Here is a 115,343-nt window from a genome sequence, read left to right on the forward strand (position 1 = left end):
TCGCGCCGGTTAGCGCCTTCCTGCAAAGCCAGATGAACAAATTCCAGACGCAGATTCATGGTGTCTCTCGGGTTCCACGGCATGGCCGGCTCCAGACGATTCACTTGTCCGAAGTGTTACCCATGTCCCCGCACACCTGTTACCTATGTCTCCAGTCCATACACAGCGGCAAAGAAAAGTAGGCAAAAGAAAGCCGCTACAAACGCCAGAATGACGCAGTCCACAAACCGCCTTTTAGGGGGAAAGGTATAGGAGCATCCGGTCCCTCGCGCCATACCACTGAGTGACAAGGCGCCCGCCCACCCGGGGGCGCTACGCGCCCCGAGGGGCATAACGCAAACCGAAGGTTTGCTGGTTTCCCTCGCAAACCCAACCGTTGCGCGCGCAGCGAGCAACGGGATGTATGACGGCTTTGTCACTGGCTTTGAAGGCGCGAGATGCTGGACGCCCCTATACCATTCCCCGTGTAAGGCTGGTTGTGGACTGCGTCATATTGGCGGTGTGAGCGGCTTTCTTTTGCCTACTTTTCTTTGCCGCTGCAAAGAAAAGTAGGTGCCGCCCCGCACAGGGGCAACGCTAATAGACCGACACGACCACAAGGAAATGCCAACAAAAAACCCAAACCCCAAAACCACCACCCTCACCCCCTCCTAACCACCCGTATCTTCCCACTCCCACCCCCACCACAAAAAAACCGCTCCCCACCATCCGACTCCAGCCCGGAAACCGCCGTCCCCTCAGGCATCTCAAGCCGCTCCAGAACCTTCCCAGTCTGCGCATCGATCCTTCGAAGATCGCTCTCATCGCCCTCCCAGGTGCCGTGCCACAACTCCCCATCCACCCACGTCACCCCGGTAACAAACCGGCTCGACTCCAGCGTCCGCAGCACCACCCCACTCTCAGGATCGATCTGATGAATCTTGCGCGCCCGATACTCCCCCACCCATAACGTCCCCTCCGCCCACGCAAGCCCGGAATCGCCCCCGCCGCCAGGCGCCGGAATCGTCGCCAGCACCTGCCCAGTCTGCGGATCGATCTTATGAATCTGCGCCTCGGCGATCTGAAACAGATGCTGCCCATCAAACGCCGTCCCCGCATGCGCAGGCACATCGATGGAACCCTGCGTCTGACCACTCTCAGGATCGAGCGATGCCAGCCTGTCACCCGCCGCGAACCACACGCGGCTCCCATCCCAGGTGACGCCGCCCACCTGCTCGACGCCCTCGAAAGGTCCATATTCGCGGATGATTGTTGCCGTGGAATGCTTCATCGTGTGCTCCTTGCAGGTCGGTTCATGCGCTCATCCTGCTCGCCTGGCAGCGGCGCGGGGAGTAACAAGGCCGTCGCGAATCCCGGCAACGGCGGCATGGTCCAGCGCCGCGCGCGTCCCACGCCCACCGGCTGCACCTTGCGCGCGGCCGCCAGCGCATCGAGCGCGCGCTGCACCGTGCGCTGGCTCGCGCCCAACGCCAGCGCAAGCGCCGAACTCGACCACGCTTCGCCATCGGCGAGCAGCGCCAGCACGGCAGCGTGCGGCTCTTCAACCGGCCGCGCCAGCACCACCACGTCAGTCGCGCCATGCGGATCGAGCGCGAATCCCCGCGCAGTTGCACGAATGCCGGCAATGCCGTCGAGCAACGCACGCAGCCGCCCGATCTCCACGCGTAAGCGCGCCCGATGCGTTTCATCCGCATGCTTCATGCGAAAGGCGCGCGCGATCAGCGCGTCGCGCGACACGTCGCCGGGCCACGCTTCGGCGAGGGCGCGCACCAGCACGAACAGAATCGGCCGGCGCGCGAGCGGCACCGCGTTCGCGGCTTCGCGCACGGCGTAGCGGCAGGCGTCGATCACCAGCGCGTTCGAGGCCAGCAGCGTTTCGACTTCGCCAAGCAGCAGCGGCCGCTCCTCGCCGCGTGCGATCAGGCGCGCCGCTGGCGCTTCGAGTAGTTGCGCCGCCCGCGCGACTTCGGCGGCCAGCGGCGCGATGCCCGCCGCGCGCACGGCTCGCGCGGCCTGTGCCAATGCGGTGCGCGCCGCCTGCGCCCGGATGCGCCGCATCGCAATCCCCGCCGCGATCAATTCATGCGATGCACGCAGCGCAGGCGGCAGCGGTTCGGGGTCCATGTCGGCGAGTTGTGTTTCTGCTTCATCCAGACGGCCGATCAACAGCAGGCGGCGAATCGCCAGATGGCGCGCATGCGCCGCGTTGAGTGCGTCGCCGTGCGCTTCGAGCGTCTGTCGCGCTGCATCGAGCGTGGCTTCCGGCCAGCCCAGATCGCGCGATGCGAACGCCACCTCGGCTTCAGCGACGATGCAGCGCGCGCGGGCCACCGCTTCGCGCACGCCAAATGCGCGTGCGGCACTGCGCAAAAGCGCTTTCGCGCGCTCCAGGTCGCCCAGTTGCGCCATGGCGATGCCGCGCAGCGCAAGCGCGGGCGCGTCGTCGCGCAAGGCCACGCGGTTCAGCGCGCCCAGCGCGTCACCGGCGGCGAGTGCGCGCGCCGCGGCGGTAATCAGCGAGTCCATGCATGACCCTTATCAGCCTCGATTCCCGATGCCATTCCCGACACATTTGTCACTCCCGGTGCGCGACGATCCCAGCCTAATCTAAAACCGCAATCCGCCCTCGACCACTTGCCCGCACGTCCCTGTAAACGGGCGCGGGCGCCATCTCAAGGAGCACATCATGACCAAGGACGCAACCAAGGACGTAAGCAGGAACGCAACCCGCCACGCAACCGGCACCCGCGAGCAATGGCTCGCCGCCAGGCTCGATTTGCTCGAAGCCGAAAAAGACCTCACGCGCCGCAGCGACGCGCTGGCCCAGCAGCGCCAGGCGCTGCCCTGGGTGCGCGTCGATAAAGACTACGCCTTCGATACCGAGCAAGGCCGCGCCACGCTCGCCGATCTCTTCGCCGGGCGCTCGCAACTGCTCGTCTATCACTTCATGTTCGGCCCGGATTACGCGGCGGGTTGCCCGTCCTGCTCGGCGCTCGCCGATGGCTTCGACGGCAATGTCGCGCATCTGGCCCAGCACGACGTCACGCTGATGGCGGTTTCGCGCGCGCCGCTCGCCAAACTGCTGGCTTACCGCGAACGCATGGGCTGGCATTTCCCGTGGGCTTCGTCGCAAGGCAACGACTTCAATTTCGATTTCAACGTTTCATTTACCGCCGAGCAGCAGCGCACAGGCGATGTCGAATACAACTATGCGCGCGGCCAGCACGCGATGGACGCCGATCCGCCCCCAGCGCCCGTCGCCGAATTCGCCGCCAGCTGCGGCACCGACGCCGCCACCTACGCACGCGACCGGCCAGGCCTGAGCGCCTTCGTGCGCGAAGACGGCGCTATCTGGCACACGTATTCGACCTACGCACGCGGGCTCGACGCGATCTGGGGCATGTATCAATGGCTCGATCGCGCGCCGCGCGGGCGCAACGAGACCGGCATCTGGTGGAAGCGTCACGACGAATATCGCCCGAAATGAGGTTCATCATGGTCCGCATCGCCAGAGCGCAGATGATTTTCGCCGCCGTGGTCGTGCTGCTGTTCGCGGCCAGCGCGGCGGCCACGGTGCTGCGCTACACGTCCATGTCCGCGATGAGCGGCACGCCCATGCCGGGCGGCTGGACGCTGTCCGCCGCGTGGCTGCCGCTGTGCGGACGCACGTGGCTGCAAACCGCCGCATCGTTCATATCGATGTGGGCCACGATGATGCCTGCGATGATGTTGCCCGCGCTCGCGCCGATGCTTTGGCACGAGCGTGAATCGCCAGACATTCAATCTGGATTGCTAATCATATCGGGCGCGGCCGGTTACTTCTCGGTGTGGCTGCTCGCAGGCAGCGTACTTTTTCCGCTGGGCGCTGCATTGGCGTCGCTCGCTGTGCACCTGCCGGCACTCGCTCGCGCAGCGCCGCTCGCGGCAGGCGTCGTGGTATTGATCGCGGGCGTGCTTCAATGCACATCCTGGAAAACCAGGCGCCTCGCCTGCTGCCACTCGCTGCGCGCCTGCCATCATGCGTCGCCGGCAAACGTAGTCGATGCGATGCGCGAAGGCACGCGCCTCGCCCTGCGCTGCGGGCTGTGCTGCAGCAACTGGATGGCGGTGCTGCTCGCCACCGGCGTGATGGATCGCCACGCAACGTTGATCGTGAGCGCAGCGATTGCCATCGAGCGCATCGCATCGGCGCGCCAGCCGCTCGTGCGTCTGGCTGGCATCGCGAGTATCGCTGCGGGCGGCATGCTGATTGCGCGCGCGATCCGATAATCACGTTGCTTGCGCCAGCGCATGCCACACGCGTACCTGTCACCGAAAGATCATATTGAAGCGTTGAACGTCGCCTAGAATTCAACGCACTTCCCCGGCGTCCGCATCGATTTCCTGCGGGCCGCCCGTCTCGCTTGATCCCGTTCATTCCTTTGCGCCGCCCGCGCGCGCGGCGTGCATCGAATGTGCCTCGCTGCTTCGTCCCATGCCTTTCCACAGGAACCCGTCATCATGAGCGACATCGAATTGCAGGCGTATCGCGGCACCGACAGTGTTTTCCTCGCGTGGTGGCACGAAAGCGCGATTGCCGATTGTCTCGGCTACGCCGTCCTGCGCCGCGTCGATGGCAAGAACGCCACGCCGCTGAACGCCTACGTGGGCTTTTCGACGCAGCATGCCGTGCAATCCAACGCGGAAGCAAAACCCTCGACGCTCTGGCCATATCAGCGCTTCACGTGGACCGATTTCGAAGTGCCCGCGACCGGCAAGGTCGAATACAGCGTGGTGGCGATGACAGGCAAAACGTCGAAGCCCACCGAAAGCGATATTCAATCGCCGTGGTTCGAACCGGCCACACCGCAACCGAAAACGTATCAGCCGTTTTTCAACGTCGGCATTGTCGGTGCGCGCTGGTTTGCGAAATGCGCCGAGGTCTATCCCGATCAATTCGCAGCGCTGCGCACCGCGCTCGCACCGAAGCACACCAACACCGAAAACAACGAAAACGACGAAAACAACGCGAGCAACGACCCCGATATCGCCACGCAGGCACTGGAAACCGTGCTGCAACTGCCGCTGCCCGCCGAGGCGATTCCCGCGCTCGCCCACGCCAGACCGAAGCCCACCATCGGCGACGAACTGGGCGGCGAGCTCGTCAAGCAGATGCACGCGCTGCTCGACGAAGCGCATCAGACCGAGAACATGCATCTCTATCTGGTGTTGTTCGAGCTTTCCGATAGCGATCTGATCGCGCGTCTCGCGCAACTCGGCCAGCGCTGCCACCTCGTGCTCGCCAACGGCACGCACGAAAAAGGCACCGACGAAAACGCCAGTGCCGCCGCCGCGCTAACGGGCAAGGTCGATCTGTCGCGCCGTATTCTCAAACCGTCGGGTGTCTACGCGCACAACAAGTTCGCCGTGTTCGTCACGGGCGGCGCAGCCGATCAGCACGGCAAGGCGCAAAAGGTCTGGACCGGCAGCACGAACTGGACGCCGCACGGCCTTTATACGCAGGTGAATAACGGCCTGCTGGTGAACGACGCGCAAATCGCCGCGGCGTATCTGGCCGAATGGCAGCGCCTGCGCGAAGCCGATTTCCGCACGCCGCCGCCCGCCTCCGATACGCAGGTCAACACGTTCAAACACGGCAAGCAGACGACATCGGTATTTTTCAGCCCGCATCTGCCGAAGTCGATCGGCGCGAATTCACCGGATCTCGCTTACGCGCGTTCGCTGATCCAGAACGCGAAATCCGGCATTCTCACGCTAATGCTCGATCCGGGCTGGCAAGGCAGTCTGCTGCAGGACATTCGCGAGCAGGCCGAAGCCGACGCGGGGCTCTATATTCGCGGCGTGGTCAATACCGATCCCACGATTCACGCGCATGCGGGCGACACGACGGCCGTGGGGTTTCTGCACGGCACCGAAGCCGTGCCTTCGAATTACGATATCGTGCTGCCCGCCACGCAACACCAGAAAGGCGCGCCGATCCTCGATTATCTCGGGCGTGTGGGCATCGTGGTCGTGCATAGCAAGATCATCGTGATCGATCCGCTCGGCGATCATCCGGTGGTCATGACCGGCTCGCACAACGCGGGCGTGAAAGCCGCTACGGTCAACGACGACAATCTCATCATCATCGAAAACGATCGCGATCTGGCGATTGCCTACGCGGTCAATGCAATCGCCGTGTTCAATCACTTCTGGTGGCGTCACAACATGGCGCCGCCTGCGAAGCGCAAGAACGCGAAGGCCAGCGACGCGACCATCGGCGGTCCGTCCCATCTGACGTCGCCGCACGAATGGACCGGCCTGCGCCCGAATGCGTCATGGCAGGACAAGTTCTATGCCAGCGATGCGAGCGCGGGTGAAGCGCGTTTCTGGGGGCTGGAAGTGAAGGAAAAAGTCGAATGAAGCGGCGATAGACCAGCGATAAGGCGAAGGCCGCGCGCGCTGAGCGCCGCGCGGCCTTTGAACGATGTCAGCAGGCAAACGAAGCCTCGGCCGCGCCCGGCATATTGTCTAGCGCGCGACCGCCGTCCCGGCGGGCTTCGGTCTCGCCGGAAAACGTGGTTTCGCTATAGGCGATGACCTTGAAGCCGCCACCGACGGCGCGCGGAATGGTAATACCCCAGTGCCAGCCGCCTTCCTGTTCGAAGACGTGCAACTTTAGGGCCGAATGCAATATTGGCGATTGGGATGCGCTCACGACACGCCCTCCTTTTCGAAAAATGTTTCGAAGCGCGTTCGAAACTCCAGGCGACTCGTGCAGTGTAGGCGGTGATATTGTGCAGTGCAATAAGCGTTAATCTCTATGCAGAAGGTTTTATATCGTCAAAATCGCAAATTTCGGCTGCTTAAAACCGGTATGCAATTGGCTTTATTACTTATTGGGTAAAAACCACTAATATCGGCGGCCGCTGGCAATCAAGGCGTCGGCCCTGCGCAACGGCGCGATGAGCGGGTATGATCGAAACCCGTGAAAACTCCGCCTGAGCGCTTATGAACACCCCTGCCGAAGCCTCCTCGCCCCGCGCGCTGCGTGCGCTCACCCCGCTGGAGGCGCGCATCGTCGGCGTGCTGATCGAGAAGCAGCACACCGTACCGGATACGTACCCGCTGTCGCTCAATTCGCTCACGTCGGGCTGCAACCAGAAGACGGCACGCGCGCCTGTCATGAATGTCAGCGAGGCCGAAGTGCTGAGCGCCATCGAAGATCTGAAACATCTGAGCCTCGTCTTCGAAGGCAGCAGCAGCCGCGTGCCGCGTTTCGAACATAACCTCAATCGCGTGCTGGGTATTCCCACGCAAGCCGTGGCCTTGCTGACCGTACTGCTGTTGCGCGGCGCGCAGACCGCGGCCGAATTGCGCCTGAATTCGGCGCGGCTGCATGGTTTCGCCGATGTCTCTTCGGTCGAGGCGTTTCTCGCCGAACTGGCCGAGCGCGAGCCGCCGCTCGTCATCAAGCTGCCGCGTGCACCGGGCGCGCGCGAGAACCGCTGGATGCATCTGCTATGCGGCGAAGTGAGCGTGGCGAGCTACGAAAGCGATGACTCGGGCGCGGGCGTATCGAGCGCTTCGGGTATTTCGAATGCCGATTACGAGTCGCTGCGCGCCGAACAGCAACGTCTCGCCGATGAAGTCGCGCGCCTGCAGATGCTGGTGGAACGCATGGCGAGCGAACTGGGCATTTCCATCGAGAAACTGGCTGACGAAGAGTGACGTCCATCGTTTCGCTTTGCCACGCAATGGCACGCGACGCGTCATATTAAATGTTGAAAAGCGGCTGGGCGGATCACTCCACCCAGCCGCTTTTTTTCATGCAGCATCACAAGATCACTGGCCGATCTGACGGCTCACGTGATTCTCCTGCTGATTCAGCGCGCGGTCTTCGGCGTGCGTGATATGGCCGTTGTTCTGGCTGGCCATCATGCGTTCTTCACCGCGAATCTGGCGATCATCGCGATGCAAACGCGCGGCTTGCGCGTGGGACATTTCGCCTTCGCGGACTTCCTGGTGAATCCGGCGGTCCTGATGCGCGAGACGATGATTCACTTCCACACGACGCGGATGCGTGGCATCCCAGTGCGAATAGGAAGCGGCCGACGCATTGCCTGCAAAAGCGAGCGTGAGCGTGGCAAGAGCGGCGAAATAAACGGGCAAGCGGCGCATGGTGGTTCTCCCTGAAGTCTGCGGTGACGGCACGATGCCGTCTATCCGCTCAACGCGGCGGCTTATCGCGTTGTTGACCCCAGGATTGTGAGTTCTGCAACCGGATGTATCCGCTCGCCTACGCCTCCCGCCGCGTCGTCATTGCGCCTTGCGCGCCGCCTCGATAATCGCATCGGCCACGGCTTGCGGCTGGCTCACCAGCGCCACATGGCTCGCATTCACCTTCGTCACCTGTGCGCCGATATGCGCGGCCATCCGAGCCTGAAGTTGCGGGTCGATCATGCGGTCCTGCTGCGGAATCACGAAGAACGACGGCTTGTCGTGCCACGCGGCCTGCGTCACCTTTTCGTCGATACAACCCGCGAACCACGGCGCCTGCGTCGCGGCAATCAGCTTGCGCTGCGCGAGCGGCAGATCCTGCGCGAAATCGTCGATCACACCCTGGGTCGAGAGCGTGAGATAGCCAGCGGAATCCTTTTTCAACTGATCGGCCCAGACGGGCGGCGGCAGTCCCTTCGTGATATCGCTGATCGATTGACCGTTATCCGGCGCGAAGGCGGCCACGTAGACCAGCGCCTTGACCTTGTCGTCGTTGCCCGCTTCGCTCACGACCACGCCAGCCCACGAATGGCCCACCAGCACCACGGGGCCTTGTTGCGCATCGATCACACGCTTCGTCGCGGCCACATCACCCGCGAGCGAATCGAGCGGATTCTGCACCGCCACCACATGCAGGCCACGCGCCTGCAGCAGCGCGATCACCTTGTCCCAGCTCGAACCGTCGGCGAAAGCACCGTGCACCAGCACGACGTTCTTGCCCTGCAGCCCGGCGGACGACGCGCTCTGGGCGGCCTGCTGCGCCGCATGGGCAGCGGGCAAGGCGAACAGGGAACCGAGCATCAGCGCGCTCGCAAGGGTCCGGCGAAGAAAGCGGGTCATCGAATCACTCCTGGCAGAAAAAAGTTGTTGTTGTTCGAGGTGTCGCGAGGCGGGGTTCAATCCAGCGCCTCGCGACGGCAGGTGCGCTGCATTACGAGTGGGCGTAGATCGGTTCGAGGCCGGGCACGTCCTGCGGATCGGCGGCGGGGTGGCCGACGTGCGAGACACGTGCAAGCGGCGCTGCCGATTCCGAACTGCCGTTCGCGCTGCCGCCGTAAGCGGCGTTCGCGCCTTGCTGGTTCGCGGCGATGCGCGAGAGCGCGGCTTGCAGGTTCGCGGGGTACTGGTTGTTGTCGCTGGCAGGCTGATAGCCGGCCTGCTGAAGCTGGACGAGTTCGGCGCGCACTTCGGCGCGGGTGATCGTGTGATCCTGCGCGAACGAAACGGCGGGCACGGCAGCGGCAACGACGACGGCGGCGGCAACGAGGGAACGAACGAGGTTCATGATTTTCTCCAGTCGATAACAATGAGGGGCTTCGTTAAAGGTTCTGCGCTTCACTTGCACTTCCTGACGCCCGGCTGCGCTGTTTCTGTTTCGCTGCAACCTTGCGTTGAACGTATTTGGCGCCTCGCACGTATCTGGGTTGTTTCCGCACCCCCCGCTTATTGCAAGCGAGTTTTTCCAACCGCAGCGCAGATACATTGCGGTACAAAACTCGTCGATTTACCGGCTCGCGGATGCGTCCGGCAGCGCTTTGCGCCCGTATATCGCTCAAGTCCACCGTCCGCGCCACTTCGCCCGCCATGACTCCCAGCCCGCTGCCGCTGCACCCCTTGCTGCCTCGCCTGGCGCTGGCGATGCTATATTCCGTCAGACCCTTCCGTCCTTTCAGTACCTTCAGCGCGGGCGCTGGACGCCCCCACATGCGCATGACCGATACGTCTGGCAAGGCAGAGAACACCGACGAAGCCGCGCGCCGCGCGCACCTGAACCAGTTGCTCGCCCGCGTGGGCCAGGGCGATCAGGCGGCGTTCGCGGAGCTTTACCGGCTCGCGTCCGCGCGCGTCTTCGCGGCCATCGTGCGCATGGTCCACGACCGCGCCGAAGCCGAAGACCTGCTTCAGGACGTCTTCACCACCGCCTGGCGGCGCGCCGACCTGTTCGACCCCGCGCGCGGCGGCGCGATGACCTGGCTGGTCACGCTGGCGCGCAACCGCACGATCGACCGCTTGCGCCAGCATCGCGAAACGCCGCTCGCCGAGGACAGCGAACTCGATCTCGCCGACGATCACCCGACGCCCGCCGCGCTCGCCGAAGCCAGCGAAGAACGGCGCCGCCTCGAACACTGCCTCGAACAACTCGCTCCGCAGCAGCATCGCGCGGTGCGCGAGGCCTTCTTCAGCGGCGCGACCTATAGCGAACTGGCCGCCCAGTTGAGCGTGCCGCTGGGCACGCTGAAAAGCTGGATACGGCGCAGCCTGATGCAACTCAAGACCTGCCTCGAGCGATGAGCACGCCCGCCGACCACGATCCCGAACTGCTCTGCGCCGAATACGCGCTGGGCGTGCTCGACGCCGCCGGGCGCCAGGCGCTGGAACAGGCCGCCCGCACCGACGCCGATCTCGCCGCCACGCTCGCCCGCTGGGAACAACGTTTCGCGCCGCTGGCCGAGGATCTCGCGCCCATCGCCGCGCCCGCGCGCGTCTGGACGCGCATCGAGCGCGATCTGGGCTTTTTGCCCACTCGCGCGGGCGGCGCGGCATCCGGCTGGTGGAACGATCTGCGGCTGTGGCGTTTCGTGGGGATCGGCGCGAGCATGGCCGCGCTGGCGCTGGCCGCGGTCAATCTGGTCTGGCTGCGCGCACCGGCCGGTACGCCCGGCACCACCACGGTGGCGAGCGCGACGCCCTACATGGTCGCGACGATCGCCCGCCCGGACGGCGTCGCCCACTGGACCGTCACCGTCGATCTGCGCCGCCGCGACATCGTCGTCGTGCCTGCGGCGAAGCCGACCATCGCCGCCGGACGCGCCACCGAACTCTGGCTGATCGCGCCCGGAGAAAAGCCGATGCCGCTGGGCGTCTTCCCCGCCGATACACCCGCCAGCATGCCGATGCCTGCCGAAGTGGTCGCTCACGTCAGCGCGGGCGCGGTGCTGGCCGTGTCGATCGAGCCGCCGGGCGGATCGCCCACCGGCCAGCCGACCGGCCCGGTGGTGGCAACCGGCCCGATGAAGAGCGCGGCTTGATCGACCTCACAAGTTAGCGCTCACTCACTCATCTCTGACGAAAGTCGCGTGGTTTGACGCGATTTTCCGATTCGTCTGCATCCGTTCGCGCGCCTCGCCCGTATCTCCGTTATCGACCCGCTAACGGAGTCCGCATGCCCTTCGCTGCCGCGTTCGCCCTCGCCTTTGCCGCGCTCGTGATCGCCTTTGGCGTTGCGTGGCTCGTGCAACTGCGCACGCGCAACGCGGGCATGATCGATCCGCTCTGGGCGGCAACGCTCGGCCTCGTCGCCCTGTTCGCGGCGGCGGTCGGCCCCGGCGCCGGGCTGAATCGCGTCGCCGTTGCGCTGGGCGGCGGCGCGTGGGGCGCGCGTCTCGCGCTCCACCTCTGGCGGCGCAATCACGGTCAGCCCGAAGACGCACGCTACGCCGCCCTGCGCGCGTCGTGGGGCGCGGCCGCCGCGCCGCGCATGCTGGGCTTCTACCTGCTGCAGGCGGTCGCCTCGATGCTGCTGTCGATCGCCTTCTTTGTGCCCGCATGGAGCGCCGCCACGCCCGCGATTCCGCTCGTGGTCGCCGCCCTGGCGCTGGGCTTCGCGGCTGTGATGGGCGAGTCCGCCGCCGACCGCCAGTTACGCCGTCATATCGCCGATCCCGCCAACCGTGGCCGCGTCTGCACCAGCGGCTGGTGGCGCTACTCGCGGCATCCGAACTACTTCTTCGAATCGCTGCACTGGTGCGCGTACACGCTCTGGTCAATCGGCCTGCCGTGGGGCTGGGCCACGCTGCTGCCGCCCTGCGCGATGGCCTGGCTGCTGCTCAAGGTGTCGGGCGTGCCGATCCTCGAAGCGCGGCTGATGCAAAGCCGCGCGGGCTACGGCGAGTACATGCGCACGACCAGCGCGTTCATTCCATGGCCGCCGCGCGGCAACCATGCCGATCATGCGGACCACACCCACCATCATCGCGATCACAGCGAGAGGAGACCTCACCCATGACCGCCACCACGAGCCCGCAAGGCCGCGCCACTGCGCCGCCACCCACCGCGTCCGGGCAGGAAAGCTGGCCGATCCGCTGCTGCGAGCGCGGCTGGCTGCCCGACTGGCTGATCCGCGCGGGCATGCGCACGCTGATCCGCCAGCGCCTCGCCGACGAACACGCCAACGACGGCGAACGCCGCGCCGAAGCCTTCGAAACGCTGGTCGCCTCGCTGCGCGCCAGCCCGATCGCCGTGGAAACGCACGCCGCCAACGCCCAGCACTACGAAGTGCCCGCAAGCTTCTTCGAGGCGCATCTGGGCGCGCGGCTCAAGTACTCGTGCGGCTACTATCCGCGCGGCGACGAAACGCTCGCCCAGGCCCAGGACGGCATGCTCGCGCTCTACGCGCAGCGCGCCGGCATCGCGGATGGCCAGCGCATCCTCGACCTCGGTTGCGGCTGGGGCGCGCTTTCGCTGTGGCTGGCGCAGCGCTTTCCGCGTGCGCAGATCGTCGGGTTGTCGAATTCGCAGGGGCAGCGCGCCTTCATCGAACAGCGTGCGGCCGAACGCGGTCTGAGCAACCTGCGCATCGTCACCGGCGATGTGGCGAGTTTCGAATTCGCGCCCGGCGAAACGTTCGACCGCATCGTCTCGGTCGAAATGTTCGAGCACATGAAGCACTACGGTCTGCTGCTCGCGAAGATCGCCCGCTGGCTCGCCGACGACGGGCAACTGTTCGTGCATCACTTCGCGCATCGGCTGCTGGCGTACCACTTCGTTTCGCGCGACGGCAGCGACTGGATGACGCGCCACTTCTTCACCGGCGGCACGATGCCTTCGGCCGATTTGCTGCTGCGTTTTCAGGACGATCTCCGCGTCACGCGCCAATGGTGGATCGACGGCCGGCATTACGAGCGCACCGCGAACCACTGGCTCGCGTCGCTCGATGCGGCACGCGAACAGGCGCTGGCGATGCTCGCAGCAAGCGGCGATGCAGGCGTCGCGCTGCAACGCTGGCGCATGTTCTACATGGCGGTGGCCGAACTGTTCGGCTATGCGCGCGGCCAGGAATGGGGCGTCGCGCACGTGCTGATGCGCAAACGCGGCTAGCTTGCATCCGATACGGCGCGCGCTGCGTATATCGATTCAACAGGGACCAAACCAGGCAGTGAAAGGGAAAGCCAGCAACACCGGTCCGCACATCGACAAGAAAAAACGACAAAGCACAATCAGGGAGGCCGCAACCATGCACGCCACGCAAACGATGTTCGATGAACCCGCCGCCTTGCCGCCCGGCCAGCGTGTGGCCGTGGTCGGCGCGGGGGTGGCCGGGCTGGCGAGCGCGTGGCTGCTGGCGCGGCGTCATCGCGTGACGCTGTTCGAAGCCGCCGGTTATCCCGGCGGCCACGCGCATACCGTGGATGTCGAACTCGACGGCGTGCAGCATCCTGTCGATACCGGGTTCCTTGTCTTCAACGACCGCACCTATCCGAACCTCGTCGCGCTGTTCGAGGAACTCGGCGTGGCCACGCATGACAGCGAGATGTCGTTTTCGGTATCGGTGGACAAAGGCGCGCTCGAATGGGCCGGCACGAGCCTGAACACGGTCTTCGCGCAGCGCCGCAATCTGTTTTCGCCGAGCTTTATCGGCATGCTGCGCGACATCCTGCGCTTTAACGCCGCCGCCGAAAGCAACTACGAAGCCGCGCGCCGCGAGCGTCTTTCCGTGGGCGAACTGCTGCTGGCAGGCGGCTACGGCGCGCCGTTCCAGCGTCACTACCTATTGCCGATGGCCGCCGCCATCTGGTCCAGCGCCGCCGCCGACGTCCTGCGTTTTCCCGCCGCCACCTTCCTGCGCTTTTGCATCAACCATGCGTTGCTGCAGGTGAACCAGCGTCCGCAGTGGAAGACCGTCGCGGGCGGTTCGCGCGAGTATGTGACGCGGATGGCCGGCGCGCTCGACGATGTGCGGCTTTCCACGCCGGTGCGCGCGATCCAGCGCCACGCCAACGCCGCCGAAGGCGTGACCGTCGTGACGGACGATGCGGGCCACGAACGCTTCGACGCCGTGGTGCTCGCCAGCCACGCGCCCACCAGCCTCGCCTTGCTGGCCGACGCCGATGCGCAGGAACGCGCCACGCTGGGCGCCGTGCGCTATCAGCGCAACATCGCGCTGCTGCATACCGATACGGCGCTGCTGCCGCGCCGTCGCCGCGTGTGGTCGGCGTGGAACTATCTGAGCCGCAGTGCGCTGGCGCACGGCGGCGATCAGCCCGTGTGCGTGAGCTACCTGATCAACCAGTTGCAGCCGCTGCCGTTTCGCACGCCGGTGATCGTCACGCTCAACGCGGTGGACGCGCCCGCGCCGCACACGCTGCTCGGCCGCTACGAGTACGAGCACCCGTTGCTGGATCTCGCCGCCATCGACGCGCAGCAACGTCTGCCCGCCTTGCAGGGCCGCCGCCGTACCTGGTTCGCGGGCGCGTGGACGGGTTATGGCTTTCACGAAGATGGCCTGAAATCCGCGCTGCGGGTTGCGCGCGACTTCGGCGTCACGCCGGCGTGGGCGAAGCTATGAACGCGCTGCGCACCGGCCACGCCGCGCTGCTGCTCACCGGCCGCGTGGTCCACGAACGACTGCGGCCCGTGCGCCACGCGTTCGCGTATCCGCTGTTTCAGATCTGCTGCGATCTCGACCGGCTCGATACGCTGGCGTCGTGGTGGTTCGGCGTCGATCGATGGCGCGTGTTCGCGCTCGCCACGCGCGATTACGGTCCGCGCGACGGCAGCGCACTCGCGCCATGGATGCGCGCGCAACTATCGACAGTCGGCATTCCCGCCGATGGCCCGATCTGGCTGCAGACCATTCCGCGCCTGTTCGGCCATGCGTTCAATCCGGTGAGCTTCTGGTATTGCTACGACCGTGCGGGCAGTCTGCGCGCGCTTTACGCCGATGTGCGCAACACCTTCGGCGCGCATCACGGCTATCTGCTGAGCGCGCCGGAACACGCCGCCATCGACGCGAAAACGGCGCTGGTCTGCCGCAAGGTCTTTCATGTTTCGCCGTTTTGCCGCGTCGAAGGCGAGTACGCGTTTCGCGTGATCCAGCGCGATCGCACGCTGGCGGTTCGCATCGACTATCACGATGCCGATGGCCTTTTACTACGCACCGCGCTGGCCATGCACGCCGCGCCGCTCACCGCGCCGCGCGCGTGGGCCGCGCTGCTGCGCGCGCCCGCCAATGCGGCGAACGTCCTGCTGCGCATTCACTGGCAAGCGCTGCGCCTCTGGCTCAAGCGCGTGCCCTTCCACGGTAAGGCACCCGGCGCACGCGCGCCGCTTCCCCACCACGAGGCCCGCCCATGACCCTGCTGCATCTGCTGCGCCTGCCCGGCTTTGCCGATAAACCGGTTCCGCTTGCTTCGCGGCTTGCCGCGCCGGTGTCGTCGCGGCTCTTTATGGCGCTGCTGCGCCGCATCCGCCACGGCCACCTCACGCTGACGACGCCCGACGGCAACCGCCACGTGTTCGGCGATCTGCACGACGAGCCAGGCGCGGCGCTGCATCTGCACGACGGGCGCGCCTGTGCCGTGATCTTGCGGGCAGGCGATATCGGCTTTGCGCAGGCGCTGCGGGAACAATGGGTCGATTCGCCCGATCTGGTCGCGCTGCTGCGGCTCGCGATCCGCAACGAAGCCGCCGTGGCCGCGACCGTGCATGGCGGCACGCTCGCGCGCCTGTGGTTCGCCTTGCGGCACCGGCTGCGCGCCAACACGCGCGAAGGCAGCCGCCAGAACATCCACGCGCATTACGATCTGGGCAACCCTTTCTACGCGCTCTGGCTCGACCGCACGTGGACGTATTCGAGCGCCTGTTTCGACGGCGATCTGCAACGCCCGCTCGCCGATGCGCAGGCCGCGAAATATCAGCGCGTGATCGACACGCTCGGGCTGCGGCCCGGCATGGAGGTGCTGGAGATCGGCTGCGGCTGGGGCGGTTTCGCGATTCACGCGGCGCGCCAGGGCATCCGCGTGCGCGCGCTCACCATTTCGCAGGCGCAGTACGCCATCGCGGTCGAACGCGTGATGGCCTCGGCGCAAGGCGAGCGTGCGCGCGTCGAGCTTTGCGATTACCGCGACGCGCAAGGCCAATACGATGCGATCGTTTCGATCGAAATGTTCGAAGCCGTTGGCGAAGCCTTCTGGCCGGCCTATTTCGCCACGCTCGCGCGCTGTCTCAAGCCCGGCGCACGCGCGCTGATCCAGTCGATCACCATCGGCGACGGGCAATTCGAGCACTATCGCGCGTCGAGCGACTTTATCCGCGAAACGATCTTTCCGGGCGGCATGTTGCCGAGTCCCGGCCAGTTCGCGACGGCAGCGCAACGCGCGGGACTCGATGCGCGCGCAACCTTCGCGTTTGGCCGCGATTACGCGCACACCTTGCGCCTGTGGCGCGCGGCCTTCGAAGCGCAGCTCGATAAAGTGCGCGAGCAAGGTTTCGATGAAGCTTTCATCCGCATCTGGCGGCTTTACTTTGCGTATTGCGAAGCGGCCTTCGACGAAGGCCGCACCGACGTGATGCATTTCGTGGTCGGGCGCGCGACTCACTCCAGCGGAAAGCCTGCCTTGAAGGTCTGACGCAGAAATTCCGCGAAGCTCGACACCGCGCGCGGCACGTGCGCCCCATACGGGCGCACGACATGCAACTGCGAAGCGAACGCGCCCACCGGCCGCCAGTTGGGCAGCAGCACGACCAGTTTGCCGGCCTGCAAGGCGGCCTGCGCGCTGAAGTCCGGCAGCAAGGCGATGCCCAGATGTTCGAGCGCGGCGTCGCGCAGCGCTTCGCTGTTATTGGCCGAAAACGGCCCGTTCACCGTGACATTCACGCGCGGATTCTCGGCGCGGCGGCCGGCTTTCTCGAACGACCACGCGCCGGAACCCAATGCACGCGGATAAAACAGGCAATCGTGCTGCGCGAGATCGGCGGGCGTTTGCGGCGTGCCGCGCTGCTTCAGATACGTGCGCGTGGCGACGATCACCGAGCGTGTATCGCAGAGCTTCCACGCCACGTGGGTTTCCGGCACCTGCGCGCTGTGCCGGATCGCCAGATCGAAGCCTTCGCTCGCAATCGACGTGAGGCGGTCGGACATTTCCAGTTGCACGCGCACTTCGGGATGCGCGCGAGCAAACTGCGCGAGATGCGGCACCAATTGCTGACGCGCAAAAGCGACCGGCGCCGTCACGCGCACCGTGCCGCGCGCGACATCGGCCATTTCGCGCACGCCGGCGAAACTCGCGGCGATGCGCTCGAATTCGCCGCGCGTTTCCTCCACGAGCCGCTGCCCGGCTTCGGTAAAGCGCACGCTGCGCGTGGTGCGCTGCACCAGCGCCACGCCCGCCACGCGCTCAAGCTCCGCAATGCGCTGGCTCATGGCCGCCTTGCTCACGCCCAGCCGCGTGGCCGCCGCCGTATAGCTGCCCAGATTCGCCAGCACATTGAGCCAGTGCAGATGGGTCCAGAGCGATTCGGCTTTCTGCGTATCCATAAGGGTTTCCGGGCGTCCACGATGGCGCCGATGATAGCACCCTGGATCGGCATCTTTCAGGGTTTCCACGGGTGATTGTTCACCATCGAAAACAATCAATTCAGCCGCAGCGCCTTTGCAGCGCCGCGCAGGCTTCGTACACTGGCCGTCATCGATCGCAATCACGCGACTCAATGCGACTCAACGCGATTCAAACCGCTTCACCCGAACTCAACCACTGGCGAGGAGATGACATGCAGGCCTTTACCGATTCCGCAGACGTCGTGCACTTTATCGGCGGCAAGACCGAACGCGGCACGGGCGACCGTACCCAGGCGATCTTCAACCCGGCCACGGGCGCGGCCGCGCGCCGTCTGGTGCTGGGCGAAGTCGCGGACGTCGACGCCGCCGTGGCGAGCGCGAAAGCCGCGTTCCCGGCCTGGCGCGACACGCCGCCGATCCGCCGCGCGCGCGTCATGCTGCGCTTCCTCGAACTGATGAACCGCCACAAGGACGAACTGGCCGCCATCATCACCGCCGAACACGGCAAGGTATTCGCCGATGCGCAAGGCGAAGTCGCGCGCGGTATCGACGTGATCGAATTTGCCTGCGGCATTCCGCAACTGCTCAAGGGCGATTACACGGAGCAGGTTTCGACCGGCATGGACAACTGGACCGTGCGCCAGCCGCTGGGCGTGGTGGCCGGCATCACGCCGTTCAACTTCCCCTGCATGGTGCCGTGCTGGATGTTCCCGGTTGCCCTAGCCGCCGGCTGCACGTTCATCCTCAAGCCGAGCGAGCGCGATCCGTCGGCGTCGCTGTTCATGGCGCGTCTGCTCAAGGAAGCCGGTCTGCCCGATGGCGTGTTCAACGTCGTGCAGGGCGACAAGACCGTGGTCGATGCGCTGCTCGTGCACCGCGACGTGAAGGCCGTGAGCTTCGTCGGTTCCACGCCGATCGCCAACTACATCTACGAGACCGGCGCGAAGCACGGCAAGCGCGTGCAGGCGCTGGGCGGCGCGAAGAACCATATGGTCGTGATGCCCGATGCGGATATCGAGCAGACCATCGACGCGCTGATCGGCGCCGGTTACGGTTCGGCGGGCGAGCGCTGCATGGCGATTTCGGTGGCCGTGCTGGTGGGCGATGTCGCCGACAAGATCGTGCCGCGTCTGGCCGAACGCGCCCGCACGCTGAAGATCAAGAACGGCATGGAAGCCGATGCCGAAATGGGCCCGATCGTCACGCGCCAGGCGCTGGAGCGCATCGAAGGCTATATCGCCACCGGCGTGGAAGAAGGCGCGACGCTGGTCGTCGACGGACGCGGCCTGAAGGTGCCGGGTCACGAAGAAGGCTTCTTCACGGGCGGCACGCTGTTCGACAACGTCACGCCGGAAATGCGCATCTACAAGGAAGAAATCTTCGGCCCGGTGCTGGCCTGCGTGCGCGTGGACGACTTCGCGCAAGCCGTGCAACTGATCAACGATCACGAGTTCGGCAACGGCGTGGCCTGCTTCACGCGTGACGGCAACGTGGCGCGCGAGTTCGGCCGCCAGATCGAAGTGGGCATGGTAGGCATCAACGTGCCGATTCCGGTGCCGATGGCGTGGCACGGCTTCGGCGGCTGGAAGCGCAGCCTGTTCGGCGATATGCACGCGTATGGCGAAGAAGGCGTGCGCTTCTACACGAAGCAGAAGTCGATCATGCAGCGCTGGCCGGAAAGCACCGAAAAGGGCGCGGAATTCACCATGCCGGTCGCGAAGTAAGCAGGACCGCTGCCCGCCTGAAAAAACTCAGGCGGGCAGCAAGGCAGCCGCAATCTCGGCGACGCGCATGACATGTGCCGTCGCCGCTGCTCTGGCGCGCTCGCCATCGCGCGCGCGGATCGCCGCGACGATGCCGTTCATTTCCGCCACGGCCTGACGGCCGCGATCGTCGGAAGCAATCGTCAGCGCACGCAAACGGTCGATGCGCGCGTTCAGACTCTGCACGATTTCCCACGCCACCGAACGCGCGCCGCTATCGAACATCTGCTCGTAGAAATGCGCCGTGAGTTCGCGCACGGCCGTGTGATCGTGCGCGGCGAAGGCGCGTTCGATGCGGGTCACGCAGGCGGCCAGTTTTTCGACCGTTGCGGCGTCGCCGCGCAAGGCGCACGACCTGGCCGCATCGCCTTCCACCAGCGCGCGAATCTCGTAGATCTGCGCCGCCGTGCTGGCATCCAGACGCGCGACGATCGGCCCTTGATTCGGCAGCGTATCGACGAGGCCTTCGGTCTCCAGGTGCCGCAGCACTTCGCGCACCACCGAGCGGCTCACGCCCAGTTCCTCGCAAAGCGTGCGCTCGACCAGCCGCTCGCCCGGCGCGAAATGAGCGTCGAGAATCGCCGCGCGCATCTTCTGCAAGGTGAGTTCGCGCAGCGTCGCCGTGGGCCGTTCGACCCGCAACGACGCTGCCGGGGAAGAAAGCGCTGTTTGTGCCGCGTCGCTCATCATCATGCGTGCGCAAAAAGGCGCGTGTCGTGCGCGTCCCATTCCACGACGGCCTGCGTGCCAATCGCGAGACCGCTATCGTGACGCTGCGCCGCCGGCAGGCGAATCGAAATTTCCTGCGACCACGGCGTAGCCACCGCATAGTGCATCGCGTCGCCCAGATAGGTGATGTCGCGTACCGTCACGGGCAGGCCTGCTGCCGTACCGTCGCGCTGCGCGCTCAAACGCATCTGCTCGGGGCGAATCATCAGCGTGCCGTCGTCACCGGCGCTCAGCGCCGGATTGAAGTTGCCGCACGCGAGTTCAAGACCATTCGGGAATACGCCATTGGCAAGACCATCGCGGCTCGCCGTCACGCGCACCGGCAGGAAGTTCGAGTTGCCGATAAAGCCCGCGACGAAACGCGAAGCCGGGTTCGCGTAGAGTTCTTCGCCGGTACCCACCTGCTCGATCCGCCCTTTGTTGAACACGGCAATGCGATCCGACAAACGCAGCGCTTCTTCCTGATCGTGCGTGACATAGAGAATTGTCACGCCGGTTTCCTGGTGAATGCGGCGCAGTTCGAGTTGAATTTCCTCGCGCAGTTTCTTATCGAGCGCCGAAAGCGGTTCGTCCATCAGCAGCACAGGCGGATCGTAGGCGAGCGCGCGCGCAATCGCCACGCGCTGCTGCTGGCCGCCCGAAAGCTGCGCCGGCATACGGTCGCGGCATTCGGACAGATGCACGAGCGCCAGCATCTTCTCGACCTTCGCTTTTACTTCGGACTCCGGACGGCGGCGCACGCGCAGCGGAAACGCCACGTTCTCGCCCACCGTCAAATGCGGAAACAGCGTATAGCGCTGGAACACCATGCCGATGTTGCGCTTGTTGGGCGCGACCGCAAGCAGCGGCTTGCCGTCGAGCAGCACGCGCCCTTCGGTCGGCTCCTGGAAGCCCGCGACGATATACAGCGTGGTGCTCTTGCCCGAACCGGACGGCCCGAGGAAGGTCATGAATTCGCCTTTGCGGATGTCGAGCGACACGCTGTCGATGGCGACCACGTCGTCGTAGGTCTTGCGCAGGCGCTGGATTTGCAGGAATGCGTCGGTCATGGCTTACGTCTCCGGGATCGGTTACTGGATCGCCTGGCGGGCGCGGCGCAGCAGCGCACTCGCCAGCATCAGCACGGTGGTGAGCGCCACCAGCAGCGAGGACGCCGCCGCCACCACGGGCGTGAGGTCCTGGCGCAGCGTCGCCCAGATACGCACGGGCAGCGTCTGCAAGGTGGGGCTCGCCATGAAGATCGACACCACCACTTCGTCCCACGAAGCGAGGAACGAGAAGATTGCGGCCGCAACGAGTCCGAGGCGGATCGCGGGCAACGTCACGCGCCATTTCACCGCCAGCGGCGAGGCGCCGCAAATCAGCGCGGCATCTTCCAGCGCGGTATCGAAGCCCGCGAGCGAATTGCTGATGGCGATGATCGCGAACGGCAGCGCGATGATCAGATGGCCGATCACGAAACCGGTCATCGTGCCGGCCAGCCCAATGCGCAGGAAGAACGCGTAGAGCGCGACCGCCAGCACGACCACGGGCAACACCATCGGCGTGAGGAAGAAGGCCTGCACGGCGGCGCGGCCGCGAAACTTGCCGCGCACCAGCGCCAGCGAAGCGAGAAAGCCCAGCGAAACCGACAGCACCGTGACGATCACCGCCAGCTTCATGCTGGTCATGAGCGAGTCGAGCCAGCCGGCATCGGTGAACAATTGGCGATACCACTCCAGCGTCCAGCCTGGCGGCGGAAACGCGAGCCATTGCGAGTCGCCGAACGACAGCGCGACGATAAACACAATCGGCAGCAGCAGGAACAGCGCCACCAGCGCACCGATGGCGATGAGCAGCACGCGCACCGCACCGAGACGATCGAAGTCGAGCAACATGTCAACGTCCTCCGAGGCTTTGGCGCGCGCCGCCGGTAAAGCGCAGTTGCAGCGCGTAGAGCCCGAGCGTCACGGCGAGCAGCACGAATGCGGCCGCGCCCGCGAGCCCCCAGTTCAGCAGTTCCTGCACGAGTTGCGCGATCAGTTCGGCGAGCATCATGTACGACGGACCGCCGAGCAGCGCGGGCGTCACGAAGTAACCGAGCGCCATCACGAACACCATCAGCGCGCCCGAGGCAATGCCCGGCATCGCCAGCGGCACGAGAATGCGCCAGAACGCCTGCCAGCGGCTCGCACCGCACACGGCGGCAGCGCGCAAGGTGGCGGGATCGATGCCGCGCAGCGTGGCGTGCAGCGGCATCACGAGAAACGGCAGCATGATGTAGGTCATGCCCACCGTGACGCCGATCAGGTTATTCACCAGCGTGAGCGGCTGATCGATGATGCCCAGCGCCATCAGCAAACGGTTGATCGGGCCGGTCTGCTGAAGCAGCACCATCCACGCGAAAGTCCGCGCTAGCAGATTGGTCCACATCGACAGCAGCAGGATCGAGAACAGCGTCGTGCTCAACCAGCGCGGCGCGATGGCGAGCAGCCAGGCCGTCGGAAAGCCGATCGCCACGGTCACCACCGTAACCACGCCCGCCACCAGAAACGTATTGCCGAACACGCGCAGATAAGTGCTCGACCCGAGCAGTTGCGCGTAGTTGTGCAGGCCGGGCGTGGGCTCCATCACGCTGCGCAGCAGCAGCGAAAGCACCGGCAGCACGAAGAAAATGGCGAGCAGCAGCAGCGCGGGGGCCAGCAGCCGCGCGTTGCGCCAGCTACGCCGCTTCGGCGGCGCGTCGACCGGCGCGTGTGCGACGGTGCTCATAACGTTAGGCATGATCTCTCCCGTGCGCACCGCAGGGCGCGGTGCGCATCGTTACGACATTGAGTCCGTGAATCGCCGCTGAAGTCCGCTGACTTCGGCTTATTTCGCCTGCCAGGCGTACCAGCGTTTGGCGATGGCGTCGCGATTGGCGGCCCAGTACTTCATGTCGAGATTGATCTGCGACTGCGTGAACTGGTCGGGCAGCGTCTTCGCTACGGCGGGTGTCATCAGCGCGGCCGATTTCACGTTGATCGGCGCGTAACCGGTATCGGCGGCGAACTTCGCCTGCGCTTGCGGACTCGTTGCGGTCGCAAGGAATTTGAGCGCGGCGTCGCGATGCTTCGCGCCCTTCGGGATCACCAGCATGTCGGCGGCGGTGAGGTTCTGGTTCCACGAGATGCCGACCGGCACGCCGGTGGCCTGGAGCGCGTGCAGGCGTCCGTTCCAGAACATGCCCATCGACGCTTCGCCCGAAGCCAGCAACTGCTGCGACTGCGCGCCGCCGCTCCACCAGACGATGTCGCTCTTGATGGTGTCGAGCTTCTTGAAGGCGCGGTCGAGATCGAGCGGATAGAGCTTGCTGGGCGGCACGCCGTCGGCGAGCAGCGCGATTTCCAGCACGCCCGGCGCGGACCATTTATAGAACGTGCGCTTGCCGGGGAATTTCTTCGTGTCGAACAGATCGGCCCAGGTGGACGGCTGCGCGCCCTTGAACGCCGACTTGTTATAGCCCAGCACGAACGAGTAATAGAAGCTGCCCACCGCTTGCGGCGAGGAGAAACGCGGGTCCAGTTCGTCCTTCTTCACGACCGAATAATCGATCGGCTCGATCAGGCCGTCTTTCGCGGCGGCGTAGGCAAAATCGCCTTCCACATCGACGACGTCCCAGTTGACGTTGCCGCTTTCCACCATCGCCTTGAACTTGCCGTAATCGGTCGGGCCGTCCATCAGCACGTTGATGCCCGTGGCCTGCGCGAACGGCTGCGCCCAGTTCTTCTGCTGCGATGACTGCGTGGTGCCGCCCCAACTGGCGAACACGATCGGGTCGGCGGCCAGCGCGGGCGCGGCCGCCAGCATCGTCACGCTTGCCGCGATCAGCGGCGCGGCGTACAGGGTCCATCTGCTGCTCATGACTTTCTCCACGGATCAAAAGACTGCGAGAGTTGACTTGCGTGACAACGGTGTTCGGGCGGCCGGAGTGGCGTGAAAAGCTTTATTCGTGTGTGGTTTGTTGTGTGCGGTTTTGCGTGTGCGCTGGCATCAGGCCAGCGCGAGCGTCTGGACCGTGCCGGCTTCGCTATCGCCGACATACACGCCGAAGGCGTCTTCGTGGCGCTCCTTCACGTAGCGCTGCAGCATCGAGCGCTCGGCGGGATCGCACATCTCGTCCCAGGGCACTTGCGCGAGCGGCACGATGTACAACTCCGGCGCGCTCATGCCGCGCTGCGCGACCACGCGGCCGCGATAGAAGATGCGCACGCCGTCGCTGCCTTGCGCGCGCGCCTGCGTCGATTCAAACACGGCAAAAATGAAGTCGAGGTGCGCAATCAGGCCAAGACGCGAGAGCATGCCGCGCAGGCTCTTCGGATCGTTGGCCGCTTCGAGACGCGTGCCGCACGGCAGACGCAAACCTTCGGGCGTTTCGAGCAGCACGACGCCATCCGAGTTTTCGAGGATCGCGCCCACATGGGCGTGCTCGCTCGCGGCCGTGGCGGCGAGCGCTTCCTGCGAGAGGCTGAAGTTCACATACGCGCCGCGGCAATAACCGAGCGGCGACAAACCCGTGTTGGCGAAATCGAGCACGCGGCCGAGCAGGATGATGTGGTCGCCCGCGTCGATCACGTCATGCGTGGCGCAGTCGAAATGCGCCGCCGAGCCGTGCATGACCGGCGCACCCGTGGCGCGCGTTTGCCAGGCGACCTGGGCGAATTTGTCCGGGCTTTTCGAGGCGAAAACGCCGGAGACGTCCTTCTGGTCTTCGGCGAGCACGCTCACGGCGAATTGCGGCGTCTGCGAAAACACGTCGAAGCTTGCGGCGCTCTTCGCGACGCACACCAGCACGAGCGGCGGATCGAGCGAAACCGAGGTGAAAGAATTCGCCGTAAAGCCGCGCGGCGTGCCGTCGGCCTGCACGGTCGTGACGACCGTCACGCCGGTGACGAAGGCGCCCAGGGCGCGGCGAAAACCTGCGGTATCGAAGGCATCGGTCTGGGGGATGGCGTTCATCGCGTACTCCTTGGGGACGGCAGGCGCGGGCCTGCGTCATGTCCTGCGTGTCGTGTTGCTTGTTGCTCGATGAGCTAACGCGCAGCGATTCGGGTCGGTTCGGATCGATTCGCGTTGCATGAGATTATGGTATGCCATGTTATGGGAGACAAAAAGGCTGTCAATATTATGGAATACCATGATAGGTATGAGGTTGGCGCGATCAGGGCGCGATGCGCTCGAGCGGATAACGAGGGCGGGATCGCTGGCGCGGGTTTCTATCGGCGCTGAATCGGAGGGTGGGCGGCCAGCGCACGAACAAGCGCCTCAACACAAACCGCCCGCCTCGCGTAACATCGCGCCACACCGGTTTTATTTGCTCTGTCGCCATGTTTCCTCTGATCGCCACCGCCTCCCTGCTCGTCATGATTTACGTCCATGTGAGCCTGCCGCGCTTCACGGCTACGCGCCGCCAGCGCTTTATCGCGCATGCCGTGCTGATACTGGTGGCACTGGCGTTCGGGACGATTTCGGGGATGCTGGCGGGGACCATCGCGCCGCCCTGGGTCGTGATTCTGGGCGGCATGGGCGTGGTTCATCTGCCCGCGATGTGCGTGCTTATCCTCAAGCGCATCCGCCACGAAGGGCAAAGCTGAACACGCTCGGGCGTCGGAATCGACGACGCCTCAATCGCCCGCGTGCACGGTCCACGCCACCAGACGCATGACGACCGGCCGCACGATCAGCACGCAGACAAACGCCGCCGGCATCGCCACGCGATAGGCATTCTTCACGTTTTCCATGTAATGCGCGTCCACGCCGAATTCGGCGAAGGTGATGACCAGGCACATCAGGAACGCCATGATCGTCGCCATGTAGAGCGCGAAGACATAAGGCGTGAGCCGGCGGGGAAAGCGGAATTTCAGCGTATTTTGTGCTGTTTCGATAGCCATCGGCGAAAACCTCGAGATTGAAGGAGCGGCCAGCGTAGCAAGGGGGTCGGTGCGCCGGTAGCGGCATCGCGCTTGATTCATTCTTAAGTAAAATCAACGAATTCAAGCGACGAGGCGCCGATGAACGTTCTGGGTCTGATCAACAGTTTTATCCGCGTGGTCGAGGGCGGCAGCATTGCGGCGGCGGCGCGCGCCCAGGGCATGAGTGCGGCGGCGGTCAGCCAGAATCTTTCGCGGCTCGAAACGCATCTGGGCGTGCGGCTGCTCTCGCGCACGACGCGCAGCATGGCGCTGACCGAGAGCGGCACGCGCTACTACGAGAAAGTGCGCCATATTCCGCGCGATCTGGAGCTTGCCTCGCAGGCCGCCACGGGCACGAGCGAGCCGCACGGCGCCTTGTGCATCGCCACGACGGCGGCGTTCGGGCGTCACGTCCTCGCGCCGCTGATGCCGGCGTTCAAGGCCGCGTATCCGCGTATCGATATCGAATTGATCAGCACGGACCGGCGCGTCGATCACCGGCTCGAAGGTGTCGATGTGAGTCTGCGTATCGGCGCGCAACTCGACGAGCGTCTGATCGCGCGGCGCATCGCGTCGCGGCCCTTCGTGGTGTGCGCGTCGCCCGCGTATCTGGAGCGTGCGGGCGTGCCGGAAACGCCCGAGGCGCTCAAGCATCACGCGTGTCTGGTGTTCCGCTATCCGACCGATGGTCGTTTTTTGCCTTGGGGTTTCGTGCGCGATGGCCAGCGCTTCGACGCGCAGCTCAACGCGGAATTTATCGGCGACGATATCGATATGCTGGCGCAGATCGCCGTGAATGGCGGCGGCATCGCGCGGCTGGCGAGCTTCGTGGCGCAGCCGCTGATCGACAGCGGCCGGCTGGTACGTTTATTCGATGGGAACCGGCGCACGCAGGCCTGCGCCGAACCCGAACCGATGGAGATTTACGCCTGTGTGGCCGAGCGATCCGCGCTCAATGCGAAGGTGCGGGCGCTGATTGAGTTTCTGGAGGCGCACCTGGACGCAGGCGGCAAGGCGCACTGAATAAAGATTCCGCGAGCACCAGGCCCACCATCCAGTGGGCCTGAAGCCATCCGGCGCTCTACCCGCTTAATGCTGAAGCTCGACCGAGTCCTGCATGGCCGATTGCATCTTCTGCACGGCATCGACGGTCGCGCGTTGCGCAGCCAGGCCGAAATTACGCTTGAACTCGCTGAATTCGGCATGGCCCGAACCCGTCACCGACTTCTGCGTCACCACCTTGCCGCTCGGATCGGTCACCGTGCATTCGAGCGTGACCGTGAAATCGGTCGGCGGCCAGGTCAGCAGGCTGGGCGAATGCGAGGTCGTCGTGATCGTCGGCGTGACGACGTAGCTCAGGTTCTTCGCCTGCACGGTCGCCGCGTCGGGCGCTGCGTTCAGTTTGACGACGTCCTTGAAGAGGTTGCTCAGTTCGAGATAGATCGGCAGTTCGAGATCGCGATAAGGCTTGTACGCCACTTTGTCGCCGCCGCCGCCCGGCGTGACGACTTCCTTGCTGCGCTCTTCGTCGGTGATGACGAGACCGACCGTCTTGTTGATCGGCGCTGCCGTCTTCGAAACGAGCGCCGAGTTATCGCCCGAGATTGCAATGTCGTGCGCGCAACCGGAGAGAACGGCAATCACGCTAGCCGCAAATACACCGCGAAATACGTTGAAGAATTGCATAGTGAATTTATTGTTTGAGTGATCGAAGGATTTAGCGAATCGCATTGATAAATGCGGGATCGGCATAGAGTTCGCCGAGCAGTTTCTGCACGACAAGCGGGTATTGCTGCGTGGCGCGCGGCACGGCGATCATTGCCGCAAACGAAGAATCCCATTCTCCGCGCGCCGACTTCACCTGCTCATAACGCACCGTGCCATCGCGCTTGACGATAAAGCGCGCCGAAATCGTGCCCACGCCGGTGCCAACGCCGACATCCACATTGTTCTCAAGCAATACGCCATCGAGTTCGACCGACGCATTCGGCGACAGCGCTCCGGCTATCGTCAGCTCCTGTGCGACGGCATTCGACAGGTACGCGGCAAATGAATTGCCGACGGGCGAGCGCATACGGTCTGCGCGCAATTGAACGGGATAGTGATTGTTGCTGCCGTCCTGGCTGCTGAAGTCGCCGATTCGCGCCTGAACCGGCGCCGCGGTTTTGAGCGACTGGATATTTTCGACAGAAGGGGAATAAGGCGTCGCGACCACCGAACATGCGGCGAGCATGGACAGCGGAACGCACAGGGTAAGTATTCTCAGTTTGGTCATGTTGTTTTGATGATTGTGCTAATGAACATGCGGGGTCTTTAAGCCCCGCTTTGTTATATCGACCGGAAGCCAGAATTGTTTAGGGCCGGCTTCGCGACAAACGCGGCCGGCCCTGGAGGCTTATGTCGATTCGGCGGATTGTAGGTGATGGCGAGCGCCATCAATGCCGATTGATGTAGCGGATATATGATGCAGATCGCATTTACTTTTAATTGTTTTTGCGCCGCATTGTCGATTGATTCGCTTGTGGCAAAGCGAGGCGATTCGCTTAAGGTTGCGCCTCGCCCTCTTCCAGCCGCGCCAGCGCCGCCATCGCGAGTTCGGCCGTCCGGCGAATATGCGCTGTCGAAGCCGCTGCGGCCGCATCGCCGTCGTGCCGTTCGATCGCATCGAGCAGCGCGTTCATCTCGCGGTTCGATTCGTTGCTGCGGCCTGGCGTGGCGATCGTCAGCGCGCGCAGGCGGTTGATGCGCGCATTGAGCGTCTTCACGACGCCCAGCGACACGCTCTTGCCCGCGCCTTCGAACATCGCGTCGTAAAAGCGTTCGGTGTAATCGAGCACGCGCGCCAGTTCCTGCGCCACAAAAGCGGCTTCGATCACCGCGCGCAGTTCGCGCAGACGCGCCATGAGTTCAGGCGTGGATTGTTCGGCGCAGGCGCGCGCCGCGTTCGCTTCAAGCAGGGCGCGTAGTTCGTAAATCTCGCCCACCTGCTGCGGGTCGAGCCGCGCGACCACCGGCCCCTGGCGCCCGACGCTCTCCACAAGCCCTTCGGTTTCCAGATGGCGCAGCACTTCGCGCACGACGGTGCGGCTCACGCCGAGTTCGTCGCAGAGCGTGCGTTCGACAAGGCGCGCGCCCGGACGGAAGTAACCCTGCACGATCGCGCCACGCAGCTTGTCGAGCGTGAGTTCGCGCAGCGTCTTGGCATTACGGTCGATTCTGAGGTCGGACATGGACGGCGGACGGCTGATAAAGGTTGGCGAAGGATCTGGCAACGTCCATCGGCGGCCGGCGCACGCAGCGCCCGCCGGCCAATGGCATGCCATATTATGCCTTCTCCCGCCCAGCCGCCCAACGGCGCGTAAGCGCCGTGGCCGCTTATGCGTCCGGTTACGCGTGATAAGCCGTCTCGCCATGGGTGCTGACGTCGAGCCCTTCGCGCTCGCCGTCCTGATCGACGCGCAGGCCGAACACCTTGTCCACCAGCTTGAACGCGACGAACGACACCACCGCCGACCACACCAGCGAGGTGCCCACGCCCCAGCACTGCGCGATCATCTGGCTCGCCATGTCGTAGTCGCCGACCTTGTTCGCCACGTAATCGTAGACACCCGTGCCGCCCAGACGCGGTGAAGCGAACACGCCCGTCAGCAGCGCGCCCGCAATCCCGCCGATGCAGTGCACGCCGAACACGTCGAGCGAATCGTCCACGCCCAGCATGCGCTTGAGGCCATTCACGCCCCAGTAGCACAGCGCACCCGCGACCAGTCCCATGACGATCGCGCCCATCGGCCCGACAAAGCCGCAGGCCGGCGTGATGACCACAAGACCCGCAATCGCGCCCGACACCGCGCCGAGCATCGACGGCTTGCCCTTGAACGCCCATTCGACGAAAGTCCACGCCACCGTGGCGGCGCAGGTGGCCAGCAGCGTCGTGATGAAGGCGAGCGAAGCCGCGCCGTTCGCTTCCAGATTCGAGCCGACATTGAAGCCGAACCAGCCCACCCACAGCAGCGAGCCGCCCACCATCGTCATCGTGAGGTTATGCGGCGCCATGTGTTCGCGCCCATAACCCACGCGCTTGCCGATCATGATCGCACCCACCAGTGCCGCGATACCCGCGTTGATGTGCACCACCGTGCCGCCCGCGAAATCGAGCGCACCCTTCTGGAACAGGAAGCCTGCCGTGGCGTTGGCTTTATCGGCGGCTGCGGCGCTCGTGTAGGCGTCCGGGCCGGGCCAGTACCACACCATATGCGCGATCGGCAGATAGGAGAACGTGAACCACAGCACCATGAAGGCCAGCACCGCGGAGAACTTCGCACGCTCCGCAATTCCGCCGATGATGAGCGCGGGCGTGATCGCCGCGAACGTCAGCTGGAACGACACGTAGATATATTCGGGAATCACCACGCCTTTGCTGAATGTCGATGCCGTGGTGTCGGGCGTCACGCCCGCGAGAAACAGCTTGGAAAAGCCGCCGAAAAAGGCATTGCCTTCGGTAAAGGCCACGCTATAGCCGTACACGGCCCACAGCACGCCGAGCAGACAGAAGATCACGAGCGTCTGCATCAGCACGGAGAGCATGTTTTTCGCGCGCACCATGCCGCCGTAAAAGAGGCCGAGTCCGGGTGCGGCCATCATCACGACCAGCAGCGTCGCGACGATCATCCAGGCGGTGTCGCCCTTGTTCGGTACCGGTGCGGCAGCGCCGCGACGGCCTGGTGTGGTGGACTTCTTCGGATGGATGACGCGCGCATCGCTGCAGTGGCGATGCGCGCGGCGGCCTTTAGCGCGGCCACATCCTTTCTATCACGCCGATTTACTACGGACTACTTTGCAAAATAAATCGCCACGCATTAGCGCGTCAGGCTGGGAATCCACGACGTGCCCGCCAGCGGCACGCGCGCCATCGCCGCGGCTTCCACGGTGATCGCCACGAGGTCTTCCGGCTCCAGGTGATGCACGTTCTGCTTGCCGCAGGCGCGCGCGATGGTGGTGAGTTCCATCGTCAGCGTCTTGAGGTAGTTGCGCACGCGGCGCGCGCCCTCTTCCGGCTCCAGACGCTTTTCGAGCACGGCGTCCTGCGTCGTCACGCCCACCGGGCACTTGCCCGTGTGGCAGTGATGGCAGAAACCCGGCGCGGTGTTGAGCGCCGCGTAATCCGCCACGGCCGAATGCAGCGCGCCGTTCTGGAAATACGATTCGCTGTTGCAGCCCAGCGCCATCAGCACGCCCTGACCGATCGCCACGGCATCCGCGCCCAGCGCCAGCGCCTTCGCCACATCGGCGCCCGTGCGGATGCCGCCCGAGACGATCAGCTGCACCTTGCCCTTCATGTTGAGGTCTTCGAGCGCATCCACGGCCTGACGCACCGCTGCCAGCGTGGGAATGCCCACGTTGTCGATAAAGCAGCTTTGCGTGGCCGCCGTGCCGCCCTGCATACCGTCGATCACCACCACGTCCGCGCCCGCGTGCACGGCCAGCTTCACGTCGTTGAAGGTGCGCGTGGCGGCGACTTTCACGTAGATCGGTTTTTCCCAGTCGGTGATTTCGCGCAGTTCCTGAATCTTGATCGCGAGATCGTCGGGGCCGGTCCAGTCGGGGTGACGGCTCGCCGAGCGCTGATCGACACCGGCGGGCAGCGTGCGCATGGACGCCACGCGCGGGTTCACCTTCTGGCCGAGCAGCATGCCGCCGCCGCCCGGCTTCGCACCCTGGCCGATCACGACTTCGATGGCGTCGGCGCGACGCACGTCGTCGGGATTGAAGCCGTAGCGCGACGGCAGGCACTGATACACCAGCGTCTTCGACGACTGGCGCTCTTCCTGGGTCATGCCGCCGTCGCCGGTCGTCGTGGACGTGCCCGCCGCCGTGGCGGCGCGTCCCAGCGCTTCCTTCACGTTCGCCGACAATGCGCCGAAGCTCATGCCCGCAATCGTCACGGGCGTGTCGAGCACGATCGGCTTCTTCGCGTAGCGCGTGCCGAGAATGGTTTGCGAGCTGCATTTCTCGCGATACCCTTCGAGCGGATAACGCGACAGCGAAGCGCCGAGAAACAGCAGATCGTCGAAATGCGGCACCGTCTTCTTCGAGCCGAGCCCGCGAATTTCATAGAGGCCGCGCTGCGCGGCGGTGTGGATGTAATCGATGGTCTTGCGGTCGAAGGTGCTGGACTCTTCCTGTTGCAGACGCGCGAAATGAACCGGTTTGGTTTCCATGGGGACCTTCTCGATCTATGTGGTTCAACGAGGTTCAACGAGGCTCAATATTCCTGGTCCGCGTCCGCGTTCCAGTGGTAGAGCGTACGGGCCGAAGCGATGCGGCGGAACTGCGCCGGATCGTGATCCATCCCGGCGGCGTCGAGCAGACCGCGCAAGGCAGCGATATCGGCATCGGTCATCGGCTCGAATTGCGCGTCGGCGCCCAGTGATTTCACTTCGCCCTTCACGTAAAGCACAGCTTCGTAGAGCGAATCGCCGAGCGCATCGCCCGCATCGCCGCAGATCACCAGACGCCCGGCCTGCGCCATGAACGCCGAGAAACTGCCCACCGATCCACCCACCACGATATCGCCGCCCTTGAGCGAAATACCGCAGCGCAGGCCCGCATCGCCGTCGATCACCAGCAGCCCGCCGTGCGCCGAAGCGCCCGCGCCATTCGATGCGAAGCCGCGCACGTGCACCTTGCCGCTCATCATGTTCTCGCCCACGCCGGTGCCGGCGCTGCCTTCGATCACGATGGTGGCGTGCTTGTTCATGCCGCCCGCGTAATAGCCCGCGTGGCCTTCGACGCGTACGTGCACGTCCGCGTCCACGCCCACCGCGATGTTGTGCGCGCCGTTAGGCGACGTCACGCTGATCTGCTGGCCTTTGAGCGCAGCCGCATCGCCGTGCAGGTACTGGTTCAGTTCCCGCACGCCCTGGTTTTCCAGGTCGAAAGTTACGCCTTCCATACGTACATCTCCTCGGGTGCGGGTTCGAATACCTTCGCGTTGCGAATGTCGGGCAGATGCGCGAGCGAGCGGAACTCGGACGCGATCGCCACGTAATCGTCGTTTTCGGCCACGACAGCGGGCTTGCAGGCGAACGGATCGCGGATCAGCGCGAGTTCGTTCGAGGTGCCCATCAGGAAGGTGTAGAAACCGTCCAGTTCCTCGAAGCCTTTTTGCAGCGCTTCGGGCAGCGCATCACCTTCACGCAGACGCCACTCCAGGAAACGGCAGGCGGCTTCCGTGTCGTTGTCGGTATCGAAGCGAATACCCAGCGGCTCCAGCTTGCGGCGCACGCCATACGGGTTCGACAGCGAACCGTTGTGCACGAGGCAGAAGTCTTCGCCGGCCGTGAACGGATGCGCGCGATCGGGCGTGACGGCGGACTCCGTCGCCATGCGCGTGTGACCGACCAGATGCGAGCCCTTGAGCTTCGAAAAGTCGTAGCGCGCGGCCACTTCGGCGGGCGAGCCGATGTCCTTGTACAGATCGATCGAGCGGCCCGTCGAAAGCAGATAGAGCTTCGGATAGTTTTCGTCGATCCACGCCTTCACTTTCTCCGCGCTGCCTTGCAGCGTGAGCACGGCATGATTCGATTTCGCGTCGATGCGCGCGGTCACGTCCATCGCGCTATTGAGTTTGTCCAGCAGCGTCTGCCACGGGAACTGCGCGCCTTCCTCGGTGAAACCCGAGTAAAGGCTCAGTTTTCGCTGGCTCGCGTCGACTTCCTTGCCGAACACGGCGAGACCCGCCGAATCGGGACCGCGCTCGGTCATGCCGATCAACATCGGCACCATCAGTTCGCCGAGCCGCTCGCGTAGCGCCGGCGTTTTCACCAGCAAGCCTACGATTCCGCACATAGGTGTTCTCCTTAGAAAAATTCGAGGTAGCTTTTCAGTTCCCAGTCGGAAACGTGGCGCATGTATTCGAGCCATTCCATGCGCTTGAGCTTGATGAATTCCTGCGCGACGGGGCCGAGCGCTTCGCAGATCAGCGTGTCGGTTTCGAGCGCGTCGAGCGCCTGTTCGAGGTTCTGCGGCAGCACGGCGATGCCGTGTTCCTTGAGCTTGTCGCTCGACCACTCGTAGAGGTTCTCGTTCGAAGGCGCGCCCGGATCGAGATCGTTGTCGATGCCGTCGAGACCGGCCGCGAGCACGGCGGCCGTCGCCAGATAGGGATTGCACGCGCCATCGGGCAGACGCAGTTCGATGCGCTCGCCGGGCATGCGCACCATCGTCGAGCGGTTGTTGTCGCCGTAACTCACATAGGCGGGCGCCCACGTTGCGCCCGTGAGCGAGCGGCCCACGACCAGACGCTTGTACGAGTTGACCGTGGGGTTGCACAGCGCCGTGAGCGCCGGTGCGTGCTTGAGCAGACCCGCCGTGAACTGATAGCCGAGCTTCGAAAGCCCCATGCCGAGCGGGTCGCTGGAATCGGCGAACAGATTGCGTTTGCCGTCGCCGATCGACATGTGCATATGCATGCCATTGCCGGGACGATTCGCGAACGGCTTGGGCATGAACGAGCAGATCATGCCGAGATCGTTGGCGATCTCCGAAGCGGCCATCTTGAAGAATACGTAGTGATCGCACGAAGTCAGGCAATCGGTATACGTGTAGTTGATTTCGAACTGGCCGTTGGCGTCTTCGTGATCGATCTGATAGACGTCGATGCCCACCGAGCGCATGGCTTCGGTCAGACGTTCGAGGAACACGCGCGTGCGCGACAGGCCCTTGTAGTCGTAACAGGGTTTGGCAAGCGTATCGCTGGGATCGCACGGCTCCAGCGTGCCGGAAGCGGAGCGGCGCAGCAGCGAGAATTCGGGTTCCAGGCCTGTAAACAAGGTCCAGCCGCGTGCATCGAGCCTGGCGGTCTGACGCTTGAGCGTGACGCGCGAATCGTAGGCCCAGGCCTCGCCATCGACATGACCGTCGCAGACGATGCGCGCAACGCCCGGCTGCCAGGGCACCGGCGTGAGCGTAGCGAGATCGCCGACGGCCATGTAATCGGGACCATTGGGCTCGATGCCCACGCCCCAGATCGCGAAGCCCGCGAAACCGGCGCCGGCCTTGAGCACGCTCTTCAGATGCGCGAGCGGCACCGACTTGGCCTTGGCGACACCGTGAATATCGACGAACTGCGCCAATACATATTTCACGCCCTGCTGGCTGAGCCAGCTCTGCGCGTCCTCGGCCGAGTCAAAGCGCGGCACGCCGACTGGCTCGTTGAGCGGCAGCTTGCCCGCATCGTTCAGATTCATCGTTACTCCTTGCAACTACTGCATTGGCGGTTGAAAGAGGCCGTGCGCCACGCACCCGGCTTTACGCTTGCTTCAGACCTGACCGCCATTGCGGGGACGCCGGCTGAGATCAGGCATTACGATTTCTGGAACTGCCTTTCCTGTCATGCAACAATGCTTCCTGCAGTTAAACCTCCGGCGCGCACGAAGGACGTGCCGAGCCTTCACGTGCCGGACTGCTATTCCTATTCCTGCCTATCTGCTCATCAGTACCGGGACCGACCATGCAAACCGCGGACGACAGCAAAACACCCCTCGAACGCTACCTGGGCGCGACGCTGCGCGAACTGCGCCTGCGTCACGGCCTGACCATCGCGCAGGTTGCCGACCAGGCCGGCATCAGCCGCGGCATGCTCTCGAAGATCGAGAACGCGCAGACCTCGACCGGGCTCGACATCCTGAACCGCATCGCGCAGACGCTGGGCGTCTCGCTCTCCACGCTGTTTCGCAACTTCGACGTACCGCAGGGCGGCGCACAGCTCGTCAAGAAAGGCGCGGGGATGGAAGTGGTTCGCAAAGGCACCAAACGCGGTCACACCTACCATCTGCTCGCTTACGATCAGGGCCCGCGCAAAGCCTTCGAACCCTTTCTCATCACCATGGAAGACGAAGCGGAGCGATTCCCGACATTCGAACATCCCGGTACTGAATTCATTCACATGCTCAAGGGCGTGCTGGAATACCGCCACGGCCAGCACACCTACGTTCTGCATCCCGGCGACACGCTCACCTTTCAGGCCGATATTCCTCATGGCCCCGAGCGGCTCATCAAGACGCCCATTCAATTCCTGTCGATCTTCATTTATCCGCCGGGTAGCGCGGAGTGAAGTCTTCGGGTCTTTCTTATGCAACCTCCGTGCCAAGTTTATCGCTGTGAATCAAAAGTTCCTGTAGATAAACATCTGGCGCGTGGTTGCGGGCTTTCGTGCTGCGCTGTGTTGCTGTGCTTCTGTTCGGTGCTGCCTGCTTACGGTGCGTGTCGTTCCTGCCTGCGGAGCGTCCCTGCACTGAAATCGGACGCCCGCTTACGCTGCAGTATCAGTGATGCTTATGCTGCTGTTCAGGCGAGCTGCTTTACGGCTTCGAGCGCTGCGCTAACCATGTTGCGCAAGGTCGGCTGGACCGCTTCTGCGCGGTCGCTCATGTAGTTGAATGGGGCGTCTTCATTCATATACGTCGACTGGCACATTTCCAGTTGGATCGCGTGGATGCCGTGGGCCGGCGCGCCAAAGCTGCGGGTGATGTAGCCGCCTTTAAAGCGGCCATTGGCGATTGACGTGTAGGGGCTTTGGGTCATCGCTGCAATGGCGGCTTGCTGCACTTCTTCTGCACACGTGCGGCCGTCCTGGGTGCCCAGGTTCAGGTCCGGCAGCTTCGCTTCGAACAGGCGCGGCAGCACGCTGGCTATCGAGTGCGCTTCCCATAGCAGGACGTTTTTGTGGGTCGCTCTCAGGCGCTTTAATTCAGTTTTTAGGGCTTCGTGGTAGGGCTGCCAGTATTGTGCTACCCGCTTTGCGCGTTCTGCTTCTGTTGGGGCGCAGTCGGGTTTGTAGAGCGGCTCGCCGCGGAAGGTTTCGCTCGGGCATAAGCCTGTTGTTGTCTGGCCTGGGTAGAGGCTTTCGTCGTTTGGCGGGCGGTTCAGGTCGATCACGTAGCGGGAGATTTCTGCGCCGATTATCGTGGCGTTTAGTTCTCTTGCGAAAGAGTATAGGCGGTTGAGGTGCCAGTCGGTGTCGGCTAGTTTTTTTGCTTCTTCTGTGTAGAGGTGTTCGAGCGCTTGGGGGATTTTTGTTCCTAAATGAGGGATCGATATTAATAGAGGGGCTTCGCCGCGCTCTATGCTGAATAGTTCGGTCATCTTATTGATCCTCCTTTTGTCGAATTTCTTAAGGCGTTGGCATTTCCTTGTTTTCGTGTCGGTCTATTAGCGTCGCCCCTGTGCGGGGCGGCACCTACTTTTCTTTGCAGCGGCAAAGAAAAGTAGGCAAAAGAAAGCCGCTACAAACGCCAGAATGACGCAGTCCACAAACCGCCTTTTAGGGGGAAAGGTATAGGAGCATCCGGTCCCCCGCACCATACCACTGAGTGACAAGGCGCCCGCCCACCCGGGGGCGCTGCGCGCCCCGAGGGGCATAACCGCAAACCGAAGGTTTGCTGGTTTCACCGGCAAACCCAACCGTTGCGCGCGCAGCGAGCAACGGGATGTATGACGGCTTTGTCACTGGCTTTGAAGGCGCGAGGTGACGGACGCCCCTATACCATTCCCCGCGTAAGGCTGTTTGTGGACTGCGTCAGTCTGGCGGTGTGAGCGGCTTTCTTTTGCCTACTTTTCTTTGCCGCTGCAAAGAAAAGTAGGTGCCGCCCCGCACAGGGGCAACGCTAATAGACCGACACGACCACAAGGAAATGCCAACAAACAAAAAAACACAAACAAATACCAACACGAAAAAAATAAAACCTAAACCAAAGCATCCTCAGCCAAAAACGGCAAAGCACGCGCAAGCGCAGGCTTAATAGTCCCATCAACCACACGCCGAGTAAGCGTAACAATTTCCTGCCCAAAAGCTTCCCATTCCCCTTGCCGATGCAGCAAAAAGAAATCCCTACGCCCAAGCCGCCCAGCAGGCAAAGGAAGCACAGCAATATCGGGCAAATAATGCCGAGCCTGCCACAAACAAAGCGGCGTCGAGATAGCAAACCCAAGCCGCGCAGCAACGAGACTCAACAGCGGATCGGTAGCATCAAACTCAAAGCGCCGCGGGCTATTAATCCCAAGATGCCGCGCATACCGCTCGACCTGCTGCCCAATCACAGACCGCGCCGTATAGCGGATCATCGGCATCTCAAGCGCCAGCGTGCGCCAATCCACACCAGGCCGCTCCGCCAGCCAGGCCCGCGACACCACCACAACAAAAGCCTCAGAAAACAGCGGCACCTCGACAATCCGCGCATCGTTAAGCGTCGTCTGCGTACACACCGCCAGATCCAGTTCCCGATCGTGCAACTGCTTGCTCAACCCCGGCGTCAAGCCGGACCACAGCGCGATTTGCCGAGCCGTCCCCGACACCGCCCGGATCAACTCCGGCCCCACCGTCGCCGCAAACGAATCGACACAGCCCAGCCGCACCGGCAAGGTGCCCGCATGAGAGGCATCGCCAATCCGCGTACTCACCATCTGCGCATGCTCGAGCAACGCTCCCGCCAATTCCAGCAACGCCCGCCCCGCAACATTGGGCCGCGGCGGGCGGCTCTCGCGATCGAACAGCGTCACGCCCTGATCGCGCTCCAGCGCAGCAATCGCCTGGCTCACGGCGCTCTGGCTCACGCCCAACTGTTTCGCCGCGCCCGTCATCGAGCCGGTCTCGCACACCGCGAGAAATGCCTGCAAGGCGTTCAGATCGATAGGCGCCTGGGTGCGTCTCATGTCGACTCCAAGGGAAAGACCGGCGAAACGGCCAGCTAAAGAACCGGCAATCACGCACCGCGCTGGACATCATCATGCCGCGCCAGGCAACGCTTTCGCCGAGGATGAGCAATTGCACTCGTCGTCCATAAGTTTGCCTAATACAAAAAAATGGCGCAGCACCCGGTCCCAGAATGCGTTCCATCGTCCACCCACTGGGGGCCCCATGAGCCACTATGACTATGTCGTGATCGGCGCCGGCGTGATCGGTACGTCCGTTGCCCATCATCTCGCCGCGCTCGGCGCGAAAAGCGTGCTCGTCGTCGATCAGGGCACGATCGGCGCCGGCACTACCTCGCAATCGTCCGGGCTGCTGCGCACACACTATTCGGTGCGCCAGAACGTCGAACTCGCCCGCGCGTCCTGGTGGGCGTTCAATAATTTCGCCGATTATCTCGGCGACGATGAAGCGTCCTGCGGTCTCGTCAAATGCGGTTATATGATCGCCGCCCCCGAAGGCGACAAGCTCGATCCGCTCGCCGCTTCGCTGCGCGCGCAGCAGGACATGGGCATCGAGGTGCAACTGCTCGACCGCGCTCAGGCGCACGAACGCCTGCCGATCGCCACGTTCGACGATGCTGCGCTGATCGGTTTCGAGCCCGAAGCCGGTTTCGCCGATGCCTATCTCGTGGCAACGAGTTTCGCGCGCTCGGCCCGCCGCCGCGGCGTGAAGATCATGGAGAACACCCGCGTGACCGGCGTGATCCGCGAAGGCCGTCGCGTCGTGGGCGTCGATACCACCGCCGGGCGCTTTAGCTGCGGCACGCTGATCAGCACGCAGAACATCTGGACGCCGGAACTCGCCGGCTGGATCGGCGTGGATCTGCCGGTCAAGCCCGAGCGCCATACCGTGCTCGCGCTCGAATGCGACGCCGCGCCCTACACCTTCGCCATGCCCGCCTTCAAGGATCTGGGTTCGGCTGGCATGCTGTATTTCCGCAGCTACGGCGGCAGCCAGATGCTGGTCTCCGAAGGCGTCGTGGGCGACACGCTCAATGCGCCCGAGACCGAGCAAGGCGATATCTCGCTCGACTATGTGGCCGAAGTCGGCGCGCAGGTGGCCGAACATTTCCCGGCTTATGAAACGGCGGGCCTCGCTTCTTCGTGGACCGGTGTGTACGACGTGACGCCCGACTGGAACCCGGTGCTCGGCAATGTCGCCGACGTGGAAGGTCTGACCGTGGGCTTCGGTTTCTCCGGGCATGGCTTCAAGCTTTCGCCGGGCATCGGCAAGTTGCTCGCGCAACATGCGCTGGGCCTGCCAACCGATGTTTCGCTCGAACCGTATGCGCTTTCGCGTTTCGCGAGCGGCCAGTTGCTGACCGGCAAATACGGTCTGGGCGCGGTGTCGTAAGCCCACGAAACACGCCAGGATTTCGCACACAGGAACCGACCATGACTCTCCGCATTCTCGTGCCCGTCAAGCGCGTGGTGGACCCGAACGTACGCGTGCGCCTGAGCGCCGCCGGTGCCATCGATACGGCCGGGCTGAAGATGTCGCTCAACCCCTTCGACGAATGCGCGCTCGAAAAAGCGCTGCAACTGAAGGAAGCCGGCGTGGCCACGCATGTCACCGTGCTCACGTGCGGCCTGCCCACGCATCAGGACGTGCTGCGCACCGCGCTCGCCATGGGCGCCGACGATGCCGTGCTGATCGACACCGGCGCCGCCACTTCCACGCTCGATTCGCTCGCCGTGGCGCGCCTGATCGCCGCGCATATGAGCGAAGCCGATTACGGCCTCGTGCTGTGCGGCAAGCAGGCGATCGACGGCGATATCGGCGGCGTGGCGGCCATGCTCGCGGCGCTGCTCGGCTGGCCGCAGGCGCTCAACGCCAGCGCGCTCGACGCCGCCGACGGCGGCTGGCGCGTGAGTTGCGGCGACGACGCAGGCACGTCCACCTGGCAACTCGACGGTCCCGCCGTGGTGAGCGCAGATCTGCGTCTCGCCGATCCGCGCCGCGTCACCTTACCGAGCATCGTCAAGGCGAAGCAGAAGCCGCTCGCCACGCGCGACGCTGCGGCCGCGCTCGATGCGCAAAGCCACGTGGTCGCGCTCAATGATCCGCCCGTGCGCGAGCCTGGCGTGAAGGTCGAAGGTATCGCCGCGCTGCTCGATGCGCTGGCTGGTCAACGTGTATTCGAAACCGCAGGAGCATGACGATGAGAACGCTGGTTCTGGCCGATGACGAAATCGGCAACGCAGGCGCGATTGCCGATGCCACCTTGCGCACGATAGGCGCGGCTGGCGCGCTGGGGCAACCCGTCGATCTGCTGGTATTCGATGCGGCGAGCGCCACTGCGGCGGCGCAAATCAGCGGCGTGGCGCGCGTGCTGCAGGCCTCTGCCGGTGACGCCGATACGCTCGCGCCCGAAACCGTCGCCGCGCAATTGCAGGCGCTCGCCCCGCAGTATTCGACGGTTCTCGCGCCCCATCGCGCACGCGGCCGCGCTGCGTTGCCACGCGCGGCGGCGCTCACGGCAGGCGCTTTTCTCGCCGATGTCATCGCGCTGCGCGAAGATGGCCAGTTCGTGCGCGGTCTTTACGCAGGCAGCGTAATCGCTACTGTTGCGAGCGCAACGACCTGCACGTTCGCTACGGTGCGCCCGACATCGTTCGCGCCTGTGGCGGCGAATGGCGGCGCGGCGGAAATCGTCGCGCTCGCGCCGCTGGAACCCTTCGCGCGCACACGTCTGATCGAGCGCCGCGCCGCCGAACAAAGCGGCCAGGACCTGGGCAACGCGCGCGTGGTGCTCGCAGGCGGACGCGGCGTCGCATCGGCCGACAGCATGACGCGTCTGGGCAAGCTGGCCGATACGCTCGGCGCGGCGCTTGGCGCTTCGCGGGCCGCCGTCGATGCCGGCTACGCGCCCAACGCGGCGCAGGTCGGCCAGACCGGGCGCAGCGTCGCGCCGGATGTGTACGTGGCCTTCGGCATCTCGGGCGCGATCCAGCATCTGGCGGGCATGAAGGACGCGAAGTTCATCGTCGCGGTGAACAAGGACCCGGATGCGCCGATCTTCTCCGTCGCCGACGTGGGCCTCGTGGGCGATCTGTTCGATGTGGTCGGCGCGCTGGAAACGCGCGTTGCGGGCTCGGAGTCGCGCGCATGACCGCGCGCCTGCTCGCGACTTCGCCCGCTGCCGTCAACAGCGCAGAAGCCACTCAAAGCGCCGACGATGCAACAACCGCCGTGCGCTTCATCGACTGCACGCGCCTCGCGCCCGAACCGTGGGCGAACGGCGGCGGCGTGACGCGCACACTTGCGCGCGGGCCGCAGCAGCATGGCGCGGCGGCGTGGCGCGTGAGCATCGCGACGCTCGACGGCGCCGCGAAGTTCTCGCAGTTTCCCGGCTACGATCGCACGCTGCTGCCCATCGACGACGGCATGATCGACCTGCGTTCGCAGGACGGCCAGTTGCTCGCCCGCGCGGGGCAGCCTATGCATTTTTCCGGCGATCTGCATGTGTGGGTGAATCTGCCCGCGCGCCCGGTGAACGTCCTCAACGTGATGTGCAAGCGTGGCGTGACGCGCGCTCGTGTGAGCGTGGCCGCGCATTCGTTGCGCGTCACGCCGGCCACGACGCATCTGCTGGTGAGCCTCGCCGGGCAATGGAGCGTCGAGAGCACGCTGCTGCGCGGCGTGACGCTGCCGCCGCTGCACGCGATGTGGATCAGCGGCCGCCCCGAAGAACTGGCGCTGCGGCCCTCCGGTCCGGGCGCGCAACTGGCGTCGATCGCCATCGATGCCGTGACGGAGGCCTCATGCCGATGACGACGCAGGCGCTCGTCGAGCAATACGGCCCACGCGAGTCGATGGAATATGACGTCGTGATCGTCGGTGGCGGCCCGGCTGGGCTGTCGGCGGCCATCCGCCTGAAGCAACTGGCTGCCGGAAAAGGCGCCGATATTGGCGTGTGCGTGCTGGAAAAAGGCTCTGAAATCGGGGCGCATATCCTCTCGGGCGCGGTCATGGACCCGCGCGCGCTCACCGAACTCTTCCCCGACTGGAAGGAGCAAGGCGCGCCGCTGGACGTCCCCGTGACGGAAGACAAGTTCCTGTTTCTCTCGGAAACGGGCGCGAAGGCCGTGCCGAACTGGGCGCTGCCCGACAATTTCAAGAACCACGGCAATTACGTCATCAGCCTCGCGAACGTGACGCGCTGGCTGGGTCAGCAGGCCGAGGCGCTCGGCGTCGAGATTTTTCCCGGCTTTCCGGCCGCCGAAGTGCTGTTCAACGACGATGGCTCGGTCAAGGGCGTCGCGACGGGCAACATGGGCGTGGGCAAGGATGGCGAACCGACCGAGAATTTCCAGCTCGGCATGGAGTTGCACGCGAAGTACACGCTGTTCTGCGAAGGCGCGCGTGGACATCTTGGCCGCCAGCTCAACGAAAAGCTGAAGCTGGGCAAGGACGCCGATCCGCAGGTTTATGGCATCGGCATCAAGGAACTCTGGGAAATCGATCCCGCGAAGCATCAGCCGGGTCTGGTGATTCACACGGCTGGCTGGCCGCTGGAGAGCGATACCTACGGCGGCTCGTTCCTGTACCACATCGACAACAACCAGGTGATGGTGGGTTTTGTCGTCGGCCTGGCTTATACGAATCCGTATCTGTCGCCGTTCGAGGAGTTTCAACGCTACAAGACGCATCCGGCGATCCGCCAGTATCTGGAAGGCGGCAAGCGCGTGTCGTACGGCGCGCGTGCGATGACGGCCGGTGGTCTGATGTCGCTGCCGAAGCTCGTGTTCCCGGGCGGCGCGCTCGTTGGCGACGATGCGGGCTTCCTGAACGCAGCGCGTATCAAGGGCAGTCACGCGGCGATCAAGACCGGCATGCTGGCTGCGGAAGCCGCGTTCGAAGCCGTTCAGGCGGGCCGTCAAAGCGATGAACTCGCGGCTTACCCGGAAGCGTTCAAGAAGTCGTGGCTGCACGAAGAGTTGTACAAGGCGCGCAACTTCAAGCAATGGATGAGCAAGGGCCTGTATCTGGGCACGCTGATGGTCGGCATCGAGCAGAAACTGCTGGGCGGCAATGTGCCGTGGACGCTGCATCACCAGCATCGCGACAACGAGATGCTGAAACCCGCGTCACAATGCAAGCCGATCGAGTATCCGAAACCTGACGGCAAGCTCACGTTCGACCGGCTCTCTTCGGTGTTCATCTCGAACACCAATCACGAAGAGAATCAGCCCGCGCATTTGACGCTGAAAAACACGACCGTACCGATCAGCATCAATCTGATTACCTACGCAGGCCCAGAGGCGCGCTTCTGCCCGGCCGGCGTCTATGAATTCGTGAAAGACGATTCAAACGCCGATCGTCTGCAGATCAACGCGCAGAACTGCGTGCACTGCAAGACCTGCGATATCAAGGACCCGACGCAGAACATCGTCTGGGTCACGCCGGAAGGCGGCGGCGGACCGAACTATCCGAACATGTGAGTCGTTGATATTACGCAGCCGCCGCGCGCTCGATGCCAGCGATATCGATTTTCTTCATCTGCATCATCGCTTCCATCGCGCGGCGGCCCACTTCCTTATCGGCGTGTCTGACCAGTTCGAGCAGGCGCTTCGGCGTTATCTGCCAGGCAAAGCCCCAGCGGTCCTTGCACCAGCCGCAGGCCACTTCCGTGCCGCCATTGCCGACGATCGCATTCCAGTATCGATCGGTTTCTTCCTGATTGTCGGTCAGCACCATGAAGCTCGTTGCCTCGCTGGGCTTGTAGTTCGGCCCGCCATTCAGTCCTACGAAACGTTTTCCGAGCACGGTGAATTCCACCGTCAACTCGGCGCCCTGACCGATGCCTTCGATAGGCGAAACGCTCTTTGCATCGACATGACTATCGGGAAAGGTTGCCGCGTAGAATTCGGCCGCCTCGCGCGCGCGGCCTTCGTCGAACCACAGGCACGTCATCAGTTCTGCCATTGCGTTCTCCTTTGGGATTTCACCGGCGCTTGCGAGCCTAGCCTATATTCGCAGGCGCGCCGTTTGCCAGATTCGCGGTGGCCGGCGGTATCGGCACAGAATTCGCTTTCACGCGGGCACCATCGATCAGCGTAACGATGCTGCCGACAATAACACGATCGCCATCCTTCAGGCCGGAACGGATCAGCCATGCGCTGCCGTTCCACTCGCCGGGTTCGACCGGACGCTTACGCGCCCGGCTGTTGCTATCGACAATCCACACATAGGCGCCGCGCGGGCCCTCGCGCAATGCGTTCTGCGGCACGGCAATTGCGTTGGCGCGCGTCGCGCCCAGCAGCTTGACGCGGACAAACTGGCTGGGGCGCAGCGAACCGGCGGGATTGGGAATTTCCGCCCGGATCAGATAACTTCGAACCTTCGGATTGCGTTCGGTATCGGTGAACGTCACCTGGCCGCGTTGTGGATAAATGCTGCCGTCGGCAAGCACCACGACTGCGTCGAGTTTACCGGCTCCCGGCAGCAACAATGCACTGCCTTGCATCTGCGCACGCAGATTCATTAGATCGTCAGCCGATAGCGAAAAGTTGATCCACAAAGGGTCGAGTTTGATGACATAGGAAAGCAGCGCGCCGTCCGGATTGGAAGACGCGCCTGGCGCTTTTCTCACGCAACTTGCCAGCGCGCTAACCGGCGAAATAGCGGTGGTGAAGCCCAGATTGCGTCGAGCGGATTCGACCTTCTCGCGCGCGATTTTCATGGCAGCGGCCGCTGCGCGTTCCTCCTCGATTGCCTCGTCGAATACCCGCAGGCTTAGTGAGTTTTTCATGGCGAGATTGCGCAGTCGATCCACCCTCGCATGGGCAAAATCAAGCCGCATGCCCGCGCGCACATAGTGTTCATTTGCCGTTTCCAGCGCGACTTCGTAGCGCTTTTGATCGACGAGAAGCATGGCACTGTCGGGACGCTCCCCTTCGCTTGCACGGTAGATGCACTTCTTTGAAATTGCGTTCACGCGCGCGCTGATTGCGACGCGTTGCGTCAATTCGGTCTGACCGATGTAATCGAGAATGACGGGAATATTGCGCGGACGAACGGTGATGACATCGACCACCGAACTGTCCCGCGCCAGAATTTCTGGTGCGCGCCGATCGTGACGGCCAGCAAAGAGCAGCACGCTCAAAGCAATCGCGACGATCAAGCATTGCGCTATTCGAGTCATCGGCAATCTCAGGCCTGAACCGGATCGCGCGCCGTCAATTCGACAGCCGCGTGATCTTTTGCGCCTGCAACCCCAGGCCGGCCATCAATCCTTTTTGGCCGAATACGAATGCGTAGACGTCGGACCGAAGCGTGGTGGTCGACACATCCTTCGCCATGCCTACGTCGATAATCGCCACCGTTGGGCCAGTGCCAATCGACAATCCTCCGGTGCTCTGCAAGTAGCTGAGCGCCGCGGGACTCATCAAGATCATCGCTTCCGAAAACTCCTGTGCGCCGGCCTGAAGCCCGTAAGTGAGCGATGTCGCGTTGTAGTAGCCCATCACCGTGCCATCGGGTCTGAGCAACACGCCGTCGCCGCCAGCGGCGCCGACAATCAGGCCGCCTTTCAGCACATCGGGAAAGATAAGGATGGCGTTTGCATGGCGGGCAAGTTGCTTGGCTTTCGGCGAGGAGGCATAAAGCAATTTCAGCGAGTCCCGCGCGTCGGACGCCAGCTTTTCGTGCGGATTGAGTCCGATCGCGGATGGGTTATCCGCCATACTCGTGCAGGCCGACATCAATGAGAACAACAACACGAAAATCGCGTTTTTTATTACGTTTAGATTCACTGCCTATCTCCAGACTTTGGCGGGGATAAAACCGGTTCAAACAATCGGCAGGCTGACCTTCGCCCGAAAACCATGCGGTGTGTTCGGCATCAGCTTCAGCGTGCCGCCGTGCTGGCCGGCAATGCGATCGGCAATCGCGAGGCCGAGTCCCGTGCCGCCACGTTGCTCGCTCTGCGGTCCGCGTCGAAAAGGCTGTTTTAAAAGCGGCAGCAAGGCTTCGGGCACACCGCTACCCTTGTCGTCGACCTCGACAATCACGAAGCCGTTCGCCACACGCGTTTTCACGGCAAGCCCAACGCGGCCGTATACCGCCGCGTTCGTCAGCAGGTTCGTCAAAAGGCGCTGCATTCCGGTGGGCCGAAACGGGAAGCGCGGCAACGCATCCAGCGACAGTTCAAAGTTGTAGCCCAGTCCCGCATAGTCTTGCGCCAGACGTTCGATCAAGCCGTTCAGATCGCCGGTTGTGGCGGCCTCGCTGCCCCAGCCGCGCGCGAAATCGATAAATTGCTGGACGATCAGGTCGATCTCATCGATAAAGCGTTCGGCGCTTTCCAATGGATATTCCACCGACTCCGGCGCGGAAACCACCATGCGCAGTTTCGTTAGCGGCGTGCGAATATCGTGCGAAATACCGGCGAGCATTTCAGCGCGTGTGGTTTCCAGTTCCTGCAGCGTAGAAGCCATCCGATTGAATGCGCCCGCAACCATCTCCAGTTCGCGCGGACCTTTGATGTACATCGTTTCGGGCCAGTTGCCGCGTTCGATCAATCCTGCCAGATGAGCAAGCCGCAGCAGAAATCGTTCGACAGGACGATGAATCAGAAAAGCGAACAAGGCGGGAAACGTCGCCACGCTCAGGATCAGGCAGATCAAGGTCCACGAAAGACTGGGAATCGTATTCGGCGCACCCGCCAACAGCATCCAGTAGTGACTATCGGCGACATTCAAGCGAACCCAGATACGCCGGCTCTCATCGCGGCCAATCAGAATCTGATCCCTCGAGCCCAGTTCGGACGACAACTGCGCAATGAATCTGCGCGCGACGGCATTTGCCGGGAACGTGCTTTCATTGACCACCATCGGCACCGCGTTTTGCTCTACGCCGTTAATCGCGAGAAGTTGCTGCTCGCGCTCGGTTTCGGATAACGCGGCAAGTAGCCGGGTGACCGTGGCAATCTGCGATGCCGTCAACAATGCAGCCGCGTCGATTCTCGGACGCTGCACGAAAAACAGGTAAGCGGTCAGCGCGAACGCCTGGCTGACCAGCACCAGCGCAACCAATGCGAGCGCATTACGGACCAGCAACGATCGATACCAGAATGACATGAGCCTTCTCCGGCAGGCGTTCGCTGGCGATCAGGACTCGAACTTCGCAACCAGCATGTAACCCACGCCCCAGACCGTGCGAATCAGGCGCGGGGATGAGATTTCCGCTTCGATAATCTTGCGCAGGCGTAGCACCTGGACATCGACGCTCCGTGAACTCGCCTCGTAATCGCGCCCGTGTGCGCGCTCGATCAGGTTTTCGCGGCTGACTGCGCGATTAGGCGTTTCCGCCAGCGCGCAGAGCAGACGCATTTCAGCCGTGCCGATCTCCACCGCTTCGCCATCTCTGGTCAGTTCCTCGCGTTGAGGCTTGAACAACCAGTTGCCGATGCGCAGTGCAACGCCATCATCCGAAAATCCGCCACCCTGCTCGCGCTGTTGCCAGAAAGTGACCCGCTTGCGGCGCAACAATGCGCGCACACGCGCGACCAGTTCGCTCGGCAGGAACGGCTTGCCGAGATAGTCGTCGGCACCCATCTCCAGCCCAACCACGCAATCGATCGGATCGCCGCGTGCGGTCAGCATCAGGATCGGAATCATTTGCCCCTGGCTGCGTAGACGCCTGCAAACCGCGAGGCCGTCTTCGTCCGGCATCATGATGTCGAGGATCAGCAGGTCGTAAGGATTGCGCTCGAGAAACATGTCGAGCTGACCGCTGTCCTTGACCGTGCGAACATCGAATCCCTGCCCGGATAGAAAACGCAGCAACATATTGCGTATCTCCGGATCGTCGTCGAGTACCAGAATGCGACCGCTCAGACCATGACTCATTGCTATTTCCGTTTCTCAGTCTGGCGAGGGAGGCGCCGCCAGTCGCTCACGCTCGTTTCTGCGTCTTGCCGTGTCTTCCGCTGGTCAGTGCAACAGGAATCGGCTGCAGGCCGCGTTGATGCCATCTGACATGGCGAATGACGTCGACCGCCGCAAAGCGGGCTGCAGGTTTTTGCTGTTGCCGGCTTTGTGCCGGAGTGGTTGCTGTAGCCAACAGGCCCAGCAATGCCAAAAGAATGCGTTTCATTTTGTTACGCTCGATAGGAGATAACTTGCCAGAAAACGATTGGTCATTCCTGTTTCTGGCAGCGTTTAATCGTTAAATAAGAAGACACTCTTTAAAAACATGTCATGACATATCAATTTGCGAAGATTGCTCTTTAACTGGATCGCAAACAGCCAGCCTTTTTACCAGGGCGCGTAGTAGATCTGCGCGGGTGCATAGACCATCGTGGGTACGGCAACGACCGCCGGACGCGGAGCGGGGCTGGCAATCGAGTCGCCGTGCGCAACAATGCACTGGGCGTAGGCGTTGTCATACTGCTGCTGCAGCGCCGCCTGGCTCGCTCCATGTTGCTGCTGACCCGCTACGCTTCCAAGCAGTAACCCGGCGCCAGCGCCTATCGCCGCCCCGGCCCCCGCGTTACCGGCGCCCAGACCGATCAGCGCACCGGCCGCCGCCCCACCCGCCGCGCCCACCACAGGCGCGGCCAGACCCGCGTTGGCTACGGCTGGCGCGCTGGCAACCGGATTGACGAGCTGAGCGGCGTAAGTCCGGCAACCCGCGTCGTCTTGCTGGAATTCGCTGAGCGGCTTTCCGCTCTGCGGAAGTGCCATGACCGTGGGATAAGCCGGCGGCACCGCGGCGCATCCGGCCAGACTCGCAATGACAGTAGCGGCTGTCGTCAGTCGCTTTAGGTTTGATAACTTCATAGCAGTGCTAACTCCACTTCAGGCATCGCCTCGCCGTACACCTGACAAATTCGATCTTCCAGAGATTCACTATTCAGACGGGCCGTGAATGTCGCACCCATAGAACGCGAGGGCGAAGTCACTTTAAATGCGGGGAATATTCAAATCTATTGGAAAGTTATGTCAGGTTATGTCGGCGCTTTCGTGACCGATATTCCGTCATGCACGCGCAACGGCTCAATGCGCAGGGCCCGAGGTACTCGTCGCGACGCTACGGCAACCTGCCTGACGCAATTCGACGACGATCTGGCGCCACGTACCGTCTACCGCGACTGGCGACAAATGCGCGCCATTTGTCGCCACCAATGTTTCGACGTTCCTTGCAAAGACATCGTGAACGTACGCCTGCGTGCATCGCGTAGTAGAGGCGGATCGCACTTCCACCGTGGGCGTGGCGGTCGCCCATCCCTTGACGATCAGAAGCAGCGCGGTGCCGCAAAGAACGGCGAGCCAAAGCAACACACTATGGCGCAGTACGCCTGCATAAACTGCCGCCAGCCGTATCGCGAACCGCGCGCCACGCTGGCACCGATCGATCCACACGGCCGATCCCGCTCGTAACACGCCGTCACCCGCTGCGCAGATCGGCTCCGATTTGCGTTCTCCCGCCGCATCGCAAGTACTGAACCGGTAGCCACCGTCCGGGACATAGATGAGTCGCCGCGAAAGTCCGAGCGGATGCAAGGACCGCCGCAGTCTCGACACAAGACGGGTGAGCCGCTCTGTATCGACGGAGACATCGTCGCCCCAGACACTCGCAATCAAGCGCTCGCGTCCCAGCGTGATATCGGGTTGATCGAGCAATGTCTGCAACAGGGCACGTTCGAAGCGCGTCAGATAGACGGTCGCGCCCGCGAAAGTCACGGTGCCGGCTTCGGCTTGAATGAGAGGTAAACATCCTGAATCTTGCGCACTTCTATGACTCAAGCACTCCCGATTATTGACATCGAATGAATCCGGATCTGCGTTTCTCGGCTCGGCGGCGTCAGGGTCCGCCGCTTCGAAATCGATATGCAAACCGTCTGGATCGAAACGATATCCCGCCCGCGGCATGGTCACGATATGGCCGTCCATGCCAATCGGTTTGAGTGATTTACGCAGTCGATAAATCAGTTGCGTCAGATAAAGCACGTCCATCTGCGTTGCGCGAGAACCCCATACGGCGTGCATAAGCGCTTCCCGGTCGCACAGTTGCCCGGATTCCGTCACGAGAAAGCGCAAAGCCTCTTTCTCCTGGCCCGAGACGCGCACGCTTATATGGCCGCAGCAGATGCGATCGCCACGCCAGTCGAACTTGATGATGCGGCTGTCGTTGTTCATGTCGGTTCCCCATTCCTTGACGGTGCGCACCATAGCAGCCGCGGCCCATGTGGAACCATGGAGGAACGTGAACGCGGGTGTATTACGGCGGAAATAGGAATGCAGAAACCGGCAGCGCAAAGTACGACATCGCGGACATGTTGTTTTCCATGGCTATTCCATGTTCTCGCACGACCGGCGTCCAGAAGATGGCCTTGTCGCCCGGACACATGCAAAGGGTCTGGGGGGCGATCCCTTCTACTTTGAACGAGGTCCGCAATGAACAACCGTCGCACTCAGGAAGACGCCCAGCCGCAAGGCGGCCGCCCTAACAGCAAGCTGGTGTACAACGGCGACCCCGGCGATAAATCCGGCGCGAAAGGCGCAACCGAAAAGAAGTATCAGCAGAACCACTACGATCCCGCCAAGGAGGTCCAGCAATTCAGCTACACCTCGGGGCGTGTGGCGAAGCGAGTCTATAACGACTACGCGCCCAACGACAAAAAGGTGTTTGGCTATTACACGGACTGGTCCCAGTACGACGGCCGCTATGACGGCGACTTTTCGGATGGCGGCTGCGGACGCGGCATCGATCTGATGCTGCTCAGCGCCACCGCCTACGACACGTTGATCCTGGGCTTCGCGGGCATAATCGGCGACAAGGGCGAGATGAGCGACACGATCGATGGTGCGGCCAAGGCATTCGGCCGCACGACGGACGAGGCGACCTTCGTCGATCCGTGGGGCGATGTGGCCTCCTATCGCAATTGCGGCTTCCCCTCGTATATCGGCGAAGACTATAAGGCGCTCTTTTACCAAAAGACCGCGCAGGGCGTACTGGGTGGCCTGCGCAAGGTTCAGGCGGCCAATCCCAATCTGATTCTCTCGTTCAGCGTGGGCGGCTGGACGATGAGCGAGGCGTTCCATTGGGTCGTCGCCGATCAATCGCGGCGCGCTACGCTAATCGCAAGCCTGCTGGATATCCTGCAACGTTTTCCGATGTTCAAGGGCTTCGATCTCGATTGGGAATATCCCGCCGCACCCGGCGACACGGGCAATACCTATTCCGATGCCGACGCGCCGAATTTCGCCGCGCTTATCGGCGAATTGCGCACGGCACTCGATAATGCCGGGCGAACCGACGTCAACATCAGTATCGCCGCGTCCGCCGATGTGGAAAAAATGAAAAAGGCCAATCTCAAGGCCATGCTCGACGCCGGTGTATTCCGCTTCAATCTGATGACCTACGACTTCTTCGGCACGCCATGGGCGCCGAAGCTCGCGCACCACACGAACCTGCATCCGAGCCATCCTGGCGACCCCAGCGAATTCAGCATCGATGCTGCTGTCACATATCTGGAGCAGATCGGCATTCCGCTGGAACGCGTCGCGATCGGCTACGCAGCCTATAGCCGTAGCGCACGCAACGCGCAGATCGCCAGTTTCTCGCCGCTCGCCGGCACGTATGACGCGGGCTCGGGCACGACCACCGGCAGTTTCGAATCGGGCGCGACCGAATGGTACGACCTGATCTACAACTATCTGGATCTGGAAAACCAGACGGGCATCAGCGGCTACAGCGTCTATACCGACGAAGTCGCCGACGCCGACTATTTATATAGCTCGACGTCGAAACTCTTTCTTTCCGTGGATACGCCGCGCACGGTCAAAGCCAAAGGCGAGTATGTCCGCCAGAAAGGTCTGGCCGGTCTATTTACCTGGACGATCGACATGGATGCGGGCGTACTGGTGAACGCCGCGCGCGAAGGTCTGGGCAATACGCTCTCGAAGAAAGTCGTCGATATGGCGCCGTTCTATTTCAAGGGCATTAATGTCGATGCGGGCAATCAGCCACCCGTCGCGGCCATCGACGGTCCGACACAGGCCAATGTGAGCGATACGGTGACATATAGCGCCAGCCGTTCGAGCGATCCTGATGGCGATCCTTTGAGCTATCAGTGGTCGGCGCCCGGATTGCCGTTCGACAAGGCAAGCACGATGCAGGTCTCCGGCAAGGTGCCTCAGGGCAGCGCGAAGAGTTACACGGTCGGTTTGACGGTGAATGACGGCAAAGGCGGAACCAACTCCGTGCAGACCGTGTTGAGCATCAACGCACAGGGCAACCGGCCGCCCGTTGCGGCAATCGACGGCCCCACGGAGGCGTTCGCGGGCGACACCGTTACCTATTCCGGCACGCGCTCGAGCGACCCGGACGGCGACCCGCTGACCTGGCTGTGGTCCGCGCCGGGCCTGCCTTTCGACAATGCCACCACGGTAGAAGTATCGGGCGCGGTGCCGCAAGGTACGGCCACGAGCTATGCGGTCAGCCTGAGCGTATCCGACGGTAAAGGCGCCAGTAACACCGACCAGGTCTCGCTGACGGTGAAGTCACAGAGCGGCCAGCCGCCGGTCGCTCGCATGCTGGTGCAACTGGATTCGGGCACGTCGTTCCAGTTGTCGGGCGCGAAATCGTTCGACCCGGACGGCAATCCGCTGAGCTACGCGTGGAGCGCGCCGGGCCTGCCGTTCGACAGTGCGAAGACCGTTACCGTCGATGGCGTGATGCCCTCGGTTACGCAGGTGACAGACTACCTGGTGCAGCTCTCGGTCAACGACGGCACATCGACATCGAGCGATACGATTTACCTCGAGGCGAAGCCCGCGAATGCCCCGACAGTCAACGCCGTCATCACGGGCAAAACGAATGTCACCAGTGGCGCGACACTATCGCTCTCCGGCGCTTCGTCGACCGGGCCGGGCGCCTTGACCTATCTGTGGAGCGCACCGGGACTGAGCTTCGACGGCTCGACGCAAATGAGCGTGAGTGTCACTGCGCCGACTGTCCAGTCCACGACGCAATACGCCGTTCAACTCACGGTCACGGGCAACGGCGGCAGCGGGCCGGCTTCATCGGCACTCGCGACCGTTACCGTAGCTGGTGCGGGCGATATGGGATCGTGGCTCCCGCAGTCCTATCCGGGTGGCTCGACGGTCACGCACAACTATCGCGGCCAGGGTCTGCACACATATTTCTCGCAATGGTGGGCAACGCAATACGACGAGCCTGGCAATCCCAGTTGCACGGGAACCAAGGCTTCGGATTCCAAAGTATGGATCGATCGCGGTCCGGCGTAACGGCTCCTGACGCTTGACGCCGAGTTAATCGTCGACACACGGCAGCGCCGCGCCTGGCGCGGTCGTGTGTTTCCGTTCGGATATGCGGAGTACAACGCCATGCCGCTCTCCTGTCTGGCCGTGCAGATGAACGAAGCCTGCGTATCCGCGGGGTCATACGCAAACGCCGATTGCGCGCGGATATTAGGCGTAGTCTGCGGAGCCCTCGTGTATCTGACCCGTTCGCGCAGCCACTCCAAGTGGCGCACGGCAATCTACTTTTGCATATCGCTCGTAGGAGGCAGTTTCCTCGCGCAAAGAGCCATCACCGACTGGCCGCAAATCGAACCTTGGCTCGCGGGCTTTATTGCGAGTGCGTTGCTTGTCGACTTGACCATTCCCACTCTCGACTGGTGCGAACGGCGCGTCGTACCCACGCTCAACCGGCTCTATCGCTGGCTGATCGCGCGGCTACCCTCGTAAAACCCGATCGCCAATGCGATGAACCGGCGACATTGTCCTTTGATTCACACGCCGACGACAATCTCTATCCCGTGCGGTTTTTTCATATCGTCGCCCGTCAACAACATATGTTTCACCCGACATACATCGATAAACAAATTAATAAAAGAGAAAACCTTTTAAATGCAGACACTTATCTTGATTAGTGCGGAAACAGAAATCGACACCGCGTCATTGTTTAGGTAATTGAAGAGAATTGCAGGAATCCCAGGCATACACTCCGCAGCGAATCAACCGATCACGAACCCGAATAGCAACGTATTCGACCGTGAGATTCATCCAGGTACTGACCGGAGTGTAAGCATGAAAAAAACCCTCATTCTCACTGGCGTTCTCGCCGTGTTTGCGACCAGCGCGTACGCACAAAGCACCGTTACCCTCTATGGTTCGCTCGACGCGGGACTCGTCTATTCCAACAACTCGGGCGGCGGCAGCCTGTGGGCACAAGGCAGCGGCGCCATGTCGGATAACTACTTCGGCCTGCGCGGCGCGGAAGATCTGGGCGGCGGCCTGAAAGCGGTCTTCAGGCTCGAAAGCGGCTTCGATCTCAGCAGCGGCGGCTACAAGAACGGCGAAAGCGGCTTCAATCGCCAGTCGTATGTCGGCATCGAAAGCAGCCGATACGGCACGCTCACGCTCGGCAGGCAATACGATCCCATGACCGACTACCTCGGGCCGATCTCGGCATCGGGGTCGGGTTATGGCGCCAATCTCGCGGGCCATCCATTCGATAACGACAACCTCGACCAGACCTATTCGATCAAGAACTCGATCAAATACACGAGCGCGAATTATCAAGGCCTTCAATTCGGCGGTCTGTATGGCTTCAGCAACGATGCCAACGGCTTCGCGAACGGCCGCTCGTGGAGCGTGGGCGCGACGTACGGCAATGGTCCGCTGAAGGTTGCGGCCGGCTATTCCCAGGTGAACAACTCCGGCTCGCTCGGCGCGAGCGATAGCGCGGCATCGGCCGACGTGAATATCTCCGCGCAGGAACAGCGCACATACGGCGTGGGCGTCAAATATGCGTTTGGCCCCGCGGAAATGGGCTTCGTCTGGACGCATTCGCAGATCGACGGCCTGCAAGGTCTTTCGAGCGGCGGCAGCGCGCCCTTGCCCGGTATGACGGGAATGAATCTGCATCTCGACAACTACGAAATCAACGGCGCCTATCACTTCTCGCCGGCGCTTTCGATGGTCGGCTCCTATACGTACACCGACGGCACCGTGACCGGCTCCGCCAGCGGCAACAACAGCCCGAAGTGGCACACGTTCATGCTGGGCACCGATTACGCTTTCAGCAAGCGCACCGACGTCTATGCCGCCGCGGTTTATCAGCACGCATCAGGATCGCTCGGCTATAGCGCCGATGGCACGGCCATCGCGAACGTAGCCGCTATCAATACGCTCACGCCTTCGTCGACGAACAATCAGGTCGCGGCCACGATCGGCCTGCGTCATCGTTTCTAAACATACGGCACTGGACGCATAGAGGGACCGAGTCGAATTTCCGGTTCGCGCGCATGAAATCGCATACGGGAAAAAAGAATGCATCTCGTTGCCACTCCCGTTCATGCGCTGTGGCCGCAGAGTGACTATGCTCCTGCTATGCGTCCCGTCGAAGCCCCACCAAAGGTCTGATAAATCAAGGTCTGAATAATCGATCTGGAGAGAGTCATGCAATCCGATCCCAAAGTCATCGCCTATCTGAACGCCGAACTGAAAAACGAACTCACGGCGATCAATCAATATTTCCTGCACGCGCGGCTCTATAAACACTGGGGCTTAACGGCGCTGGGAAAACATGAGTACGACGAATCGATCGAGGAAATGAAGCACGCCGACAAACTGATCGAGCGCATTCTCATGCTCGACGGCTTGCCGAATCTGCAGGACCTCAGCAAGCTGCTGGTGGGCGAAGACGTGAAAGAGGCGCAGGAATGCGATCTCAAGCTCGAACGCATCGCGCAGGCGCAATGCAAGGAAGCCATTGTTTATTGCGAATCGGTGCGCGATTTCGTTTCGCGCGAGATCTTCGTCGAAATTCTCGACGACACGGAAGACCATATCGACTGGCTCGAAACACAGCTCGGCCTGATCGATAAGGTTGGCCTGCAAAACTATTTGCAGTCGAGCATGGGTTCGCCCGACTGATTCACCTCCCGTCATCGCTCTCTCGCTGCGCCCGCGGCCCGACGCCACTGCACGCTTCGGGCCAGTCCAACGCAAGCGCCACGCAAGCGCCAGTCGCCATGAGCTGGCCCTTTGCCGCATAATGCTGGTTCGGAACCGTCGGCAGGCGCAGCTGCCCGCACGACGACCGTTTCCTTGGCTTCCCCGCTGCGAAGCGCGCCAGATCCTGCCGGCCAGCCGGCTATTCTCTTCGACGAATCAGCTCAAGCGATGCATCAGACTCTGACGCGGTTGCATAGTGATGTACCCGGGCTCGACCCCATTCTGAGCGGCGGCCTGATTGCCGGCTCGGCGTACATTCTTCAGGGGCGGCCAGGCGCCGGCAAAACCATTCTCGCCAATCAGATTGCTTTCGCCCAGGCGAAGCAAGGCGGCAAGGTTCTCTACATCACGCTGCTGGCCGAATCGCATGACCGCCTGTTCCAGTCGCTGTCGGCGCTCGAGTTTTACGATGCCGAACTCGTCGGCAAGGAAGTCACCTATCTGAGCCTTTTTCGCACGCTGCGCGTCGATGGCCTGAGCGCACTCGTCGATCTGCTGCGCAAGGAAATGGCGCGCCAGGGCACGACGATGCTGATTCTCGACGGCCTGCTCAACGCGCGCGAAAGCACGCATAGCTCGCTCGACGTGAAGGCATTTGTGGCCGAACTGCAAGGCCATGCGTCGTTCAGCGGCTGCACCGTGCTGTTCCTCACCAGCGCCCGCATCGACGAATCGAGCCCCGAACACACCATGGTCGACGGCGTGCTGCAGCTCGAAGAAGAGCTGTTTGGTTCGCGCACCGTGCGGCGCATGCGCGTGTCGAAATCGCGTGGCAGCGCGTCGCTCGGCGGGTTGCATCACTACGAGATCAGCGATGCCGGCATCACCGTGTTTCCGCGGCTCGAATCGCTTTATAGCCGCCCCGTTGGGCAAGATCACGCACCGAGCGAGCGGGTTTCTTCGGGCGTCGACGAACTCGATATCCGCATCAAGGGCGGTCTGCCCGCATTTTCGGCTACGGCGATCGTCGGGCCTGGCGGTAGCGGCAAAACCAGTTTCGGCCTGAATTTCCTGCGCCTCGCGACACCGGAAGAGCCCGCGCTGCATTTCGGCTTCTACGAAACACCGGCGCGTCTGACCAGCAAGGCGGCCGCGCTTGGCATCGATATGGATGCGCTGGTCGCCTCCCAGGCCCTGACCGTGCTCTGGAATCCGCTGACCGAGAACGTCATCGACAACCTCGCGTATCAATTGCTCGATGCGGTGCGGGCACGCAACGTGCGCCGACTCGTGATCGACGGTCTGGCGGGCTTCGCGCGGGCAAGTGTCGACCATCACCGCTTCACCGAGTTTCTTGCCGCGCTGACCAACCAGCTTCGCGTCATGGATGTGACGACGGTGTGCACGTGGGAAACCAAGGAATTGAGCGCCACGGCGATGAACATGACCTCGCCGGAGGCGCTGAGCCTGTTCGATAACGTCATCGGCATGCAGCTCGAAGAAGCCGACGACGCGCTGTATCAAAGCATGAAGGTCATCAAGATCAGGGACAGCGCGTTTGCGCCGGCGCTGACCAAGCTCATTATTCCGAATGCCACTTCGGTGTTGGTCAGGGATACCAGCGTGGCAGTTTCCGACAAACCATCCCGCTGAAAGCAGTCGCCGCCGCATGGCTGGATGAGCCCGCAGGGCTCGCGGCAGGGAACGAGAGTGAGCCGGAATGACGACCATCGTTGTAGTCGACGACGAAACCCTGATAACTGATTTTCTCGCCTTCTTTCTGGAAGACGCGGGCTATATCGTGCATGTCGCCCGCAATGGCGTGGACGGTCTCGACCTGATCGGCCGCGTCGTGCCCGACGCCGTCATCACGGATTACATGATGCCGGCCATGTCGGGCCTCGAACTGGCGCGCGCGCTCAAGGCGAATGTGGCGCTCGCCCATATTCCGGTGATTCTGTCGAGCGCGGCGCTGGGCGCGTCGGCGCGCGCGCATCCCGCGCTGTTCGCCGCGATTCTGGATAAGCCGTATCCGGCGCAGAAGTTGTTGCAGACGTTGAGCGGGTTGCTGGAGGGAAAGGAAAGCTAATCCGCCATCTCCCGCATTTCCAGTTCGTGCCGGCACCGCTTTAGAACCTCTTCCCAATTCCCGCGCTGCTTTTGCGTGAACAGACGCAACCCAGGATACCAGGGACTGTCATCCCTGTTGCGCAGCCAGCGCCAACAGCCTGCATAGCGATTGAGAACCCATACAGGCTTGCCCATTGCAGCTGCCAGGTGCGCGACAGACGTATCGACCGAAATAACAAGATCGAGACCGCTGATCAAAGCAGCCGTATCGGCGAAATCGCGGACGTCTTCCATCCAGTCCACCAGGTTCGCGCGATGTGCAGGCAATAGTTGCTTCGCTGCCGTATCCGTTTTCTGCAAACTGATCCAATGTGCGCCGGGCCAGTCCAGCAGGCGCGTTGCGAATGTCTCCGGCGCAATGCTGCGCTGTGCATCCGGAACTGAATGCGTGTTACCGCCAGCCCATACGACGCCAATTCGCGGCAAGCCATCATCACCGAGGGCGGCCAGCTTCTCGTGCCAGGGGCGCGCCTGCTCAGCGAGAGCAAACAGGTACGGCAACGGCGCGGGAACAGTATCGAGACACGTTCTGCTTAACATCGGCAACGAAAGCAAGCGGGTCTGGTAATCCCACATCGAAGAGTCAGCAGGCAAGGCATCGAGTAACACAATGTCAGGCCAGCGCTCGCACAGTGACTGTGCGAACAGGCGTCGAAGCGGTTTGGGGCAGACATAGCCGACACGCCTGAAGCGCGCGAGCATGAGTGGCAGGTATCGGCAGAATTGCAGCGCATCGCCGAGGCCTTCTTCATGCAGCACAAGCAGGGACTGCTTGCCAAGGCATGCGTTTTCGTCCCATGTAGCAGACGATAGCCAGTCAATCCCCGGAGCGCGCTTTGGTGATTCAGTCACGCCAGTGGCCGAAGCTTGTTCGAATTGCGGCCACGCTTCGCTATAGCGCCCTGCGGCGAGTAACGCATAGGCCAGGTTGAGACGCACCCTCGCATCATGCGGGCTCTGCGCCACCGCGCGCTCGAAATGAGCGATGGCGGCCTGCAAATCGCCGAGATCGTGCACTACGATACCGAGATCGTTCCATGCATGGCCGGCGTCTGGATGATTGGCGAGCGTCTGGCGATGTAAAGCTTCGGCCTCGTGCAGGCGGCCCAATTCGCGAAGAAACGTGCCCAGGTTCGAGCGCGCTTCGATCGAGTCCGGCCGCGCGGCGGCGGCCTGCCGGAACGACTCCTCCGCATCGGCATACCGCCCCTGGCCGCGCAGTACCCTGGCGAGATCGCCATAGAGCGCGGTTTGCTCGGGGTGGCTGGCCAGTGTCTGCCGGAACACCTGCTCTGCCTCGGGTAACCTTCGAAGCGCTTCAAAGATCAGCCCAAGATTGCGATGTGCCTGTGAAGATTGCGGGTCGCGCAACACCGCGCGACGAATGACCCGCTCCGCCTCCTCCGCACGCTCGAGATCGAGCAGAACCATGCCCAGATTATTCAGCGCATTTACACATTCCGGATCTATTTCGAGCGCCTTGAGCAGTACCGCTTCCGCGCTCACGAGCTGCCCGAGATCGCGAAACGCAAGGCCGAGGTTGCTATGAAGTTGGGCATCGTCTGGACTGTGAATGATTGCTTGTTGCCAGCACTGCGCGGCATGGAGTTTCCTGTCCATTCCGTAATGACAGACGCCTGCGAGATTCAGCAATCTCGCATCGAGAGGCCACTCGGCAATTTGCGACTCAACTGTATTGAGCGCAACGCTAAATTGCTCCGTCTCGATTAATGCAGCCACGGAATCGTAAAACGCGTCGGGTAGAGCCATCGCTGAGATTAGATATTGAACTGCCGGGAAGCCGGGAATTTAATGAAAGTCGCAAGACGACCAGGCATTCTAGACATTCGTGGCGTCGCGCAAATTCAGCCACTGCCTGCCGGACGCGCAATCTACTGATTCGGGGCAAGTTTCGGGCGAATCGCGAACCCGCCAGGAAGCATCCACGTTACGATCCCGACCTCCTCGAATGTGACACTTCCGCCGGTGCCAACACCCGCTATACCCCATTTTCAGAACGCGCTCGCCGCTCATCAGGCCGGGCGCCTCGATGAAGCCGCGACTGGATATCAACACACTCTTCAGTTGAATCCGCAGCACGCCGACGCGCTTCATCTCCTTGGCCTCGTCGAATTCAACAAGGGTGCGCTGGACACCGCTGAGAAGCTGATCAGCATGGCCATTGGATTCGCCGAGCTGGCGCTGTACCAGGACAGCCTTGGCACGGTGCTTACTGCGCTGAACCGGCGCGATAGGGCTGAAGTCGCATTCCGGCGTGCAATCGTGCTTGATCCGTCGAACGCACAGGCACACTACAACCTCGGCGTATTATGGTTGCGTGCGCAACGGCTAAGTGACGCCGAAGCGGCGTTTCGCGCGGCGATCTCGTTGCGGCCCGATTTTGTCGAAGCCCAGGCAAGCCTTGCCGTCGTGCTGATGGATTCCGGCCGACAGCAGGAGGCCGAGGCGACTCTGCGGCACGCGCACTTCCTGGATCCGGCCAACGGCGAGATATATCGGCACTTGGGCCGCTTGAATCTGCTTGAAGCGCGGTATCGCAAAGCGGCGTCGTATTATCGGCAAGCTGTGACGCTCGCTCCGCGAGAGCCTCAATCGCATAGCGGTCTCGCCGCGGCACTGATCGGTCTGGGCCAACACGAAGCCGCACACGAAGCCTGCGTTCGAGCGCTCGATCTCGATCCGCTATGTATCGATGCTCACGTCAATCTGGGCGTTGCGTACCAGAAGCGCGAGCGACTGGCGCACGCCGAAGCATCGCTGCGAAAAGCGCTCGAAATCGATCCCTCTCACGCAATTGCCAACCTTAATCTCGGTGGCGTGTTACGCGTAATCCAGCGCGAGGACGAGGCCATCGACGTGCTCAAGCGCGTCGGCGCAGCAAGCCCGGCTTACATCGAAGCCTGCCAGGGAATCTTCCATGCGCATCGTTTGAAGGGACGGTTGCAAGCCGCCGCCGACGTACTTGGGGAAGCACTGCGCATTGCCCCGACGCATGCGGAGTGCCTTTGGAATCTTGGTCTTGTACGTTTGCATCAGGGCAATTATGAAGACGGATGGCGCCTTTACGAAGCACGCTCCGCCGTCTTTGCCGATGCACTCGGCGCGCTCCCGTTCGCGGGGATCGTTCCTCAGTGGCAAGGTGAACTGCTTCAGGGCCGTTCTCTGATCGTCGTCTGCGAACAGGGCATGGGCGATAGCCTGCAATTCTGCCGATATCTACCCATACTGAAAGCCTTCCAACCAGCGCGCGTGACCGTGATCTGTCCATCGCCATTGAAGCGACTTCTGGAAGCAATCGAAGGCGTAGACGCCTGTGTCGTCCAGGAGGACATCAATAGCTTGCCGCACCACGATTACTGGTGCTTCATGATGAGCTTGCCGTTGCGCTTCGGAACGACCTTGCAGTCCATTCCCGCAACCACGCCTTATCTGCGTCCTCCTGAACAAGCGCGAGCGCGCTGGCGAAATCGTCTGCCCTCGGGTGGATTCAAGGTCGGACTGGTTTGGGCGGGCGATCCCCGTCCGCACATGCTTGATGCGCATCTGACCGACCAACGGCGCTCGCTGCATGCAAGCGCCTTCGAGCGCTTGCTCAAGACGCCGGGCGTCACGTTCGTCAGTCTGCAGTTTGGCGCGACAACTCGCCCGCAGATCAACGAGATCGATGCGCAGTGGCGGCCGCTCGATCCCATGGGCGATGTAACCGATTTCGCCGATACCGCCGCCATCGTCGAATGCCTCGATCTTGTGATCGCCGTCGATACGTCCACCGCGCACCTCGCGGGCGCCTTGAACTGCCCGGTCTGGATACTCTCGCGCTTCGATGGCTGCTGGCGCTGGCTGGAAGAGCGCGATGACACGCCGTGGTATCCAACGGCACGTTTATTCCGTCAAACGCGCGCTGGCGAGTGGGGAAACGTTATCGCACGTGTGGAGAAAGCGCTATCGCTCCTCGTAGGGGAATAATTGCGAATCAGTGGGTTCATTGCATCAAAGCTTCACATACCCGTAGCTGATTCCTGCATCTTCCGTGGTTCTATTGAAGTACAAACACGAATGATCATGCCAATGTGTGTGTGGATTGATAATATGCATTGGCACGAAACCATTCCGCAGATATTCAGCGGGATACTGCATCAAGACTTTCTTCCTGAACACTTTTGGATAGCAAGACGCAATCCAGTACGGCCCGCTGTCGACACCGATAAATACCCTTGCCTGCGCGATCAGCCGAGCCACATCCCAAATATTTTCCATTCCACGGCAATCGACAACCCGGGCGTCGATATCATCCGTAGAACCCACTTGAATGATTTCATATCCCGCGTAAGCCTTGCGGATATGGTCAATGATTTCCTCCGATAGATAGCGCTCGCGGTCCTCGCCCAGTCCAACGTGAATTGGCATGCGCTTTCCGGTGGTATGAATGACGATTCTCTTATCGAGTGTGGGGAGATCTTCAAACTGATAGAGCCGCGGATGTCGCAAATAAGCCGAGTGACCGAATATTTCGCTGGTTCGCGATGCGATCGAGGTAAAAAAGGGCTTCTGCTCATATTCCGGCAGCGAGATGGATGTTGCAGCCGGCCATCTTTGTTCCCAAAGATTGATCGGCTTTTCCGTTGACTCGCCTCTCACAACATAGGGGTTGTAATCGAACACCCAGACGTTGTCGGCATCAATGATTTTCTGCCCTGTGTTCCGCCAATAGTTTTCAGGAAATGATGAAAACTGTAATTTGTCACCAATACCGTTAGCGCCTTCTATTGTTATTTTTAGCATTGACTATAAAAAATATAAAACAATGAATACATGCACATCCAGCAATATTTAACGCAGTGTTACACCACGCTCGACCAGCTGCCGACGATCAAAAGGCTAATTCATCGCGATTTTTATGGAAACCCTATTCTGACAAATCGGACCGCCTTCATTAGATAAGTCTTAAATATTTTGATCTAGATCGAGATATCATCCGGAATGCAATCGGCACGGCGCACTTCACCGCCCTCTTCGACAGAAACGCTACTTCGTGCGACGAATTCAATCGCGCGTGCGCAACAGATACCATCGGAACACGGGTTTCTGCCAGAAGCGGCTCCACATTCGGCAGGAAAGTCGGAAACCGGCTGATCCGCCCCCAAGCCGAAGCATCCACAATCAAACTGGCAATCCGCCCCCGCTTCACGGACAATACGCGGAACATTACGGCAGGCCTTCCACCGGACACCAGCGCGGACACCCTCACCAAGTGGACAAGCCCGAGATCAACGAAATCGTCGCCAACTGCGACAGCGAGCCCATTCACCTGCTCGGCCGCATCCAGCCGCACGGCGCGTTGCTGTGTTTCGACACGCAAGGCCGCCTGATCGCGCGCAGCACCAACGCGCTCGCCTGGCTGGGCGCCGTGCCCGAAATCGGCGAGACGATTACCGACGCGCATCTGAGCCCGCTGTCACGTCAGACGATCCGCGCCGCGCTGGCCGATCGCGAGATGACGAGCGAAAGCGTCGAGTGCAAAGGCGTCACCGGCGAGCGATTCGATCTGATCATGCACTGGTCCGGCGACACGCTCGTGGTCGAATTCGAGCAGATCAGCCTGAAGTCGCCCGCCGCCACGCAATTCGCCTTGTTCGCGCAGCGCGCAATCCAGCGCCTGCAGGCCGCGCATCACGGCGATGTACCGCAATTGCTGCAGGCCGCCGCCGAAGCGATCCGCGCGATGACCGGCTTCGACCGCGTGATGGGCTATCGCTTCATGGCCGACGGCAGCGGCGAAGTCATCGCCGAAGCCAGGCGTGACGATCTCTCGCCTTACCTCCAGCAGCGCTATCCCGCCAGCGATATTCCGCAGCAGGCGCGCCGCCTCTACGTGCTCAATCCGATCCGCCAGATCGCCGATGTCAGCGCTGAACCGGTGCCCATCGTGCCGTCCGCGCATCCGCAAACGGGCGTGCCGTTCGATCTCAGCCATTCGGTGCTGCGCAGCGTCTCGCCGATTCACCTCGAATATCTGCGCAATATGGGCGTGGCCGCGTCCATGAGCGTGTCGATCGTGCGCGACGGCAAGCTCTGGGGCCTGTTCGCCTGCCATCACATGTCGCCGTATCGCGCGTCGCATGCCGTGCGCCTTTCGTCGACGGTGCTCACGCAGGTGGTGTCGATCCTGATCGCGCAGATCGAAGCGCAGCATCGCGCCGAAGCCGATCGCCGCATTCACGAACTGCGCACGCGCATCGCGGGCGAACTGGCGCAGGCCGAATCGCCGCTCGCCGGTCTCGTAGGCGCCGCGCCCGAGATCGCCGCGCTGGTCGATTGCGAGGCCGTGGCGCTGGTGGTGGACAACGAAGTCGTGATGCGCGGCAAGGCCACCACGGCGAGCCGCGAAACCCTGCTCGAACTCGCGCAGCACGTGGCGAACACGCGCGTCGATCAGTTCGCCAGCAACTGCGTGGGCGATTCGCTGCCCGAGCCGATTGCGCAAGGGCTGGCCGCCGGGCGCGTGGCGGGCTGTCTCGCGATCCAGATGCTCGGCGACAGCCGCATCACCATCATCTGGCTGCGCGACGAACTGGTCGAAACGATTCACTGGGCCGGGCCGCCCGACAAGGTCGTGGCGCAAGGCCCGAATGGCCCGCGCCTGACGCCGCGCGGCTCCTTCGAAGTCTGGAAGCAGACCGTCACGGGCCGCAGCCGCGACTGGACCGAATTCGATCAGCTCGCCGCGCGCGAACTGCGCTCGATCCTGCAGGAAATCGCGCTCGTGCAGATGCGCGAATCGGAGCGCGCGCGTACGACGCTGCTCGCCACGCTCGGCCACGATCTGCGCGATCCGATCCAGACCATCAACATGGCGATGCTGCTGATGGGCCGCGGCCTCGCGTCGGGCAACGATACGGTCAAGCGCGTGGAAGGCTCGACGCGGCGCATGCAGTCGCTGATCGGCTATATCCTCGACGTGAGCCGCATCCGCTCGGGCATGGGTCTGGGGCTCAAGCGCGTCGATGTCGGGCTGCGCGAGTTGCTCGAATCCGTCGCGGAGCAGACGCGCCTTGCGCATCCGGGCATGGCGCTCGACATGCAACTGGCCGACGATCTGGGCAACGCGCACATCGACCCCGACCGCCTTGCGCAAGCGCTCGCGAATCTGCTGGGCAATGCGCGCAAGCACGGCGACGCGCGCACGCCCGTCACGCTCACCGCCACGCTGGCGAATGGCGAGCCGTGCATCGAAGTGCGCAACGGGCTGCGCGAGCGGCCGGCCGTGCCGTTCGAACGTCTGCTCGATCCGTTCAAGAGCGGCTCGCTCGACAACCCCGCCAATCGCGGCGGTCTGGGACTCGGGCTGTATATCGCGCAGGCGATTGTGAAAGGCCACGACGGCGCGCTCACGGGCACCTTCAGCGACGATGAAGCGATCATCCGCATCGTGCTGCCGCGCGAAGCGGCCGGGCAACGCGCGGACGATACGGCTAGCTGAGCGCAGCCGCCAGCGCCAGAATCCGTTGCGCGCGCAACAACACGGGCCGATCCACCATCTTGCCGTCGACGGTAATCGCACCGGCTTCGGCATGATGCGCGGCTTGCGCCACGCGTGATGCCCACGCCAGTTCCTGTTCGTTCGGCCGATAAACGCCGTGTACGGCCTCGATCTGCTTCGGATGAATGCAGAGCTTCGCGCCAAAACCCAGCCGCTTGCCGTTGAGCGCATCGCGCCCGATGCGCGCGTGATCGTCGATGTCGGGCGTGACGCCGTCGATCGGCGTGTCGATGTCCGCTACGCGCGAGATCAGCGCTAGCTGGCTGCGATAGTGATTCAGCGGTTCGCCATCGTCGGGCATGCCCATATCGGCGATGAAATCGAGCGTGCCGAACATCAACCGCCGCACGCCCGGCGCTTTCGCGATCGCCATCGCGTTCCACATGCCCTGTGCAGTTTCGATCAGCGGATAGATGCTCACGCGGCGGCGCGCGATGACAATCGTGGCTGTCACGTCCTCCGCGCTTTCGGTTTTCGGTAGCACAATGCCTGCCACGCCGTCGAGCGCGCCCAGCTTCGCGTCTTCTTCGAACCACGGCGTCGTGCGCGCGTTGATACGCACCAGAACGCGATGCTCGCGCGAAACCCAGTGCGCGATATGCTCGCGCGCCGCCGCTTTGGCGGCAGGCTCGACCGCATCTTCGAGGTCGATGATGACCGCATCCGCACCGCTCGCCAACGCGCGCGCGAAGCGATCCGGGCGGCTGCCCGGCACGAAGAGATACGACTGCGGTGAAAACGCGCTTTCGCTTTTCGTCGCGCCGCTGAACGGCAAATCGGTATTCACGCCTGACCACTCCCGCGCGCAAGGCGCACAACTCGATGACGCATTACAGCGCGGGATCACAACGATCGGCAACTATCGATTAACTCTGCCCGGCATAGCTCGTGCCTATTGCCTGCTTTGCCTTGCCACGCCTCGCACGGCAGCGGGCAGAGTTGGCTCCCCCGTAACCGCCACTACCCTCGTAACTCCCGCCGCAGGATCTTTCCGGTCACGGTCTTGGGCAATTCGTCGATGATCGCAACGATGCGCGGATACTTATACGCCGCCATCCGCGCCTTGCAGTACTCGACCAGTTCTTCGGGCGTCGCGCTCGCCTGCGGCTTCAGGCTCACCACCGCCTTGACGGTTTCTCCGCGATAACTGTCCGGCACGCCCACCACAGCGGCCTCGCGCACGGCCGGATGCGTGTAAAGCACATCTTCCACTTCGCGCGGCCAGACCTTATAGCCGCCCGCGTTGATCATGTCCTTCTTGCGATCGACGAGATAAAACCAGCCGTGCTCATCCATGAAGCCCACATCGCCGGTGCGAAAGAAGCCGTCGACGATCGCTTTCGCACTCTCCTGCGGCTTGTTCCAGTAACCCGGCACGACCATCGGCCCGCGCGAAATGATCTCGCCCACTTCGCCCGCGGGCAGCGGCCGCCCCATATCGTCGCCGATATACGACTCCACGTTGAACGCCGGCACGCCAATCGAGAGCGTGCCCGAAGCCGCATCGACCGGCGCATCGCGGCCAACCGGCACGACATGCGTGGGCGAATTCGTTTCGGTGAGGCCGTAACCGTTGTGAATGTAATGGCCAAAACGCGCGCGAAACGCCTCGATCACGCTCGGGGGAATGGGCGCGCCGCCGGAATAGATGCGCCGCATCGAAGCGAAATGCTCGCGGGTCGCCCGCGCGTCGTTCATCAGCGCGATAAATACGGTGATGGCGCCGATGGTGAATTCGGGCTTGTGCTCGGCGATGGCGTCGAGGATCACGCCCGGCTCGAAGCGATACGCCAGCACGAGCGGCGCTGCGCAGATGAACGCCGCGCCCACGTGGCCAACCAGCCCCGTGATGTGAAAGAGCGGCGCGACGCCGAGGATTGGCGCGCCTTCGCGCAAGCCCACCCAGTCGCGATACACCTGCGCGTTGAAGGCCATATTGCCGTGCGTGTTCATCGCGCCTTTAGGCACGCCCGTGGTGCCCGATGTGTAGACGAACATCGCGATGTCGTCGCCGTGCAGTTCGATGGGCGGCGGCTTCTGGCCACTGTGCGCTGCAATCGCGGTGGCGAAATCTTCCGCGCCTGCATGTGAGATGCCTGCGGTAGCAGTGGCGCCATCGGCGTGTGTCATGCCCGCGAAGAGCCGCGCGTCGTTGCGCGTCTGATATTCGAGCGCCGATGTCGTCATCACGTGCGGCTTGAGCGTGTCGTCTTCCGCCAGCAGCGGCAGCACGACATCGTCGTAAAGCGTGCCGTGGCAGACGAGCACGCGCGCAGCAGAATCGGCGAGCAGCACGCGCAGTTCGCGCGATCGGTTCATCGGATTCACCGGCACGGCAATCGCGCCGATCTTCCACGCGGCCACCAGCGCGATCACGAATTGCGGCACATTCTGCAAATAGATTGCGACGCGATCGCCGCGTGCAAGGCCGCGTTCGAGCCACGCGCAAGCGAGTGCATCGGACTGCTGATCAAGTTCGGAATAGCTGATCGCACCGTCGAAATACAGCAGCGCGCGGGCGTGCGGCGCGCGCGCGACGGCTGCACGAAACAGGCTCAAGGCATCCGGGTAGTCCTGGTCTATCGTCGCCGTGTGGCCGCTCGCGTAATGGGCGAGCCACGGTTTGCTGGCATAGGGCGTCATGTGCGCTCCGGCGGGAAATCTACGCGAAGGGGACGGCGCGCGACGAGAACACCGCGCGCCGCATCGACATCACGAAGGCGATGCTACGCCTACTTCACCACCACCGGATTCACCGGCGCGCCGCTGCCGCCCACGACCTTGAGCGGCGCGGCGGTATAGAGGAAGGTCCATTGGCCGTCATCGGCGCAATCGGCGGCGAGCGGGTCGAGTTGCGCGATCTCCGTGAGCGTCACGCCCAGGTTGCGCATCAGCGCGTTATGCAGCGGCAATGCCACGCCCGAATCGGGGTCGATGGTGACTTCGTTCGCGATGGTGTCGGTCACGAGATTCGGAATCTCCATCTCGTGGAACCATTGCACGAGTTCGCGGCTGTGCGTGAGGCCCGGCTCGATGAAATTCTCGTAGAACTTCGCCTGGTCGCGTTCGTAGAACGAGCCGATCCAACCCGTGCGAATCACGAGAATATCGCGCTTTTCGATGCTCACGCCCTGCGCTTTTGCGGCCGCCAGCAGGTCTTCGTGCGTAAAGGTTTCGCCCGGATCGAGCACGTCCTTGCCGCGATGACGCGCCATGTCGATCAGCACGCCGCGCCCCACCACGCCGCGCTCGGCGATAGGCAGCACGCTGGCCTTGTCGAGTCCGCCGATGGTCGATTTCGCGTCGTAGCCGTTCCAGAGCTGATCGTCGTACCAGACGTGGCCGAGCGCGTCGTACTGCGTCGAGCCTTGCAGATACATGATCATCATGTCGTCGGCATATTCGGCGAGGCCCGGGAAAAGCGGACCTTTTCCGCACATGTAGTGGCCCTTGTCCATCACGTTCATGCGGCGCGCCTGCGAACGTCCCGGCCAGACCGGATCTCCCTTGGGGTGGCCCATCTGGATCTGCAGCGTGAAAGTCTTGCCCGAGCGCACCGAGGCCACGCCGCGCAACACCTCGGCCTGCGTCAGATAGTTGAGCGAGCCGACTTCGTCGTCGGCGCCCCACTTGCCCCAGTTCTTCGGCGAATCCTGCAACAGCTCGGCCACTTCAGGAACGTTCTTCGACTCCATGCGTTGTCTCCTTTCTTCTCACGTTGGGGGTGATGCAAAGGGCACTGCAGAAAAAGCTGCACTAGCAAGGACACGAACACCGGCGGCGTCCGGTATTTGAAAACGAGGGGTATCGATACAAATCGCACGATCGTTCTTTAAAGTCAACCGGGACAAACCGCAGGCGCGCGAAGCGGCAATCGTGCACATCATGGATGGTCGGCCACGTCAGGCACTTTTCCGCATTTCCCGTAGGCAACTTCACGCCGCGATTCGCCGCGCATGGCGAACCGCCGAATCCGCGAGACTTCCGATGAACGAACGCGAGTATCTGGAGCATCTGCACGGTCTGTGGGCACGCGCATGGCCGGCAGGCACGCCGCGCGAGCCGCAGTATCCGCTCGGCCAGCGGCCTTTGACGGCGTATCTGCGCGAATGGGCGCGGCGCGATCCGCAGCGGCCCGCCCTGCACTTCTATGGCCGCACGCTAAGTTACGGCGAGCTCGACGATCTGAGCGAGCGTTGCGCCGCGCTGCTCGCCGGTCTGGGCGTGAAGCCCGGCGACCGTGTGGCCGTGTTCATGCCCAACTGCCCGCAGATGCATATTGCGTTCTACGGCATTCTCAAACTCGGCGCGGTGCATGCGCCGGTGAGCCCGCTGTCGAAGGCGCTGGAACTCGGTTATCAGCTCAAGGACAGCGGCGCGCAGGTGCTGATCTGCGCCGATCAACTGTTGCCGATCGTCGAACAGGTGCGCGATGAATGCGCGCTGCGCTCGGTGATTGCAACCGGCGTGGGCGAAATGCGCGGCCCGCAAACGGGCGACGATGCACCCATCCCGTTGCCGGATGTTGTGCTCGCAACCAAATGCGTGAGCGATAACGTTATCGACTTGCTGCCCGCACTCGCCGGCGTGCAACATCCCGCGCCGTCTTACGAACCGCAACTCGACGATATCGCCGCGCTCAACTACACCGGCGGCACCACCGGGCTGCCCAAAGGCTGCATCCATACGCACGGCGACATGCTCTACACCTGCGCGAGCTTCATGCCCGTCGCGCTGCGCGCCGATCGCGACGCCATCTTCCTCAACTTTCTGCCCGAGTTCTGGATCGCGGGCGAAAACGCCGGTCTGCTTTTTCCCGTGTTCGCAGGCGCGGCACTCGTGCTGCTCGCGCGCTGGGACCCGCTCGCGTGGATGCGCGCCGTGCAGCACTATCGCGTGAGTCATTGCGGCATGCTGGTCGATAGTGTCGCCGATGTGCTCGATCACCCGCGCGTGCGCGAATTCGATTACGGCTCGCTGCGCCAGGTGGGCGCGATCTCCTTCATCAAGAAACTCACGCGCGACTATCGCCGCCGCTGGCGCGACCTCACGGGCTGCACGCTCTACGAGTTCAGCTACGGCATGACCGAGACGCATACCTGCGACACCTTCACGCTCGGCCTGCAAACCGGTGATGCCGATCTGCGCGAACAACCCACGTTTGTCGGTCTGCCGGTTCCCGGCACCGAGTTCAAGATCTGCGATTTCGCCAGCGGCGAGTTGCTGCCGCCCGGCAGCGAAGGCGAACTATGCGTGCGTTCGCCCTCGCTGCTCAAGGGCTACTGGCAACGCGAAAAAGCCAGCGCCGAAGCGCTGCGCGACGGCTGGCTGCATACCGGCGACCTCGCCACCTTCACCGAAGAAGGGTTTATCCGCTATCTGGGACGCCGCAAGGAAATGCTCAAGGTCAACGGCATGAGCGTGTTTCCGAGCGAACTGGAAGCGCTGCTCGGCCAGCATCCGGCGATTCTGGGCAGTGCTGTGATCGGTCGGCCCGACGCGGCGCGCGGCCAGCAAGCGGTGGCGTTCGTCGTGCTCAAGCCGGGCAGCGGCGCGAATGCGGATGAACTCGCCGCATGGTGCCGCGCCTCGATGGCCGTGTACAAAGTGCCGGAAATTCGGGTGATCGACGCCTTGCCGATGACTGCAACCGGCAAGGTCAGGAAACAGGAACTGGACGAACTGCTGTGACGACATCTTCTGTGAAGCAACACGATGGCATTGGCGTTGTGCTGATCGCCAATCGCGGCGAGATCGCGATTCGCATTGCGCGCGCGGTGGCCGAAGCGGGCATGCGCAGCGTTGCCGTCTATGCCGAAGACGACGCCCGCGCGCTGCATGTGCGCCGCGCCGATCTGGCCGTGCCGCTAACCGGACACGGCGCCGCGGCTTACCTGAATATCGACGCGATCATTGCCGCGGCGCGCGAGCAGGGTTGCGACGCCGTGCATCCCGGCTACGGTTTCCTCAGCGAGCGCGCCGATTTCGCACAGCGTTGCGCGGATGCGGGCCTGCGTTTTATCGGCCCGTCGCCGGAGGTGTTGCGCACATTCGGCGACAAAGCCCGCGCGCGCGAACTCGCGGCGCGTTGCGGCGTGCCGCTTGCGGCCGGAACGAATCGCGCTACCACGCTGAATGAGGCGCGCGATTTTCTCGCCCGGCACGGCGCGATCATGGTCAAGGCGCTCGCGGGCGGCGGCGGGCGCGGCATGCGCGCGGTGCACGACGCGTCCACGCTGGACGAAGCCTTCGCGCGCTGCGAATCGGAGGCCCGCGCGGCCTTCGGTGACGGCGCGCTTTATGTGGAACGGCTGATCGCGCATGCGCGTCATGTCGAAGTGCAGATCGTCGGTGACGGCGTGCAGGTGGGGCATCTGTGGGAACGCGATTGCAGCCTGCAACGTCGGCATCAGAAAGTGATCGAGATCGCGCCTGCGCCAGGCCTGAATTCAACATTGCGCCGCGCGATTATCGATGCCGCACTGACGCTCGCGCGCGCCGTGAAGTATCGCGGGATCGGCACGTTCGAGTTTCTGGTCGATACGGCGCGCGGCGATTTCGTCTTTATGGAAGCGAATCCGCGCGTACAGGTCGAGCATTGCGTGACCGAGGCCATCACGGGCGTCGATCTGGTGCGCGCGCAACTATCGCTCGCGCAAGGCGCAACGCTTGCCGATCTCAAACTGATCGACCCGCCGCCCGTGCGCGGCTTCGCTGTGCAGACGCGTGTGAATCTCGAAGCGATGCAGCCCGATGGCAGCGCGCGTTCAGCAGGCGGCGTACTCAGCGCCTATGAGCCGCCCAGCGGCGCGGGTTTGCGCGTGGACGGCTACGGTTATACCGGTTACGCCACGAGCCCGAACTACGATTCGCTGATCGCCAAGCTGATCGCCCACGCCGACGATTTTCCTGCCGCCCTGCGTCGGGCCGCGCGCGGTTTGAGCGAGTTCAGGCTTGAGGGCGTGACGTGCAATATCGGCTTTTTACAGGCGCTATTGCAGCGCGCGGAATTGCCCGGTTACGACGTGGACACACGCTTCATCGAGCGACATATCGGCGAACTGCTTGCCGCTTCCGGCGATGTGACGCCGTCGCGCTTCTTTGCTGCGGAGCGTGCCGCGCCCGAAACATCGGCTATACACACGCACGACGCGCCGCCTGGCTGCGTGCCGCTCGTCGCGCCGGGTCAAGGCATGCTCGTGAGCGTCGATGTGCAGCCTGGCGACACCGTCGCCATCGGCCAGCAGGTTGCTGTGCTCGAAGCGATGAAAATGGAGTTCGTCGTCGAGGCGACGCAAAGCGGCATCGTGCGCGTGGTGGCCGCACAGGCGAACGACACCGTATTCGAAGGCGCGCCGCTCGTCTATATCGAGCCAGCGGAAGTGGCTGCCGCGCAGATGCAGACCGAAGAAAGCCGCGATCTCTCGCACATTCGCGCCGACCTCGCCGAAGTGCTGGAGCGTCATGCGCTCACACGCGACGAGCGCCGCCCACAAGCCGTTGCGAAGCGCCGCAAAACCAGCCAGCGCACGGCGCGCGAAAATCTCGACGATCTGCTCGACGCGGACAGTTTCATCGAATACGGCGCGCTCGCGCTGGCCGCGCAACGCGGCCGCCGCCCGCTCGACGATCTGATCACGCAAAGTCCCGCCGATGGCCTGATCGCGGGCATCGGCACGATCAATGCACAGAGCGTGGGCGCGAAAGCGGCGCGCTGCATGGCCATCGCCTACGACTACACGGTGTTCGCGGGCACGCAAGGCATGATGAGCCACAAGAAAACCGACCGCATGCTGCAACTGGCCGAGCAATGGCGTCTGCCGCTCGTGCTGTTTGCGGAAGGCGGCGGCGGGCGGCCAGGCGACACGGATCACGTGGGCGTGGCGGGCCTCGATTGCCGGACCTTTGCGAGCATGGCGCGGCTCTCGGGTCAGGTGCCGCTGGTGGGCGTGGTGTCCGGCCGCTGCTTCGCGGGCAATGCGGCGCTGCTCGGCTGCTGCGATGTGATCATCGCCACGCGCAACACCAGCATCGGCATGGCGGGACCGGCGATGATCGAAGGCGGCGGTCTCGGCAAGTTCACGCCCGAGGAAGTGGGCCCGACCAGCGTGCAGGCGCCCAATGGCGTAATCGACGTGCTGGTGGACGACGAAGCCGCCGCCGTGCAGGTGGCTAAGCAATATCTCTCGTATTTTCAGGGGTCGATCGAAGCGTGGACCTGCGCCGATCAACGGCTGCTGCGCGAAGCGATTCCCGAGAATCGCCTGCGCGTGTACGACATTCGCCGCGTGATCGAAATGCTCGCCGATCAGGATTCGGTGCTGGAATTGCGGCGTGCTTTCGCGCCAGGACTGATCACCGCATTGATTCGCATCGAAGGAAAACCATTCGGATTGCTTGCTAATAATCCCATGCATCTGGGCGGCGCAATCGATGCGCAGGCTGGCGACAAAGCCGCGCGTTTCATGCAGCTTTGCGATACCTTCGGCTTGCCGCTGCTCTCCCTGTGCGATACGCCCGGTTTCATGGTGGGCCCGGAAGCGGAGAAACAGGCCACGGTGCGCCACGTCTCGCGCATGTTCGTCGCGGGTGCGAGTTTGCGCGTGCCGTTTTTTACCGTCGTGCTGCGCAAAGGCTATGGACTGGGCGCGCAGGCCATGGCGGCGGGCAGCTTTCACGCGCCGCTCTTCACGATCGCGTGGCCAAGCGGCGAATTCGGCGCAATGGGACTGGAGGGCGCGGTGCGTCTGGGCTACGCGAAAGAACTCGCCGCCATCGACGATCCCGCGCAGCGTCAGGCGCAATTCGAGCGCATGGTCGCCGATGCTTACCGCAACGGCAAGGCCATCAATATGGCGAGTTTCCTCGAAATCGACGGCGTGATCGATCCCGCCGACACGCGTCGCTGGCTCATGCGCGGGCTCGATGCGAGCGCAGGTTTCGCCGATCGCGCGCAACCGCAGCGGCGCTTTGTCGATACATGGTGAGCGCGCAACCAACCAATATGACCGCAAAGGAACCCGCATGACCCAGGAGACCCACTCGCTGATCGACATCGCCATTGCAGACGGCGTGGCCGATGTGCGCCTGAATCGTCCGCACAAGATGAACGCGCTGAGTCCCGCGATGTTCGATGCGATTCTCGCGGCGGGCGAGCGCCTTGCGCGCGAAGCCGATCTGCGCGCCGTCGTGCTTTCGGGCAATGGCAACGCTTTTTGTGCAGGCCTCGATCTGGAGAGCATGGCGGCGCTCGATCAGGTCGGACGCAACACGCCTATCGTCACGCGCACGCACGGGCTGTCGAACTACGCGCAGCAGATCTGCATGCTCTGGCGCGAGTTGCCCGTGCCCGTGATCGCCGCCGTTCATGGCGTGGCGTTCGGCGGCGGGTTGCAACTCGCGCTGGGCGCCGATCTGCGCTTCGTCGCGCCCGATTCGCGGCTTTCGGTGATGGAAATGAAATGGGGACTCGTGCCCGATATGGGCGGCATGGTGCTCACGCGCGGCCTCGTGCGCGAAGACCGTTTGCGCGAATTGATCTACACGGCGCGCGTGGTGTCGGCGAGCGAAGCGGTCGAACTGGGGCTAGCCACCCGCGTGAGCGACAACCCGCATGCCGATGCATTGGCGCTGGCGCGCGAAATCGCTCAACGCAGCCCCGATGCGATTCGCGCTGCAAAACGCCTGCTGCACGTCGCCGCACACGGCGATGCCACTGCCACGCTGCTGGCCGAATCGATCGAACAGGAAGCACTGATCGGCGGCACGAATCAACGCGAGGCCGTCGCCGCGAATCTGCAGAAGCGCGCGCCGCGCTTTGCGCCGGCATCCGAACCGCCCCAATATTGATTGCGAGCACAACCATGACCGATACCGCCAAACTGTCGTTCGAGACGCTGCGCTACCACGTCGAAGACGGCGTCGCCACCATCACGCTGCATCGCCCCGAAAAGCTCAACGCCTTCACGGCGACGATGATGCAGGAATTGATCGCCGCCTTCGACACCACCGACGCCGACGACGCCGTGCGCTGCGTGATCGTCACCGGCTCGGGCCGCGCGTTCTGCGCGGGCGCGGATCTTTCCTCGGGCGGCGAAACCTTCGACTACGCGAAGCGTCTGGGCACGAGCGTGGAAACGGTGCATCGCGACGGCGGCGGCCGTGTCGCCCTGCGCATCTTTCGCAGCCTCAAGCCGGTGATCGCCGCAGTCAACGGACCGGCGGTGGGCATCGGCATGACGATGCAATTGCCGATGGATATCCGCCTCGCGTCCAGCGACGCGAAATTCGGCTTCGTGTTCGGGCGGCGCGGCATCACGCCCGAAGCCGCATCTTCGTGGTTTCTTTCGCGCGTGGTGGGCATCTCGTCGGCGCTCGAATGGTGTTACACGGGCCGTGTTTTCACCGCCGATGAAGCGCTCGCGCGCGGTCTCGTGCGCTCCGTGCACGCGCCCGCGGATCTCTTGCCCGCAGCGTGGGCGCTGGCACGCGAAATCGCCGATAACGTCGCGCCGGTCTCCGCGGCGATCTCGCGGCAAATGATCTGGCGCATGGCCGGCGCGAGCCATCCGATGGAAGCGCACCGCCTCGACAGCCGCGCCATTCAGTCGCGGGGCCGTTCCGCCGATGCAGCCGAAGGCGTGAGCGCGTTCCTCGAAAAACGCCCTGCGGCCTTTCCGAACCGCGTTTCCACTGATATGCCGGATTTTTTCGACTGGCAAAGCGAGCCGCCGTTCGTCTGAACGCGCCCTTTTCAATCACGCGCGTGCGGAACCTCGGCTCGCCTGCGCGGTCCCTTTCAAGTACCCTACGGTTTGCCGGCACGGCATCGATTGCGTGCTGGCGTTGTTTTTTTAGGTCGCGTTTTGCGTTACCCATGCTGTGAAGCGCTGAAAAAAGGAATCCGCAACACCCCATGAATGTGAATGAAATCTGGTTTGAGCCGCTGGTTGGCTCGCTCGTTCTGCTTGGCGCAGCAAGTGTCGTCGCCGCCGCTGTCCACTTCCTGTTGTTTCGCGTCATTGCGCGCCTCGCGCAGCGTTCAACCACCCGCATCGACGACGCCCTGTTCGAATTCGGCGCCTTCAAATGGCTGAGCCGCGTAGCGCCCTTCGTGGTGATTCGTCTGGGTATCGACATGGTGCCGGGCCTGCCCGCCACGATTGCGCAGACGGTCGATAAAATCAGTTTCGCGCTAATCGTGCTGCTCGTGACGATGACCATCAGCGCGACGCTTTCGGCCTTCGAACATGCGCATCGCACCGCGCGTCAGGATCAGCCGCGCCTCTCGCTCAAGGGCGCGATGCAACTGGTCAAGCTCGTGATGTTCATCACCGCGGCGCTAATTGTGATTGGCGATGCTACGGGCAAGCAGATCGGGCTGCTCCTTTCGGGGATCGGCGCGATGTCGGCGGTGCTGATGTTGATCTTCAAGGACACGATTCTCGGCCTGGTGGCAGGCGTGCAGCTTTCGTCGAACGACATGCTGCGCATCGGCGACTGGATCACCATGCCGAGCGCGGGCGCGGACGGCACGGTGATCGACATCACGCTCAACACCGTCAAGGTGACGAATTTCGATCACACCATCATCACGATTCCCACCTGGAAACTCATCACCGAGAGTTATCAGAACTGGCGCGGCATGACCGAAGCGGGCGGGCGGCGTATCAAGCGCGCGCTGTTTATTGACGCCACCAGCGTGCGTTTTCTGCAGACGCAGGAAGTCGCAAGGCTCGAACGTCTCACGCTGTTGCAAGACTATCTGGCGCAAAAGCGCGATGCACTGACGCAATTCAATGGCGCGCTAGGCAGTGCGGGCGAATGCACGGCGAACCGGCGCCAGCTCACGAATCTGGGCACATTCCGCGCTTATGTGGATCAATATCTTCAACGCCATCCGCATATTCATCGCGAGATGACCTGCATGGTGCGCCAGTTGCCGAGCGGTGCAGAAGGCATTCCGCTCGAACTCTATTGCTTCACCAATACGACTACGTGGGTGGAGTACGAGTCGATTCAGTCCGATCTGTTCGATCATCTGATTGCCGTGCTGCCTGAATTCGGGCTGCGCGTTTATCAGAATCCCTCGGGCTACGACATGCAGCAAGGCCTGCTGGGCGTGCAGGAAAAACGCGGCGAACGCGAAAGCGCACTCGCCGCGTAAACGCTCAGGCGGGCTGTTGGACGTCGACGGGCTCGTGCGATGTCGGCAGATCGTTGCGATCCGATTCCGGCACCTCGCCAGCCCGGCGATGGATATCGTGCGTTACGAAACCCTGTTCGCGGCTCGGCACCGCGAACCAGTCAGGATGCGAGAACGACGCGCGTATATCTTCCAGCCCGCTCGACCAGTGCTCCTCCATCGTATCGACGCTGAACTCGTAGTCCTTGTAGTGGCCTTCATAAGGTTTGTTCTTGTAGATCAGATGCACGACGTTGATCGACGAACCATCGGCCACGGTTTCCGCGAGGCGGAACAGCGGGTCGCTGCGGCGCGCTTCGGCGGGCACGTGCTCGAGCAGTTCCTTGATGAAACGCGCGTGCTTCTGGCGATCGGCGAGCATATTGGTGATGGCACGCGTGCGGCTCGAATACTGGATGTCCTTGGCGCGTTCGGCCACGTCCATGAAATCGGCAGGCACGTTGCCGTTCGCACTCCATAGATCGACCTGAAAAACCAGCGTGTCCTTGTGGTCCGCGTCACGCAGAACCTCCGTGAGCGGCGTATTCGAAACGAGGCCGCCGTCCCAGTAGTATTCCCCTTCGATCTCGACAGCCGGAAAGCCCGGCGGCAATGCGCCCGATGCCATGAAATGCTCGGGTTCGAGACGCATCTTCGTGTTGTCGAAGTACACCAGGTTGCCGCTGCGCACGTTCACGGCGCCCACCGAAACGCGGGTGGGGCCATCGTTGATGCGGTCGAAATCGGCGAAACGCTGCAGCGTGGCCTTGAGCGCGGCAGTGTCGTAATAGCTCACTGAATTGGGCAGCGACTTCTGCCAGCCCGCGAGCGGCAAGGGACGGCGCGGCGCGAAAAAGCCCGGCTGACCTTCGGCGAGCGCGCGCCCCGCCGCCCACATGCTGGCCCAGCGGCGCGCCAGATCGTGATGGCCGAACAGCGGCAGCGCGAGCGAACCCAGATTGCCGAACCAGTCGAGCGGATGGCAGATCGACTCCCAGAAGCCGCGCAAGGCGGCCACGCGCTGGCTGGGCTCGTTACCCGCGATGATCGCCGTATTGAGCGCGCCAATCGACACGCCCGCGATCCAGTGCGGTTCCACGCCTGTCTGCGCCAGCCCTTCGAACACGCCGGCCTGATAGCTGCCTAGTGCGCCGCCGCCCTGCAAAACAAGGGCGATTTCGTCATAGCGCGGCAGCTCAAACGGCTTGCGCTCCGAGTTGCGCGTGGATTTGGCCTCTCTGCGGGCGGTTGTATTGCTGCTGCGCATGAACGCCTCCTTAGTGCATCGACCAGCCGTGCGTGACGAGCACCGATTGGCCCGTCAACGCGTTGGACTCGAAGCCCGCGAGGAAGGCCACGGTGTTGGCGACATCGTCGAGCGTGGTGAATTCGCCATCGACGGTGTCCTTGAGCATGACGTTCTTGATGACGTCCGCTTCGGAAATGTCCAGCGCCTTGGCCTGCTCCGGGATCTGCTTGTCGACCAGCGGCGTGCGCACGAAGCCCGGGCACACGACATTGGCACGCACGCCGCGCGAGCCGCCTTCCTTGGCGACCACGCGCGCCAGGCCCAGCAGACCGTGCTTGGCCGTCACGTAAGGGGCCTTGAGCTTCGAGGCTTCGTGCGAATGCACCGAACCCATATAGACGATCGAGCCGCCCTTGCCGCTGCCGTACATATGCTTGAGCACGGCCTTGGTGGTGAGGAACGCGCCATCCAGATGGATCGCGAGCATCTTCTTCCAGTCACCGAAAGCGAATTCGTCGACCGGGCTGATGATCTGGATACCGGCGTTCGACACCAGCACGTCGATCCCGCCGAACACCTTCGCGGCTTCCTCGATGCCCGCATTGACGGCGTCTTCGTTGGTGACGTCCATCGCCACGGCGAGCGCCTTGCCGCCCGCCGAAATAATGCTGTCCGCGACCTTGCCGGCTGCCGCGAGGTTCAGGTCGGCGATCACGACAGCCGCGCCCTGCTGCGCGAACATTCGTGCGCAATGTTCGCCAATGCCACTTGCCGCACCGGTAATAACGGCCACTTTGTTCTTCAACGACATAAGTAATCCTTACTGAATGAGTTAAAAATTAAGCGAGCGCCGGTTCTTCGTCGCTATGGCGCGCCGGCTTTGCAGCGGTATCGGCCAGATAATCGAACGCAACTTCGCCGATATCGAGCGTGAGATTGGCGATCACATGACGTGCGCCCACCACGCGGCGCACGGGCAGATCGGCCACTGGCGCGAGGGCGTGCGGATGGAGTTCGAGCGCGGCCGGACCGCTCCAGGCGCCATGCACGGTGACATCGCTCAGATAGAAGCGCACGAGTTCGCAGATGCGTGCCGTGCCGTCCACGTGCGGAATCACCTTGAGCAGATAGTTGGGGGTATCGGCCAGCTTGCGACGTTCGTCTTCGTTATTCAGAACGTTGTGCTTGTAGCCCATGGTGCCCGTGGCAATGCGCTGCGTGCCGTAATCGAGCGTGCCGAGCAGCGTGTCGTTGCCGTCCACGCCCAACACCGGGCGGGCGAGTTTCTTCGGAAAGCCCCAGATTTCGCGGCCGCCCGCGATCGGGCCTTCGTCGTCCAGATACATGGAGTGCGTGTAGTTGGCGAGACGGCCCTGCGGGTCGCGCACCGACACCACCTGCCCGCTTTCGGTGTAATCGCCGAACCCCGAAGAGTCGGGCATGCGGATGAATTCGTAGTGCACGAGATTGTTCTCGGGCTTGAGCGGTTCCGGCACGATGGCGCGCAGCGCATCGGGATCGGTCTCGTACGTGATGATGAAGTATTCGCGATTGACGAAGCGAAACGGCGGGCGCGGATAGGCCGGATTGTGAACCGGCATCGCAAACGCTTCGCGGCGGATTTTTGCTAGATCCATGCTGTCCTCATGACTGGGCTGCGGTAAAACGTCGCGACTCATCATAGAGGTGAATGCGCAGTTCAGTGGTGATGGATATCAATAAACACTGTTGCGATCGCCGTAATCAAAAAGGTTTATGAAAGGAAATAGCCGTATATTATTCACGGCATCACAATACCCTTTTCACGTCCATACGCTGGTTGTTGCGTTTCCATACCTTATCCGTTGCAGGAATTGGATAAGAACAATCGTCATAACATATAAAGTTGCACGCACAACTAATATGTTGAATGAATCAAGCGGTGATAAAGCAGAAAGTTGAGCGTGCGCCGTGCGAGCGACGGCGCATGAGACGCGTACAGGAACAACTAGAAATTGTACTGCACGTAGATCTGGCTGAAATTGATACCGGGGTTCGGGTGCTTGAGTCCGGCGTTCGATAGATGCTGGAAGCGAAAGCCCACCTGATAGTCCTGGTGCTCGCCAAACTGTGCACCTACACCAACCATATCCGCAAACTGGAACGAAGACGAGAAGCTTCGATCCGGCGTTTCGTCCACGTGCGAAAGCAGGCGCACGCCCACACCCGCCTCGATGAAAGGACGGATAAAGCCGGAGTTCTTGATGAAGCGGAACACGGGCGTAAAGCCGAATTCCCAGATGTTTGCATTGACGGACGGTCGTTCGCCGATGTCCCAGTAGGCGACGTGTCCTTCGCCCACTACGGTGAAATGATAGCCGCCGATATTCCACCATTGCCAGCCCGGGTCCCACACAACGCCAAGGTCGGCTTTCTTCACGTCGTGGTCGGCAACGCCGCCGGCAAACTGGACGCCCCATCGGTCCGCGTGTGCGGCCGTCGAGCCGAGGCACAAGCCCGCAAAAAGAATAGCGAGTGGCAGTTTTCTTTTTCGCATTTCCTCACTCTTTCGATTATCGATTCTGATGCGGCACGATCGATTGAATGATGAAAATGCCGCGTCGAAACCCGGCGAATTATAAATTCAGGGTCATCTTTATTGCCCTATCTTCAGCGCAATGCTTTATTACCGAAAGCGGGAAAGTCGAGATATCGAAAATAGAAATGGTGAATTGTGTTGAGTGTTTTCGGATGCAAAAAAAAGACCTCCGCCTTTGCGCAAGCGGAGGTCGAAGTCGGTTTGGAGACCAGCGTTGTTCATCGCCTGAACAACGCCCGCAGATATTAATGATGTACGGTCAATCAATAAACTCACTAGTGCGCATCAGTCCATTGCGTTCATTGCAGCAATGTGAATGCGATCAGATGCGAAAGTAGGTCAGCGCTTTTTTTAAAAGTGCCTGACGCGTAACGCAGCGCGTTTTATACGTGCGTACGCAGCATCGCAATCTGTTCTCGCCAACGCGAAATCACACTCTCGCGCTCATGGAGCCGGAACGTCACACCGCTGAGCACGTCGGCATATTTCGCGCGATGCACGTCTACGCGCTCGATATGCAGGCTGAACACGCTGAGATTGAGCGCAGTCTGCTGTTCGGCAACGAGGCTTGCGCGGGCGCGGATTTCCAGCAGTGCGCCATCGTCCACAAGCGAAAGCGTCAACCGGCCATCGCGCGCCATGTTGTGTGCGGTATTCGAATTGGGCCACATCGCGACGAGCAGCGTTTGAGGATCGACGGCCAGCACTTCGCCCACGCTCAGTTGCGCGCCGTGCGGCCAGCCATCGGCGCTCACCGTCGAGATACGGATAGCGCCATCGGCGTGCATTTCCAGATGGTCGCCGTCGAACGCGGTGAGTAAAGGCGCGGGTAATGTGTGATCTTGCATTGGCTTCTCCTGATCGTGTGACGCGACGCCAATCTACCGCATTGTGCGCGTTGGCGGAGTAAGCTGTGGACCTCGACGACGCACGGGAGATCCACCATGACCGACGATGAAACCTGCCTGCGCAACGTGGTCGCGCAATGGCACGCGGCCACGAATGCGGGCGACGTTGACGCGCTGCCCGCACTGATGACCGAGGACGTGACGTTTCTCGTCGCCGGTCAGCCGCCCATGCGTGGCCGCGACGCCTTCGTGCAGGCGCTCAAGCCTTTGCTCGTCACCCATCGGATCGAATCGACGGGCGCGATTCAGGAAATCGAGGTCTCCGGCGATCTCGCCTGGTGTCGCAGCGAACTCGATGTGCGTGTCGTCGCGCGCGACGGCAGCGCGGTCATGCGACGCGCCGGCAGCGTGCTATCGATCTTCCGGCGCAGCCCCGATGGCTGGCAACTCGCGCGCGACGCCAATCTGCTGACGCTGCAGAAAGACGCTTGACCTCGCGCGCGCGGGCTGCTGGCGTCAGGACTCGTCGGCGTGTGCACGCTCGCGAATCGCATCGAGCGTGACATCGACACAGAGACGCCCGTTTTCATAGACCGTTTCGAGCGCTTCTTCCCAGTCGCGTTCGAGCGTGCGATCTTCCCAGGCGAGCGGCAAGGTCGCGGTGCGATATTCGCCTGTACGACGGTTGCGCAGCAGCGTGAGACGCCCCATCTTCGAGCGCTTGCCGGCGTCGGTCACCGGATCTTTGCGCACGCCGGTCCACGTATCGCCCAGCCGGATCGCCGAGCACTTCATCGCGAAGCGCTGCGTATCGCGATCCACGCGCTGCAACAACGCGCCGCCCATACCGAAGGTGACGTTGTCCGCCGCATAGCCCGCGTCGTCGAGCGCCGCGAGGATCGCTTCGATCGAGGCCTCGTTCACGCCATCGCCCTGAATCACACGCACGGTGTTCAACACGCGGCGGCCCCGGCTATTGAGCGTCGAGCCAAACGATGCATCGAGCGCGCGCACCGTTTTCATGACGATATCGACCGGCTCTCCGGAGTCCGGCCGGATCACGAGCGTGGCGCCGGAGTCGAGCACGGCCTGCTTCAACTCGCCGCCCCAGACTTCGAGCGCCGCGAACAGATCGTACGAATCGGAGACGACCGAGACGATCGCACCCGGCTTGCCGAATTGCGCGAGCATGTTGCGGTAAGCGTCGGCCTCGCGCTCGCGGCCCCAGGAGGTGATGGTGCTGTGCTCGGCTGCGGGCACCGAATACGCCGCCATCGACGCGTTGTAGTAGCGGTTCGCCGCGATCACGCCCAGCACGGTATCCGAGCCCATGAAGCTCACGAGGTGAGCCGCGCCGCCAATCGCCGCGCTTTCGGCGCTCGACACGCCACGCGCGCCGAAGTCGTGCAGCTTGAACGGCAGTTGCGTGAGATCGTCGCTGGTTTTGCGCAGATAGCGGCCGATCGTCTTGCGCAGGTGCCAGCTTTGCGTCGCAACGGTGATCGGATACCAGAGGCGCAGAATCATTGTTTCGATGTACGAAGCAAGCCAGAACACTCTGGGATCGTCACACTCGACAGTCATGAGCACCTGATGCGTCGGCACAACCGAGCCTTCTGGTACGGCGCGAATGCGCAGCGGCAGATAGCCGCCGTACTGCTCGACGATATAACGCCAGCCGGCTTCGTTGAATGGCTCGCCGTGTGCGCCGAAAAACAGCTTCGCTTCGTCGATCATCTGCGCCGTGATGGGACGGCACAGATATTCTTTTACCAGCATTTGCAGGCCGAAAAACACGGTGCGATCGTAACGGCCACCACGCGATTCGACGTACGAAAACATGCCCGTCGCTTCGGGCGGATATTGCAGAAAGTGGGAGGCCTTGTAGGAGTCCGTATTAAGAATCGGATTGGCCAGAACGGATGCGAACGAATCGAATTGGGCTTGCATGGCTAGAGCTCCTCTATGCCGTTGAGAGTCCGCCGGGTCTTTCCCGACGGGGTAAAACTGTGCGTCCTGCTACGTGTGCCTAGAGTTTGCCGAGGAACAGATGCGCGATATCGAAGTGATCTTCGAACATCACGTCGCGCATGCGCGCAAACGTATTGAGCGGCACCCAGCGCGCCTTGTCGGCATCGTCGCCGCCCTTCACGCGCGGCAGATCGCCGACCGGAAAATGAAAGAGGAAAGCATGGGTGATGGTGCGCCCGCGCAGCGAGCGTTGCGGGTGATCGAAGACCTGACGGTCCTTGATCGAGCCGCGCAGCACCGGCTCGGGCAGCTTGAGGCCGGTTTCTTCGCGCAGCTCGCGAATGCAGGCGGTTTCGAGGCGTTCGTCCTGATTGACGAAACCGCCTGGCAGCGCCCACAAGCCGCGGCCCGGTTCGCTACGACGACGCACCAGCAGGATATGGCCGGAGTGCACGACGAGCGCATCGACGGTCACGAAAGTCACGGGATAAGGCGCAGCAGCCCAGGCCTTCTGATACCCGGCGATGAATTCGGCTTCCGATTTCAGTTGCGCAAATTCGGGCCGCGTACGAAAACCTTCGAGCCAGTTGTGCACCGGCGCGGGCACAGCCCACGAGACGAAGCTGTTGCTGCGCTCCGCAAACAACTGCTCGCGAATCTCGGTCGCGGAGATGTCTTCGGTGGCGTCCGTTTCGACAAAGTCCCACTGCGGGAACATGCGCAGATAGTACGAGCTGCTGTCCTTCTCGTGCCCGATCAAGCCGATACGGCGGCCCGTGGTGTCGCCCAGTTGCGCGGCCACGGCGTCCTGAATCCAGCGCAGCCAGTCGCCGTCGTTGTACATCGAGTCTTGCACGGGCGCGATAAGTACCCGCTCGCGCTCGTCTTCGTCGAGCATGGCGAGAATCATCTGGCGGCGTTCGTCGAAGGAGAACGGGTCCTTGATGGTACGCGGGCGGTCGGTCGAACCAATCAGCACACAGACACGCGTAGCGAGTCCCAATGCGCGGCGCAGCACATCGAGGTGACCACGATGCGGCGGCTGGAAACGGCCAATGAAAATCAGTGCGTCGAAACGCGAGGTATTCGTGCTCATGAGGCTCCCTCAAGAGATTGGCGGTCGTGGGTCTGTCCCTTGACCGAGCGATTATCGTAACGCTGTCAGCGCGATCGCGTCAACCGGTTTGCCGCGCTTTCGGCGATACGAGGATGCGCGAACGCCGCCAAAGCGCTGCACGGGCATATTCGAAACGTCATATTCGCGACTATTTTCTCGACTTATACTCGCGCGAATACAAGGCGCCGGTCGTGTCCTGGCCGGGCGCATCGTCCCCAATCGCATCGTCTTCACTCTCGTTACGGCGATCATGAAACGTGTGTCCGTCCGGCAATCGCCGGTGCATGGCAAAGGCGTATTCGCACTCTGCGGGCTGCGCGCCGGCGAGCGCATCTTCGAATACAAAGGCATGGTGACGACGTGGCGCGAGGCCGCGCGCTGGAATGCGCGGCGCGATGTCTCGGGTCATACCTTCCTGTTCGGTTTGTCCGATGGTCGCGTAATCGACGGCGGGCGTGGCGGCAATGGCGCGCGCTGGCTCAATCACGCGTGCGCCGCAAACTGCGAAGCCGTGGAAGACAGTGGCCGCGTCTATATCGAAACGATCCGCGAGATTGCTGCGGGCGAGGAACTGTTCATCGATTACGCGCTGGAGATCGACCAGCAGACCGACGACGAAGCCCAGCGCGAATATGCGTGCCGCTGCGGCACGCCTTGCTGCCGGGGCACGATGCTAGGCGCCGGCGCAGTGGAAACGGTTGTTGTGGCAGCGTGATTTGCTGAGGATTACCAGGTAATTCGCGCCGAAGTTCGCGCTTGACGGTGAGTGTCGAGCGCCCGGCGTGCGGCCATCGAGGCGCAAAAGTTATCCACAGTTTCCGGGGATAACTCTTGGGATAAGCCTTCGGATGAATCGCCCAAGTCATTGATCCCACGTCGATATTTTTCGACGCGCTTCGGGATCATCGGGCTGCCTGCACACTATGCGCAAAGTCGCGCCCGGACGGCGCGATCGCAACGATTTTCTGCCAGGCACGTCGCCCCGCCGCGAGGGCAGGGGACTCACAGCCCGCTCTGTTTGAGCTTGCCGTAGACGAACTGACCGAAGTACCAGGACAGATCGGAGTGATTGAGGATGTTCACATCGGAAAGCGCACCGGCCTCGAGCTTCAGGCGGCGCAGCATGAGCTTGCCGGCCTGCGAGGCGATGTAAAGACGCACGAGCTCCTTGCGGGTCTTCTCGTCGGCCGATTCGAAATGCTCGCGACCGCGCTGCACTTCGTCGTTACGGCGCGTGCGGGCCTCTTCGTCGCGGGCGGCGATGCTCTGCTTCACCGCAGTGGTGGTCGCCGCCTTGGCGGTTTCTTCGGCGTCCACAGCCGCCGCGCGTTCGCCCTGGATCGCCACCATCTTGCGCTCGGCCTCCGAGACCTGCCAGTTGTGGCTCAGCGCCTTCATGAGGTAACCGGCCGGGCTCTTCGTCACCTTGCCCTGGTTGAGGCGGAAACGCGTGTACTCGATCGCCTGCTGGATGCGCTCGTCGGTCCAGTTCACGCGATGCTCGGCGATCACGTCGAACTGCTTGTTGCTCAGGCCGAATTCCTCTTTGAGCGTGAGCAGCAGGTCGTGCGCGTCGGGCTGACGGCTCAACATCGCCGCAACCGTGTCCTTGCGCTTCAGGCGAAAGCGGATCTTGTTGATCTTGCGCGAGGTCTCGGAGTCGGCACGCGTCTCGTAGCTCAGGTCGATATCCGACAGCTCGTTGATCTGCTTGACCGCAGGATCGAGGTATTTGGGCCGGAAATGTTTGAACTCGGATGCACTCGAACCCAGCTTGCCCGGCCAGCGGCGCATGACGTCGAGCTCGATCCAGTCGGTCAGGCCGGCGAGCACATAGGGCTGCACGTAGTCGTAAATCGCGCGCGCAAAAGTCTGCGAAAACGCGGCGGTGATGCACAGGTTGAGCCAGTGATGCTTCTCCGGCCCGGTGATGTGGCGCAGCATCAGCGGCGGAATGCGGAACTGGATACGCCCCTTGCCGATCTTGACGCTGCCCATCAACTGCTCGGAAATCCACTGGTCGTCTTCGCTGGGCGCGCGGTCCGGCGGCGTGTCGGTCACTTCGATCAGGACGCGCTGCGCTTCCTTGATCACGCTCTGAAGGTGACGCACGTTGCGGCTTTCGTAGCGCATCAACCACTTGAAGTAGTTGAGGTCGACGTCGTAGGTCTCGTGCGGAACCGGCTCCTGGGCCGCGATGAAATACGCCGCGTCGATGAAACGCCGCGACGACAGGCCGAGCCCGTTGATGGCAACGAAAACGTTGTTGCGCTGAAAGCCGATCTCTCTCGTGCTCTCGCTGATAGGTTGCCCGGACATCTCTTCGAACAACCCAAGCGACATTTGCTGGGTGGTCGTCCTGCGTCCGCTGTCCTCCGACATTCGCGTGCTCTCCGTCGATATTGGCGGGGACTCTATCACTCCGTTTACACAAGTCAACACAATAACCGTTACCTCAAACGCCACGTACGAAAAGCGTCGACACAAAAAACGTGCCGAACTGCACATAAACCGCGCCATCCCATGCACATAAAACGGCACCCTTGCGCACATAGAACGATGCCTTTTGCACATAGACCGTTTCTTTCCGAGGGCAAGTCTTTGAAATCAAAGAATTCAGCGCGCTACGTTAGTGGGTTTGTAGGTTTTTTGTTTTTAAGTAAACAAACCAACCTCGTAAAAAAAGACGCTTGGTACCGAAATTTGTGCTGATCGGCTAGCAGAACAGGGAGATCTGACGCTTGAGCGCATGTGATCGAGCCGCAAGCCGCGCTCATTGCTGTTTTATTGGGCAATCCAGGGTTAACACGAGGTTTTGTGACTGGGAAACGCTCGATAGCAAGGCAACGTTTTGTGTGCATCTCCTGGATCGGAGGGTAACGGTTCATGTGCAGATGAGGATTCAAGTCCTTTCGGCGCAGCGAAATTGCGTTTGGTAACGGTTTTTGTGCGGATTGAAGCCGGAGACAGCGATGTAGTGGTTTTTGTGCGCGGAAGTGTGGCGCGAGAGAAGGCAACGTTTAATGTGCAGCCGCGGGTATCGGCATCCTTTACGGCGTCAGCGGCTGTTCTTAGGGCGGCGGGTAACGGTTTTTGTGCGATCAAGCTGCCTGACGCCGCTCGCCGCGGGGTTCCGCTGGGCTTTCGCAGTATTCAGTTTGCTATTTCTGTACAAGCATGATGATTCGCGTGCGTTTTTTGTGCAGATGTATGGAAGTGCAGCGCTCGCAAGGATTCTGGAGAAATGCGGTAACGGATTTTGTGCCATTTCGCCGCGTACACGAGTGCAGCCGCAGTAAAAAAATACAATAGCCGTTGTGGCAATTCCAAAGCGACTGCGTGGACTTGTACCAAATGGCGAAAGTGCACAAAAACCGTGACTTCTGCGAATTGGCGCTTGCCGACGCTGCAAGAGGCGTCTGGGTCAACGCCGGGTTAGTCGTCGCGGCAGGAGACTTCTCAGTGGTTTCTTGAAGATTTGCTTAAAAAATAGGCAAATCAACGGAGAGGGCCTTAGGGGCCTCCAGGCGGGCTTGGCCGTTCGGGATAGGCCAACGGCTGGACGAGCCCGTCCGAAGCCGTTATAGCGCGAATAAAAAGGTCGTTTTTTTCGAAAACCGGTCTCAATCAGTGTGTTTCGATACGCTTTTCCTGTATTCTACGCTTTATCAAAATTCCGATGAAAAGCGTATTAATGGCAAAGACTATCGAATTTCCATCAATTGACCGGCGCGTCGACCTTTCGGCTGTCACGCACTTTGCGGAAGAGGCGGGTCTACTGTCGGAAGAGCTTCGGGAAATGATGCTGGCGCCGAAGCCGCGCAAGATGGCACCGACGTTTACCTCGGCGCAGGTTGCGGAACTGTGCGGTATCGACCGGATCAAGCTCAATAATCTGTTGGCTACGCGCGAAGGGTTGCCCCAAGGCGAAGCACAAGGCTCGGGACGCAGCCGGGTGTTTACGTTGCCTGAAGCGCGTGTCTGGGTCCAGCAGGTTTCGGATATTTATCAGACGCCGCTCCACACCGGCGTGCGCGATGCGGACGGCAAGGTCATTCTCGTTGCGAACTTCAAGGGCGGTTCGACCAAAACGACGACGACGATGTGCCTCGCACAAGGGCTGACGCTGCGCGGCCGCCGCGTGCTGCTCATCGACCTCGACCCGCAAGCTTCGTTGACAGAGCTCTGCGGTCTCTATGCGGAGAAGGAAGTGACGGAGGACAGCACGGTCCTGCCGTACATCTACGATCCGCAAATGGAAGGCGGCCTGCTGAACTTCGTCCAGCCGACGTATTGGGATGGACTTGATGTCATTCCCGCGCACCCGACGCTGTTCTCGGCAGAGTTTCACATTCCCGGCACTGTCATCAAGAACCCCGGATTCAAGTTCTGGGATCTGCTGCGCGAAGGCGTGAAATCGCTGCGCCAGCACTATGACTACATCCTGCTGGATACCGCGCCCTCGCTCTCGTATCTGACGATCAATGCGCTGATGGCAGCGGACGCAATGGTGATGCCGCTCGTGCCGGAGAGTCTCGACTTCATCAGCTCGGTGTCGTTCTGGAGCCTCTTCTCCGATCTCGCACACACCATCATGGAGCGCGGTGACGAGAAAACCTACGACTTCGTCTCAGTGCTGCTTTCGAAGGTCGACTACGGCAAGACGTCATCGGCGCCGGTTGTGCGCTCGTGGGTGCAGCGTACCTATAAGGATTGGGTGAGCTCGGTGGAAGTGCCGGCGAGCTCGGCGATGAGCAACGGCGCCTTGGCTATGGCCACGGTCTTCGACATCAGCAAGGGCGATCTGGCAGACAAGACGGTCGCGCGGGTTCGGCAACCGCTCACCGACTACGTGCGCTGGATCGACGATCTCTACGTTGAACAATGGAGGGCCGGGAAATGAGTTCGTTCCGCGACAAGATGGCGGCGAAGACCGCCGAGCTTGGCTCGGCCTCCGAGCGTCAAACCACCGAACGCCCGGCGCCAGTGGCCCAGGAACCGCGCCGTAGTAGCGCTTTCAAGACCGGCCCCGGCATGCTCGGCGCACTGGCGGTCGCGCAGCAGCGTATTCAGGAACTGGAGACGAATAGCGACAAGCTGATGTTGCCGGTCAGCGCGATCCAGCCAAATCCTTGGCAGCCGCGCAAGATATTCAGCGACGAGGGTCTGGCATCGCTTGCTGAATCGATCCGTGAAGTTGGCCTCGTTGAACCGGTAGTCGTGCGTCGCGCCGATCACGGTTATCAACTGATTGCTGGTGAGCGTCGGCTTCGCGCGCATGTGATTCTGCACGCGGAAGAGATCCGCGCGTCGGTGATCGAGTGCTCCGACCAGGATATGGCGGTGCTGGCGTTGGTGGAGAACGTCGGTCGCGAAGATCTCACGGACTACGAAATCGGTCAGTCGCTGCGCCGCGCAGAACAGGAATTTCCGACGCGTACGCGCATGGCTGAAGCGCTGGGTATGTCGCGCAAGGGGCTGTATCGATTCCTGTCGTTCGAAAAACTTCCGGATTTTGTTCGCCGCGATCTCGATCTGAATCCGCGCCTGCTGGGCGGCTCGGCGGCGGATGAGATTGTTTCGGCGATCAAGAAACACGGTGCGGGTGGGCTTTCTGCTGCGCGCGAATTGTGGCCGGCAGTCGTGGCTGGGACGCTGGATCAAGGCAAGCTGGCCGCCGCGATCGGCGCGCAGTCGAACCGAAGCGAGGTCCCGCAGAGCGTTTCAGAACGTAGCATCGAGAAGATTTTCTCGGGGAAGAGCCACGCGGGTAGTATCACGAAGGACACGAATAGCTTCACGGTGAAGCTGAAGACGGGTGTGCTTTCGGATGCTCAGGAGACGCAGATTCGTGAATTGATCAACGAACTGTTCAATGTGAAACCCGGCTGAGTGGATTGGCTGGAATTTGGATTGAGGTTTAAGCCCGCGAAAGCGGGCTTTTTTTATTGGTGCGCTGAAGGAGTGTGTCGAGTCGACACGGGCGGTGGGCATGCTGGTGCTGGCTGCTTGTGTCGACTCGACACATGGAATTAGCTTAGGTCGCGACAGGAGATTGTTTCGACTCTGCAGGTTGCTGGAGTAGGAGACCGGGAGGCAATGGCGACATGTGTCGAGTCGACACACGCATGGCATTTCGACGGAACATTTGGCGTCTCGACGCGTTTGCACTCGCTCGGGGGCACTGGAGCATGCGGAGCGCTGATCTTGATTAGGCGCTCATCTTTGCAGCGATCGGTTCATTCACCCGGTCGTTGGAGGTGCGTATTCACTGCTACCGAGTCTTGGGAACACTGAGCGATCGATTGCGCTATGAGTCGTCGTGTGTCGACTCGACACACGACGATATGAGCGCTTGCCGCGACATTGGGCCAAACCTACCGAATGTTTGATCGTTGTTTCGGGCGATGCTCTGATCGTCGCGAGGAAGCGGCTACTGCCCATCGCTAATCCTCATCTCACACCGGCGAGTGTCCGATTCGAGCGCCGGCCTGCAAATCTGAGATGCAGGATATCTGTCCTATTCGCGAGTGCGGGGCAGCCAAACGGGTTTGTCAAAGCGAGCACTATTCGCTGCAGAACCGGGTATTCGAGAAGGGAAGGGTATTAGGGGGCAACTTTGCCTTGTTCGGATGTCGTGCGCCTTGTGTCGAGTCGACACAGTTAGTTCGTTTGAAGAAGGCACGTGGGCTGAGCGCGCCTCGGTCTAAGCGTTGGCAGAGTAAAGCCGACGCTTTGTACCGAGGCGAATACGGTGGAGTGCGCGATGTGATCGAGCAGGGCACCGTCAATTTTCTGTCTGCGACGGTTGGCTGTTCTCATGGCCCGCAGTCATGCGCGAGGCAAGGTCATGGGGACGCGCAGATGAACTGCGTGTTCCTGCCTGCTAGTGACTCTCCCTGAGGCCTGATGAGTTTGGGCAGGTCTCAATGGCCTTAGTCAACGCAGTCGGATCGGGCCGGCACGTGGCGCGACGCCTCGGTCTTTTGTGTCGACTCGACACATGACGTCGCGCACCCAACCGAACTGGGCGCGCGAGATAGGGCAGACAGCGAAGTATTGGACGATGCATCGGCAGGAAAGTGTGTGTCGTTTCGACACACGAGTGCTCAATGGAGATCGTTGTACTGGGCGCGATTTCGCCGCGTCGAGAACTCTGAGTTGGCTTTGTGGATGCTCTTTGCAATGTGCGGATCTGAGCGAAATAGGCAGCGGTTTGCTCCGTGGGGAATCGTTCCGGCCGAGAACGGGCGGCGACGGGGACACTAGCGAAACGCATCGAGCCGCCAATGAAGTCACTTATGTTCGCGAAGGCGAGCGACCTAAATGTGATGTATGCGGCTAGTTTCGATGCTCACGAACTGATTCGCGGTAACGCCACAGGTCATTGCGCCGTTAGCTTCACGAGGTCGTCGCCCGAACTGTGTCGACTCGACACAGGATTATTTTCCCAGCCGTCGGTTTGGGATTCCGCTAGCTAGGTGGACCAGGCAGCGCTTCACGCCCGCAGTTGCAGTTGCCCCAACTCAGGGGACACCGGTGTCTGTGTCGAGTCGACACACACGATTAAGGAAGGTCGACACGCTTGCGGAAAGCTCGGTGCCTCGATTTTGTCGAATGTGTACGCATCGATGTCGATGGACCAGAGCGGAATCCCATCGGAACGACAGGGCGATTCTAGACTTAGGTGAGTGCCAGTTTTCGCCGATGTCATGACGTGATTTGCGCGATGCGCGCGAACTGCTCAAGAAGGGCTAGCGGCACAGGATGCACTTAAGGGCGACGCGGTCTCCGCCATAACCGTGACCTCAGCGCTTGCCGAGCATAGGGCGCTTCTCTTCTCTGCACTGACCCCAACCAAGAATCGTTGCAAAATCGCGCTCGCCCCGGGAAGCTCTCGGCTGCGGAGAAGGCAGTATGTGTTGGCACATTCGGCGAACCGGTGCGAGACAGATAGCTAAAGCCGAGCAGACGGGTCTCGCGATACCGACAAGCCATTGCGATTTAAGCCGTCACTGCTCTCGACTTAGGCACATCTGTCAGCGCGCGGCAAACGTGACGATGAGCACTACGAGGATAGGGACGTTTGCTTAATACACATTGGGTGGTCAAACGCATGCAACCAGAGCAGTTAACGCAACTAACCATCAAAAATATCACGGCCCAGTTTGTGCAAAAAACAAACTGAATCGACACTGCTGACGATCTAGAGAGGTAAGTGGCTGAGATTGCGCCCGTATCCTCTGCTCAACTACGACCCCGCGATACCAATACGTCCAAAATCTAACCAAACTGCACCACTTCACACCGCCAAAACCCGCATTTAGCGGCCCAAAATCGCTGTCAGAACACATCTCGTGAAACATTCGCATCAAATCGAGAATTACGATAAAATCCTTATACATCAAGTGTTTGCGCAACGAAAACTTGTTCGGGCAAGCAATGTTCCACGGCGCGAAGTGTTTTAACCCTCATAAAAACAGCGCTTAAAGCACAATTACAAACAAGCGCACGAAAAATAGCCCAATACGTATATTTCACTACGTATTTTGTAATTAATCGAATAAACGACGCTTCAAACCGCAGCGGTTTCTCTTCCCGCCGCAGTCCGCTCAAATTCCCAGCACGCCTTTAGCCAGCAAGCGTTTGCGCTTTAACGGCATCGCTTGCAAGCGCGAAATTCCCGGCACCAAGATGATGGATCGTGTGCAGGTCGCGATTGCTTTCATCGAACACCCAATGTCCGCCATCGAAGACGCGCGGATCGGCAGCCGCTGACACCACTTCGCAGAAGCACGTGTCGTAAGCATCTTCGGTGTGCTTCTCAGAAATCAGTCTGCATTCCATCCACGCGGCGATACCTTGCTCGATAACGGGCACACCAAGCACTGGGCCTTTCACCGCGTCGATTTCGAATTGCGCGAACTTGTCTGTTTCGCGACCGCTGACGCTACCGACGGTAAAAGTCAGATCCATCGCAGCAGCACCCGGGACGCAGATCGCAAAGTTGCCGCTCGCGTGAATCAACTCACGCGTGAAGGTTTTCTTGTCGATGACTACGGCGATACGCGGTGGCGTAAATTCCACGGGCATCGACCACGCAGCGGCCATCACGTTATGACGAACTCCATCCGAACTGGTGACCAGGATTGTGGGGCCGTGATTGATGAGTCGACTCGCATGTTCGAGTGCGACAGGTTTAAAGCGGGAGAGGGTGTCCATCGTGTTGTCAGTCCTTCGTGTCGAGGTGCGAGGGACTGTACAACACTTGGAAAAATGCTGCGGCGCGCGCCGGAGCCCGGTGCCGTCAGAGGAGGGGGTTAGCTGGTGATTGTCGAAGAGCCCGAAACGGGCGCGGCGCTCGACACACTCGACACATCCGTGGTGCGATGCGTCCGCTCGAGTGCAGTCACATAATCGTGCGACTGCATTTCGGCGAGCCGGCTCGTTGTGCGCGATACATCGTGCGCACCATCCAGTCCTTCAAGCGCTGCCCGCACCGGGCGGTCCGACGCCATAAACAGCGCGTGCTTGCGGTCGTAGAGAATATCGATCAGCCAGACGAAGCGCTGCAGTACGTCACGCCGCTGGAGCATCGCCGTGTCCAAACGGTCAAGAATTACGCCGCGCCAGCGTTCGGCCAGCGCAAGATAGTCGAGGTGCGAACGTGGCGTGCCGCACAGCGCATCAAAGTCCACCCACACCAGTTGCTTGCCCGCCGCCGTGATTGGCAACGAGCGACCGGCCACTTCAATATCTGCGGGATGGATGGCTGCTTGCGCTTCGTATTCGGCAAAAACTGTCCACAGCGCTTCGCGCGTGCCATCGAGCGGGGCGAAGTAACGCGGTTGTGTCGACTCGACACACTTTTCCCGATAGTCGCGCGCGCCGTCGAACGCGATGATGTCGAAGTGACGCTCGATCCGCGCAATGGTCGGCTCGAAGCGCTCGTGAAATTCTGGGTCCGGCAAAAGCATGCGTGGCGCATAGTTCGAGGTCAGCACGATACGCGTGCCGCTCGTCAGTGCCGTTTCCAGAAATCGGCCGATCAGAAATGCGTCGGCGATATCGTGCACATGGAATTCGTCGAAGTAGAGCAGATCGACGCCGTCGAGCCACGCGCGCGACACATCGCCGAGCCGATCGTCGCTACGCGGTGCCTGCACGACCAGACGGTTGATGTCGCGAATGAACTGATGGAAATGGATGCGTCGTTTTGAACACGACGCGAGCGCGTAAATCGTGTCGACGATCAGACTTTTGCCGCGCCCAGGCAGACCGTGACAGTAGACGCCGCGATGCTCGCGTTGAGCCGCTTCCGCGCGGCTACCCTTGAGCAGGGCGCAGAGTGTGTCGATTGCCCTTTGCTGGCTTTCGTCCGCGACGATCCTCTTTTCGGCAAGTGCGTGGGCGATGGCGGACGGCTCGATCATGCGAAGACTCTAAATCAGCGTTGAAAAGGCGAGGCACGTACTCGACGCGCGGACGCGCCAGTTTATCAGCGAGGCTTCAAAGTCTGTCGTCATCCTTGCTTCCCGCCACACGACGCAGCGAGTGGATGCTGAGCCACGTGATCATCCAAAATCCCCACGCAATTGATGTTCGTAATTCGTAAAAATACATAGGATTGCATATCAATATACAGATTATAGAAATCGATAAGCATTGCGAATGAAAAATAAATTGCTACATCAAGCCACGTAAAACAAGCACAAAAATTACGCCGTTCGCTTGTCCGTTGCATAACGCCGGCAATGTTCCAGATACCCGGCTTCATGGCTGCTCGCCAGTTGCACCACACTGTTCCAGAGCCAAAGCGGCGCATCGATCGTCCTTGACCGGCTGCGCCGCAGTTCGGCAAGCCAGCCGCGTCGCGTCGGCGGGTCCATCTGCCGCGCGTGCGCCTTGCCTACCACGGCCGCGAGATAAAAGGCGACCTTGCGCGCATCGTCCTTATCGAGTTCGTCGATTTCGAGCTTGAGGTCTTGCGGCAGCAACTCGCGTATCACCACAGCGCGATCGAGCAGACGCGCGGCGCGCATGCGCTCGCCCAGAAACGGTGAAAGATGACGCGCGCCTTCGACGACACGTTCGGCGTTATCGCGCGGCATCGACGCATCTTCATAGCGCGGCGCAGCCGCTTTTACGCCTTCCTTGATGTCCATGAGACAGAGATCGTCGCCTTCGATCACACCGCCGTCCACATCGAGCAGCACCGCGTAACGCAGTCGCCCGAGCGAACTGCAGCCTTTCACCCAATACGCGGCATCGAGCACTTCCACGGCGCCTTCGTCGCTGCGACCGCGCAATCCTGTGGGCAAACTGGCGATCGCTTCATCGGCGAACAGCGACGCGATTGCCTTGCCCTCCGCGCGCGTGAGTGGCCAGAAGCGCTTGCCGAGCGGAATCGTCGGCCGGAGATCTTCGATGCGTTCTTCGGCGAGATGTCGCCACGAACGGCGTACCGCAAGCTTCATCGCCAGATGCACCGGCTCGGGCCGTTCAGGCAATTGCGGTTTTTTGCGCTTCGTTTCGAATGCCGATTGATAACCTGCGGCAAGCGCCTCGATCATGTGCACGATGGTGAGACCCGAGAGCGCCGATCCGCGCGCTGCCGTCGCAAGCGAAAGCCCAAGACGAATCAGATCGTGCGCAGGATTGCCGATGACGGTCTGATCGAGATCGCGAATATGCACCTCGACCTTGCCGTCCTGATTCGCAATCGGTCCGAGATTGCCGGTATGGCAATCGCCGCAGATCCAGATCGCCGGGCCGCGCGGCAGCGAACCGCCATTTGCATCGACGATCCATTCGTAAAACTGTTCGGTATTGCCGCGTACATAGGCATGCGGCGAGCGCGCCATTTTCAGGCGGCGCTGCTCGGTGAGAATCGCCTGGCGATCGGCGGGCTTCGGCAGTTTCTTTACGCGCTTTGCGTCTTTGGCGTCCAAAAGAAGCGCATTGTCCTGCGTCTCTTTTTTACTTTTCGATTTACTTTCGGTTTTGTTCGTCATTTGCGTCCCCTTCGCATGTGCGCAGGTGCAGTGCAAATGGCGTGCCTTGTTTTATTACGTTTTGAAAGGCATTCCCGCACCCAACTCACCAAACGTTACACAAACAGCGAATATCGACGAATCATGCGTCATAAAACTTAAAAGCGTTTTCGCTATGCTTCGACGTTGTCTTACCGCTGCTTTCCAGTGCGCGTAAGACGACGCTCGGGCCGCCTCCTCGAGCCGTTGTTGTGCCTCTATCTGGACGGAGACTTCGATGACGGTCGATTTCGTGCCGGCGCGCCCGCTATGGTGCAGCGCGCCGCGCAAACGTTTGAGCCTGCCCGGCGTGTTCTCACTCGCGCTTTTCAGCACTTTCGTTGCGTGCGCAACGAGTGCTTGCAGCAACCGCGACGACGACACACGCGTCGTGCTGACCACGCGCGCGGAACGCGATCTCGCGCAAACGCAGCCTGCGCCTGCCCTATCTGCTGCCGCGCAGCAGGGCACATCTGCGCTTGCGGGCGCGTTCTCGTCTCCATCGAATTCCCCAGACAGTGCAAATGGCGCCGCGGCGATCACCGCGATCGCTGTGCGCTCGCCCGCACGCGCCGCGGCTGTCTCCGATGGCGCAAGCGGGGCGGAAGGCATTGGCAGCACCGGCGACGCACCGCTCGCACCTCCCGACATTCACACCGCAGACTGACGTACCCGCAGCCGTACCCGAAACGCAGCACCCGGCCGCGCGACCCCGCGCCGTCTGCCGCCATATGGGCGGCGCGGCGTCGCGTGTGCCTTCTCAACCCGACGATGGAAACCACAATATGACTTCGAGAAGCCGCCGTGATTTTCTCCGCACCGCCGCGATGAGCGCCGGTTCGGCCACCGCCCTGACGATGCTGCCGCAAGGCATCCGCAACGCGCTTGCTATCCCCGCGAACAATCGCACGGGAAGCATCCGCGACGTCGAGCACATCGTCATCCTCATGCAGGAAAACCGTTCGTTCGACCATTACTTCGGCACGTTGCGTGGTGTGCGCGGCTTCGGCGATACGCGGGCCATCACGCTGCCCAACGGCAAACCGGTGTGGAACCAGCCGCTCGCTGCGGGTGTCGGCGAAGTGCTGCCGTTCCATCCCACCGCTGCAAATCTCGGCCTGCAGTTCATTCAGGATCTGCCGCACGACTGGCCGACCACGCACGCCGCGTGGAACGGCGGCCGCTACGATCAGTGGGTGCCCGCCAAGGGCACGACCACGATGGCCTACCTCACGCGCGACGATATTCCGTTTCACTACCAGCTCGCCGATGCCTTCACGATTTGCGACGCCTACCACTGCTCGACGCTGACCTCGACGGACCCGAACCGCTATTACATGTGGACGGGCTGGGTGGGCAACGACGGCAGCGGCGGCGGCCCGGTGGTCGATAACGCGGAAGCCGGTTATGGCTGGTCGACGTATCCCGAAGTCCTGCAAAACGCGGGCATTTCGTGGAAGATCTATCAGGACATCGGCGAAGGTCTGACCGCGAAAGGGTCGTGGGGCTGGACGGGCGATAACCCGTACATCGGCAATTACGGCGATAACTCGCTGCTCTATTTCACGCAATACCAGAACGCGCAGCCGGGCAACCCGCTCTACGATCGCGCACGCACGGGCACGAACGTGCTTAACGGCGGCGGTTATTTCGACGTGCTCAAGCAGGACGTGGCGAACAACACACTGCCGCAAGTGTCGTGGATCGTCGCGCCGGAAGCGTATACCGAGCATCCGAACTGGCCCGCGAACTATGGTGCGTGGTATGTCGATCAGGTGCTGCAGATTCTCACGTCGAATCCCGAGATCTGGAGCAAGACCGTGCTGCTCGTGAATTACGACGAGAACGACGGCTTCTTCGATCACATTGCGCCGCCGTTCGCACCCGCGTCGAGCGCGAATGGTTTGTCGACCGTCGATACCAGCAACGAGATTTTCCCGGGCAGCAGCAAGTACGCGTCCGGTCCGTACGGTCTGGGGCCGCGCGTGCCGATGCTGGTGGTTTCGCCCTGGTCGCGTGGCGGCTGGGTCTGTTCGCAGACGTTCGATCACACGTCGGTGATCCGCTTTATCGAAAAGCGCTTTGGTGAACAGCACAATCTGGCCGAGCCGAATATCACGCCGTGGCGTCGCGCGGTGTGCGGCGATCTGACGACGGCATTCAATTTCGCCACGCCGAATGCAGCGCTGCCTTCGCTGCCTTCGACGAGCAGCTACGCACCGCCGGATAAGATTCGTCATCCTGATTATGTGCCGGTGCCCCCGCTGGTGGGCAGCGTGCCGAAACAGGAGAGCGGGGTACGTCTTGCGCGCGCGTTGCCGTATGAACTGTTCGTGCGCTTCAATGCGAATGCATCGTCGGGCAAGGCGAAAGCGCACTTCATCAACACGGGGCGCGCGGGCGCGGTGTTCCTCGTCTACACGGCCAATAGCACCGATGCGCCGCTCACGTATACGGTCGAAGCGGGCAAGCGCCTGGAGGATCAGTTGACGATTGGCGCGACGGGCGCGTACGACTTCACCGTGCACGGGCCGAATGGTTTCCTGCGCCGCTTCGCAGGCAAGCAAACGCAGACGGGCTGGTTCGGCAGTGGCGAAACGGCGCGCCCGGAAGTGGCCGAAGGCTACGACGTGGCGAACGGCAATCTGCAATTGCGCCTTGAAAACACGGGCGGCGCGCGTTGCCAGTTCACCATCGTCAACGCCTACGATCCGGGCACGAAGATCCAGCGCACCGTGCGCGGCGGCGATACGGAACAGCTTTATCTCGACCTGCGTAACGCGTATGGCTGGTACGACCTGACGATCACTGTCGATAGCGACACGAGCTTCGTGCGCCGCATCGCGGGACACGTTGAAACGGGTCATCCGAGCTATAGCGATCCGGCGCTGGGCGGCTGATACGCGTAGTTTTTCTTTGTCGACCACGGTTGCGCCGCCCGGCGCGCCGTGGTTTTTTGTTGGCGCTCGATAAGGCAGATGTGGTCAGATGTGCGTTTCATCATCGACGATGCCGGTTACGAAGACGTCTGGTTAGCCGAATGATTCACCATGAGGCCGAGCAGCATGCGGGCCGCGTCGCTCATCTGCAGCACGTCGCGATGCACGATGCCGACGTCGCGATGAAACGCGTGATGGCCGAGATCGATCGCCCGCACCTGCGCCGGCCAGCGTCGATAGCTGGCCGTCTGCGGCACGAGCGCCACGCCCGCCCCCTTGCCGACCAGCGCGACGATGGCTTCCAGCTCGTCGAGTTCGCACACTTCCTGCACGACGATCTGCATGCGGCGCAGAAACCGGTCGACCAGACGGCCGCCAAACGAAGCGCGGTCGTAACGGATAAACGGCTGCTGCGAGAGCAGCCCCATCCAGTCGCTGCCTTTGAGCGCGCGCGGCACGATCAGCCGGAACGGTTCGCTCGCGATCGCACTCCAGCGCAAATCGCTCTGCAGCGTAAAGGGCGGCCGAATGATCGCGGCGAAATCGAGTTCGCCTGCATCGACCAGATTGACCAGTTCCATCGACACACCCGGCACCACCCGTGTGTGGGCGCCGGGACATTGCCGATGAAAGGCCGCGAGCGCGTCAGGCAATAGCGCGCGCTGCACCGAGGCAATCGCGCCGATATTCAAGCGCACCGCCACGGCAGGATCGACCGCGACCGTGCTCAGATTGCCGTAAAGGCGGATCACTTCCTGCGCCTGCACGAGCAGTTGCTGGCCGCGCGCACTTAAACGCGCGTTACGGCCTTCACGCTCGAATAGCGCAAAACCCAGTTCGCTTTCCAGGCGCTGCATTTGAGCGCTCACGGCAGCTTGAGTCAGGCCGATGCGCTTGCCGGCGGCGGCAAACGTGCCTTCTCGCGCCACGGCCAGCAGCGTTTTGAGTTCGCGGATCATTCACAAAAAATTTTGATGGATCGGGAAATTATAGTTTGATTTTATTTTTCAACGATACGGCCTAACATGGCGCGAACCGTTTCCCTGCGGGACGCTCACCCACAATCCCGACAGTACAAAACAAGGAGCCCACCATGAGTCTTTCGCCGTTTCATCTGGCGATTCCCGTCTACGATCTGCCCGCCGCGCGCGACTTTTATGGCCGTGTATTCGGTCTCGCCGAAGGTCGATCAAGCACGCATTGGGTCGATTTCGACTTCTTCGGCCATCAGCTGGTGATTCACGAACATCCGAAGACGGCTTCGCAGGACGCGGCGCACACCAACGCCGTGGACGGCCATGATGTGCCGGTGCCGCATTTCGGCGTGGTGCTGGAATGGACGCAGTGGGAAGCGCTGGCGCAGCGCTTGCGCGAGTTCGGCACGCAGTTCGTGATCGAACCGTATATCCGTTTTCAGGGGCAGGTGGGCGAACAGGCCACGATGTTCCTGTTCGATCCGTGCGGCAATGCGCTGGAATTCAAGGCGTTCAAGGATATTGGGCAACTGTTTGCCAAATGAACGCCTGATGTGCCGAAAGGCGCGCGCGGGAATGCGCGCGCCTGGCAAAACGAATGACTAAAAGAATCAGCCTTCGTAGATGAAGTTGCGCACGTGCGTATTGAAGAGATCGGCGTGCGTGCCGTTCATGCCGTGCGTTGCGCCCTTCATCGTGACGCGCTGCGCAAACTCAATCCACTCGTCGAGCGCTTCGACGTTGTTGCGGAACATCAGCGGGCTGCGCTGACCGTCGATCAGCAGCGTGCGGCACTTGATGTCGCCAGCCGGGCGGCGCGTGTAAGCGGGCAGCGGATCTTCGAGTTGCTTGGCCAGCGTCGTGGCATTGGCGATCGCCATTTCGCGGAACGCGTGCGTGCTCTTGCGCCACGCGCCGGGCATGCTGACCGAATCCACAAACAGTTCCAGACCGTCTTCGAGCTGACCGTCGTCGATCAGGCCGACCGCGCGCGAACGCAGCGCGTTGGTGGCCGGCGGCATGACGTCGTCGTCTTCTTCGAGGCGGCGCAGCGGGCCACCCGGATCGGCGAGCACGAGCGTGCGCACGAGACGCGGATAACGGCGCGCAAGGTGATACGCGATGCTGCCGCCGCGCGAGTGACCGACCAGGTGCACGGATTCCAGACCCAGCGCGACGATGAAATCGGCCAGTTCGTGCAGATGGCTTTCCCAGCCGAAATCGCCCTGGATGCAGGCGTCGGCGGCCGGCCAGTAGTGGCTCAGGCTCGGCGCGATGCAGCGGAAATCGTCTTCGAGGCCGTCGAGTTGCGGCTCCCAGTAGCGGTAATCGCACAGCGAGCCGTGGACAAACAGCAGCGGCTCACCGGTCCCCCGTTCGAGGTAGGGCAGAACGACGCCCGAGTCGAGCGTCGCGAACGACAGATCGGGCGGGGCAAGCAGGGACGGATCGATGCGCTGGTTCAAGGAAGTCACTCCATTCGCGGAGATGACACTTTGCCGCATCAGAACGCTTATGGGAAACGCATTAAATTGAAGCTTGCTATCAGTTTTTCTGATTGACTGCTGGGTGAAACCCTAGGTTTCATGGGTGAAACGCGGCCGGGATCAAATTAAAGCGTCAGGCGATAGCGAACGAAGTCGTCGGCGGCGACAAATTCGTCGTAAAGCTTGCGCGCCGGGTTGTCCTGACGCGTGTGCCAATAGAGGCGCGACCAGCCGCGCTGCCGCCCGAGCGCCACCAGATCGCCGATCAGCGCGCGGCCCACGCCCTTGCCGCGCAAGGCGGGATCGACGAACAGATCCTCCAGATAGCAGATGGGCGCGTCCACCCACGTGCCTTCGTGCAACACGCTCAGGCTGAAGCCCACGATGCGGGCGTCGAGCACGGCGACGCGGCCGAGCAGCGGTACGTCCGCATCGATCAGCCGCTGCCACGTGCGTTCGCTGATCTGCGGCGCGACTTCGGTTTCGTAAAACGCGTTGTAGCCCGCCCACAGGCGGAACCAGTCGGCACGATCGGCGGGCTCGATATTGCGGATCACTAGCTGATCAGGCATCGCGCAAGCTCGCAAGAGACGCACGCTGATTACCCTGCGCGTCGAAATTGTCGGGCGCGAGCCAGCTTTCGAACGCCTGCTTCACCTTTGGCCAGTCCTGATCGATGATCGCGAACCAGGCCGTGTCGCGGCTGCGGCCCTTATAAACCACCGCCTGACGGAAGATGCCCTCGAATTCGAAGCCCAGACGAAGCGCCGTCTTGCGCGAAGGCGCGTTGAGGCTGTCGCACTTCCACTCGTAGCGCCGGTAGCCGAGTTGGTCGAAGGCGTAGCGCATCAGCAGATATTGCGCTTCGGTCGACAGCGCGGTGCGCTTGAGCAGCGGCGAAAACGTCACGCTGCCGACTTCGATGACGCCGTGCGCGGGATCGATGCGCATCAGCGCAAAGGTGCCGACGGCCTTGCCGCTCGCGCGATCGACGATGGTGTAGTGCAGCGGATCTTCCGAGGCCGCCGCCTTCGCGAGATACGCGCGAAACGACTCGAAATCGTCGAACGGGCCGGTGAACAGATACGTCCAGTCGCTGCCGTCCGGCGCGGCGCTATAGGCTTCGAAGAGATCGGCGGCGTGGCGCTCGACGTCGACGGGTTCAATGCGGCAGCGCACACCTTCGATCGCGATGCGCGCCGGGCGCACGCGCGGCGTCCAGCCTTCCAGTGCCGCGCCGATGGGTTGCTGATATTCGTTGGTTCTCGCTGCCATGCTGCTCGTGCTCCGATCGTGGGTCCGCAGAAATTTGCGTCGATGAGGCATAAGGTAACGCGTGGCGTGGCTCCCTGAAAGATCCACGATGCGCCGATACTGTAGGGCCACGCGAGAGAAATAGTTGGAGGGCGCTGTAACCGGCGGGCTGCCGCGAGCGAATTGGCATGAAAGCGCGCACCGCGACGGTGCGCATCGACACGGTACCGGCACGGTACGTGCAACACACGGAGATCGCGAACGTGAGCTGGGCGAACAGGGCAGCGCAGTGGCGACAGGCGGGCGAATTCGGCCCGCAAGGTGGCGTCGCGTCCGCTATTGCGGTGCAGGACGGCTTCGGCTACGCTCACCCGATCGCGCCCGAATTCGAGACCGGCGATGCCGGTAAAAACGCCTCAGCGGGCGCGCCTTCCCAAAGTCGCGACAAACCAGGACGCCCTTTGTATCCCGCGGAAATCCGTCTCAAAGCGCTGTTTGTCAGCGGCCTCGAAGGCGACGCCGATGCGTACCGCACTTTCCTGCAGGAACTCACGCGCCATCTGCGCGCGTATCTGCGCCGGCGTATTCCGCAGTTGCAAGACGATGTGGAAGACCTCGTGCAGGAGATTCTGCTCGCGGTACACAACGCGCGTCACACATGGCGCTCCGACGAACCGCTGACTGCCTGGGTGCATGCGATCGCCCGCTACAAGTTGATGGACTTCTTTCGCTCGCGCTCCCGCCGCGAATCGCTCAACGATCCGCTCGACGACCACAGCGACCTGTTCGCGCAGGCCGACGACGAACCGGCGCAAGCGCGCCGCGACATCGGCCTGCTGCTCGACCAGTTGCCGGACAAACAGCGTTTGCCCATCCTGCACGTGAAGCTCGAAGGGCGGTCGGTGGTCGAGGCCGCGAAACTCACCGGGCTTTCCGAATCGGCCGTGAAGGTGGGCATCCACCGTGGCCTGAAGGCGCTTGCCGCACGCATCCGGGGGGCGCAATGAAAACCGACGATCTCATCAGCCTGCTGTCCACCGGCGTCACGCGCGTGGACCGCAAGGCCGTCGTGCGCCGCTTCGCGCGTGCGCTGCCGCTGGGACTGGCTGGATCGCTACTGCTGGTGGCCGTGGTGTTCGGCGTGCGCCACGATCTGATGGACGTCGCGCAGACGCCGATTTTCTGGGCCAAGATCGCGTTCCCGCTCGCCGTGGCGATTGCGGCGGCGCTGGCCGTGAGCCGTCTCGGCCGGCCTGGCGTGCGCGGCGGTTACGCATGGGCTTTGGTGGCCGCGCCGTTCATCGCGGTATGGCTCGCGGGCTGGGCAACGCTTGGCACCGCCGCGCCCGCGGAGCGCGTGCCGCTGATGCTCGGCCTGTCGTGGCGGACCTGTCCGTTCAATATCCTGCTGCTCTCCGTGCCCACCTTCGCCGCCGTGTTCTGGGCGACGAAAGGCCTCGCGCCCACGCGCCCGCGCATGGCAGGCGCGGCAGCAGGACTCTTCGCAAGTGCGCTTGCCACCATCGCCTATTGCGTCCATTGCCCGGAAATGAGCCCAGCGTTCTGGAGCATCTGGTACGCCGTCGGCATGCTGATGCCGGCAGCGATCGGCGCCTGGCTCGGGCCGCGTCTGCTGCGCTGGTAAATCGCTGACGCTTCGTCCTGCGGGATGATGCGTTAGCGATTTCTTTATCCGCGAATTTTATTTAGTCATCCTTTATGTATTGATCGATGTCACCGCTGTGACATGTTTTAACAAACCCATCCACGGCTTTGCTGAATAATAAGATGGTTCCCGCAACAATCATGCGTACTCCAAAGCGATGCGATTGCGCTGACGGCGCATCGCGGGAAAAACAACGCACGGACTCGCAAAGCCCGAAGTTGGTCGAGATCGCTGGTGCTCTCCCACGCCAATGACCAACTTCTTTGCCAGTCTGGATGCGTCTGTCCGACTGGCATTTTTTTGGCGTAGACCTCGTGCGAGCCATCGCGCCGAAAAGCAATAGAAGCGCTTATTCGATGAGACTTGCCATACTTTCCGGCGATGCCGAACTCACGCAGCTCACCTCCAGCACGCTCGGCAGCGAAGGCTGCGTGTGCCATCACTTCGCTACAGGCAGTGCGCTGCTCAGCGCGTTGCGCCGCGAAACCTTCGATCTGCTCGTGCTCGATCACGCCTTGCCCGACATGAACGGCGTGCGCGTGCTCAACACCATCCGCGCAATCATTTCCACCCAGATTCCGGTGATCTACGTCACCTCGATGCGCGGCGAGCGCGATGAAATCAGCGCCCTCAACGCCGGCGCCGATGCCTGCCTGAACCGTCCGCTCGACGCTGCCGTGCTGCGCGCGCGTGCATCGTCGGTGTTGCGCCGCGCGCGTGCGGTGCGGCTGATTCATGTCGACGAATCCGATAGCGCTTTTGAATTCGATCCGGTGGCCTGCAGCGTGCTGCGTAACGGCACCGCGATTCACCTGACCGTGCGGCAGTTCAGGCTCGCGCTGCTGTTCTATCAACACATCGGCACGACGCTGTCGCGCGAGCATATTCTCGACCTCATCTGGAAAGGCGAGGCCGAGGTCAATATGCGCACGGTCGATACGCAGATCAGCCGCCTGCGCGCCAAGCTGCGCCTCGCGCCCGAAAACGGCTACCAGTTGACCTCCGTACACGGCTGCGGCTATCGGCTCGACCGCATCTGACGCCTTCATCCGGCATCGGTTTCAAGCCTGATCGATGTGCACACGCTCCAGCCGATAGCCGTAGCCGTGCACGGAAACCACCACGAATCCATTGCCCGGATGCAACTTGAGTTTGGAGCGCAGCCAGCACACATGCGTGTCGACCGTACGCGACGACACGCCAAACGATTGATGCCAGACCGACTCGAAAATCTGCGCCCGCGATAGCGGCTCGTCCAGGTGACGAAACAATAGCCACGCCAGATGAAACTCGCGCTGCGTCAGCGCGACGGCATCGCCGCGCAAGGTGACGACACAGCGGACCGTATCGAATTCATAGTCGCCGTAACGCTCCAGTTTCTCGGGCTTCGGTCGATGACTCCATCTCAACAGCGAAGCCACACGTGCGATCAGCACCTCGGGCGAGCGCGTGCGGAGGATGAAATCGTCCGCGCCCGCATTGAGCGCCATGGATTCCGCATCGGCGCCGCCCGGCTCGCCGATGATCAGGACCGGCACATCCGGCGCGTAGTGGCCGCGCACCCAGTTCAGCGCCTGCACGCCGTGGCCGTCGTGATCGAGGCCAATCACGATGAGCAGATCCACCGCGCCGCTCTGCAAGGTGGCGGCGAGTTGTTCGACGGTGCGGATCTCGCGGCACACATAGGCGGCTTGCGTGAGCACGCTGCGCAGGAATTCGCCGTGCGGCACGTTGCCTTCGAAGAGGCCGATGCACATGATCTGGCGGTGCGCTCCGGCATCAGAATGCATGGCGGGATGAGGACTCGATAATTTCGGTTCGTTCATATCCATGGGTTCGCATCAGCAGCTTGAGCGCGTGGTGCTCCTTGATGCCGAAAAGACACTCGGGGTGCAGCCGCTCGCTGTTATTGGGCCCGATCCACACTTCGCGCACGGCCTCGGGCAGAAAGCCGTAGCGGAAGTACGACGTCAAACCGTATTTCGTCGTGCGCCAGTGAATGCAGGGCGTGCAGGTCCGGTTGTCGGTTTCGCCGCTCGACACATAGACGAGACGCCATTCGAGTTCGTGCCGGAACGAAGGGTCTTTCGACATCACGCCAAGCCATTCGCAGGCTCTCGCCGCGGCGCGAATGCCGGGTTCGCGGTCGAGGCTTCGGGTGTCCGGCGCGCCCGATCCCGCGTTGCCAGCGGCTTCGGCGACCATGTTTTTCAGGCTTTCGATGTGGCGTGTGAGCGTGGCGTCGTCGCCGTAGAGCACGGGCGAGAGCGCGATACCGCGCGCGGAATCGGCGAGCGCGTCATGCACCACGGGCGCACGCGTGACGCTGCCCGCCGGACTCAGCAAATCCGAATCGAAGCCAATCGCAAAGCCCCGGCCCACATCGGCATAACTCCACCATTGGCAGGTGTCGTCGCGATTCTCGGAGAAACAGCAGGTAAACAACTCGCGACGGCTGAGGTTGAGCGTCAGTGCGAGTTCGGTGGCAAGTTCACGCTGTGCGCCCGATGGCGCGCCGTGGTGGATGAGTGCATCGACCAGCATGGTGCCGACCGTATCGCCCACGCGCGCATCGAACATCTTGCGCGCATTGCCAAGCCACAGCGAACGGCTTTCGATGATCGAAAGGAAGGCAACAGGGTCGCAATAGTGATAGATGATTGCCATATCGCTCGGTCGATTGTGAATTGCATAAAAGTCGGACTATTCTCGGTTATCGATTGCCACGCCTTGAATGCGAATAAAGCGCAAATAGAGTGCTCATGGAATGGAGAAATGTTTGAATGAAATGCGCTATATCAACAATGGCTGGCGACAGGCTAACCAGTCGAAATCCGGCAAACAATCAGAGAACTGTTAATAAGCGATAGATAGTCATGCCGGGTCTGACGGCGCGGGCAAAGCATTGAATGCGCGTGCGCCAGATTGGTTCATCGATATGAAATACACGTAACAAAGCCTTCTGTTTTCTATCGTCATTGAAAATAAAAATAACAATTCGACTCGATTGAGCATGCTAGCCATGCATCTCGAATAGGTACAATTCTTCTTTATCCGGGAGCTATTCAGTTTCGATATACAAGCCGCGCCTTTATGACCAGACCGCTTAATTTCCCGCAGCTTCAGGCGTTTCGTGCGGTCATGCAGATGGGCACGACCACAGGCGCGGCGGCGATGCTCAACACGACGCAGCCGTCCATCAGCCGACGGTTGGCCGAATTGCAGAACTTCTCCGGGCTCAAACTGCTGGAAAAGCGTCAGGGCCGTTTGCGGCCCACGCGTGAAGGCGTACTGCTCTATCGCACCATCCAGAAGCATTTCGAAGGACTCGAACAGATCGAGACGGTGGTGGCGATGCTGCGCCGCTCAGGCACCGGCACGCTGCGTATCGGCTGCACGCCTGCGCTTGCATTAGGTGTCTTGCCGGGTGTCGTCGAAGTCTTTCGCGAGCGCTTTCCCGATGCCAGGCTGATCGTCCACACGGACGCCACGCCGCAACTGGTGGATCTGCTGCGTCAGGAATTGTTCGATTTCATTCTGACGACCGGCACGCTTGTGGATGGCGATTTCGAATCGGTATGCCTGAAGACACTGCCTGCCGTGTGCGTGCTGCCACATGGACATCGCCTCATGAATGAAGCGTCGGTCGATATCGGCATGCTGGGAGGCGAGCGATTGATATCGCTGAGCAGTACCGATAATCTGACGATCGCCCTGAAAGCGATGTTGCTGGAAAACCATATAGAAGCGGTTTTCGCCATCGAAACCACATCGTCGATTACGGTGTGTGCGATGGTGGCGAGCGGCAACGGTATCGGCGTGGTCACGCCATTTGTTGCCGGCACGTTTGCGGGGAAAGTGCTGATCAAGCCATTCGTGCCCGCCATCGGCATGACGGTGAGCATGGCGGCTTCCGCGCAAACCGCGCCCTCGTTGCTGGCGCGGCATTTCGTGGAAGTGCTGCAGGCGCAATTACAGGCATCGGCCTAGATCGCGCCTGCTGCGCGTAGCGCTTGAACTTGCGATGCGCTGTAGCCGAGTTCGTCGAGAATCGCGTCGGTGTGTTCGCCCAGGGCGGGCACGGGGTCCATGCGTGGATTGTCGGCGGGTGTCATGCCGGGTGGGATCAAGGCGGGAATGTCCCCGGCGGGCGTATTCACGCGCGTCCAGCGTTCGCGTGCTGCAAGCTGTTCGTGCGTCCAGACGCCGTGCATATCGTTGATATGCGCATTGGCGATCTTCGCGTGCTCCAGCCTTTCTATTACATCCTGCGCAGTGAGGCGCGAAAACGCATCGGCAATCAGCGTGCCGAGTTGCGCACGCTGCTCGACGCGCCGGCTATTGGTGTTGAATCGCGCATCGTTCGCGAGTTCGGGCTGGCGCAAGACGGCCTCGCAGAACTGCTTCCATTCGCGCTCGTTTTGCAGGCCCAGCATGATGGACTTGCCGTCGCCGGCCTTGAACGGACCATAAGGATAGATCGTCGCGTGCGCCGCGCCGTTGCGTTGCGGCGGCGTTTGCCCGTCGATCGCGTAATAGAGCGGAAAGCTCATCCACTCGACCATGCTTTCGAGCATCGATACGTCGATACGGCGGCCGCGCCCGGTTTTGCCGCGCTCGATCAGCGCCGCAAGAATGCTGGAATACGCGTGCATGCCGGCCGAAATATCGGCGATCGAGCAGCCGGCCTTGGCCGGTTCGTCGCCTGCGCCTGTGACGCTCAGGAAGCCCGATTCGCTCTGGATCAGCAGGTCATAGGCTTTCTTGTCGCGATACGGGCCGTCGCTGCCGTAGCCCGAAATATCGCAGACGATCAGGCGTTCATGGCGCCCGCTCAATGTGTCGTAGTCGAGGCCCAGACGCTGCGTGGCGCCAGGCGCGAGGTTCTGCACGAACACGTCGGCGTCGGCGAGCAGGCGGTGCACGATCTGCATCGCTTCGGCATGTTTGACGTCGAGCGTGAGACTTTCTTTCGAACGATTGGTCCAGACGAAATGCGAAGCGAGGCCGCGCACGCGTTCGTCGTAACCGCGCGCGAAATCGCCCGCGCCGGGGCGCTCGATCTTGATGACGCGCGCGCCCAGATCGGCGAGTTGACGCGTGCAAAACGGCGCCGCGATCGCATGTTCGAACGTGACGACCTTGATGCCTTCGAGAGGGCGCATGGCAATCTCCTGGAGTCGGTCGGGGCCGCGTCAGAACGAGCGCGGCAAGCCGAGTACGTGTTCGGCCACGTACGAGAGAATCAGATTGGTCGAGATCGGCGCGACCTGATACAGGCGCGTTTCGCGGAATTTGCGTTCGACGTCGTATTCGCAGGCAAAGCCAAAGCCGCCGTGAAATTGCAGGCAAGCGTTGGCGGCTTCCCAGGAAGCGTCGGCGGCGAGCAGCTTCGCCATATTGGCCTGCGCACCGCAAGGCTCGTGGGCATCGAAGCGGCGCGCGGCTTCGAAGCGCATCAGATTGGCCGCTTCCACATTGACATAGGCCCGCGCGATGGGAAACTGCACGCCCTGATTTTGCCCAATGGGACGACCGAATACTTGGCGATCCTTAACATATTTCGCGACACGATCGATACACCAGTAGCCATCGCCGATACATTCTGCGGCAATCAGCGTGCGCTCGGCGTTCAGGCCATCGAGTATGTATTTGAAGCCTTTACCTTCTTCGCCGATCAGGTTCTCGGCGGGAATGTCGAGGTTGTCGAAGAACAGTTCGTTGGTCTCGTGATTGACCATGTTGGGAATCGGCTGCACGGTGAGACCCTGGCCGATGGCATCGCGCAGGTCGACGATAAAGATCGACATGCCTTCGCTTTTCTTCGTCACGTCGGCGAGCGGCGTGGTGCGCGCGAGCAGGATCATCAGGTCCGAATGTTGCACGCGCGAGATCCACACCTTCTGCCCGTTGATCACATAACGGTCGCCGCGCCGCACGGCGGTGGTCTTGATCTTCGTGGTATCGGTGCCGGTGGTCGGCTCGGTCACGCCCATCGACTGCAGGCGCAATTCGCCGCTGGCGATCTTCGGCAGATAGCGGCGCTTTTGCTCCGCCGAGCCGTGACGCAGCAGCGTGCCCATGTTGTACATCTGGCCGTGGCACGCGCCCGAATTGCCGCCGCTACGATTGATTTCCTCCATGATGACCGAGGCTTCCGTGAGCCCGAGGCCCGAGCCGCCGTATTCCTGCGGAATCAGTGCGGCGAGCCAGCCCGCCTGCGTGAGCGCATCGACGAACGCCTCGGGATAGCCGCGCGCCTCGTCGATCTTGCGGAAGTATTCGTCCGGAAACTGGCTGCAGAGCGCGCGCACGGCGTCGCGAATGTCCTGGTATTGATCGCTTGTCTCGGTCATAACGGTTTTTGATTCGATGAACAGGAGCGGCGTTCAGGCCAGCACGGCCTGCGCCGACATCGTCAGCCAGCCTTCGTGGTCCTGCGCCCAGAGGTCGATGTGCCGGCCGTCCGCGGCGCGGCGTCCGCTGACCGTGAAGCGGTGGCCGAGGAAGGTCGGCCGCACCGCCTTGAAACGGTATTCGCGCACGACGGCGTCAGGCATCGCGCGCGTCAGCGAATCGAGCAGCAAGGTGGCGATCAGCGGCCCGTGCACGACGAGGTCGGGATAGCCTTCCGTATTGCGCGCGTAATCGCGGTCGTAGTGAATGCGATGGCCGTTGAAGGTGAGCGCCGAATAGCGGAACAGCAGGACTTCGTTGGGCGCGATTTCGCGTTGCCAGTCGGCATCGGAAGGTGCTGCGAGCGGCGGCGGCAGGGCCGCTTGCCCAGGCTGCGCAGCTTCGCGATAAACGATGTCCTGCTCTTCGCGAATCAACGTGACGCCGTTGGCCTTGATCGCATGTTCGACGCTCACGAAAGCAAGACGCCCGCTGCGGCCGGTCTTGTGCTCGATGGAAAGCACGCGCGACACGCGCTCGGCCTGCGTGCCGACGATCAACGGCGCGTCGAAGGTGATACGCCCGCCTGCGGCCATGCGGCGCGGCAGGCCCAGATCGGGCAGGAAGCCGCCTTTTTGCGCGTGACCGTCGGGACCGAGTCCGGCTTGCGGCGCGGCGGACCAGAAGTAAAGCCAATGCAAGATGGGCGGCAGCGCGTCGCCTTCGCGCGGCGCGCTCGCACAATCGAGCGTGGCGGCCAGCGCGGCGGCGGGCGCAAGGGAAATGGTGTCGCGCACGGCTTCGAGCGTGGCGTGTTCGTCGTGCATTGCTGTCTCCCGCGCCGTTACCGCTGGCGCATCGCAGTCGTGATCGGACGTCATCCGACGACTGTAGGCCAATGCCGCGCGCCAAGGAAATACGCATTGAATGTGCCGGTCATAGGAGTATCCTATGGCCCTCGCATCGAGGGCTGTGACCATGGACGTTCGTCAACTTCGCTATTTCGTCAACATCGTCGATTACGGCAGTTTGGGCAAAGCCGCGGAAAAACTCTTTGTGGCGCAGCCATCGCTGAGCCAGCAGATCGCGAAGCTGGAAGACGATCTGGGCGTGCCGCTGCTCGTACGCAGCCCGCAAGGCGTGAAGCCCACGGCGTCCGGGCAGGCGCTCTACCGGCACGCGCGGCTCGTGCTGCATCAGATGGAACAGTTGCGCCAGGAAGTGCGCGAAGGCGCGGGCGCGGAATCGGGCACGGTCGCCATCGGCTTGCCGACGACGATGGCGTCCGTGCTGGCGATGCCGGTGTTCGAACGTGTGCGCGAGCGTTTTCCGGGCATCCGTCTGCAGTTCTTCGAAAGCATGAGCGGCTATCTGAACGAACTGCTCGCCAACGGCCGCCTCGATCTGGCCATTCTCTTTCGCGACACGCCCACGCCCGGCATCTCGGCCTTGCCGGTGCTCGACGAAGAACTGTATGTCATGGGCGAACCCGGCGTGCCGGCGCGTGCGCGCACCTGCACGCTGGCCTCGCTCGCCGATGTGCCGCTGGTGGCGCCGGGCGTGGCGAACGGCCTGCGCCTGTTGATCGAGCGCACGTTTGCGCGCGAACAGGTGCCGCTGAATATCATCGCCGATATCGACTCGTTGCCGATGTTGCTCTCGGCGGCACAATCGGGCGCGGCGAGCACGATCCTGCCTGCTTCGGCGCTGGCATTGCGTGCGAGCACGGAGCGGCCAAAGATGCGCCGCATTGTCGATCCGATGATCCGGCGCCCGGCGAGCATCTGCTGGCCGAATGCCTTGCCGGTGAGTTCGGCGTCGCTGGCCGTGCGGCGCACGATCTGCGAATTGATCGAGGAATTACGCGCGAGCGGAACGTGGACGGGAATCGAATTGCGCGAGGCGGGGATGGCGGCGGGCTGAGGTGAAACGCGAAGCGCCGCCACGGACGCTTCGCGTTAAAACACGCTTAAAACAGGCTGCAAATATGCCGGACCGGCTTATTGCGCAGCCTTGGTGCTGGCGTCCACGCG

General features: G+C 62.2%; 100 protein-coding genes and 2 pseudogenes (1 of these 102 running past the window's edge). 45 read left to right on the forward strand and 57 right to left on the reverse strand.

Features of this window, described 5'->3' with window-relative positions; translation table 11 throughout:
- Positions 1–640: 640 nt before the first annotated feature.
- A complete protein-coding gene (locus G3N59_RS22815) occupies positions 641–1,270 on the reverse strand; it encodes a PQQ-binding-like beta-propeller repeat protein (RefSeq protein ID WP_205985059.1) in 630 nt (209 codons plus the stop codon).
- Entirely contained in the window at positions 1,267–2,526 is a 1,260-nt protein-coding gene (locus tag G3N59_RS22820; RefSeq protein ID WP_205985060.1) for a helix-turn-helix domain-containing protein, read from the reverse strand. Before G3N59_RS22820 ends, G3N59_RS22815 begins: the two co-directional genes overlap by 4 nt.
- A 160-nt stretch (positions 2,527–2,686) precedes the next feature.
- On the opposite strand from G3N59_RS22820, the gene G3N59_RS22825 reads away from it, so the two are divergent.
- The 3 genes from G3N59_RS22825 (at position 2,687) to G3N59_RS22835 (ending at position 6,402) form a co-directional block, all read left to right on the forward strand.
- Positions 2,687–3,487: a DUF899 domain-containing protein gene (locus G3N59_RS22825; protein WP_205985061.1), complete on the forward strand. Its 801-nt coding sequence runs from the start codon at positions 2,687–2,689 to the stop codon at positions 3,485–3,487.
- Between the two features lie 8 nt (positions 3,488–3,495).
- Positions 3,496–4,269 carry a DUF2182 domain-containing protein gene (locus G3N59_RS22830; RefSeq protein ID WP_205985062.1) on the forward strand — a complete coding sequence of 258 codons (774 nt, stop codon included), beginning with the start codon at positions 3,496–3,498 and terminating at the stop codon, positions 4,267–4,269.
- Positions 4,270–4,500: 231 nt separating this feature from the next.
- On the forward strand, positions 4,501–6,402 hold the full coding sequence (locus G3N59_RS22835; protein ID WP_205985063.1) for a phospholipase D-like domain-containing protein: 1,902 nt from the start codon (positions 4,501–4,503) through the stop codon (positions 6,400–6,402).
- Between the two features lie 67 nt (positions 6,403–6,469).
- On the opposite strand, the gene G3N59_RS22840 is transcribed toward G3N59_RS22835, so the two are convergent.
- On the reverse strand, positions 6,470–6,697 hold the full coding sequence (locus G3N59_RS22840; RefSeq protein WP_321816365.1) for a hypothetical protein: 228 nt from the start codon (positions 6,695–6,697) through the stop codon (positions 6,470–6,472).
- 293 nt (positions 6,698–6,990) lie between these two features.
- Between G3N59_RS22840 and G3N59_RS22845 the strand changes: the two genes are divergently transcribed.
- Positions 6,991–7,710, forward strand: coding sequence for a YceH family protein (locus tag G3N59_RS22845; protein WP_205985064.1), 720 nt, complete (start codon positions 6,991–6,993; stop codon positions 7,708–7,710).
- A gap of 114 nt (positions 7,711–7,824) precedes the next feature.
- Here the strand turns inward: G3N59_RS22845 and G3N59_RS22850 are convergent, their stop codons facing one another.
- The 3 genes from G3N59_RS22850 to G3N59_RS22860 all read right to left on the reverse strand — a co-directional run bounded on the left by G3N59_RS22850 (position 7,825) and on the right by G3N59_RS22860 (position 9,544).
- Positions 7,825–8,160: a hypothetical protein gene (locus G3N59_RS22850; RefSeq protein ID WP_205985065.1), complete on the reverse strand. Its 336-nt coding sequence runs from the start codon at positions 8,158–8,160 to the stop codon at positions 7,825–7,827.
- Between the two features lie 138 nt (positions 8,161–8,298).
- The gene (locus G3N59_RS22855) at positions 8,299–9,099 is read right to left on the reverse strand and encodes an alpha/beta hydrolase (RefSeq protein WP_205985066.1); all 801 of its coding nucleotides are present in this window, start codon (positions 9,097–9,099) and stop codon (positions 8,299–8,301) included.
- A gap of 91 nt (positions 9,100–9,190) precedes the next feature.
- Positions 9,191–9,544, reverse strand: a complete 354-nt coding sequence (locus G3N59_RS22860; RefSeq protein WP_205985067.1) for a DUF4148 domain-containing protein — start codon at positions 9,542–9,544, stop codon at positions 9,191–9,193.
- Positions 9,545–9,969: 425 nt separating this feature from the next.
- On the opposite strand from G3N59_RS22860, the gene G3N59_RS22865 reads away from it, so the two are divergent.
- The 7 genes from G3N59_RS22865 to G3N59_RS22895 all read left to right on the forward strand — a co-directional run bounded on the left by G3N59_RS22865 (position 9,970) and on the right by G3N59_RS22895 (position 16,886).
- On the forward strand, positions 9,970–10,551 hold the full coding sequence (locus G3N59_RS22865; protein ID WP_205985068.1) for a sigma-70 family RNA polymerase sigma factor: 582 nt from the start codon (positions 9,970–9,972) through the stop codon (positions 10,549–10,551).
- The gene (locus G3N59_RS22870) at positions 10,548–11,288 is read left to right on the forward strand and encodes an anti-sigma factor (RefSeq protein ID WP_205985069.1); all 741 of its coding nucleotides are present in this window, start codon (positions 10,548–10,550) and stop codon (positions 11,286–11,288) included. Before G3N59_RS22865 ends, G3N59_RS22870 begins: the two co-directional genes overlap by 4 nt.
- Positions 11,289–11,422: 134 nt before the next feature.
- Entirely contained in the window at positions 11,423–12,265 is an 843-nt protein-coding gene (locus tag G3N59_RS22875) for a DUF1295 domain-containing protein (RefSeq protein WP_205985070.1), read from the forward strand.
- On the forward strand, positions 12,262–13,356 hold the full coding sequence (locus G3N59_RS22880; protein WP_205985071.1) for a cyclopropane-fatty-acyl-phospholipid synthase family protein: 1,095 nt from the start codon (positions 12,262–12,264) through the stop codon (positions 13,354–13,356). The genes G3N59_RS22875 and G3N59_RS22880 overlap by 4 nt, the downstream gene beginning before the upstream one ends.
- Before the next feature lie 154 nt (positions 13,357–13,510).
- Positions 13,511–14,824: an FAD-dependent oxidoreductase gene (locus G3N59_RS22885; protein WP_205985169.1), complete on the forward strand. Its 1,314-nt coding sequence runs from the start codon at positions 13,511–13,513 to the stop codon at positions 14,822–14,824.
- Positions 14,821–15,612 (forward strand): DUF1365 domain-containing protein, encoded by a 792-nt coding sequence (locus tag G3N59_RS22890; RefSeq protein WP_205985072.1) that lies wholly within the window; start codon positions 14,821–14,823, stop codon positions 15,610–15,612. The genes G3N59_RS22885 and G3N59_RS22890 overlap by 4 nt, the downstream gene beginning before the upstream one ends.
- Positions 15,609–16,886: a cyclopropane-fatty-acyl-phospholipid synthase family protein gene (locus G3N59_RS22895; protein WP_205985073.1), complete on the forward strand. Its 1,278-nt coding sequence runs from the start codon at positions 15,609–15,611 to the stop codon at positions 16,884–16,886. Before G3N59_RS22890 ends, G3N59_RS22895 begins: the two co-directional genes overlap by 4 nt.
- Here the strand turns inward: G3N59_RS22895 and G3N59_RS22900 are convergent.
- Complete coding sequence (locus tag G3N59_RS22900; protein WP_205985074.1) at positions 16,853–17,794, reverse strand: LysR family transcriptional regulator; 942 nt, start codon at positions 17,792–17,794, stop codon at positions 16,853–16,855. The two genes, G3N59_RS22895 and G3N59_RS22900, sit on opposite strands and share 34 nt — an antisense overlap.
- A gap of 233 nt (positions 17,795–18,027) precedes the next feature.
- Between G3N59_RS22900 and G3N59_RS22905 the strand changes: the two genes are divergently transcribed.
- On the forward strand, positions 18,028–19,539 hold the full coding sequence (locus G3N59_RS22905; protein ID WP_205985075.1) for a CoA-acylating methylmalonate-semialdehyde dehydrogenase: 1,512 nt from the start codon (positions 18,028–18,030) through the stop codon (positions 19,537–19,539).
- A gap of 27 nt (positions 19,540–19,566) precedes the next feature.
- On the opposite strand, the gene G3N59_RS22910 is transcribed toward G3N59_RS22905, so the two are convergent.
- The 6 genes from G3N59_RS22910 to G3N59_RS22935 form a co-directional block, all read right to left on the reverse strand.
- On the reverse strand, positions 19,567–20,271 hold the full coding sequence (locus G3N59_RS22910; protein WP_241023834.1) for a GntR family transcriptional regulator: 705 nt from the start codon (positions 20,269–20,271) through the stop codon (positions 19,567–19,569).
- Positions 20,268–21,356: an ABC transporter ATP-binding protein gene (locus G3N59_RS22915; protein ID WP_205985076.1), complete on the reverse strand. Its 1,089-nt coding sequence runs from the start codon at positions 21,354–21,356 to the stop codon at positions 20,268–20,270. Before G3N59_RS22915 ends, G3N59_RS22910 begins: the two co-directional genes overlap by 4 nt.
- A gap of 21 nt (positions 21,357–21,377) precedes the next feature.
- Positions 21,378–22,184 carry an ABC transporter permease gene (locus tag G3N59_RS22920; protein WP_205985077.1) on the reverse strand — a complete coding sequence of 269 codons (807 nt, stop codon included), beginning with the start codon at positions 22,182–22,184 and terminating at the stop codon, positions 21,378–21,380.
- Position 22,185: 1 nt separating this feature from the next.
- Positions 22,186–23,070 carry an ABC transporter permease gene (locus G3N59_RS22925; protein ID WP_205985078.1) on the reverse strand — a complete coding sequence of 295 codons (885 nt, stop codon included), beginning with the start codon at positions 23,068–23,070 and terminating at the stop codon, positions 22,186–22,188.
- An 87-nt stretch (positions 23,071–23,157) separates the two neighbouring features.
- The gene (locus G3N59_RS22930) at positions 23,158–24,189 is read right to left on the reverse strand and encodes an ABC transporter substrate-binding protein (protein ID WP_205985079.1); all 1,032 of its coding nucleotides are present in this window, start codon (positions 24,187–24,189) and stop codon (positions 23,158–23,160) included.
- 129 nt (positions 24,190–24,318) lie between these two features.
- Positions 24,319–25,284, reverse strand: coding sequence for a flavin reductase family protein (locus tag G3N59_RS22935; protein WP_205985080.1), 966 nt, complete (start codon positions 25,282–25,284; stop codon positions 24,319–24,321).
- Positions 25,285–25,652: 368 nt separating this feature from the next.
- Here G3N59_RS22935 and G3N59_RS22940 point away from each other — a divergent pair, with 368 nt between their 5' ends.
- Complete coding sequence (locus G3N59_RS22940) at positions 25,653–25,919, forward strand: hypothetical protein (protein WP_205985081.1); 267 nt, start codon at positions 25,653–25,655, stop codon at positions 25,917–25,919.
- A 30-nt stretch (positions 25,920–25,949) separates the two neighbouring features.
- Here the strand turns inward: G3N59_RS22940 and G3N59_RS22945 are convergent, their stop codons facing one another.
- Positions 25,950–26,216: a DUF2798 domain-containing protein gene (locus G3N59_RS22945; RefSeq protein WP_205985082.1), complete on the reverse strand. Its 267-nt coding sequence runs from the start codon at positions 26,214–26,216 to the stop codon at positions 25,950–25,952.
- Between the two features lie 120 nt (positions 26,217–26,336).
- Here G3N59_RS22945 and G3N59_RS22950 point away from each other — a divergent pair, with 120 nt between their 5' ends.
- The gene (locus tag G3N59_RS22950) at positions 26,337–27,260 is read left to right on the forward strand and encodes a LysR family transcriptional regulator (protein ID WP_205985083.1); all 924 of its coding nucleotides are present in this window, start codon (positions 26,337–26,339) and stop codon (positions 27,258–27,260) included.
- A 66-nt stretch (positions 27,261–27,326) separates the two neighbouring features.
- On the opposite strand, the gene G3N59_RS22955 is transcribed toward G3N59_RS22950, so the two are convergent.
- The 8 genes and pseudogenes from G3N59_RS22955 to glnT all read right to left on the reverse strand — a co-directional run bounded on the left by G3N59_RS22955 (position 27,327) and on the right by glnT (position 35,485).
- Entirely contained in the window at positions 27,327–27,923 is a 597-nt protein-coding gene (locus G3N59_RS22955; RefSeq protein ID WP_205985084.1) for a hypothetical protein, read from the reverse strand.
- Positions 27,924–27,954: 31 nt separating this feature from the next.
- Positions 27,955–28,512, reverse strand: coding sequence for a hypothetical protein (locus tag G3N59_RS22960; protein ID WP_205985085.1), 558 nt, complete (start codon positions 28,510–28,512; stop codon positions 27,955–27,957).
- A 268-nt stretch (positions 28,513–28,780) separates the two neighbouring features.
- Positions 28,781–29,467 (reverse strand): GntR family transcriptional regulator, encoded by a 687-nt coding sequence (locus G3N59_RS22965; RefSeq protein WP_205985086.1) that lies wholly within the window; start codon positions 29,465–29,467, stop codon positions 28,781–28,783.
- Positions 29,468–29,624: 157 nt separating this feature from the next.
- A pseudogene (locus tag G3N59_RS22970) lies at positions 29,625–30,994 on the reverse strand (ammonium transporter).
- 99 nt (positions 30,995–31,093) lie between these two features.
- Positions 31,094–32,455 carry an FMN-binding glutamate synthase family protein gene (locus G3N59_RS22975; RefSeq protein ID WP_205985087.1) on the reverse strand — a complete coding sequence of 454 codons (1,362 nt, stop codon included), beginning with the start codon at positions 32,453–32,455 and terminating at the stop codon, positions 31,094–31,096.
- Between the two features lie 44 nt (positions 32,456–32,499).
- The gene (locus G3N59_RS22980; protein WP_205985088.1) at positions 32,500–33,189 is read right to left on the reverse strand and encodes a protein glxC; all 690 of its coding nucleotides are present in this window, start codon (positions 33,187–33,189) and stop codon (positions 32,500–32,502) included.
- Positions 33,177–34,085 (reverse strand): glutamine amidotransferase family protein, encoded by a 909-nt coding sequence (locus G3N59_RS22985; RefSeq protein WP_205985089.1) that lies wholly within the window; start codon positions 34,083–34,085, stop codon positions 33,177–33,179. The genes G3N59_RS22980 and G3N59_RS22985 overlap by 13 nt, the downstream gene beginning before the upstream one ends.
- Positions 34,086–34,096: 11 nt before the next feature.
- Positions 34,097–35,485 (reverse strand): type III glutamate--ammonia ligase, encoded by a 1,389-nt coding sequence (glnT, locus tag G3N59_RS22990; RefSeq protein ID WP_205985090.1) that lies wholly within the window; start codon positions 35,483–35,485, stop codon positions 34,097–34,099.
- Positions 35,486–35,748: 263 nt separating this feature from the next.
- On the opposite strand from glnT, the gene G3N59_RS22995 reads away from it, so the two are divergent.
- Positions 35,749–36,351, forward strand: coding sequence for an XRE family transcriptional regulator (locus G3N59_RS22995; RefSeq protein WP_205985091.1), 603 nt, complete (start codon positions 35,749–35,751; stop codon positions 36,349–36,351).
- A gap of 233 nt (positions 36,352–36,584) precedes the next feature.
- On the opposite strand, the gene hutG is transcribed toward G3N59_RS22995, so the two are convergent.
- Together hutG and G3N59_RS23005 are read right to left on the reverse strand one after the other, a co-directional pair.
- The gene (hutG, locus tag G3N59_RS23000; RefSeq protein ID WP_205985092.1) at positions 36,585–37,382 is read right to left on the reverse strand and encodes an N-formylglutamate deformylase; all 798 of its coding nucleotides are present in this window, start codon (positions 37,380–37,382) and stop codon (positions 36,585–36,587) included.
- Between the two features lie 600 nt (positions 37,383–37,982).
- Complete coding sequence (locus tag G3N59_RS23005; RefSeq protein ID WP_205985093.1) at positions 37,983–38,948, reverse strand: LysR family transcriptional regulator; 966 nt, start codon at positions 38,946–38,948, stop codon at positions 37,983–37,985.
- Between the two features lie 205 nt (positions 38,949–39,153).
- Here G3N59_RS23005 and G3N59_RS23010 point away from each other — a divergent pair, with 205 nt between their 5' ends.
- Genes G3N59_RS23010 through G3N59_RS23030 form a run of 5 tightly spaced genes read left to right on the forward strand, consistent with a single transcriptional unit; the run spans position 39,154 to position 44,432 of the window.
- Positions 39,154–40,341 carry an FAD-dependent oxidoreductase gene (locus G3N59_RS23010; RefSeq protein ID WP_205985094.1) on the forward strand — a complete coding sequence of 396 codons (1,188 nt, stop codon included), beginning with the start codon at positions 39,154–39,156 and terminating at the stop codon, positions 40,339–40,341.
- A gap of 41 nt (positions 40,342–40,382) precedes the next feature.
- The gene (locus G3N59_RS23015; RefSeq protein WP_205985095.1) at positions 40,383–41,147 is read left to right on the forward strand and encodes an electron transfer flavoprotein subunit beta/FixA family protein; all 765 of its coding nucleotides are present in this window, start codon (positions 40,383–40,385) and stop codon (positions 41,145–41,147) included.
- Between the two features lie 2 nt (positions 41,148–41,149).
- A complete protein-coding gene (locus G3N59_RS23020; protein ID WP_205985096.1) occupies positions 41,150–42,100 on the forward strand; it encodes an electron transfer flavoprotein subunit alpha/FixB family protein in 951 nt (316 codons plus the stop codon).
- Positions 42,097–42,762, forward strand: coding sequence for a HutD family protein (locus tag G3N59_RS23025; RefSeq protein ID WP_205985097.1), 666 nt, complete (start codon positions 42,097–42,099; stop codon positions 42,760–42,762). Before G3N59_RS23020 ends, G3N59_RS23025 begins: the two co-directional genes overlap by 4 nt.
- On the forward strand, positions 42,759–44,432 hold the full coding sequence (locus G3N59_RS23030) for an electron transfer flavoprotein-ubiquinone oxidoreductase (protein WP_205985171.1): 1,674 nt from the start codon (positions 42,759–42,761) through the stop codon (positions 44,430–44,432). Before G3N59_RS23025 ends, G3N59_RS23030 begins: the two co-directional genes overlap by 4 nt.
- A 10-nt stretch (positions 44,433–44,442) precedes the next feature.
- On the opposite strand, the gene G3N59_RS23035 is transcribed toward G3N59_RS23030, so the two are convergent.
- From G3N59_RS23035 to G3N59_RS23070, 8 genes are all read right to left on the reverse strand, one after another.
- Positions 44,443–44,916 (reverse strand): VOC family protein, encoded by a 474-nt coding sequence (locus G3N59_RS23035; RefSeq protein WP_205985098.1) that lies wholly within the window; start codon positions 44,914–44,916, stop codon positions 44,443–44,445.
- A gap of 37 nt (positions 44,917–44,953) precedes the next feature.
- Complete coding sequence (locus G3N59_RS23040) at positions 44,954–46,114, reverse strand: efflux RND transporter periplasmic adaptor subunit (protein WP_205985099.1); 1,161 nt, start codon at positions 46,112–46,114, stop codon at positions 44,954–44,956.
- Positions 46,115–46,169: 55 nt separating this feature from the next.
- Positions 46,170–46,745 carry a lipid-binding SYLF domain-containing protein gene (locus G3N59_RS23045; RefSeq protein WP_346777918.1) on the reverse strand — a complete coding sequence of 192 codons (576 nt, stop codon included), beginning with the start codon at positions 46,743–46,745 and terminating at the stop codon, positions 46,170–46,172.
- Positions 46,746–46,781: 36 nt separating this feature from the next.
- Positions 46,782–48,071 carry an ATP-binding protein gene (locus G3N59_RS23050; RefSeq protein WP_205985100.1) on the reverse strand — a complete coding sequence of 430 codons (1,290 nt, stop codon included), beginning with the start codon at positions 48,069–48,071 and terminating at the stop codon, positions 46,782–46,784.
- Between the two features lie 30 nt (positions 48,072–48,101).
- Positions 48,102–48,842, reverse strand: coding sequence for a response regulator (locus tag G3N59_RS23055; RefSeq protein WP_205985101.1), 741 nt, complete (start codon positions 48,840–48,842; stop codon positions 48,102–48,104).
- Positions 48,843–48,888: 46 nt separating this feature from the next.
- The gene (locus tag G3N59_RS23060) at positions 48,889–49,089 is read right to left on the reverse strand and encodes a hypothetical protein (RefSeq protein WP_205985102.1); all 201 of its coding nucleotides are present in this window, start codon (positions 49,087–49,089) and stop codon (positions 48,889–48,891) included.
- A 161-nt stretch (positions 49,090–49,250) separates the two neighbouring features.
- Positions 49,251–49,679: a glycine zipper family protein gene (locus G3N59_RS23065; protein ID WP_241023842.1), complete on the reverse strand. Its 429-nt coding sequence runs from the start codon at positions 49,677–49,679 to the stop codon at positions 49,251–49,253.
- A gap of 312 nt (positions 49,680–49,991) precedes the next feature.
- On the reverse strand, positions 49,992–51,134 hold the full coding sequence (locus tag G3N59_RS23070) for a winged helix-turn-helix domain-containing protein (protein ID WP_205985104.1): 1,143 nt from the start codon (positions 51,132–51,134) through the stop codon (positions 49,992–49,994).
- 258 nt (positions 51,135–51,392) lie between these two features.
- On the opposite strand from G3N59_RS23070, the gene G3N59_RS23075 reads away from it, so the two are divergent.
- The 6 genes from G3N59_RS23075 to G3N59_RS23100 all read left to right on the forward strand — a co-directional run bounded on the left by G3N59_RS23075 (position 51,393) and on the right by G3N59_RS23100 (position 59,013).
- Positions 51,393–54,248 (forward strand): glycoside hydrolase family 18 protein, encoded by a 2,856-nt coding sequence (locus G3N59_RS23075; RefSeq protein ID WP_205985105.1) that lies wholly within the window; start codon positions 51,393–51,395, stop codon positions 54,246–54,248.
- Between the two features lie 126 nt (positions 54,249–54,374).
- Positions 54,375–54,710 (forward strand): putative holin, encoded by a 336-nt coding sequence (locus G3N59_RS23080; RefSeq protein WP_241023865.1) that lies wholly within the window; start codon positions 54,375–54,377, stop codon positions 54,708–54,710.
- Positions 54,711–55,052: 342 nt separating this feature from the next.
- Positions 55,053–56,219, forward strand: a complete 1,167-nt coding sequence (locus G3N59_RS23085) for a porin (protein ID WP_205985107.1) — start codon at positions 55,053–55,055, stop codon at positions 56,217–56,219.
- Positions 56,220–56,426: 207 nt separating this feature from the next.
- Complete coding sequence (gene bfr / locus G3N59_RS23090) at positions 56,427–56,903, forward strand: bacterioferritin (RefSeq protein WP_205985108.1); 477 nt, start codon at positions 56,427–56,429, stop codon at positions 56,901–56,903.
- A 249-nt stretch (positions 56,904–57,152) separates the two neighbouring features.
- Positions 57,153–58,577 (forward strand): ATPase domain-containing protein, encoded by a 1,425-nt coding sequence (locus G3N59_RS23095; RefSeq protein ID WP_205985109.1) that lies wholly within the window; start codon positions 57,153–57,155, stop codon positions 58,575–58,577.
- A gap of 67 nt (positions 58,578–58,644) precedes the next feature.
- Positions 58,645–59,013 (forward strand): response regulator, encoded by a 369-nt coding sequence (locus G3N59_RS23100; RefSeq protein ID WP_205985110.1) that lies wholly within the window; start codon positions 58,645–58,647, stop codon positions 59,011–59,013.
- Here the strand turns inward: G3N59_RS23100 and G3N59_RS23105 are convergent.
- Positions 59,010–60,824 carry a tetratricopeptide repeat-containing glycosyltransferase family protein gene (locus G3N59_RS23105; RefSeq protein WP_205985111.1) on the reverse strand — a complete coding sequence of 605 codons (1,815 nt, stop codon included), beginning with the start codon at positions 60,822–60,824 and terminating at the stop codon, positions 59,010–59,012. The two genes, G3N59_RS23100 and G3N59_RS23105, sit on opposite strands and share 4 nt — an antisense overlap.
- Positions 60,825–61,025: 201 nt before the next feature.
- On the opposite strand from G3N59_RS23105, the gene G3N59_RS23110 reads away from it, so the two are divergent.
- Positions 61,026–63,041 (forward strand): tetratricopeptide repeat protein, encoded by a 2,016-nt coding sequence (locus tag G3N59_RS23110; RefSeq protein ID WP_205985112.1) that lies wholly within the window; start codon positions 61,026–61,028, stop codon positions 63,039–63,041.
- A gap of 24 nt (positions 63,042–63,065) precedes the next feature.
- Here the strand turns inward: G3N59_RS23110 and G3N59_RS23115 are convergent, their stop codons facing one another.
- A complete protein-coding gene (locus tag G3N59_RS23115; protein WP_205985113.1) occupies positions 63,066–63,857 on the reverse strand; it encodes a hypothetical protein in 792 nt (263 codons plus the stop codon).
- A gap of 469 nt (positions 63,858–64,326) precedes the next feature.
- Here G3N59_RS23115 and G3N59_RS23120 point away from each other — a divergent pair, with 469 nt between their 5' ends.
- Positions 64,327–66,555 carry a GAF domain-containing protein gene (locus G3N59_RS23120; protein ID WP_205985114.1) on the forward strand — a complete coding sequence of 743 codons (2,229 nt, stop codon included), beginning with the start codon at positions 64,327–64,329 and terminating at the stop codon, positions 66,553–66,555.
- Here G3N59_RS23120 and G3N59_RS23125 read toward each other — a convergent pair.
- The 3 genes from G3N59_RS23125 to G3N59_RS23135 all read right to left on the reverse strand — a co-directional run bounded on the left by G3N59_RS23125 (position 66,548) and on the right by G3N59_RS23135 (position 70,310).
- Positions 66,548–67,402 (reverse strand): CoA ester lyase, encoded by an 855-nt coding sequence (locus G3N59_RS23125; protein ID WP_346777919.1) that lies wholly within the window; start codon positions 67,400–67,402, stop codon positions 66,548–66,550. The two genes, G3N59_RS23120 and G3N59_RS23125, sit on opposite strands and share 8 nt — an antisense overlap.
- Before the next feature lie 173 nt (positions 67,403–67,575).
- The gene (locus tag G3N59_RS23130; protein ID WP_205985115.1) at positions 67,576–69,258 is read right to left on the reverse strand and encodes an AMP-binding protein; all 1,683 of its coding nucleotides are present in this window, start codon (positions 69,256–69,258) and stop codon (positions 67,576–67,578) included.
- Positions 69,259–69,347: 89 nt separating this feature from the next.
- Positions 69,348–70,310, reverse strand: a complete 963-nt coding sequence (locus G3N59_RS23135; RefSeq protein ID WP_205985116.1) for a cyclase family protein — start codon at positions 70,308–70,310, stop codon at positions 69,348–69,350.
- 292 nt (positions 70,311–70,602) lie between these two features.
- Between G3N59_RS23135 and G3N59_RS23140 the strand changes: the two genes are divergently transcribed.
- The 5 genes from G3N59_RS23140 to G3N59_RS23160 all read left to right on the forward strand — a co-directional run bounded on the left by G3N59_RS23140 (position 70,603) and on the right by G3N59_RS23160 (position 78,781).
- Positions 70,603–72,306 (forward strand): AMP-binding protein, encoded by a 1,704-nt coding sequence (locus G3N59_RS23140; RefSeq protein ID WP_205985117.1) that lies wholly within the window; start codon positions 70,603–70,605, stop codon positions 72,304–72,306.
- Positions 72,303–75,602: a carboxyl transferase domain-containing protein gene (locus G3N59_RS23145; RefSeq protein ID WP_346777920.1), complete on the forward strand. Its 3,300-nt coding sequence runs from the start codon at positions 72,303–72,305 to the stop codon at positions 75,600–75,602. Before G3N59_RS23140 ends, G3N59_RS23145 begins: the two co-directional genes overlap by 4 nt.
- Before the next feature lie 37 nt (positions 75,603–75,639).
- Positions 75,640–76,464, forward strand: coding sequence for a crotonase/enoyl-CoA hydratase family protein (locus G3N59_RS23150; protein ID WP_205985119.1), 825 nt, complete (start codon positions 75,640–75,642; stop codon positions 76,462–76,464).
- Between the two features lie 14 nt (positions 76,465–76,478).
- Positions 76,479–77,357, forward strand: a complete 879-nt coding sequence (locus G3N59_RS23155; protein WP_205985120.1) for a crotonase/enoyl-CoA hydratase family protein — start codon at positions 76,479–76,481, stop codon at positions 77,355–77,357.
- A gap of 173 nt (positions 77,358–77,530) precedes the next feature.
- Positions 77,531–78,781: a mechanosensitive ion channel family protein gene (locus tag G3N59_RS23160; RefSeq protein ID WP_205985121.1), complete on the forward strand. Its 1,251-nt coding sequence runs from the start codon at positions 77,531–77,533 to the stop codon at positions 78,779–78,781.
- Positions 78,782–78,785: 4 nt separating this feature from the next.
- Here the strand turns inward: G3N59_RS23160 and G3N59_RS23165 are convergent, their stop codons facing one another.
- From G3N59_RS23165 to G3N59_RS23185, 5 genes are all read right to left on the reverse strand, one after another.
- On the reverse strand, positions 78,786–80,066 hold the full coding sequence (locus G3N59_RS23165) for a patatin-like phospholipase family protein (RefSeq protein ID WP_205985122.1): 1,281 nt from the start codon (positions 80,064–80,066) through the stop codon (positions 78,786–78,788).
- Positions 80,067–80,076: 10 nt separating this feature from the next.
- Positions 80,077–80,859, reverse strand: coding sequence for a 3-hydroxybutyrate dehydrogenase (locus G3N59_RS23170; protein ID WP_205985123.1), 783 nt, complete (start codon positions 80,857–80,859; stop codon positions 80,077–80,079).
- Between the two features lie 28 nt (positions 80,860–80,887).
- Positions 80,888–81,685, reverse strand: coding sequence for an acetoacetate decarboxylase (locus G3N59_RS23175; protein ID WP_205985124.1), 798 nt, complete (start codon positions 81,683–81,685; stop codon positions 80,888–80,890).
- 350 nt (positions 81,686–82,035) lie between these two features.
- Positions 82,036–82,584: an acyloxyacyl hydrolase gene (locus G3N59_RS23180; protein ID WP_205985125.1), complete on the reverse strand. Its 549-nt coding sequence runs from the start codon at positions 82,582–82,584 to the stop codon at positions 82,036–82,038.
- Between the two features lie 425 nt (positions 82,585–83,009).
- Positions 83,010–83,474 (reverse strand): pyridoxamine 5'-phosphate oxidase family protein, encoded by a 465-nt coding sequence (locus G3N59_RS23185; protein WP_205985126.1) that lies wholly within the window; start codon positions 83,472–83,474, stop codon positions 83,010–83,012.
- Between the two features lie 96 nt (positions 83,475–83,570).
- Between G3N59_RS23185 and G3N59_RS23190 the strand changes: the two genes are divergently transcribed.
- A complete protein-coding gene (locus G3N59_RS23190) occupies positions 83,571–83,966 on the forward strand; it encodes an SgcJ/EcaC family oxidoreductase (RefSeq protein WP_205985127.1) in 396 nt (131 codons plus the stop codon).
- A 24-nt stretch (positions 83,967–83,990) separates the two neighbouring features.
- Here G3N59_RS23190 and G3N59_RS23195 read toward each other — a convergent pair whose 3' ends face one another.
- Positions 83,991–85,424 carry a nicotinate phosphoribosyltransferase gene (locus G3N59_RS23195; protein ID WP_205985128.1) on the reverse strand — a complete coding sequence of 478 codons (1,434 nt, stop codon included), beginning with the start codon at positions 85,422–85,424 and terminating at the stop codon, positions 83,991–83,993.
- Positions 85,425–85,503: 79 nt separating this feature from the next.
- On the reverse strand, positions 85,504–86,541 hold the full coding sequence (locus tag G3N59_RS23200; protein ID WP_205985129.1) for a bifunctional nicotinamide-nucleotide adenylyltransferase/Nudix hydroxylase: 1,038 nt from the start codon (positions 86,539–86,541) through the stop codon (positions 85,504–85,506).
- 271 nt (positions 86,542–86,812) lie between these two features.
- On the opposite strand from G3N59_RS23200, the gene G3N59_RS23205 reads away from it, so the two are divergent.
- Positions 86,813–87,277 carry an SET domain-containing protein-lysine N-methyltransferase gene (locus G3N59_RS23205; RefSeq protein ID WP_205985130.1) on the forward strand — a complete coding sequence of 155 codons (465 nt, stop codon included), beginning with the start codon at positions 86,813–86,815 and terminating at the stop codon, positions 87,275–87,277.
- A gap of 287 nt (positions 87,278–87,564) precedes the next feature.
- Here the strand turns inward: G3N59_RS23205 and G3N59_RS23210 are convergent, their stop codons facing one another.
- Positions 87,565–88,944, reverse strand: a complete 1,380-nt coding sequence (locus tag G3N59_RS23210) for a replication initiation protein (RefSeq protein WP_205985131.1) — start codon at positions 88,942–88,944, stop codon at positions 87,565–87,567.
- A gap of 1,312 nt (positions 88,945–90,256) precedes the next feature.
- On the opposite strand from G3N59_RS23210, the gene G3N59_RS23215 reads away from it, so the two are divergent.
- Both G3N59_RS23215 and G3N59_RS23220 read left to right on the forward strand, forming a co-directional pair.
- Entirely contained in the window at positions 90,257–91,465 is a 1,209-nt protein-coding gene (locus tag G3N59_RS23215; RefSeq protein ID WP_205985132.1) for an AAA family ATPase, read from the forward strand.
- Positions 91,462–92,454 (forward strand): ParB/RepB/Spo0J family partition protein, encoded by a 993-nt coding sequence (locus tag G3N59_RS23220; RefSeq protein ID WP_205985133.1) that lies wholly within the window; start codon positions 91,462–91,464, stop codon positions 92,452–92,454. The genes G3N59_RS23215 and G3N59_RS23220 overlap by 4 nt, the downstream gene beginning before the upstream one ends.
- A gap of 2,739 nt (positions 92,455–95,193) precedes the next feature.
- On the opposite strand, the gene G3N59_RS23225 is transcribed toward G3N59_RS23220, so the two are convergent.
- The 3 genes from G3N59_RS23225 to G3N59_RS23235 all read right to left on the reverse strand — a co-directional run bounded on the left by G3N59_RS23225 (position 95,194) and on the right by G3N59_RS23235 (position 98,576).
- Entirely contained in the window at positions 95,194–95,784 is a 591-nt protein-coding gene (locus G3N59_RS23225; protein WP_205985134.1) for a flavin reductase family protein, read from the reverse strand.
- Positions 95,785–95,882: 98 nt separating this feature from the next.
- The gene (zapE, locus tag G3N59_RS23230; RefSeq protein ID WP_205985135.1) at positions 95,883–96,995 is read right to left on the reverse strand and encodes a cell division protein ZapE; all 1,113 of its coding nucleotides are present in this window, start codon (positions 96,993–96,995) and stop codon (positions 95,883–95,885) included.
- Positions 96,996–97,280: 285 nt separating this feature from the next.
- A complete protein-coding gene (locus G3N59_RS23235) occupies positions 97,281–98,576 on the reverse strand; it encodes a DUF2252 family protein (protein WP_205985136.1) in 1,296 nt (431 codons plus the stop codon).
- A gap of 256 nt (positions 98,577–98,832) precedes the next feature.
- On the opposite strand from G3N59_RS23235, the gene G3N59_RS23240 reads away from it, so the two are divergent.
- Both G3N59_RS23240 and G3N59_RS23245 read left to right on the forward strand, forming a co-directional pair.
- A complete protein-coding gene (locus tag G3N59_RS23240) occupies positions 98,833–99,261 on the forward strand; it encodes a hypothetical protein (RefSeq protein ID WP_205985137.1) in 429 nt (142 codons plus the stop codon).
- 118 nt (positions 99,262–99,379) lie between these two features.
- Complete coding sequence (locus tag G3N59_RS23245) at positions 99,380–101,494, forward strand: phospholipase C, phosphocholine-specific (RefSeq protein ID WP_205985138.1); 2,115 nt, start codon at positions 99,380–99,382, stop codon at positions 101,492–101,494.
- A gap of 116 nt (positions 101,495–101,610) precedes the next feature.
- Here the strand turns inward: G3N59_RS23245 and G3N59_RS23250 are convergent, their stop codons facing one another.
- Positions 101,611–102,492: a LysR family transcriptional regulator gene (locus G3N59_RS23250; RefSeq protein ID WP_205985139.1), complete on the reverse strand. Its 882-nt coding sequence runs from the start codon at positions 102,490–102,492 to the stop codon at positions 101,611–101,613.
- A 134-nt stretch (positions 102,493–102,626) separates the two neighbouring features.
- Between G3N59_RS23250 and G3N59_RS23255 the strand changes: the two genes are divergently transcribed.
- A complete protein-coding gene (locus G3N59_RS23255) occupies positions 102,627–103,052 on the forward strand; it encodes a VOC family protein (RefSeq protein ID WP_205985140.1) in 426 nt (141 codons plus the stop codon).
- A 66-nt stretch (positions 103,053–103,118) separates the two neighbouring features.
- Here the strand turns inward: G3N59_RS23255 and G3N59_RS23260 are convergent, their stop codons facing one another.
- Positions 103,119–103,973 (reverse strand): alpha/beta hydrolase, encoded by an 855-nt coding sequence (locus G3N59_RS23260; protein ID WP_205985141.1) that lies wholly within the window; start codon positions 103,971–103,973, stop codon positions 103,119–103,121.
- Between the two features lie 146 nt (positions 103,974–104,119).
- A pseudogene (locus G3N59_RS37460) lies at positions 104,120–105,269 on the reverse strand (GNAT family N-acetyltransferase).
- Positions 105,270–105,709: 440 nt separating this feature from the next.
- On the opposite strand from G3N59_RS37460, the gene G3N59_RS23275 reads away from it, so the two are divergent.
- From G3N59_RS23275 to G3N59_RS23285, 3 genes are all read left to right on the forward strand, one after another.
- On the forward strand, positions 105,710–106,255 hold the full coding sequence (locus G3N59_RS23275; RefSeq protein WP_205985174.1) for a sigma-70 family RNA polymerase sigma factor: 546 nt from the start codon (positions 105,710–105,712) through the stop codon (positions 106,253–106,255).
- Entirely contained in the window at positions 106,252–106,893 is a 642-nt protein-coding gene (locus tag G3N59_RS23280) for a DUF1109 domain-containing protein (RefSeq protein WP_205985144.1), read from the forward strand. Before G3N59_RS23275 ends, G3N59_RS23280 begins: the two co-directional genes overlap by 4 nt.
- Before the next feature lie 377 nt (positions 106,894–107,270).
- A complete protein-coding gene (locus tag G3N59_RS23285; protein WP_205985145.1) occupies positions 107,271–107,954 on the forward strand; it encodes a response regulator transcription factor in 684 nt (227 codons plus the stop codon).
- Between the two features lie 21 nt (positions 107,955–107,975).
- Here G3N59_RS23285 and G3N59_RS23290 read toward each other — a convergent pair whose 3' ends face one another.
- Positions 107,976–108,671: a response regulator transcription factor gene (locus G3N59_RS23290; protein WP_205985146.1), complete on the reverse strand. Its 696-nt coding sequence runs from the start codon at positions 108,669–108,671 to the stop codon at positions 107,976–107,978.
- Between the two features lie 22 nt (positions 108,672–108,693).
- Positions 108,694–109,581, reverse strand: a complete 888-nt coding sequence (locus tag G3N59_RS23295) for a DUF2971 domain-containing protein (RefSeq protein WP_205985147.1) — start codon at positions 109,579–109,581, stop codon at positions 108,694–108,696.
- Positions 109,582–110,007: 426 nt separating this feature from the next.
- On the opposite strand from G3N59_RS23295, the gene G3N59_RS23300 reads away from it, so the two are divergent.
- The gene (locus tag G3N59_RS23300) at positions 110,008–110,904 is read left to right on the forward strand and encodes a LysR substrate-binding domain-containing protein (RefSeq protein WP_205985148.1); all 897 of its coding nucleotides are present in this window, start codon (positions 110,008–110,010) and stop codon (positions 110,902–110,904) included.
- Here the strand turns inward: G3N59_RS23300 and G3N59_RS23305 are convergent.
- Genes G3N59_RS23305 through G3N59_RS23315 form a run of 3 tightly spaced genes read right to left on the reverse strand, consistent with a single transcriptional unit; the run spans position 110,901 to position 114,137 of the window.
- Positions 110,901–112,079 carry a CaiB/BaiF CoA-transferase family protein gene (locus G3N59_RS23305; RefSeq protein ID WP_205985149.1) on the reverse strand — a complete coding sequence of 393 codons (1,179 nt, stop codon included), beginning with the start codon at positions 112,077–112,079 and terminating at the stop codon, positions 110,901–110,903. The two genes, G3N59_RS23300 and G3N59_RS23305, sit on opposite strands and share 4 nt — an antisense overlap.
- A 30-nt stretch (positions 112,080–112,109) precedes the next feature.
- Positions 112,110–113,270, reverse strand: coding sequence for an acyl-CoA dehydrogenase family protein (locus G3N59_RS23310; protein WP_205985150.1), 1,161 nt, complete (start codon positions 113,268–113,270; stop codon positions 112,110–112,112).
- Between the two features lie 33 nt (positions 113,271–113,303).
- Positions 113,304–114,137: a MaoC family dehydratase N-terminal domain-containing protein gene (locus G3N59_RS23315; protein WP_205985151.1), complete on the reverse strand. Its 834-nt coding sequence runs from the start codon at positions 114,135–114,137 to the stop codon at positions 113,304–113,306.
- 151 nt (positions 114,138–114,288) lie between these two features.
- On the opposite strand from G3N59_RS23315, the gene G3N59_RS23320 reads away from it, so the two are divergent.
- Positions 114,289–115,233, forward strand: a complete 945-nt coding sequence (locus G3N59_RS23320; RefSeq protein ID WP_205985152.1) for a LysR substrate-binding domain-containing protein — start codon at positions 114,289–114,291, stop codon at positions 115,231–115,233.
- A gap of 77 nt (positions 115,234–115,310) precedes the next feature.
- Here the strand turns inward: G3N59_RS23320 and G3N59_RS23325 are convergent, their stop codons facing one another.
- Positions 115,311–115,343, reverse strand: partial view of a PRC-barrel domain-containing protein gene (locus tag G3N59_RS23325; protein ID WP_205985153.1) — the final stretch only. Its footprint extends 417 nt past the window's final position; only the last 33 of its 450 coding nucleotides appear in the window; its start codon lies off the right edge, out of view; the stop codon is at positions 115,311–115,313.

It is taken from the genome of Paraburkholderia sp. Ac-20340 (assembly GCF_017104965.1).
Taxonomy (GTDB): Bacteria; Pseudomonadota; Gammaproteobacteria; order Burkholderiales; family Burkholderiaceae; genus Paraburkholderia.

Bases quoted from the DNA above. Each gene is read 5' to 3' on its own strand.
- G3N59_RS23200 (WP_205985129.1), bottom strand. From the start codon at position 86,541: ATGAGCACGAATACCTCGCGTTTCGACGCACTGATTTTCATTGGCCGT.
- G3N59_RS22975 (WP_205985087.1), bottom strand. From the start codon at position 32,455: ATGGAAACCAAACCGGTTCATTTCGCGCGTCTGCAACAGGAAGAGTCC.
- G3N59_RS23225 (WP_205985134.1), bottom strand. From the start codon at position 95,784: ATGGACACCCTCTCCCGCTTTAAACCTGTCGCACTCGAACATGCGAGT.
- G3N59_RS23235 (WP_205985136.1), bottom strand. From the start codon at position 98,576: ATGACGAACAAAACCGAAAGTAAATCGAAAAGTAAAAAAGAGACGCAG.
- G3N59_RS23180 (WP_205985125.1), bottom strand. From the start codon at position 82,584: ATGCGAAAAAGAAAACTGCCACTCGCTATTCTTTTTGCGGGCTTGTGC.
- G3N59_RS22935 (WP_205985080.1), bottom strand. From the start codon at position 25,284: ATGAACGCCATCCCCCAGACCGATGCCTTCGATACCGCAGGTTTTCGC.
- G3N59_RS22885 (WP_205985169.1), top strand. From the start codon at position 13,511: ATGTTCGATGAACCCGCCGCCTTGCCGCCCGGCCAGCGTGTGGCCGTG.
- G3N59_RS23030 (WP_205985171.1), top strand. From the start codon at position 42,759: ATGACGACGCAGGCGCTCGTCGAGCAATACGGCCCACGCGAGTCGATG.
- G3N59_RS23280 (WP_205985144.1), top strand. From the start codon at position 106,252: ATGAAAACCGACGATCTCATCAGCCTGCTGTCCACCGGCGTCACGCGC.
- G3N59_RS23205 (WP_205985130.1), top strand. From the start codon at position 86,813: ATGAAACGTGTGTCCGTCCGGCAATCGCCGGTGCATGGCAAAGGCGTA.
- G3N59_RS23070 (WP_205985104.1), bottom strand. From the start codon at position 51,134: ATGAACAACGACAGCCGCATCATCAAGTTCGACTGGCGTGGCGATCGC.
- G3N59_RS23255 (WP_205985140.1), top strand. From the start codon at position 102,627: ATGAGTCTTTCGCCGTTTCATCTGGCGATTCCCGTCTACGATCTGCCC.
- G3N59_RS22880 (WP_205985071.1), top strand. From the start codon at position 12,262: ATGACCGCCACCACGAGCCCGCAAGGCCGCGCCACTGCGCCGCCACCC.
- G3N59_RS23300 (WP_205985148.1), top strand. From the start codon at position 110,008: ATGACCAGACCGCTTAATTTCCCGCAGCTTCAGGCGTTTCGTGCGGTC.
- G3N59_RS23290 (WP_205985146.1), bottom strand. From the start codon at position 108,671: ATGTGCATCGGCCTCTTCGAAGGCAACGTGCCGCACGGCGAATTCCTG.
- G3N59_RS23190 (WP_205985127.1), top strand. From the start codon at position 83,571: ATGACCGACGATGAAACCTGCCTGCGCAACGTGGTCGCGCAATGGCAC.
- G3N59_RS22995 (WP_205985091.1), top strand. From the start codon at position 35,749: ATGCAAACCGCGGACGACAGCAAAACACCCCTCGAACGCTACCTGGGC.
- G3N59_RS23310 (WP_205985150.1), bottom strand. From the start codon at position 113,270: ATGACCGAGACAAGCGATCAATACCAGGACATTCGCGACGCCGTGCGC.
- G3N59_RS23050 (WP_205985100.1), bottom strand. From the start codon at position 48,071: ATGTCATTCTGGTATCGATCGTTGCTGGTCCGTAATGCGCTCGCATTG.
- G3N59_RS22900 (WP_205985074.1), bottom strand. From the start codon at position 17,794: ATGGATACGCAGAAAGCCGAATCGCTCTGGACCCATCTGCACTGGCTC.
- G3N59_RS22940 (WP_205985081.1), top strand. From the start codon at position 25,653: ATGTTTCCTCTGATCGCCACCGCCTCCCTGCTCGTCATGATTTACGTC.
- G3N59_RS22890 (WP_205985072.1), top strand. From the start codon at position 14,821: ATGAACGCGCTGCGCACCGGCCACGCCGCGCTGCTGCTCACCGGCCGC.
- G3N59_RS23025 (WP_205985097.1), top strand. From the start codon at position 42,097: ATGACCGCGCGCCTGCTCGCGACTTCGCCCGCTGCCGTCAACAGCGCA.
- G3N59_RS23315 (WP_205985151.1), bottom strand. From the start codon at position 114,137: ATGCACGACGAACACGCCACGCTCGAAGCCGTGCGCGACACCATTTCC.
- G3N59_RS22850 (WP_205985065.1), bottom strand. From the start codon at position 8,160: ATGCGCCGCTTGCCCGTTTATTTCGCCGCTCTTGCCACGCTCACGCTC.
- G3N59_RS23175 (WP_205985124.1), bottom strand. From the start codon at position 81,685: ATGGATCTAGCAAAAATCCGCCGCGAAGCGTTTGCGATGCCGGTTCAC.
- G3N59_RS23035 (WP_205985098.1), bottom strand. From the start codon at position 44,916: ATGGCAGAACTGATGACGTGCCTGTGGTTCGACGAAGGCCGCGCGCGC.
- G3N59_RS22985 (WP_205985089.1), bottom strand. From the start codon at position 34,085: ATGTGCGGAATCGTAGGCTTGCTGGTGAAAACGCCGGCGCTACGCGAG.
- G3N59_RS22950 (WP_205985083.1), top strand. From the start codon at position 26,337: ATGAACGTTCTGGGTCTGATCAACAGTTTTATCCGCGTGGTCGAGGGC.
- G3N59_RS22925 (WP_205985078.1), bottom strand. From the start codon at position 23,070: ATGCCTAACGTTATGAGCACCGTCGCACACGCGCCGGTCGACGCGCCG.
- G3N59_RS23080 (WP_241023865.1), top strand. From the start codon at position 54,375: ATGAACGAAGCCTGCGTATCCGCGGGGTCATACGCAAACGCCGATTGC.
- G3N59_RS23130 (WP_205985115.1), bottom strand. From the start codon at position 69,258: ATGACGCCCTATGCCAGCAAACCGTGGCTCGCCCATTACGCGAGCGGC.
- G3N59_RS23165 (WP_205985122.1), bottom strand. From the start codon at position 80,066: ATGCGCAGCAGCAATACAACCGCCCGCAGAGAGGCCAAATCCACGCGC.
- G3N59_RS22905 (WP_205985075.1), top strand. From the start codon at position 18,028: ATGCAGGCCTTTACCGATTCCGCAGACGTCGTGCACTTTATCGGCGGC.
- G3N59_RS22920 (WP_205985077.1), bottom strand. From the start codon at position 22,184: ATGTTGCTCGACTTCGATCGTCTCGGTGCGGTGCGCGTGCTGCTCATC.
- G3N59_RS23220 (WP_205985133.1), top strand. From the start codon at position 91,462: ATGAGTTCGTTCCGCGACAAGATGGCGGCGAAGACCGCCGAGCTTGGC.
- G3N59_RS23245 (WP_205985138.1), top strand. From the start codon at position 99,380: ATGACTTCGAGAAGCCGCCGTGATTTTCTCCGCACCGCCGCGATGAGC.
- G3N59_RS23095 (WP_205985109.1), top strand. From the start codon at position 57,153: ATGCATCAGACTCTGACGCGGTTGCATAGTGATGTACCCGGGCTCGAC.
- G3N59_RS23010 (WP_205985094.1), top strand. From the start codon at position 39,154: ATGAGCCACTATGACTATGTCGTGATCGGCGCCGGCGTGATCGGTACG.
- G3N59_RS22965 (WP_205985086.1), bottom strand. From the start codon at position 29,467: ATGTCCGACCTCAGAATCGACCGTAATGCCAAGACGCTGCGCGAACTC.
- G3N59_RS23100 (WP_205985110.1), top strand. From the start codon at position 58,645: ATGACGACCATCGTTGTAGTCGACGACGAAACCCTGATAACTGATTTT.
- G3N59_RS22825 (WP_205985061.1), top strand. From the start codon at position 2,687: ATGACCAAGGACGCAACCAAGGACGTAAGCAGGAACGCAACCCGCCAC.
- bfr (WP_205985108.1), top strand. From the start codon at position 56,427: ATGCAATCCGATCCCAAAGTCATCGCCTATCTGAACGCCGAACTGAAA.
- G3N59_RS23215 (WP_205985132.1), top strand. From the start codon at position 90,257: ATGGCAAAGACTATCGAATTTCCATCAATTGACCGGCGCGTCGACCTT.
- zapE (WP_205985135.1), bottom strand. From the start codon at position 96,995: ATGATCGAGCCGTCCGCCATCGCCCACGCACTTGCCGAAAAGAGGATC.
- G3N59_RS22875 (WP_205985070.1), top strand. From the start codon at position 11,423: ATGCCCTTCGCTGCCGCGTTCGCCCTCGCCTTTGCCGCGCTCGTGATC.
- G3N59_RS22865 (WP_205985068.1), top strand. From the start codon at position 9,970: ATGACCGATACGTCTGGCAAGGCAGAGAACACCGACGAAGCCGCGCGC.
- G3N59_RS23210 (WP_205985131.1), bottom strand. From the start codon at position 88,944: ATGTCGGAGGACAGCGGACGCAGGACGACCACCCAGCAAATGTCGCTT.
- G3N59_RS23195 (WP_205985128.1), bottom strand. From the start codon at position 85,424: ATGCAAGCCCAATTCGATTCGTTCGCATCCGTTCTGGCCAATCCGATT.
- G3N59_RS22845 (WP_205985064.1), top strand. From the start codon at position 6,991: ATGAACACCCCTGCCGAAGCCTCCTCGCCCCGCGCGCTGCGTGCGCTC.
- G3N59_RS23020 (WP_205985096.1), top strand. From the start codon at position 41,150: ATGAGAACGCTGGTTCTGGCCGATGACGAAATCGGCAACGCAGGCGCG.
- G3N59_RS22915 (WP_205985076.1), bottom strand. From the start codon at position 21,356: ATGACCGACGCATTCCTGCAAATCCAGCGCCTGCGCAAGACCTACGAC.
- G3N59_RS23055 (WP_205985101.1), bottom strand. From the start codon at position 48,842: ATGAGTCATGGTCTGAGCGGTCGCATTCTGGTACTCGACGACGATCCG.
- G3N59_RS23320 (WP_205985152.1), top strand. From the start codon at position 114,289: ATGGACGTTCGTCAACTTCGCTATTTCGTCAACATCGTCGATTACGGC.
- G3N59_RS22895 (WP_205985073.1), top strand. From the start codon at position 15,609: ATGACCCTGCTGCATCTGCTGCGCCTGCCCGGCTTTGCCGATAAACCG.
- G3N59_RS22910 (WP_241023834.1), bottom strand. From the start codon at position 20,271: ATGATGATGAGCGACGCGGCACAAACAGCGCTTTCTTCCCCGGCAGCG.
- G3N59_RS23250 (WP_205985139.1), bottom strand. From the start codon at position 102,492: ATGATCCGCGAACTCAAAACGCTGCTGGCCGTGGCGCGAGAAGGCACG.
- G3N59_RS23150 (WP_205985119.1), top strand. From the start codon at position 75,640: ATGACCCAGGAGACCCACTCGCTGATCGACATCGCCATTGCAGACGGC.
- G3N59_RS23060 (WP_205985102.1), bottom strand. From the start codon at position 49,089: ATGAAACGCATTCTTTTGGCATTGCTGGGCCTGTTGGCTACAGCAACC.
- G3N59_RS22980 (WP_205985088.1), bottom strand. From the start codon at position 33,189: ATGGAAGGCGTAACTTTCGACCTGGAAAACCAGGGCGTGCGGGAACTG.
- hutG (WP_205985092.1), bottom strand. From the start codon at position 37,382: ATGACCGAACTATTCAGCATAGAGCGCGGCGAAGCCCCTCTATTAATA.
- G3N59_RS23135 (WP_205985116.1), bottom strand. From the start codon at position 70,310: ATGGAGTCGAAGAACGTTCCTGAAGTGGCCGAGCTGTTGCAGGATTCG.
- G3N59_RS23185 (WP_205985126.1), bottom strand. From the start codon at position 83,474: ATGCAAGATCACACATTACCCGCGCCTTTACTCACCGCGTTCGACGGC.
- G3N59_RS22945 (WP_205985082.1), bottom strand. From the start codon at position 26,216: ATGGCTATCGAAACAGCACAAAATACGCTGAAATTCCGCTTTCCCCGC.
- G3N59_RS23285 (WP_205985145.1), top strand. From the start codon at position 107,271: ATGAGACTTGCCATACTTTCCGGCGATGCCGAACTCACGCAGCTCACC.
- G3N59_RS22830 (WP_205985062.1), top strand. From the start codon at position 3,496: ATGGTCCGCATCGCCAGAGCGCAGATGATTTTCGCCGCCGTGGTCGTG.
- G3N59_RS22855 (WP_205985066.1), bottom strand. From the start codon at position 9,099: ATGACCCGCTTTCTTCGCCGGACCCTTGCGAGCGCGCTGATGCTCGGT.
- G3N59_RS23305 (WP_205985149.1), bottom strand. From the start codon at position 112,079: ATGCGCCCTCTCGAAGGCATCAAGGTCGTCACGTTCGAACATGCGATC.
- G3N59_RS22860 (WP_205985067.1), bottom strand. From the start codon at position 9,544: ATGAACCTCGTTCGTTCCCTCGTTGCCGCCGCCGTCGTCGTTGCCGCT.
- G3N59_RS23085 (WP_205985107.1), top strand. From the start codon at position 55,053: ATGAAAAAAACCCTCATTCTCACTGGCGTTCTCGCCGTGTTTGCGACC.
- G3N59_RS22960 (WP_205985085.1), bottom strand. From the start codon at position 28,512: ATGACCAAACTGAGAATACTTACCCTGTGCGTTCCGCTGTCCATGCTC.
- G3N59_RS22870 (WP_205985069.1), top strand. From the start codon at position 10,548: ATGAGCACGCCCGCCGACCACGATCCCGAACTGCTCTGCGCCGAATAC.
- G3N59_RS23295 (WP_205985147.1), bottom strand. From the start codon at position 109,581: ATGGCAATCATCTATCACTATTGCGACCCTGTTGCCTTCCTTTCGATC.
- G3N59_RS23075 (WP_205985105.1), top strand. From the start codon at position 51,393: ATGAACAACCGTCGCACTCAGGAAGACGCCCAGCCGCAAGGCGGCCGC.
- G3N59_RS23105 (WP_205985111.1), bottom strand. From the start codon at position 60,824: ATGGCTCTACCCGACGCGTTTTACGATTCCGTGGCTGCATTAATCGAG.
- G3N59_RS23140 (WP_205985117.1), top strand. From the start codon at position 70,603: ATGAACGAACGCGAGTATCTGGAGCATCTGCACGGTCTGTGGGCACGC.
- G3N59_RS23065 (WP_241023842.1), bottom strand. From the start codon at position 49,679: ATGGCACTTCCGCAGAGCGGAAAGCCGCTCAGCGAATTCCAGCAAGAC.
- G3N59_RS22835 (WP_205985063.1), top strand. From the start codon at position 4,501: ATGAGCGACATCGAATTGCAGGCGTATCGCGGCACCGACAGTGTTTTC.
- G3N59_RS23170 (WP_205985123.1), bottom strand. From the start codon at position 80,859: ATGTCGTTGAAGAACAAAGTGGCCGTTATTACCGGTGCGGCAAGTGGC.
- G3N59_RS23005 (WP_205985093.1), bottom strand. From the start codon at position 38,948: ATGAGACGCACCCAGGCGCCTATCGATCTGAACGCCTTGCAGGCATTT.
- G3N59_RS22815 (WP_205985059.1), bottom strand. From the start codon at position 1,270: ATGAAGCATTCCACGGCAACAATCATCCGCGAATATGGACCTTTCGAG.
- G3N59_RS23015 (WP_205985095.1), top strand. From the start codon at position 40,383: ATGACTCTCCGCATTCTCGTGCCCGTCAAGCGCGTGGTGGACCCGAAC.
- G3N59_RS23155 (WP_205985120.1), top strand. From the start codon at position 76,479: ATGACCGATACCGCCAAACTGTCGTTCGAGACGCTGCGCTACCACGTC.
- G3N59_RS23240 (WP_205985137.1), top strand. From the start codon at position 98,833: ATGACGGTCGATTTCGTGCCGGCGCGCCCGCTATGGTGCAGCGCGCCG.
- G3N59_RS22820 (WP_205985060.1), bottom strand. From the start codon at position 2,526: ATGGACTCGCTGATTACCGCCGCGGCGCGCGCACTCGCCGCCGGTGAC.
- glnT (WP_205985090.1), bottom strand. From the start codon at position 35,485: ATGAATCTGAACGATGCGGGCAAGCTGCCGCTCAACGAGCCAGTCGGC.
- G3N59_RS23160 (WP_205985121.1), top strand. From the start codon at position 77,531: ATGAATGTGAATGAAATCTGGTTTGAGCCGCTGGTTGGCTCGCTCGTT.
- G3N59_RS22930 (WP_205985079.1), bottom strand. From the start codon at position 24,189: ATGAGCAGCAGATGGACCCTGTACGCCGCGCCGCTGATCGCGGCAAGC.
- G3N59_RS22955 (WP_205985084.1), bottom strand. From the start codon at position 27,923: ATGCAATTCTTCAACGTATTTCGCGGTGTATTTGCGGCTAGCGTGATT.
- G3N59_RS23115 (WP_205985113.1), bottom strand. From the start codon at position 63,857: ATGCTAAAAATAACAATAGAAGGCGCTAACGGTATTGGTGACAAATTA.